This is a genomic window from Citrobacter sp. CRE-46, assembly GCF_059615875.1.
The window spans coordinates 2642595-2757937 of sequence record NZ_CM184341.1 but is presented as its reverse complement, the minus strand read 5'-3'; the positions used below and the strand labels follow the sequence as shown (position 1 = coordinate 2757937).

The 115343-nt window shown below is 52.1% G+C and carries 107 protein-coding genes and 7 pseudogenes (2 of these 114 cut by a window edge); 61 read left to right on the top strand and 53 right to left on the bottom strand.

What is annotated here, in order from left to right; all coding sequences use genetic code 11:
• The 3 genes in view from urtC to urtE are tightly spaced (at most 9 nt apart) and all read left to right on the top strand, a layout consistent with a single transcriptional unit that may run on beyond the window.
• Positions 1–619: the 3' portion of an urea ABC transporter permease subunit UrtC gene (gene urtC, locus AC534G_RS13385; protein WP_006684597.1), read on the top strand. Its footprint begins 455 nt before the window's first position; only the last 619 of its 1074 coding nucleotides appear in the window; its start codon lies off the left edge, out of view; its stop codon occupies positions 617–619.
• A complete protein-coding gene (gene urtD, locus AC534G_RS13380; protein WP_038640542.1) occupies positions 619–1416 on the top strand; it encodes an urea ABC transporter ATP-binding protein UrtD in 798 nt (265 codons plus the stop codon). The genes urtC and urtD overlap by 1 nt, the downstream gene beginning before the upstream one ends.
• A 9-nt stretch (positions 1417–1425) precedes the next feature.
• Positions 1426–2124 (top strand): urea ABC transporter ATP-binding subunit UrtE, encoded by a 699-nt coding sequence (urtE, locus tag AC534G_RS13375; protein ID WP_121529040.1) that lies wholly within the window; start codon positions 1426–1428, stop codon positions 2122–2124.
• 40 nt (positions 2125–2164) lie between these two features.
• Here the strand turns inward: urtE and ydeE are convergent, their stop codons facing one another.
• Positions 2165–3352, bottom strand: coding sequence for an efflux MFS transporter YdeE (gene ydeE / locus AC534G_RS13370; RefSeq protein ID WP_110498081.1), 1188 nt, complete (start codon positions 3350–3352; stop codon positions 2165–2167).
• A 198-nt stretch (positions 3353–3550) separates the two neighbouring features.
• Here ydeE and eamA point away from each other — a divergent pair, with 198 nt between their 5' ends.
• Positions 3551–4450: an O-acetylserine/cysteine exporter gene (gene eamA, locus AC534G_RS13365; RefSeq protein ID WP_110498080.1), complete on the top strand. Its 900-nt coding sequence runs from the start codon at positions 3551–3553 to the stop codon at positions 4448–4450.
• Positions 4451–4483: 33 nt separating this feature from the next.
• On the opposite strand, the gene marB is transcribed toward eamA, so the two are convergent.
• From marB to marR, 3 genes are read right to left on the bottom strand one after another with little or no spacing between them, the layout of a single operon-like run.
• Positions 4484–4702 carry a multiple antibiotic resistance protein MarB gene (gene marB, locus AC534G_RS13360; RefSeq protein ID WP_110498079.1) on the bottom strand — a complete coding sequence of 73 codons (219 nt, stop codon included), beginning with the start codon at positions 4700–4702 and terminating at the stop codon, positions 4484–4486.
• Positions 4703–4729: 27 nt separating this feature from the next.
• Positions 4730–5113: an MDR efflux pump AcrAB transcriptional activator MarA gene (gene marA, locus AC534G_RS13355; RefSeq protein ID WP_003032424.1), complete on the bottom strand. Its 384-nt coding sequence runs from the start codon at positions 5111–5113 to the stop codon at positions 4730–4732.
• A gap of 19 nt (positions 5114–5132) precedes the next feature.
• Positions 5133–5567 (bottom strand): multiple antibiotic resistance transcriptional regulator MarR, encoded by a 435-nt coding sequence (gene marR / locus AC534G_RS13350; RefSeq protein ID WP_038640550.1) that lies wholly within the window; start codon positions 5565–5567, stop codon positions 5133–5135.
• A gap of 257 nt (positions 5568–5824) precedes the next feature.
• On the opposite strand from marR, the gene AC534G_RS13345 reads away from it, so the two are divergent.
• Complete coding sequence (locus AC534G_RS13345) at positions 5825–6490, top strand: MarC family NAAT transporter (protein WP_061381352.1); 666 nt, start codon at positions 5825–5827, stop codon at positions 6488–6490.
• A gap of 37 nt (positions 6491–6527) precedes the next feature.
• On the opposite strand, the gene AC534G_RS13340 is transcribed toward AC534G_RS13345, so the two are convergent.
• Together AC534G_RS13340 and ptrR are read right to left on the bottom strand one after the other, a co-directional pair.
• Positions 6528–7724: a sugar transporter gene (locus tag AC534G_RS13340; protein ID WP_038640554.1), complete on the bottom strand. Its 1197-nt coding sequence runs from the start codon at positions 7722–7724 to the stop codon at positions 6528–6530.
• A 94-nt stretch (positions 7725–7818) separates the two neighbouring features.
• The gene (ptrR, locus tag AC534G_RS13335) at positions 7819–8679 is read right to left on the bottom strand and encodes a putrescine utilization regulator PtrR (RefSeq protein ID WP_038640556.1); all 861 of its coding nucleotides are present in this window, start codon (positions 8677–8679) and stop codon (positions 7819–7821) included.
• A 102-nt stretch (positions 8680–8781) separates the two neighbouring features.
• Between ptrR and sad the strand changes: the two genes are divergently transcribed.
• The 6 genes from sad to AC534G_RS13305 all read left to right on the top strand — a co-directional run bounded on the left by sad (position 8782) and on the right by AC534G_RS13305 (position 14897).
• Positions 8782–10170, top strand: coding sequence for a succinate-semialdehyde dehydrogenase (sad, locus tag AC534G_RS13330; protein WP_199981160.1), 1389 nt, complete (start codon positions 8782–8784; stop codon positions 10168–10170).
• A 150-nt stretch (positions 10171–10320) separates the two neighbouring features.
• Positions 10321–11247, top strand: coding sequence for a glutaminase B (gene glsB, locus AC534G_RS13325; RefSeq protein WP_038640560.1), 927 nt, complete (start codon positions 10321–10323; stop codon positions 11245–11247).
• A complete protein-coding gene (locus tag AC534G_RS13320) occupies positions 11247–11606 on the top strand; it encodes a DUF4186 domain-containing protein (RefSeq protein WP_038640562.1) in 360 nt (119 codons plus the stop codon). The genes glsB and AC534G_RS13320 overlap by 1 nt, the downstream gene beginning before the upstream one ends.
• 80 nt (positions 11607–11686) lie before the next feature.
• Positions 11687–12214: a GNAT family N-acetyltransferase gene (locus AC534G_RS13315; protein ID WP_110498077.1), complete on the top strand. Its 528-nt coding sequence runs from the start codon at positions 11687–11689 to the stop codon at positions 12212–12214.
• Positions 12215–12320: 106 nt separating this feature from the next.
• Positions 12321–13772, top strand: coding sequence for a tagaturonate reductase (locus tag AC534G_RS13310; protein WP_069325035.1), 1452 nt, complete (start codon positions 12321–12323; stop codon positions 13770–13772).
• Positions 13773–13982: 210 nt separating this feature from the next.
• Entirely contained in the window at positions 13983–14897 is a 915-nt protein-coding gene (locus AC534G_RS13305) for a bestrophin family protein (protein WP_110498076.1), read from the top strand.
• Here AC534G_RS13305 and AC534G_RS13300 read toward each other — a convergent pair.
• Complete coding sequence (locus AC534G_RS13300; protein WP_085048228.1) at positions 14890–15270, bottom strand: GFA family protein; 381 nt, start codon at positions 15268–15270, stop codon at positions 14890–14892. The genes AC534G_RS13305 and AC534G_RS13300 overlap by 8 nt on opposite strands.
• A 130-nt stretch (positions 15271–15400) precedes the next feature.
• Positions 15401–16159, bottom strand: a complete 759-nt coding sequence (tam, locus tag AC534G_RS13295) for a trans-aconitate 2-methyltransferase (protein WP_110498075.1) — start codon at positions 16157–16159, stop codon at positions 15401–15403.
• Positions 16160–16268: 109 nt separating this feature from the next.
• Between tam and AC534G_RS13290 the strand changes: the two are divergent.
• Positions 16269–16793: pseudogene (locus AC534G_RS13290) on the top strand (GNAT family N-acetyltransferase).
• Positions 16794–16878: 85 nt separating this feature from the next.
• Complete coding sequence (locus tag AC534G_RS13285) at positions 16879–17568, top strand: secretin GspD/PilQ domain-containing protein (RefSeq protein WP_233593798.1); 690 nt, start codon at positions 16879–16881, stop codon at positions 17566–17568.
• 260 nt (positions 17569–17828) lie between these two features.
• On the opposite strand, the pseudogene AC534G_RS13280 reads toward AC534G_RS13285, so the two are convergent.
• Positions 17829–18152, bottom strand: a pseudogene (locus AC534G_RS13280) (ISNCY family transposase); the annotation flags it as partial.
• Positions 18153–18215: 63 nt separating this feature from the next.
• Here AC534G_RS13280 and AC534G_RS13275 point away from each other — a divergent pair.
• A pseudogene (locus AC534G_RS13275) lies at positions 18216–18365 on the top strand (transposase); the annotation flags it as partial.
• Between the two features lie 10 nt (positions 18366–18375).
• On the opposite strand, the pseudogene AC534G_RS13270 reads toward AC534G_RS13275, so the two are convergent.
• Positions 18376–19437: pseudogene (locus tag AC534G_RS13270) on the bottom strand (ISNCY family transposase); the annotation flags it as partial.
• A gap of 227 nt (positions 19438–19664) precedes the next feature.
• Here AC534G_RS13270 and AC534G_RS13265 point away from each other — a divergent pair.
• A pseudogene (locus tag AC534G_RS13265) lies at positions 19665–19976 on the top strand (helix-turn-helix transcriptional regulator); the annotation flags it as partial.
• A gap of 22 nt (positions 19977–19998) precedes the next feature.
• On the opposite strand, the gene AC534G_RS13260 reads toward AC534G_RS13265, so the two are convergent.
• Together AC534G_RS13260 and AC534G_RS13255 are read right to left on the bottom strand one after the other, a co-directional pair.
• Positions 19999–20481 (bottom strand): GNAT family N-acetyltransferase, encoded by a 483-nt coding sequence (locus AC534G_RS13260; RefSeq protein ID WP_110498072.1) that lies wholly within the window; start codon positions 20479–20481, stop codon positions 19999–20001.
• A complete protein-coding gene (locus tag AC534G_RS13255) occupies positions 20472–20756 on the bottom strand; it encodes a type II toxin-antitoxin system TacA family antitoxin (RefSeq protein ID WP_038640582.1) in 285 nt (94 codons plus the stop codon). The genes AC534G_RS13260 and AC534G_RS13255 overlap by 10 nt, the downstream gene beginning before the upstream one ends.
• A gap of 254 nt (positions 20757–21010) precedes the next feature.
• Here AC534G_RS13255 and AC534G_RS13250 point away from each other — a divergent pair, with 254 nt between their 5' ends.
• Positions 21011–21298 (top strand): VF530 family protein, encoded by a 288-nt coding sequence (locus AC534G_RS13250; protein ID WP_079224212.1) that lies wholly within the window; start codon positions 21011–21013, stop codon positions 21296–21298.
• A gap of 12 nt (positions 21299–21310) precedes the next feature.
• The gene (locus tag AC534G_RS13245) at positions 21311–22678 is read left to right on the top strand and encodes a glycoside hydrolase family 10-like protein (RefSeq protein ID WP_110498071.1); all 1368 of its coding nucleotides are present in this window, start codon (positions 21311–21313) and stop codon (positions 22676–22678) included.
• A gap of 37 nt (positions 22679–22715) precedes the next feature.
• On the opposite strand, the gene AC534G_RS13240 is transcribed toward AC534G_RS13245, so the two are convergent.
• From AC534G_RS13240 to AC534G_RS13230, 3 genes are all read right to left on the bottom strand, one after another.
• On the bottom strand, positions 22716–23987 hold the full coding sequence (locus tag AC534G_RS13240) for a type II toxin-antitoxin system HipA family toxin (protein WP_496594413.1): 1272 nt from the start codon (positions 23985–23987) through the stop codon (positions 22716–22718).
• Complete coding sequence (locus AC534G_RS13235; RefSeq protein ID WP_085048213.1) at positions 23980–24294, bottom strand: helix-turn-helix domain-containing protein; 315 nt, start codon at positions 24292–24294, stop codon at positions 23980–23982. Before AC534G_RS13235 ends, AC534G_RS13240 begins: the two co-directional genes overlap by 8 nt.
• Positions 24295–24455: 161 nt before the next feature.
• On the bottom strand, positions 24456–25094 hold the full coding sequence (locus tag AC534G_RS13230; RefSeq protein ID WP_110498069.1) for a helix-turn-helix domain-containing protein: 639 nt from the start codon (positions 25092–25094) through the stop codon (positions 24456–24458).
• A 211-nt stretch (positions 25095–25305) separates the two neighbouring features.
• On the opposite strand from AC534G_RS13230, the gene AC534G_RS13225 reads away from it, so the two are divergent.
• The 3 genes from AC534G_RS13225 to AC534G_RS13215 are packed head-to-tail and all read left to right on the top strand — an operon-like array spanning position 25306 to position 27229.
• Positions 25306–25704, top strand: a complete 399-nt coding sequence (locus AC534G_RS13225) for an ion channel (RefSeq protein WP_085048211.1) — start codon at positions 25306–25308, stop codon at positions 25702–25704.
• A 41-nt stretch (positions 25705–25745) separates the two neighbouring features.
• Positions 25746–26087, top strand: coding sequence for a DUF3302 domain-containing protein (locus AC534G_RS13220; RefSeq protein WP_042308402.1), 342 nt, complete (start codon positions 25746–25748; stop codon positions 26085–26087).
• Positions 26088–26089: 2 nt separating this feature from the next.
• A complete protein-coding gene (locus AC534G_RS13215; RefSeq protein ID WP_085048210.1) occupies positions 26090–27229 on the top strand; it encodes an HlyD family secretion protein in 1140 nt (379 codons plus the stop codon).
• 45 nt (positions 27230–27274) lie between these two features.
• Here AC534G_RS13215 and AC534G_RS13210 read toward each other — a convergent pair whose 3' ends face one another.
• Both AC534G_RS13210 and hdeB read right to left on the bottom strand, forming a co-directional pair.
• The gene (locus tag AC534G_RS13210; RefSeq protein ID WP_085048209.1) at positions 27275–29218 is read right to left on the bottom strand and encodes a methyl-accepting chemotaxis protein; all 1944 of its coding nucleotides are present in this window, start codon (positions 29216–29218) and stop codon (positions 27275–27277) included.
• A gap of 155 nt (positions 29219–29373) precedes the next feature.
• Positions 29374–29703, bottom strand: coding sequence for an acid-activated periplasmic chaperone HdeB (gene hdeB / locus AC534G_RS13205; protein WP_032939734.1), 330 nt, complete (start codon positions 29701–29703; stop codon positions 29374–29376).
• A gap of 399 nt (positions 29704–30102) precedes the next feature.
• On the opposite strand from hdeB, the gene AC534G_RS13200 reads away from it, so the two are divergent.
• From AC534G_RS13200 to AC534G_RS13170, 7 genes are read left to right on the top strand one after another with little or no spacing between them, the layout of a single operon-like run.
• Positions 30103–30969: a MurR/RpiR family transcriptional regulator gene (locus tag AC534G_RS13200; RefSeq protein WP_038640598.1), complete on the top strand. Its 867-nt coding sequence runs from the start codon at positions 30103–30105 to the stop codon at positions 30967–30969.
• Between the two features lie 14 nt (positions 30970–30983).
• A complete protein-coding gene (gene ddpX / locus AC534G_RS13195) occupies positions 30984–31571 on the top strand; it encodes a D-alanyl-D-alanine dipeptidase (protein WP_110498068.1) in 588 nt (195 codons plus the stop codon).
• A gap of 15 nt (positions 31572–31586) precedes the next feature.
• On the top strand, positions 31587–33149 hold the full coding sequence (locus tag AC534G_RS13190; RefSeq protein WP_085048206.1) for an ABC transporter substrate-binding protein: 1563 nt from the start codon (positions 31587–31589) through the stop codon (positions 33147–33149).
• Between the two features lie 44 nt (positions 33150–33193).
• The gene (locus AC534G_RS13185) at positions 33194–34216 is read left to right on the top strand and encodes an ABC transporter permease (protein ID WP_038640603.1); all 1023 of its coding nucleotides are present in this window, start codon (positions 33194–33196) and stop codon (positions 34214–34216) included.
• Positions 34213–35109, top strand: coding sequence for a D,D-dipeptide ABC transporter permease (gene ddpC / locus AC534G_RS13180; protein WP_038640605.1), 897 nt, complete (start codon positions 34213–34215; stop codon positions 35107–35109). The genes AC534G_RS13185 and ddpC overlap by 4 nt, the downstream gene beginning before the upstream one ends.
• Positions 35106–36092 carry an ABC transporter ATP-binding protein gene (locus AC534G_RS13175; protein WP_110498067.1) on the top strand — a complete coding sequence of 329 codons (987 nt, stop codon included), beginning with the start codon at positions 35106–35108 and terminating at the stop codon, positions 36090–36092. Before ddpC ends, AC534G_RS13175 begins: the two co-directional genes overlap by 4 nt.
• Positions 36085–37026: an ABC transporter ATP-binding protein gene (locus tag AC534G_RS13170; protein WP_110498066.1), complete on the top strand. Its 942-nt coding sequence runs from the start codon at positions 36085–36087 to the stop codon at positions 37024–37026. Before AC534G_RS13175 ends, AC534G_RS13170 begins: the two co-directional genes overlap by 8 nt.
• Before the next feature lie 13 nt (positions 37027–37039).
• On the opposite strand, the gene AC534G_RS13165 is transcribed toward AC534G_RS13170, so the two are convergent.
• Entirely contained in the window at positions 37040–37930 is an 891-nt protein-coding gene (locus AC534G_RS13165) for a LysR family transcriptional regulator (protein WP_038640611.1), read from the bottom strand.
• Positions 37931–38072: 142 nt separating this feature from the next.
• Between AC534G_RS13165 and AC534G_RS13160 the strand changes: the two genes are divergently transcribed.
• The 6 genes from AC534G_RS13160 to AC534G_RS13135 are packed head-to-tail and all read left to right on the top strand — an operon-like array spanning position 38073 to position 43785.
• Positions 38073–38780 carry a CoA transferase subunit A gene (locus AC534G_RS13160; RefSeq protein ID WP_032939731.1) on the top strand — a complete coding sequence of 236 codons (708 nt, stop codon included), beginning with the start codon at positions 38073–38075 and terminating at the stop codon, positions 38778–38780.
• A gap of 2 nt (positions 38781–38782) precedes the next feature.
• A complete protein-coding gene (locus AC534G_RS13155) occupies positions 38783–39439 on the top strand; it encodes a CoA transferase subunit B (protein WP_038640615.1) in 657 nt (218 codons plus the stop codon).
• Positions 39440–39449: 10 nt separating this feature from the next.
• The gene (locus tag AC534G_RS13150) at positions 39450–40652 is read left to right on the top strand and encodes an acetyl-CoA C-acetyltransferase (protein WP_110498064.1); all 1203 of its coding nucleotides are present in this window, start codon (positions 39450–39452) and stop codon (positions 40650–40652) included.
• Positions 40642–41565 carry a 3-hydroxyacyl-CoA dehydrogenase family protein gene (locus AC534G_RS13145; protein WP_110498063.1) on the top strand — a complete coding sequence of 308 codons (924 nt, stop codon included), beginning with the start codon at positions 40642–40644 and terminating at the stop codon, positions 41563–41565. The genes AC534G_RS13150 and AC534G_RS13145 overlap by 11 nt, the downstream gene beginning before the upstream one ends.
• 43 nt (positions 41566–41608) lie before the next feature.
• On the top strand, positions 41609–43003 hold the full coding sequence (locus AC534G_RS13140; RefSeq protein WP_199951110.1) for a GntP family permease: 1395 nt from the start codon (positions 41609–41611) through the stop codon (positions 43001–43003).
• Positions 43004–43014: 11 nt separating this feature from the next.
• Positions 43015–43785: a 3-hydroxybutyrate dehydrogenase gene (locus tag AC534G_RS13135; protein WP_110498061.1), complete on the top strand. Its 771-nt coding sequence runs from the start codon at positions 43015–43017 to the stop codon at positions 43783–43785.
• Positions 43786–43832: 47 nt separating this feature from the next.
• On the opposite strand, the gene AC534G_RS13130 is transcribed toward AC534G_RS13135, so the two are convergent.
• On the bottom strand, positions 43833–44264 hold the full coding sequence (locus AC534G_RS13130) for an OsmC family protein (protein ID WP_085048199.1): 432 nt from the start codon (positions 44262–44264) through the stop codon (positions 43833–43835).
• Between the two features lie 228 nt (positions 44265–44492).
• Here AC534G_RS13130 and sra point away from each other — a divergent pair, with 228 nt between their 5' ends.
• The gene (sra, locus tag AC534G_RS13125) at positions 44493–44633 is read left to right on the top strand and encodes a stationary-phase-induced ribosome-associated protein (RefSeq protein WP_038640628.1); all 141 of its coding nucleotides are present in this window, start codon (positions 44493–44495) and stop codon (positions 44631–44633) included.
• A 179-nt stretch (positions 44634–44812) separates the two neighbouring features.
• On the top strand, positions 44813–46510 hold the full coding sequence (maeA, locus tag AC534G_RS13120) for a malate dehydrogenase (protein ID WP_038640630.1): 1698 nt from the start codon (positions 44813–44815) through the stop codon (positions 46508–46510).
• Between the two features lie 68 nt (positions 46511–46578).
• On the opposite strand, the gene AC534G_RS13115 is transcribed toward maeA, so the two are convergent.
• The gene (locus AC534G_RS13115; RefSeq protein WP_069325067.1) at positions 46579–47481 is read right to left on the bottom strand and encodes an endonuclease/exonuclease/phosphatase family protein; all 903 of its coding nucleotides are present in this window, start codon (positions 47479–47481) and stop codon (positions 46579–46581) included.
• Positions 47482–47899: 418 nt separating this feature from the next.
• Here AC534G_RS13115 and AC534G_RS13110 point away from each other — a divergent pair, with 418 nt between their 5' ends.
• Complete coding sequence (locus AC534G_RS13110; protein WP_110498059.1) at positions 47900–49615, top strand: ABC-F family ATP-binding cassette domain-containing protein; 1716 nt, start codon at positions 47900–47902, stop codon at positions 49613–49615.
• An 81-nt stretch (positions 49616–49696) separates the two neighbouring features.
• Here the strand turns inward: AC534G_RS13110 and AC534G_RS13105 are convergent.
• From AC534G_RS13105 to fdnG, 4 genes and pseudogenes are all read right to left on the bottom strand, one after another.
• Positions 49697–50297 (bottom strand): annotated as a pseudogene (locus tag AC534G_RS13105) (inorganic diphosphatase); the annotation flags it as partial.
• Between the two features lie 129 nt (positions 50298–50426).
• Positions 50427–51083, bottom strand: a complete 657-nt coding sequence (fdnI, locus tag AC534G_RS13100; RefSeq protein WP_038640638.1) for a formate dehydrogenase-N subunit gamma — start codon at positions 51081–51083, stop codon at positions 50427–50429.
• Positions 51076–51960, bottom strand: a complete 885-nt coding sequence (gene fdnH, locus AC534G_RS13095; RefSeq protein ID WP_038640640.1) for a formate dehydrogenase N subunit beta — start codon at positions 51958–51960, stop codon at positions 51076–51078. Before fdnH ends, fdnI begins: the two co-directional genes overlap by 8 nt.
• A gap of 12 nt (positions 51961–51972) precedes the next feature.
• Positions 51973–55020, bottom strand: coding sequence for a formate dehydrogenase-N subunit alpha (gene fdnG / locus AC534G_RS13090; RefSeq protein ID WP_162620727.1), 3048 nt, complete (start codon positions 55018–55020; stop codon positions 51973–51975).
• A gap of 286 nt (positions 55021–55306) precedes the next feature.
• On the opposite strand from fdnG, the gene yddG reads away from it, so the two are divergent.
• From yddG to AC534G_RS13075, 3 genes are all read left to right on the top strand, one after another.
• Entirely contained in the window at positions 55307–56188 is an 882-nt protein-coding gene (gene yddG, locus AC534G_RS13085) for an aromatic amino acid efflux DMT transporter YddG (protein WP_121529058.1), read from the top strand.
• A gap of 460 nt (positions 56189–56648) precedes the next feature.
• Positions 56649–57728 (top strand): porin OmpD, encoded by a 1080-nt coding sequence (ompD, locus tag AC534G_RS13080; protein WP_038640648.1) that lies wholly within the window; start codon positions 56649–56651, stop codon positions 57726–57728.
• Between the two features lie 143 nt (positions 57729–57871).
• Entirely contained in the window at positions 57872–58252 is a 381-nt protein-coding gene (locus tag AC534G_RS13075; protein ID WP_087856632.1) for a GFA family protein, read from the top strand.
• Here AC534G_RS13075 and AC534G_RS13070 read toward each other — a convergent pair whose 3' ends face one another.
• On the bottom strand, positions 58253–59740 hold the full coding sequence (locus AC534G_RS13070; protein WP_110498055.1) for an MFS transporter: 1488 nt from the start codon (positions 59738–59740) through the stop codon (positions 58253–58255).
• Between the two features lie 117 nt (positions 59741–59857).
• On the opposite strand from AC534G_RS13070, the gene AC534G_RS13065 reads away from it, so the two are divergent.
• The 7 genes from AC534G_RS13065 (at position 59858) to AC534G_RS13035 (ending at position 69763) form a co-directional block, all read left to right on the top strand.
• Positions 59858–60436, top strand: coding sequence for a TetR family transcriptional regulator (locus AC534G_RS13065; RefSeq protein WP_085048192.1), 579 nt, complete (start codon positions 59858–59860; stop codon positions 60434–60436).
• Positions 60437–60646: 210 nt separating this feature from the next.
• Positions 60647–62032: a NarK family nitrate/nitrite MFS transporter gene (locus tag AC534G_RS13060; protein WP_085048191.1), complete on the top strand. Its 1386-nt coding sequence runs from the start codon at positions 60647–60649 to the stop codon at positions 62030–62032.
• Between the two features lie 86 nt (positions 62033–62118).
• Positions 62119–65859 carry a nitrate reductase subunit alpha gene (locus AC534G_RS13055; RefSeq protein WP_110498053.1) on the top strand — a complete coding sequence of 1247 codons (3741 nt, stop codon included), beginning with the start codon at positions 62119–62121 and terminating at the stop codon, positions 65857–65859.
• Positions 65856–67400, top strand: a complete 1545-nt coding sequence (gene narH, locus AC534G_RS13050; RefSeq protein ID WP_038640659.1) for a nitrate reductase subunit beta — start codon at positions 65856–65858, stop codon at positions 67398–67400. Before AC534G_RS13055 ends, narH begins: the two co-directional genes overlap by 4 nt.
• Positions 67400–68095, top strand: a complete 696-nt coding sequence (narW, locus tag AC534G_RS13045; RefSeq protein WP_038640661.1) for a nitrate reductase molybdenum cofactor assembly chaperone — start codon at positions 67400–67402, stop codon at positions 68093–68095. Before narH ends, narW begins: the two co-directional genes overlap by 1 nt.
• A complete protein-coding gene (gene narI, locus AC534G_RS13040) occupies positions 68092–68772 on the top strand; it encodes a respiratory nitrate reductase subunit gamma (protein WP_038640663.1) in 681 nt (226 codons plus the stop codon). The genes narW and narI overlap by 4 nt, the downstream gene beginning before the upstream one ends.
• Before the next feature lie 97 nt (positions 68773–68869).
• On the top strand, positions 68870–69763 hold the full coding sequence (locus AC534G_RS13035; protein ID WP_087856594.1) for a PhzF family isomerase: 894 nt from the start codon (positions 68870–68872) through the stop codon (positions 69761–69763).
• 59 nt (positions 69764–69822) lie between these two features.
• Here the strand turns inward: AC534G_RS13035 and nhoA are convergent, their stop codons facing one another.
• Complete coding sequence (gene nhoA / locus AC534G_RS13030; protein WP_038640665.1) at positions 69823–70668, bottom strand: N-hydroxyarylamine O-acetyltransferase; 846 nt, start codon at positions 70666–70668, stop codon at positions 69823–69825.
• Between the two features lie 157 nt (positions 70669–70825).
• Here nhoA and AC534G_RS13025 point away from each other — a divergent pair, with 157 nt between their 5' ends.
• Positions 70826–71398, top strand: coding sequence for a flavin reductase family protein (locus tag AC534G_RS13025; RefSeq protein ID WP_110498051.1), 573 nt, complete (start codon positions 70826–70828; stop codon positions 71396–71398).
• 213 nt (positions 71399–71611) lie between these two features.
• Positions 71612–73588, top strand: coding sequence for an alkyl/aryl-sulfatase (locus AC534G_RS13020; protein WP_110498049.1), 1977 nt, complete (start codon positions 71612–71614; stop codon positions 73586–73588).
• 38 nt (positions 73589–73626) lie between these two features.
• Here the strand turns inward: AC534G_RS13020 and pptA are convergent, their stop codons facing one another.
• Positions 73627–73854, bottom strand: a complete 228-nt coding sequence (gene pptA / locus AC534G_RS13015) for a tautomerase PptA (RefSeq protein ID WP_069324916.1) — start codon at positions 73852–73854, stop codon at positions 73627–73629.
• Positions 73855–73893: 39 nt separating this feature from the next.
• Entirely contained in the window at positions 73894–74511 is a 618-nt protein-coding gene (locus AC534G_RS13010; protein ID WP_110498047.1) for a glutathione S-transferase family protein, read from the bottom strand.
• Positions 74512–74622: 111 nt separating this feature from the next.
• Here AC534G_RS13010 and AC534G_RS13005 point away from each other — a divergent pair, with 111 nt between their 5' ends.
• Positions 74623–75552: a LysR family transcriptional regulator gene (locus AC534G_RS13005; RefSeq protein ID WP_069324918.1), complete on the top strand. Its 930-nt coding sequence runs from the start codon at positions 74623–74625 to the stop codon at positions 75550–75552.
• Positions 75553–75641: 89 nt separating this feature from the next.
• A complete protein-coding gene (locus tag AC534G_RS13000) occupies positions 75642–76631 on the top strand; it encodes a zinc-dependent alcohol dehydrogenase family protein (protein ID WP_496594606.1) in 990 nt (329 codons plus the stop codon).
• A 202-nt stretch (positions 76632–76833) separates the two neighbouring features.
• On the opposite strand, the gene AC534G_RS12995 is transcribed toward AC534G_RS13000, so the two are convergent.
• From AC534G_RS12995 to AC534G_RS12955, 9 genes and pseudogenes are all read right to left on the bottom strand, one after another.
• Positions 76834–77229 carry a hypothetical protein gene (locus AC534G_RS12995; RefSeq protein ID WP_110498044.1) on the bottom strand — a complete coding sequence of 132 codons (396 nt, stop codon included), beginning with the start codon at positions 77227–77229 and terminating at the stop codon, positions 76834–76836.
• Between the two features lies 1 nt (position 77230).
• Entirely contained in the window at positions 77231–77764 is a 534-nt protein-coding gene (locus AC534G_RS12990) for a hypothetical protein (protein WP_233593763.1), read from the bottom strand.
• A 90-nt stretch (positions 77765–77854) separates the two neighbouring features.
• Positions 77855–78076 (bottom strand): PAAR domain-containing protein, encoded by a 222-nt coding sequence (locus tag AC534G_RS12985; protein WP_162620699.1) that lies wholly within the window; start codon positions 78074–78076, stop codon positions 77855–77857.
• 251 nt (positions 78077–78327) lie between these two features.
• Positions 78328–79101 carry an amino acid ABC transporter ATP-binding protein gene (locus AC534G_RS12980; protein ID WP_038640679.1) on the bottom strand — a complete coding sequence of 258 codons (774 nt, stop codon included), beginning with the start codon at positions 79099–79101 and terminating at the stop codon, positions 78328–78330.
• Positions 79085–80011, bottom strand: coding sequence for an amino acid ABC transporter permease (locus AC534G_RS12975; protein ID WP_038640681.1), 927 nt, complete (start codon positions 80009–80011; stop codon positions 79085–79087). The genes AC534G_RS12980 and AC534G_RS12975 overlap by 17 nt, the downstream gene beginning before the upstream one ends.
• A gap of 9 nt (positions 80012–80020) precedes the next feature.
• The gene (locus tag AC534G_RS12970) at positions 80021–80530 is read right to left on the bottom strand and encodes a GNAT family N-acetyltransferase (protein ID WP_069324921.1); all 510 of its coding nucleotides are present in this window, start codon (positions 80528–80530) and stop codon (positions 80021–80023) included.
• A gap of 10 nt (positions 80531–80540) precedes the next feature.
• Positions 80541–82799, bottom strand: a pseudogene (locus tag AC534G_RS12965) (NtaA/DmoA family FMN-dependent monooxygenase).
• A 25-nt stretch (positions 82800–82824) separates the two neighbouring features.
• The gene (locus AC534G_RS12960) at positions 82825–83946 is read right to left on the bottom strand and encodes an amidohydrolase (protein ID WP_038640686.1); all 1122 of its coding nucleotides are present in this window, start codon (positions 83944–83946) and stop codon (positions 82825–82827) included.
• Positions 83946–84944: an MsnO8 family LLM class oxidoreductase gene (locus AC534G_RS12955; protein WP_085048182.1), complete on the bottom strand. Its 999-nt coding sequence runs from the start codon at positions 84942–84944 to the stop codon at positions 83946–83948. Before AC534G_RS12955 ends, AC534G_RS12960 begins: the two co-directional genes overlap by 1 nt.
• 508 nt (positions 84945–85452) lie before the next feature.
• Between AC534G_RS12955 and AC534G_RS12950 the strand changes: the two genes are divergently transcribed.
• Together AC534G_RS12950 and ansP are read left to right on the top strand one after the other, a co-directional pair.
• A complete protein-coding gene (locus AC534G_RS12950) occupies positions 85453–86994 on the top strand; it encodes a methyl-accepting chemotaxis protein (protein WP_110498042.1) in 1542 nt (513 codons plus the stop codon).
• Positions 86995–87275: 281 nt separating this feature from the next.
• Positions 87276–88718, top strand: coding sequence for an L-asparagine permease (ansP, locus tag AC534G_RS12945; RefSeq protein WP_038640693.1), 1443 nt, complete (start codon positions 87276–87278; stop codon positions 88716–88718).
• Between the two features lie 41 nt (positions 88719–88759).
• On the opposite strand, the gene AC534G_RS12940 is transcribed toward ansP, so the two are convergent.
• Together AC534G_RS12940 and yncE are read right to left on the bottom strand one after the other, a co-directional pair.
• Positions 88760–88981, bottom strand: a complete 222-nt coding sequence (locus tag AC534G_RS12940; protein ID WP_199983034.1) for a YgdI/YgdR family lipoprotein — start codon at positions 88979–88981, stop codon at positions 88760–88762.
• A 136-nt stretch (positions 88982–89117) separates the two neighbouring features.
• Complete coding sequence (gene yncE, locus AC534G_RS12935; RefSeq protein ID WP_038640696.1) at positions 89118–90179, bottom strand: 7-bladed beta-propeller protein YncE; 1062 nt, start codon at positions 90177–90179, stop codon at positions 89118–89120.
• A 261-nt stretch (positions 90180–90440) separates the two neighbouring features.
• Between yncE and pqqU the strand changes: the two genes are divergently transcribed.
• Complete coding sequence (pqqU, locus tag AC534G_RS12930) at positions 90441–92561, top strand: TonB-dependent receptor PqqU (RefSeq protein WP_199981086.1); 2121 nt, start codon at positions 90441–90443, stop codon at positions 92559–92561.
• 31 nt (positions 92562–92592) lie between these two features.
• Here pqqU and curA read toward each other — a convergent pair whose 3' ends face one another.
• Both curA and AC534G_RS12920 read right to left on the bottom strand, forming a co-directional pair.
• A complete protein-coding gene (gene curA / locus AC534G_RS12925) occupies positions 92593–93630 on the bottom strand; it encodes an NADPH-dependent curcumin/dihydrocurcumin reductase (RefSeq protein ID WP_110498038.1) in 1038 nt (345 codons plus the stop codon).
• Positions 93631–93687: 57 nt separating this feature from the next.
• Positions 93688–94263 carry a helix-turn-helix domain-containing protein gene (locus AC534G_RS12920; protein ID WP_085048179.1) on the bottom strand — a complete coding sequence of 192 codons (576 nt, stop codon included), beginning with the start codon at positions 94261–94263 and terminating at the stop codon, positions 93688–93690.
• 37 nt (positions 94264–94300) lie between these two features.
• Here AC534G_RS12920 and AC534G_RS12915 point away from each other — a divergent pair, with 37 nt between their 5' ends.
• Together AC534G_RS12915 and AC534G_RS12910 are read left to right on the top strand one after the other, a co-directional pair.
• Entirely contained in the window at positions 94301–94819 is a 519-nt protein-coding gene (locus AC534G_RS12915) for a GNAT family N-acetyltransferase (protein ID WP_087856583.1), read from the top strand.
• Positions 94816–95265 carry a DMT family transporter gene (locus AC534G_RS12910; protein WP_042308290.1) on the top strand — a complete coding sequence of 150 codons (450 nt, stop codon included), beginning with the start codon at positions 94816–94818 and terminating at the stop codon, positions 95263–95265. Before AC534G_RS12915 ends, AC534G_RS12910 begins: the two co-directional genes overlap by 4 nt.
• A 75-nt stretch (positions 95266–95340) precedes the next feature.
• Here AC534G_RS12910 and AC534G_RS12905 read toward each other — a convergent pair whose 3' ends face one another.
• Together AC534G_RS12905 and AC534G_RS12900 are read right to left on the bottom strand one after the other, a co-directional pair.
• Positions 95341–95574 (bottom strand): YdcY family protein, encoded by a 234-nt coding sequence (locus AC534G_RS12905; RefSeq protein WP_110498036.1) that lies wholly within the window; start codon positions 95572–95574, stop codon positions 95341–95343.
• A gap of 17 nt (positions 95575–95591) precedes the next feature.
• Positions 95592–97190, bottom strand: coding sequence for an ABC transporter substrate-binding protein (locus tag AC534G_RS12900; RefSeq protein WP_110498034.1), 1599 nt, complete (start codon positions 97188–97190; stop codon positions 95592–95594).
• A 282-nt stretch (positions 97191–97472) separates the two neighbouring features.
• Between AC534G_RS12900 and AC534G_RS12895 the strand changes: the two genes are divergently transcribed.
• Genes AC534G_RS12895 through AC534G_RS12885 form a run of 3 tightly spaced genes read left to right on the top strand, consistent with a single transcriptional unit; the run spans position 97473 to position 103922 of the window.
• On the top strand, positions 97473–98780 hold the full coding sequence (locus tag AC534G_RS12895) for an SrfA family protein (RefSeq protein ID WP_110498032.1): 1308 nt from the start codon (positions 97473–97475) through the stop codon (positions 98778–98780).
• A 4-nt stretch (positions 98781–98784) separates the two neighbouring features.
• Positions 98785–101766, top strand: a complete 2982-nt coding sequence (locus tag AC534G_RS12890) for a virulence factor SrfB (protein WP_110498826.1) — start codon at positions 98785–98787, stop codon at positions 101764–101766.
• Positions 101763–103922 (top strand): virulence factor SrfC family protein, encoded by a 2160-nt coding sequence (locus AC534G_RS12885; protein ID WP_496594412.1) that lies wholly within the window; start codon positions 101763–101765, stop codon positions 103920–103922. Before AC534G_RS12890 ends, AC534G_RS12885 begins: the two co-directional genes overlap by 4 nt.
• A gap of 10 nt (positions 103923–103932) precedes the next feature.
• Here AC534G_RS12885 and AC534G_RS12880 read toward each other — a convergent pair whose 3' ends face one another.
• Positions 103933–104106: a GhoT/OrtT family toxin gene (locus AC534G_RS12880; protein WP_069324931.1), complete on the bottom strand. Its 174-nt coding sequence runs from the start codon at positions 104104–104106 to the stop codon at positions 103933–103935.
• A 192-nt stretch (positions 104107–104298) separates the two neighbouring features.
• Between AC534G_RS12880 and yncL the strand changes: the two genes are divergently transcribed.
• The gene (yncL, locus tag AC534G_RS12875) at positions 104299–104394 is read left to right on the top strand and encodes a stress response membrane protein YncL (RefSeq protein WP_071524268.1); all 96 of its coding nucleotides are present in this window, start codon (positions 104299–104301) and stop codon (positions 104392–104394) included.
• Positions 104395–104530: 136 nt separating this feature from the next.
• Here yncL and AC534G_RS12870 read toward each other — a convergent pair whose 3' ends face one another.
• Positions 104531–105292, bottom strand: a complete 762-nt coding sequence (locus AC534G_RS12870) for an AraC family transcriptional regulator (RefSeq protein WP_110498028.1) — start codon at positions 105290–105292, stop codon at positions 104531–104533.
• Positions 105293–105393: 101 nt separating this feature from the next.
• Here AC534G_RS12870 and AC534G_RS12865 point away from each other — a divergent pair, with 101 nt between their 5' ends.
• A complete protein-coding gene (locus AC534G_RS12865) occupies positions 105394–106518 on the top strand; it encodes a multidrug effflux MFS transporter (RefSeq protein ID WP_110498026.1) in 1125 nt (374 codons plus the stop codon).
• 195 nt (positions 106519–106713) lie between these two features.
• Here the strand turns inward: AC534G_RS12865 and patD are convergent, their stop codons facing one another.
• The 8 genes from patD to AC534G_RS12825 form a co-directional block, all read right to left on the bottom strand.
• Positions 106714–108141, bottom strand: coding sequence for an aminobutyraldehyde dehydrogenase (gene patD, locus AC534G_RS12860; protein ID WP_038640724.1), 1428 nt, complete (start codon positions 108139–108141; stop codon positions 106714–106716).
• Positions 108142–108162: 21 nt separating this feature from the next.
• On the bottom strand, positions 108163–108969 hold the full coding sequence (locus AC534G_RS12855; protein ID WP_003020204.1) for an ABC transporter permease: 807 nt from the start codon (positions 108967–108969) through the stop codon (positions 108163–108165).
• Entirely contained in the window at positions 108959–109903 is a 945-nt protein-coding gene (locus AC534G_RS12850; protein ID WP_069324933.1) for an ABC transporter permease, read from the bottom strand. Before AC534G_RS12850 ends, AC534G_RS12855 begins: the two co-directional genes overlap by 11 nt.
• Positions 109904–110920, bottom strand: a complete 1017-nt coding sequence (locus AC534G_RS12845) for an ABC transporter ATP-binding protein (protein WP_110498024.1) — start codon at positions 110918–110920, stop codon at positions 109904–109906.
• Positions 110921–110936: 16 nt separating this feature from the next.
• Positions 110937–112082, bottom strand: a complete 1146-nt coding sequence (ydcS, locus tag AC534G_RS12840; protein ID WP_110498022.1) for a putative ABC transporter substrate-binding protein YdcS — start codon at positions 112080–112082, stop codon at positions 110937–110939.
• Positions 112083–112411: 329 nt separating this feature from the next.
• On the bottom strand, positions 112412–113821 hold the full coding sequence (locus AC534G_RS12835) for an aminotransferase-like domain-containing protein (RefSeq protein ID WP_069324935.1): 1410 nt from the start codon (positions 113819–113821) through the stop codon (positions 112412–112414).
• 92 nt (positions 113822–113913) lie between these two features.
• The gene (locus AC534G_RS12830) at positions 113914–114330 is read right to left on the bottom strand and encodes a type II toxin-antitoxin system HicB family antitoxin (protein ID WP_162620740.1); all 417 of its coding nucleotides are present in this window, start codon (positions 114328–114330) and stop codon (positions 113914–113916) included.
• A gap of 46 nt (positions 114331–114376) precedes the next feature.
• On the bottom strand, positions 114377–114553 hold the full coding sequence (locus AC534G_RS12825) for a type II toxin-antitoxin system HicA family toxin (RefSeq protein ID WP_085048165.1): 177 nt from the start codon (positions 114551–114553) through the stop codon (positions 114377–114379).
• Positions 114554–114817: 264 nt separating this feature from the next.
• On the opposite strand from AC534G_RS12825, the gene AC534G_RS12820 reads away from it, so the two are divergent.
• Positions 114818–115343 carry the start of a cytochrome ubiquinol oxidase subunit I gene (locus AC534G_RS12820; RefSeq protein ID WP_110498018.1) on the top strand. The gene runs 878 nt beyond the window's last position, so 526 of the gene's 1404 nt are visible here — the first part of the coding sequence; its start codon is at positions 114818–114820; the stop codon falls past the right edge of the window.

The window sequence follows — 115343 nt, the reverse complement described above, 5'->3', positions numbered from 1 at the left end:
AATCAAGGGCGTCTATTTCTCTATCATGACTCAGGCCCTGACTTTCGCAGGCATGTTGCTGTTTTTCCGTAACGAAACCGGGTTTGGTGGAAATAACGGTTTCACCGGATTTACCACTATTCTGGGGTTCCCCGTGACCGCGACCTCAACCCGTATCGCGCTGTTTCTGGCGACGGTGATGCTACTGGTGCTGGCGTTGTGGCTGGGACTGGCGCTGGCGCGCAGTAAGTTTGGTCGTATCCTGACCGCCGTGCGCGATGCCGAGAATCGGCTGATGTTCTGTGGCTATGATCCGAAAGGTTTCAAGCTGCTGGTGTGGACGCTTTCTGCTGTGTTGTGCGGGCTGGCTGGTGCGCTGTATGTTCCGCAGGTGGGCATCATTAACCCCAGCGAAATGTCACCGACCAACTCGATTGAAGCGGCGATTTGGGTCGCCCTCGGCGGTCGCGGAACCTTGATTGGCCCGGTTTTTGGCGCTGTGTTGGTGAACGGCGCTAAAAGTCTGTTTACGGTGATCATGCCCGAATACTGGCAACTGTTTCTTGGTCTGATTTTTATTGGCGTTACGCTGTTTTTACCCCGTGGCGTGATTGGTCTGTTTCGCAAAGGAGATAAATAATGCAGCCAGATGAAGGTCTTTTTACCCGCCAGTTGCCAGGGGACAGATTTCGCAATCAAACCGACCCGGTGTTACAGCTGGAAAAAATCAACGTGAACTTTGATGGGTTTCAGGCGCTAACGGATCTCACGCTCAATATTGGCGTAGGGGAACTGCGCTGCATTATTGGTCCTAATGGCGCCGGAAAAACGACGTTGATGGATGTCATTACCGGCAAAACCAGACCGCAAAGCGGTCGTGCGATTTACGATCAGTCTATTGATTTAATGACGTTTGATTCTATTGCCATTGCGCGCCAGGGGATTGGACGAAAATTTCAGAAGCCCACGGTATTTGAAGCGCTAACGGTGGCGGAGAATCTGGAACTGGCACTGAAAAATGATAAATCAGTTTGGGGTTCTTTACGGGCTCGCCTTTCTGGTGAACAACGGGATCGCATCGATGAAATGCTGGCGCTGTTACGTCTGGGCAACGAGCGCGAACGCCGTGCCGGGCTGCTTTCGCATGGACAAAAACAGTTTCTTGAGATCGGCATGCTGCTGGTCCAGGAGCCGCATTTACTACTACTGGATGAGCCGGCGGCAGGGATGACCGATGCGGAGACGGAATACACCGCGGAGCTGTTTCGCCAGCTTGCCGGAAAGCACTCGCTGATGGTTGTTGAGCATGACATGGGATTTGTCGAGACGATTGCAGACCATGTCACGGTGCTGCATCAGGGGCGAGTTCTGGCCGAAGGAAGCCTGCGCGATGTGCAGGCTAATGAGCAGGTTATTGAAGTTTATCTTGGACGATAAGGAGGGCTGATGCTACAGGTAAATGAACTGAATCAATATTATGGCGGCAGCCATATTCTGCGTGGCGTGAGCTTTGAAGCGCGTATCGGCGAAGTGACGTGTCTGCTGGGGCGTAACGGCGTGGGAAAAACAACGCTACTAAAATGCCTGATGGGACTTATTCCTGCCCGCAGTGGAAGCGTGCTCTGGCAGGAAAAAAATGTCACGCACTGGAAGCCACATCAACGGGTCAGAGCCGGTGTGGCGTACGTGCCGCAGGGCCGCGATATTTTTCCGCGTCTGACAGTGGAAGAGAACCTGTTGCTGGGCCTTTCCCGCTTTTCAGCACAGGACGCCCGGCGCGTGCCGGATGATATTTACGCGCTATTTCCAGTGCTACAGGAGATGAAGTATCGACGGGGCGGAGATTTGTCCGGCGGACAGCAGCAGCAACTGGCTATTGGACGGGCGCTGGCCAGTCGCCCGCAGTTGTTGATCCTTGATGAGCCGACCGAGGGGATCCAGCCGTCAGTAATAAAAGAGATTGGTCAGGTTATTTCTCAACTGGCGCACCGGGGCGATATGGCCATTTTGCTGGTGGAACAGTTCTATGATTTTGCGCAGCAGTTGGCTGACAAATACCTGCTTATGTCGCGCGGAAGTATTATTCAAAGCGGTTTCGGCGAGAATATGGAATCCGAGGGAGTACGAGGGCTGGTGGCCATTTGAGATACGCGACAGAACCACTCTGGCTCTGTCGCGATGACAATCAGCAGACTACCGTCTGATCCCAGGGTTTGGCGCGCATACCCTTTATCATTAACGCCCAGGCAAGGACAATCGCCACGATCAGCGCCACAAACAGCGACCACGGCGGTAATGTGGTCAAAATAACGCCACTGACCAATGGGTTTACCGCGGCGCCAAGCCAGCCCAGCGACTGGGCGGAAAAATAGCTGGCTTTCATTCCAGCCGGGGCGATGTTATCGATCAGCATGTATTCGCCTGGGGCGTAAATGACCTCGCCGATCGTGAAAAGGGCAGCAGAAATACCCCAGAACCACAGGCTGTTGCCGGAAAACATGAAACCAACCAGACCGAGCACAAAGAAGATTGTGCCTACTGTCATCAGCGGTCGAATATTAGCGGCAGTGATCCTGCGTCCGAGGGCATATTGCAGCGATACCACAATGGCGGCATTGACGGGCAGAACGACCGCTACCACTTTTTCGGCAAAATCACCGTTGGCGACCACCATCACGTATTGCGAAATACAGGAAGCAAATGCGCCGCCAACAAATGACGCCAGAAATGCCGACAACGTGAACCAACACAATGCTCTGTCGCGCAGGAGCACCGAGGGTGACCAAACCGCGGCGTTTGAACTTTCTGATGCTGCATTGGAACGTTTTACCCACGTCTGGATAAACACCAGTGGTAAAGCAGAGCAGGCGGCCGCCAGCCAGAACGGTAAGTTAATACTTTGCATCACCAGTAGCGTGCCCAGCGGGGGGCCAACGGTCCAGCCGATGTTCAGCACGGTATAGTTAAGCGAGAAAATTTTCGTTTTGTTGGTGGCAGAGAGATTATCGGCAAACCAGGCTTTCAGCACCGTTGCGAAGACGGAGTAGGCGCAGTTGATCAGGGCGAAGAGCAGTACCACCACCACCACGTTATGCATCAGTGGGATCGCAATAAAACCAGAGGCAAAACCGCAGATAGCCAGCAGCATGTAGCGTTTTTTATCGAACTTGTCGGCCAGAATACCAAAGCCAAGGCTGAAAACGACGCCAATAGTCAGGGCGACCGTCATTGCATAACCAATCAGATCGACGCTCAGGTTATACTGCCGACTGAGGTAAATCGTCATAAATGGCAGCGTAGCGCCACGCCCAATGGTTAATAACAAAGATGATGCAAGTAACGCGAGAGTGGACCGTCTCAGAGAGATATTCATTTTCCTGCCCGACAATGCATGTTGTTATGTTTTTTTTAGATATCAGAAACAAATAGCATGGTAAAAGTGTGATGTACACTCAATAAGTTGTCGGAAAATGCCCTCAACAGCCTACCTGAATTAATGATCTGTTCCGGTACAATGATTTCCGTTACCTTAACTTGTTTACAAAAATTTAATATTTACAAGGGCGGTGGTATGTCACGTAAAGACGGGTTGTTAGCGTTGCTGGTCGTCGTCGTTTGGGGCCTGAACTTTGTCGTCATTAAAGTGGGTCTGCACAATATGCCGCCATTGATGCTGGCAGGATTGCGTTTTTTACTGGTGGCGTTTCCGGCGATATTCTTTATTGCCCGCCCGAAAATCCCGCTTTCGCTGTTACTTGGTTATGGCCTGACTATCAGTTTTGGGCAGTTCGCGTTTCTCTTTAGCGCCATCAAATTCGGTATGCCTGCCGGATTAGCTTCTCTGGTATTACAGGCTCAGGCATTTTTCACCATCATCCTGGGGGCATTCGCTTTTGGCGAGCGTTTGCACGGGAAACAGTTGGTAGGGATTGCGCTGGCCGTGTTTGGCGTATTGGTACTGATTGAAGCCAGTCTGAACGGACAGCATGTCGGCATGCTCGGTTTTATGCTGACGCTGGCGGCAGCGCTAAGCTGGGCCTGCGGCAATATCTTTAACAAAAAAATAATGCAGCATACGGCGCGTCCGGCGGTGATGTCCCTGGTCGTGTGGAGCGCCTTAATTCCCATTATTCCGTTCTTTTTGGCATCCTCACTGCTTGATGGTCCGACACAAATTGTGCAGAGTCTGGTGGCGATAGATATGACCACCATTTTGTCACTGGTTTATCTGGCGTTTGTGGCGACCATTGTGGGTTACGGCATCTGGGGGGCTTTGCTCGGACGTTATGAAACCTGGCGGGTAGCGCCGCTGTCGCTGTTAGTGCCCGTTGTCGGTCTGGCAAGTGCGGTCGTGCTGCTGGATGAAACGCTCACGGGTTTGCAACTGCTGGGTGCGCTGCTGATTATGGCTGGGCTGTATATTAATGTGTTTGGCTTTCGTTTGCGCAAGATAGCGCAGGTGAGAGGGTAATAAAAAGCCCCGCCGTGGCGGGGCAAAAACGAATTACAGGTTGCGCGTATTGTAATAAGGCACACCCAATTCGTCGGACTTATCGCTGCCGGCACCCATATGATTAAAATCGAACGGGGACTGATCGTGCGCAGGGGGCATAATCATCGCGTCACGGCTGTTCTGGGGGGCTGGTTGCGCGGTCTGTTCCGCCATGCTCTGGCCCGAAACAATCAACAGCAGGGCCAGCATCGCATAAGACAGAATTTTCATCATTTCCTCGGTTACGTCGTTTGGCGATTAGCAATTACACTGATTGAGCGGAAGCAAATAGCGTGACTCGCCGTGCATATTGGTCATACGGTATTTATGCGGCGGAACATCAAAATAGTTTTTGAACGTTCTGGTCAGCGTTTGCTGGGACTCAAAGCCGTAACGTTCCGCCAGGTAAAGAATCGGCTCGTTACTTTCTTTTAATTTTTGCGCTATTTCAGTCATTTTACGGCTGCGGATGTATTGACCCAGTGAATGACCGGTTTCTTTTTTAAACATCCGTTGCAGGTGCCATTTGGAGTAACCTGAACGCTCAGACACTTTTTCCAGCGAGAGCGGCGATTCAAGGTTATTTTCGATCCAGTCCAAAATGCTATGAATAGTGATTGTGTCAGTATTGCGTCTGGACATCGTCATACCTCTTTTCTGTTTACGGCAGAATTCTCTTAAGCAAATGCTCAAGCGTGGCTACTTCATCCGCCGTTAAGTTTTTTGTTAGTTCCTGGTGCAGGTCTTGCCCGACTAATTGGTGACACTGCTCGCAAATTGTTGCGCCATGCTCGGTGAGTTTCACCAACACGCCACGCTTATCGTGTGGATTCGGAAGCCTTTCTATCCAGCCTTTACAGGCCAGTCTGTCCAGCATCCGCGTCAGGGCGCCAAGATCGACAGACAGCACTTTTTTCAATTCGACAGGGGTAATGCACACCGCGCACCGGATGGAGCAGAGCACTTTGAACTGTGATGCCGTGATATCCAGCGGTGACAGATAGTCGTTTAGCAAACGATCTTTTTTCTGATTAACCATGTAGATCAAACGCCCCAGTGGGATGATTTCGTTAAACAGATCACTGGTGCTTTTCACAATGGTTGCCCTGGCAAGTAGTTAGTCACGGCTGATATTATTGCTTAGGCAAATATAAGTCAAATAAATGGGGCGGAAAATGCCACGTTTTGCTAAATCCGCAGGCTCATCAACAGATGTATATAATTTTAACAGTTTGATAATTATGGCTTATAGGTGCAGGTGAAAAATGAATCCTTACACCGTGAAAATGGCTTATCTCTCGGGTTTCACCTTATACTTGCCGTTGACGATTAACGCACAGGAAAGATGACATTATGATGGACTTGTTTAAAGCAATAGGACTGGGGCTGGTAGTCCTGTTACCGTTGGCAAACCCGTTAACCACCGTGGCGTTGTTCCTTGGCCTTGCTGGTAACATGAATAGCGCGGAGCGTAACCGTCAGTCTCTGATGGCGTCTGTGTATGTGTTTGCCATCATGATGGTGGCGTACTATGCCGGACAACTGGTGATGAATACCTTCGGGATTTCAATCCCCGGATTGCGAATTGCGGGTGGGTTAATCGTTGCGTTTATCGGTTTTCGGATGTTGTTTCCACAACAAAAGGCGCATGAGTCTCCTGAGGCGAAAAGCAAGTCAGAGGAGCTGGAAGATGAACCGACTGCCAATATTGCATTTGTACCGCTGGCAATGCCAAGCACCGCTGGTCCGGGCACGATAGCAATGATCATCAGCTCGGCGTCAACCGTCCGTCATGGCTCCGAATTTCCTGATTGGGTAATTATGGTTGCGCCGCCGATAATTTTTGCGGTTGTCGGCGTTATCCTGTGGGGGTGTTTACGCAGTTCTGGTGGGATTATGCGCCTGGTAGGCAAAGGCGGCATAGAAGCTATTTCGCGTCTGATGGGCTTCCTGCTGGTGTGTATGGGCGTGCAGTTTATTATTAACGGCGTGCTGGAAATTATTAAAACTTACGCTTAAAAAAACGGGCCCGGTATTGTTTTACCAGGCCCGTTTTTTATGAATGTTGAGGCCGCTCTTCGAGCGATACTGGCCATTTACGAAAGATAATCACCGACCATACCAACGCGACAACGGCAGGCACTGCGCCTGTATAACCAATCGTTGACATCGACCAGTGCAAACTCACCTGATTTCCCACCAGCGCGCCAGCGCCAATGCCGATATTAAAGATACCGGAGAACAGTGCCATTGCGACATCGGTGGCATCCGGGGCCAGCGCCAGCACTTTTACCTGCATGCCAAGGCCGATCAACATAATCGCAATGCCCCAGAAAATACTCAGGATGGCGAGGTGCATTTCGCTGTCAGCGGCTGGTAGCAGCAGCACCAGACATACCGTCAGCAGGGCAATGGCGCTACTGATAAGCATGGACGCATGAAGGTTACCCAGTTTGCCAAATATCACACTACCAATAATACCCGCGCCGCCCAGAATCAGTAGCAGCACGGTAGCAAAGTTGGCACTCAGTCCGGCGACGGTCTGTACAAACGGTTCAATGTAGCTATAAGCCGTGTAGTGGGCGGTGACCACAATCACCGTCAGCACATACAGACTCATCAATGCCGGACGGTGGAATAACACCGGCAAACTTTTAAGTGAACCGGAGTGTTCGCTGGGCAATTCAGGCAGTAACTTAATCAGGCAGAGCAGGGTGACTAACGCCCCCATGCCGATGGCAAAGAACGTGGTGCGCCAGCCAAAATACTGACCGACGATACGCCCGATAGGCAGACCCAGCACCATTGCCAGCGCGGTGCCGGTAGCAATCAGACTAAGCGCCTGCGCGCGTTTTCCTGCCGGGGCCAGACGAATCGCCAGCGATGCGGTAATGGACCAGAAAATAGCGTGCGCAAAAGCGATACCAATGCGGCTAATCACCAGCACGGTGAAATTCCATGCCAGGAAAGAGAGGACATGGCTGGCGATGAACACGACAAACAGACAGATCAGGAGCTTGCGTCGTTCCACCTGGCTGGTGAGCAGCATGAAGGGAAGCGACATTAAGGCAACAACCCAGGCGTAGATCGTCAGCATGATCCCGACCTGAGCGGTCTGCATATTAAAACTTTGTGCAATGTCGGACAGCAAACCGACAGGGACAAACTCTGTGGTATTGAAAATAAAACCGGCAATGGCGAGCGTAACTACACGTAGCCACGCCACTTTGCGGGAAACAGTGTCTGTTGTCATAGTGAATCAGTGGATTAGCTGCGAAAAGGTAAGATCGCGATCTTAAAACGTTTGCTGGTGAAAATACAATCATTTCGTGATGCGGATCTCATTTTTACAGCTGCGGGTTCAATACCTCAATAAAGGCTTCCAGTTGCCTCGTCATCGCCCCCCTTCGCCAGACCAACCACGTATTCAGCCAGCGCCAGTTTTCGCTCAATGGCCAGGCGTTGACCTGATGGTGCCCGGGCATACTTTCCAGCATTGAACGTGGAATCAGCGCGATTCCCGCACCGGCAATAACGCAGGCCAGCATCCCGTGGTATGACTCCATTTCATGAATGGTACCCGGCATGGCGCGATCGGCATGAAACCAGCTTTCAAAGTGTCGGCGGTAGGAACAGTTGGCGCGAAACGCGTAAATACTGCAGCCGTTGACGTCGCTGGCCCGCTGGATGGGAGGGTGACCGTGCGGGGTGACAATCATCATCTCTTCACGATAGACCGGAATACCCTCAAGTCCGGGGTGGGTAATAGGGCCATCGGCAAAGGCAGCGTTCAGCGTGCCGTCGAGCACGCCGTCCAGCATGGTGCCAGAGGGACCTGTCGCCAGAGCAAACTGAATTTTCGGGTACCGTTGGTTATATTCAGCCAGCGTTGCGGGAATACGCACCGCGGCGGTGCTTTCCAGCGATCCGAGCGAAAACAAGCCCTGCGGTTCATCCCCGGCGACCACCATTCTCGCTTCCTCAACCAATGCCAGGATCCGCTGACTGTAGCGTAAAAAGTTGTGCCCGGAGGGGGAAAGCCGCAGGCGCTGGTTTTCACGAATAAACAGATCGACGCCAAGATCGGCCTCAAGTTGGCGTATACGGGTAGTGAGATTGGACGGCACGCGGTGCACCTTCGCTGCGGCCTGCGTAATGCTGCCGGTCTCCGCGACGGCATTGAACATTTCCAGTTGCGTCAGATCCATAATATTCTCTAATCGTGAATGGTGTGGTTAATATTATTCATTTTTCAGAAAGAGTAAATATGCTCATGATATAACCATACCCTGCGATAAAGAGAGGCATCTATGACTATCACAGCAGCAACACATGCTATTTCGGTTGATCCTACCAGCGGTGAAAGACTGACGGCGATGCCGTGGGCCAGCACTGAAGAGATTGCTCAGGCACTGAGTCTTGCAGCAAGTGGCTACAGTGAATGGAAACAGACTACCGTCGAGCAACGCGCGCATACGCTGCGTCATATCGGCCAGGCCCTGCGTAATCGCGCGGAAGAGATGGCGCAGTGTATTTCACGTGAAATGGGTAAACCCATCAAACAGGCTCGGGGTGAAGTCGCCAAGTCAGCCGCGTTGTGTGACTGGTACGCCGAACATGGACCCGCGATGCTGAACCCGGAGCCCACGCTGGTGGAAAATAACCAGGCGGTGATTGAGTATCGTCCGCTTGGAACTATTCTGGCGATCATGCCGTGGAATTTCCCGCTGTGGCAGGTACTGCGTGGCGCCATTCCGATTCTGCTGGCCGGAAATGGTTATTTGTTAAAGCATGCGCCTAACGTAACCGGCTGTGCTGCGATTATCGCACAGGTTTTTGCTGATGCAGGCGTACCAGCCGGTGTTTACGGTTGGGTCAATGCCGATAACGCCGGCGTCAGTCAGATGATTAACGACCCGCGCATCGCGGCAGTCACGGTAACGGGGAGCGTACGCGCCGGTGCGGCGATTGGTGCTCAGGCGGGGGCGGCGCTGAAAAAATGCGTACTTGAACTGGGTGGTTCCGATCCGTTTATTGTCCTGAATGATGCCGATCTCGATCTGGCCGTTAAAGCGGCAGTCGCCGGACGTTATCAGAATACCGGGCAGGTTTGTGCGGCAGCAAAACGCTTTATTATCGAAGAAGGGATTGCAGAAGAATTTACTGCGCGTTTTGTGGCGGCCGCGAGCGCGCTCAAAATGGGCGATCCGTTAAACGAAGAAAATGACCTTGGACCGATGGCGCGATTTGATCTGCGTGATGAGTTACATCAGCAGGTTGAAGCATCCCTGGCCGAAGGGGCTAAGTTACTTCTTGGCGGTGAAAAAATAGCAGGTCAGGGCAATTACTATGCCGTGACGGTACTGGGCGGCGTAACGCCAGAAATGACGGCTTTCCGTCAGGAGCTGTTTGGTCCGGTTGCGGCGATCACCGTTGCCAGGAATGCGGAACATGCTCTGGCGCTGGCGAATGACAGTGATTTTGGATTATCCGCCACGGTGTTCACTGCGGATGACGCGCTGGCCCAGAAGATGGCCTCTCGTCTGGAGTGTGGAGGCGTATTCATCAATGGTTACAGCGCCAGCGATGCCCGTGTAGCGTTTGGCGGCGTGAAGAAAAGTGGTTTTGGTCGCGAGCTTTCGCATTTTGGCCTGCATGAATTTTGTAATGTGCAGACCGTCTGGAAAAACCGCCTCTGAAGGTGCGGGTGCCTCCGTCGGGGGGCACCTGTCTGGTCTCGCATATTTTTGTCATTGACTCTTCGTCCGCTGACATCTAATGGTCTGACGCAGCGTATTCAGCTCTGTTATACTCGCAGGCCTTTCATACCTGCGAGCAAGGAGCATGTTGTGGCCAGGGCCATGGACAATTCAATTTTAGAGACCATTGTACAGCAGGTTCGTCCGCTGATTGGTCAGGGTAAAGTCGCTGATTATATTCCTGCGTTAGCCTCTGTCGACGGTTCAAAACTGGGCATCGCCATCTGTACCGTCGATGGGCAGCACTATCAGGCAGGGGATGCACAAGAACGCTTTTCTATTCAGTCGATTTCGAAGGTATTAAGCCTGGTCGTGGCGATGCGTCACTATCAGGAAGAGGAGATCTGGCAACGCGTTGGCAAAGATCCGTCCGGTCATCCTTTTAATTCCCTGGTGCAGTTGGAACTGGAGCAGGGTATCCCGCGTAATCCCTTTATTAACGCCGGGGCGCTGGTGGTTTGCGACATGCTGCAAGGGCGTCTGAGCGCACCACGTCAACGGATGCTGGAAGTGGTCCGGGCATTAAGCGGCGTCCCGGATATCGCCTACGATGCGACGGTGGCGCGATCAGAGTTTGAGCATTCCGCACGTAACGCGGCTATTGCCTGGTTGATGAAATCGTTCGGCAATTTTAACCATGACGTGACCACTGTGTTGCAAAACTATTTTCACTACTGCGCATTGAAAATGAGCTGTGTGGAACTGGCGCGAACCTTCGTATTTCTGGCGAATCAGGGCCATGCCTTCCATCTTGAGGAGCCCGTAGTGACGCCGATGCAGGCCCGACAAATCAACGCGCTGATGGCGACCAGTGGGATGTATCAGAACGCAGGGGAGTTTGCCTGGCGGGTTGGGTTGCCGGCAAAATCTGGTGTGGGTGGCGGTATCGTGGCCATCGTTCCGCACGAGATGGCGATTGCTGTCTGGAGTCCGGAACTGGATCCAGCGGGAAATTCACTGGCGGGTATCGCCGCGCTGGAGCAACTAACGCAACAAATGGGGCGTTCGGTTTACTGATGAATACGCTCGATCCTCTTTTTGCCCGGCTGGCGAAATCGACGTTTCGCTCGCGGTTTCGCCTCGGCCAGAAAGAAAGGCAGTATTGTCTGGATAAAGGCGCGCCGGTTATTGAACAACATGCAGCCGATTTTATTGCCAAACGGCTGGCTCCCGCTTTTCCCGCTAATGATGGGAAGCAGACGCCAATGCGTGGTCACCCGGTATTCATCGCGCAGCACGCGACGGCGACCTGCTGTCGGGGGTGCCTGGCAAAATGGCATGACATTCCTCAGGGTGTGGCACTAAACGAACAACAGCAACGTTACGTTGTCACGGTTATATATCACTGGTTAGTGATTCAAATGAACAAGCCATAGATAACATTATCCTATGATATAATCCCTTGTGTTATGTAATTGTTAAAAGCAAGCTTAGGGGGTCAATCTAAGGAGAAAAAATGGCTTCCTGCAAACCCTGCTTCGTGCTGAATGCGGCCCAGATTCTGTCGAGAATCGACGAGCTCAGCGATGTCCTTGAACAGTGCGTCAATGATGGCGCCTCCGTCAGCTTTATGCTGCCTTTTAATCGTGAGAAATCACGGCCTTTCTGGATGAACGTCGCGCAAAGCGTTGCCCGTGGGGAAAGACTCGTTCTTGGCGCCCAGAATGCCCGGGGAACGCTTGTCGGTACCGTCCAGCTCATTATCGATCAACCTGAAAACCAACCTCATCGCGCCGATGTCGCTAAGCTGCTGGTTCATACTTCTGCGCGGCGGAGCGGGATTGCCCAGGAACTGATGAACGAGCTGGAAAGTTGTGCGCGTCAAAGGGGCAAAACGTTGCTGGTGCTCGATACGGCGACGGGCTGTGGCGCGGAGTTGTTCTACCACAAGTGTGGGTGGCAAAAAGCAGGAGTGATACCTGACTATGCCAAAATGCCTGACGGGACGCTGACCGGGACCACACTTTTTTATAAAACTCTCTAATTTGTCGCTGGGGATTGATCAAAACAGGGTTTCAATGTATTAAAGTTTGCTAACCTATTGGACCAATTCAATCAGGTTGTATGACTAATTAAAAAGGGAACCCATTGTGCAAACTTTAAATCGTCGCGATTTCCCCGGTGCTCAGTATCCTGAACGCATTATTCAGTTTGGTGAAGGAAACTTCCTGCGCGCCTTCGTTGACTGGCAAGTCGATCTGCTGAATGAGCATACCGATCTTAACTCTGGTGTGGTCATTGTCCGACCTATCGAAAGTACTTTCCCTCCATCACTGAGTACACAGGACGGCCTTTATACCACCATCATTCGTGGTTTGAATGAGAAGGGCGAGGCCGTAAGCGACGCCCGTTTGATTCGTTCGGTTAACCGCGAGATCAGCGTCTATAGTGAATACGATGAGTTCCTGAAGCTGGCGCATAACCCTGATATGCGTTTTGTTTTCTCCAATACCACCGAAGCCGGCATCAGCTATCATGCTGGTGATAAGTTTGAGGATGCGCCAGCGGTGAGTTATCCGGCCAAACTGACCCGACTGCTGTTCGAGCGTTTCAGCCATTTTAATGGCGCGTCGGATAAAGGCTGGATAATCATTCCTTGTGAACTGATTGATTACAATGGTGATGCGCTGCGTGAACTGGTTCTGCGCTATGCCCAGGAGTGGGCATTGCCGGAAGCATTTATCCAATGGCTGGATCAGGCCAACGCCTTTTGCTCCACGCTGGTGGACCGTATTGTCACCGGCTATCCACGTGATGAAGTCGCGAAGCTTGAAGCGGAACTGGGTTATCACGATGCGTTTCTGGACACCGCAGAACACTTCTATCTGTTTGTTATCCAGGGGCCGAAGTCATTAGCCGCTGAGTTGCGTCTGGATAAATATCCGCTGAATGTCCTGATAGTTGATGACATCAAACCGTATAAAGAACGGAAAGTGGCGATTCTCAACGGCGCACATACCGCATTGGTTCCCGTTGCCTGGCAGGCTGGGTTGGATACCGTGGGGGAGGCCATGAATGACGCGGAGATTCGCGCCTTCGTGGAAAAAGCGATCTATGAAGAAATTATTCCAGTGCTGGATTTACCACGCGATGAGCTGGCGTCTTTTGCCAGCGCGGTGACAGGTCGATTCTGCAACCCGTATATCAAACATCAGTTGTTGTCGATTGCCCTGAACGGCATGACTAAATTCCGCACTCGCATCTTGCCGCAACTGCTGGCGGGGCAACAGGCCAGCGGTAAACTGCCTGCGCGTCTGACATTTGCGCTTGCCGCGTTGATTGCGTTCTACCGTGGAGAGCGTAACGGTGAGTCTTACCCGGTTCAGGATGATGCGCACTGGATGACGCGTTTTCAACAGCTATGGTCCCAGCATCATGACCGCCAGATAAGCACCGAAGAGCTGGTTAAAGCTGTGCTGGCCGTTACAGAACACTGGGAACAGGATCTGACAGAAGTTTCCGGACTGGTAGAACAGGTTACTGCCGATCTGGATAGCATTCTGCTAAAAGGCATGCGCGAAGCCGTTAAACCACTGTGCTAATACGCAGACCCGGCTCAGGCCGGGTTTTTTACAGATCTTACTTAGTTACAACATACTATAGTTTTTCTACTTTTATGGTGACGGTCTGCCACTTCAGCGCATTGTCCGTTCAGCAGGAGGAAAGATGTTTAGATAGTGTTGCGATTAGCTTGCAACATTGATCATGTTCGCGTCTAATGTGACGGATTTCACATTTTCCTGAAGATAACCATGATCGTTCGCCCCCAACAACACTGGCTACGCCTGATATTCGTCTGGCATGGGTCGGTATTATCTAAAATTTTTTCACGTCTGCTGCTGAACTTCCTGCTCTCCATCGCCGTTATTATCATGCTGCCGTGGTATACGATGCTGGGCATCAAATTTACCCTGGCGCCGTTCAGCATTCTCGGCGTGGCGATTGCTATCTTTTTAGGTTTTCGTAATAACGCCTGTTATTCACGTTATGTTGAGGCTCGACACCTGTGGGGGCAGTTGATGATTGCTTCCCGGTCGCTGCTACGTGAAGTAAAAACTACCTTGCCGGACGACAGCGAACTGGGACAGTTTGTTCGTCTGCAAATCGCCTTTGCCCACTGTTTACGCATGACTTTACGCCGTCAGCCACAGGCTGAACCATTGGCGAAATACCTTAGTGAGGAGGATCTGCGAATAGTATTTGCCTCACAATCACCGGCAAATCGCATTCTGTTGCTGATGGGGGCATGGTTAGCTGTACGTCGGCGCAATGGTCAACTGTCAGACATATTATTCCATAGTTTAAACAATAGGTTAAATGATATGTCTGCGGTGCTGGCAGGATGTGAACGGATCGCGAATACCCCCGTCCCGTTTGCTTATACCTTGATCCTTCATCGCACGGTCTATCTGTTTTGCATCATGTTGCCATTCGCGTTGGTGGTAGATTTACATTACATGACGCCGTTTATCTCAGTGCTGATTTCCTATACTTTTATTTCGCTCGATACGCTTGCAGAAGAGCTGGAAGATCCGTTTGGTACAGAGAACAACGACCTCCCGCTGGATGCGATTTGCAATGCGATTGAAATCGATTTGTTACAGATGAATGATGAAACAAACGTGCCAGCAAAACACATTCCGGATAAGCATTACCAACTCACTTAGTTACATTCTTTTGCCACCATGTAGGCTGCATATCTGAAAAAGAATGAAATTCCGGCGCCAGGTCTTCATCGTCAGGATCGTCAAAAGCGCCAGCTAACAGCGCAATAACCGGGGCGTCATCAATGGCGCCTACGGAACTGCCACACTGAGGGCAAAATGCCCGACTTGACGTCTCAGAAGAGCGCCAGGTTGTCGGTTTTCCGGCTTTACCGGTCCACGTTACATTTTCTGCATTAAACTCAATCCAGACGACGGTTGGTGCGCCCGTATGTTTCCGACATATATCGCAGGAGCAGGTATGGGAATTATTAGGACTGCTGGCCGCGAAGCGAATCGAACCACACAGACAGCCACCAATGTAGACTTTAGACATGACAACTCCTGTCAGAAACACGTTGCCAGACACTAGCAGATGACAGGCTTTGCCACTAGATCCTCATGATAAAAAGGCGAGGGCGCGCATGGCAGATAGTCAGCTCCTGTGATGCACTTATAATAAACGCTTAATCATTACGTCTGGCTACGATAAATAACCGCGGAAAGGCCAGCAAAATCTTACCGTTTTCCTGCAGAGGATATTGTTCCTGAAGCAGTTCATGATAACGTGCGAGGTAAAGATGTTGCTCATTTTCGCTCAAATCACGCAACCAGGGCCGCAGGCCCGTTGAGCTTACCCAGTCGATAATCGATTGATGTGAATCCATAACGTGATAATACGTTGTGCGCCAGATATCCACCTCACAGCCCGCTTCAGTCAAAATATCATAGTAGGCGTGAACGCCAGGAAGCGGCGAGCGGCCCCGGTCAGGGTAACCTTGTTCATAAGCCACTTCACGCATCAAAACATGCGTTGGCTCTAGCCAGTTATCCGGCATTTGTACAGCCAGCACGCCATTGCGAGCCAGTAGCGATACCAGATGCGGGAACAATTCATAGTGATTGGGAACCCACTGCAATGAGGCATTGGCATATAGCAGGTCCAGAGGCTGCTCTGTCTGGAATGAACGAATGTCCGCTTCAATAAAACGGCATGTCGGTAATGCATTGCGCGCCTCATTAAGCATGGCGGGTGAGGTATCAACCCCGGTTATTACAGCCGAGGGCCAGCGCTGATGCAGTAATGCCGTACTGTTTCCCGGACCACAGCCAAGATCGACCACTGAATGGACATTCTCTAACGCCACTCTGCTGAGTAATTCCGCAGCGGGTCTTGATCGTTCAGTTTCATATTGCAGATAAAGCGCAGGATTCCAGTCGGCCATGAATGCATCTCCAGTATGAGAGAAAAAGGCGGAAAGGGGCACATAAGTCCTTGCCGATGAGCCATTTCTTTTAGAAGATTATATGAAAATACAGGAGAAGGGCAGAAATATGCTGGAAACATCAAGACTGATTTTACGCCCGTGGGGAGACAAAGACAAAGCCCCGTTTGCCGCATTAAATGCCGATCCGGACGTGATGCGTTTTTTTCCGGCTCCGCTGCAACGAACGGAAAGCGACAACCTGGCTGCCAGATTCCAGTAAGGCATTACAGAGCGCGGCTGGGGATTCTGGGCCGTTGAACTTAAAGAAACACAGCAGTTTGTGGGGTGTGTAGGTTTACATCCACAACCTGATAAATTTCACTTTTCACCCTGTACCGAAATAGGCTGGCGTCTTGCTAAATCCTTCTGGCACCAGGGGCTGGCATTGGAGGCCGCCGAGGCGTGCCTGACGTTTGCTTTCGAGGACCTGGCGTTAAGTGAGGTGGTTTCATTTACGTCGGTGCTGAATAAACCGTCAGAGCGTCTGATGATACGGTTGGGCATGAATAAAACTGAAGAGTTCGTGCATCCCGCATTGCCCTCTGATCACCGGTTAGCACAACACATCCTGTATCGGAGGGGGGCAATTTAATATAATCGCAGTCAGCGCTACAGAGGAACAACAAAACGAGATAGAAACGGTTTTACCCGTAATAGATATTCCCCGTGATCAGGTATTGATTGAGGGGCTGATATTTGAAACAGCGGAGGGAAGTTCATTTGATTTTAGTTTTGCAGCGGGGCGGTCTTCTGGCGGTAAAATCGTTGGCGGTGTTAATACCAGTGCGCTGGGTGAAACATTATCAACTCCCGGCGCTGCGTTCGGCATATTTAGCGGTAACGTGTTAGGGCTGTCAATTCAGGCTGTACAGAAAGACTCTAACAGCAGCATTTTATCCGTACCTCATATACTCACTATGTCTGGTGAAAAAGGCTATATTTCTGTAGGTCAAAATGTCCCGTTTATTACCGGACGGGCGACAGGTGAGGCTGCATCAATTGATTCGCCATTTCAGACTATCGAGCGTCAGGACGTGGGCGTGTCGTTAACAGTTAATCCCGTTGTGACGACTACGCAGAACGTAATAATGAATATACAGGTGCGTGCTGACAGCGTCAGTAATGACACGACCGCCAGCGACATTATTACTAATCAGCGTCAGATAGAAACCACGGTTTCAATTAAAGACGGGCAAACATTGTTACTCGGCGGGTTAATTGACAATTCATCGCGTAAAGAAAATCAGGACACGCCGTTTTTATCCTCGATTCCGGTTATTGGCTGGCTGTTTTCGTCGACGTCTGACGAATCGAAAAAACAGACGTTATACGTAATGATCCGCGCACGAGTATTAAAGGCGTTGTGATGTAGCTGCGGCGGCTGCGGGTGACGTTCGCCAGTTCCGGCGGTGGTGGCCACCACGGGTTACGTAAAATTTCACGTGATCCGGTTTATCGATACGTGAATTTGCCATGCTGCGTGAAACGCGCTGTAAGCCGTTCGTTGTGTGATGTGGTTGATTGACCAGGCCGGAACCGTAAAAATGGCTCTCCGTGTTACTTGTCTTGGCAGTTTTTAAAGGTCCGCTTTCTGGCTAAATTGAGATGTCCGCGTGTGGGTTATGTTTCAGCTTTTGCCAAAGATTTCCTGGCTCCTTGTCTGGAGTTGCAGCAGGGCTTCCAACATGTCGTCCTGATTGAGACTTCGTTGTGATTTCTTTCCGGGTTGTTTCTTTCTGCGTGAGGTCTGGCCGTCCAGTGATGGCAGGGCCTGCGAGCGGGTGTTGTCCCGTTTGTCCTGAACCAGCTTTATCATCTCCAGAGCACGTCCCAGGCGCTTGTTGTCAACGATGGCGCCCTGGTCCAGTTCTCCCAGCCGGTCGTAGGTTATGAAGGGCAGGGAAGTACCGTTAGCCCGGAGCTCGATGGTACCGTCCGGATACTGCCAGACTGAATCGCCACGGGTTTAACAGACACCTCAGAGTCATTTAAGATGACTTAAAGAGAGGTGCCCATGAGCGGTAAACGTTATCCCGAAGAGTTTAAAATTGAAGCAGTCAAACAGGTTATTGATCGCGGTCATTCTGTTTCCAGCGTTGCAACACGTCTCGATATCACCACCCACAGCCTTTACGCCTGGATAAAGAAGTACGGTCCGGACTCATCCACTAACTTCCCTGAAAACGCCGGTTTTCTTCATTATCTTCAAGCAGATAAAGTTTCTTATCGTACTGTAATGTCAGGTTTTTTGAGACCTTACGTTGTTCACGCCAGGTGAATGTTGCTGCCAGATTTTCATTATTCTCAAGTGGACGGTGAACGTCGAAATCGTGACGAGGTGGCTTTGCAAACCGGCGGTTGTAGTCAGCCATGAATTCTGCGGCAAAGGTGTTTGCTGCCTCGGGTGTACTGATACCGCGGAGCCGCAGCTCCTTGACCAGACGGTCCTGTAACGTCAGGTGAGCCCGTTCAACGCGGCCCTTGGCTGAACTGGTGTTGGCACAGATGCCGGTGATGTTCAGCTCATTCATGGCACGACCGAACTGAGTCTGGCCATCTCCGCCAGTGGCCTGCTTGTTGTTGATCCTGAAGACACTGGCCTTGTCGCTGTAGAACGCCAGAGGCTTACCGTAACGCTCCAGATAGCCCCGGGTAGCTTCAAAATAGGTGAAAGTGGACTCAGAACTGACGAACAGAAGCTGCATCAGCCGGCTGGTCGCATCATCAACGTAAACGAGCAGCGTGCAGGCCGGACCACGATCCTCGAACCAGCGATGCTCACAGCCATCAATCTGGATGAGTTCACCGGTGCAGGCCCGACGCGGTCGTGGCTGATGTACCCGCGGCGCCCGTAACTTGCGTGGGATCCATAAACCAGCCTGTGTCATCAGCTTGCGTACCGTCTCTTTGGCCAGATACAGCCCATGAACCTCGGCGAGCTTCTCACAGGCTAAAGTCGGGCCAAAATCAGCGTAGCGTTCGCGGATAATACGCAGTGCACGTTCAGCGAGGCCCGGCATGAGTTGCCGGTTGCCAGGCTGGCCACGACGACGGTTAACAAGTGAAAGCGGCCCATGTTCACGATAGCGCTCCAGCAACCGTCGGCAGTGTCTGTCAGATATCTCAAGCCGGGTTGCTGCGAGACGTGTGGTAAGACGGCGGTCGATAACGTCCTGAAGGATCCTGAGTCGGTTTACATCGTTCATTGAGAAAAACTCCGTTCCGTATGCCGTCATGAGTCTCATCCTTTGAAAGCAGTGATCGCTGTGGTGAGACTGTAGCGCGGACATGTCTATTTGGTCAGAGACGGACATCTCAATTTAGCTACTACATCACTGGTGCGCATAATGTATATTATGTTAAATCGTGTGATGTGCACAAAGTCATAGAGTTAAGTCCCCATTAATCTTTCGTTTGCTGGCATTTGGACATTGGTTGACACCACTACTAACTCATCGCTTCTAAGACGAATATAGCATCACCTTTACGTGTCGAGGAGCTGGCAGCTCGCGTGCAAATGAGCACGCCCTCTTTCCACCAACACTTCAGGCAGCTTGCGGGAATGACCCCGCTTCGGTATCAGAAATGGCTGCGCCTCAATGAAGCCAGGCGACTGATGCTGAATGAACATTACGATGTTACCACATCAGCCTATGCTGTCGGTTATGAAAGCCTGTCCCATTTCAGCTGGGAATATTCGAGAATGTTCGGGGAGTCACCTAAAAGGGATATAACTGTTCTGAGAAAATCTGTCGGTAAAAATGATATTAAATGAGCTGTGCTTTTTCCCGCACTACCTAAATTTTGTAGAACAACGTATTTGCTGCTATCGGAGACTGAACGAAGCCGAAATACTCATAGAATGCCCGAGCTTTGCCATCAATAGCATGTACCATGATGGCTTTGATGCCCACTTGATCGGCTAAGTTGGAAATTCGCAGTACCGCATCATTAAGTAGCCATTTTCCGAAACGATGCCCCTGAGTACAGACATCAACAGCAAGACGTCCCAGCAGAACGACCGGAACCGGATCGGGCATATTCTGACGTAAACTACGGCCTAAATCAGCATGGCTCACGGACCCGGTTGCAATGGAATAGTAACCCACAACACGCTGAGTAGATTCAAGACAAATGACGAATGTGCGCGATGCGTTGAGGTACTGATTTTTAATCGCCCGCCGACGTAGCCAATCATTTAACACGTCATTACCACAATCAAATGGCTGGAGATCATGCCCTTCGGTCAGCAAGACCGGTGTCGTGACGTTTATTTCCATTCGGGCTTCACATTCATCAGGCGTTGACGCCCTTCAACGTTCTGAACAGGTGCTTCAAGCTGTTCAATGAAAGACTGATAACGGGCATCGTCCAGGACGAATACTCGTTGATCCAAAATGATATTCTGGGCCTCATGCACGGCCTTCTCAATGATGAAGTCAGTACGGTTTTTATTGACCAAACTTGCGGCGTAGTCAATTACCGCACGTTCCTCATCAGTAGCCCGGATATTAATTTGCTTATCACGAGTCGGTTTACGGGCGCTGCTTTGCATGGTTATCTCCTGTTGGTAACAAATTGCTATACACTACTTTAGCTAAATTGGTAACGGATTGCTATACGAGAAAGAGTTCTTCCATCGCGATTAGCCTGAAGTGTCAGGTCTGTCCGCCCTCTTCTTTTTACTGTTTCAGCGAATGTTCCTTGGAAGATCAGTGTCGATTTGGGCCATTGCTGGTCGTTCCGCTTTCTTGTAATCTGTCTCGTTGCACGACTGACAAAATCTGGAAATACCGAACTGGACTTCATATGAATGCTCATACTTCAAAAGACCCTTTACATGGCGTAACGCTAGAAATGCAGGTCAATGCACTGGTCGATCGTTTTGGTTGGGCCGAGCTTGCTCAACGCATTAACATCAACTGCTTTAAAAATGAACCGAGCGTTAAATCCAGTTTAAAATTTCTGCGCCGTACGCCGTGGGCGCGTGCTGAAGTTGAAGCGCTCTATCTTGATTCGCTGCATGACGTGACCCCGTTCAACAACACTGCACCTGCTATTGATCCCTGGGCTAACAGCCGCAACAAGAAAAAATAAGAGCATAGTCTGATGCCAGCATCCGGTTTCTTTTCAGGAAAATATCAGAAAAAACTGGCGAATATCTTCGTCCGTTGCCACGCCAGATTACCGCGAACCAATCTGAAATGGTTCGCGGTACTTGTGGGCAGTATGTTGTTACTTGGCAGTTGCTCTTCACAGCCGCCCGGTCCCAAAGTCGCCCCACTACCTCCGGTGAGTAAACCGCAACAGAATAAGGAGCCAGTGCGCGGAATCTGGCTGGCGACGGTTTCCCGTCTGGACTGGCCGCCGATATCATCAGTGAATGTCAGTTCCCCTGCCATCCGTATCAGCCTGCAGCAGAAAGCGTTGACGGATAAGCTGGATAACCTGAAACGTCTTGGCATCAACACCGTTTTTTTCCAGGTCAAACCCGATGGCACCGCATTGTGGCAATCTAAAATCTTGCCGTGGTCAGATACGCTAACCGGCACGATTGGTCAGGATCCGGGTTACGATCCGCTACAGTTTATGCTCGATGAAGCGCATAAACGCGGCATGAAAGTTCATGCCTGGTTTAACCCTTACCGCGTATCCGTTAATCTCAAACCATCAACGATCACCGAATTAAACAGCACGCTGTCGCAGACGCCCTCCAGCGTTTATGTCCTGCATCGGGACTGGATCCGCACCTCGGGTGAGCGTTTTGTACTGGATCCCGGTATTCCCGAAGTGCGCGACTGGATCACCAGCATCGTGGCGGAAGTGGTGGAAAATTATCCGGTCGACGGCGTGCAGTTTGATGACTACTTCTATACCGAGTCTCCCGGTTCAGCGCTTAACGACAGCCAGACCTTCAGAAAATATGGTCAGGGATTTGATTCTAAAGCTGACTGGCGGCGCGATAACACCCAACGATTGATCGCCCAGGTTTCGCGGGCCATTAAGAAACTTAAGCCTGAGGTGGAATTTGGCGTCAGCCCCGCCGGTGTATGGCGCAATCGTTCTCACGATCCTGCGGGTTCCGACACCCGTGGCGCAGCAGCGTATGATGAATCTTATGCTGATACTCGTCGCTGGGTACAATTAGGCTTGCTGGACTACATCGCCCCTCAGCTGTACTGGCCTTTTGCCCGTGATGCGGCGCGATACGATGTGCTGGCGAAGTGGTGGGCAGATGTTGTGAAATCAACCAACACTCGCCTTTACATTGGAGTGGCGCTGTATAAAGTCGGCGAACCTTCACGAAAAGAGCCGGACTGGACAGTCAAAGGTGGCGTGCCAGAGCTGAAAAAGCAGCTCGATCTGAACGAGTCCGAACCACACATCAACGGCACCATCCTGTTTCGCGAAGATTATCTCAATCAGCCGCAAACGCATGAGGCCGTAACCTATATTCGCAGCCGTTGGGGGCGTTAATGGTTATCTTTAGGTCAGTGTAACGACGGTATCTGCATCACTTGGACAGTAACCGGCGGACATTATCATTAATTTGTTTTTGGATCGTATCCAGCGTGGTTTGCGTTATCTGCTCGGGATATTTGTCTCTGGCCATAGCGCTCAGCCCTGACGCAGAGTGGCAGATCTTTTCGATTATGGCGTTCACCTGGTCAGCAGAGAGCTCAGCTTCCTGAACGCCAAGCAACTGAAGGTGCTTTCTTTTGATATCCAGCGCCTCCCCCAGCACGTCCATTTGGTGGTACCCGCCGGGTCCTTCACACCAGGTGACATCGTAAGCCGGAGCCAGAGTCCAGTTTCCATCGGCTGACATTAAATAAGCAAAGTTCTTCGGATGATCGTCACGATTGTTGAATGCCACGTTGAAAACCACGCGTTCGAACGCTTTCGCCTTTTCTCTGACATCATTGGTACAGATCTGCGTGGCGCGCAGAAAATCCCGGTAATCTAAAGCGCCGGGTAAATGGTAATTTGCTCCGGTAAGTGCCGCCAGACTCTGCATTGGAATACGTATCGACTGGTCACGGTCGAAACGGCGGGTGGCAAAGGCCGCCTGCCCGCCGGGCAGCTCAAAATATGCCGTATCGGGCGTGGTAATCCCACATTGACGCAAGCATTCAGCATAAACCGCTTCGATGGCACATACTTCAGCATGCTCATGCCTGGCGGGAAATTTAATCAACCAGCTTTCGCTCCCGGGTAGCGGCGCAGTAGTAAATTTTGACGTGACACTGTCACGATAAAGTAGCGCTTTTGGCCTTGCCCCTTGTGGCGAACCGCCCATCTGAAGCAATTTTTGCAAGAATTCCCCGCCGTCTCCACTCAGGACTTCCTGCACCTCAGCGGCCAGTTGTTCGAGAGGCACATCCTCTTTTGAAATCTTCTCGACATCTGACTGAACGGGCTGGAAAGTCATGGCGCCCATCGCGTTGTTGCCGACCCAGGTTAAGCGCTCCAAAGGACCTATGCGCGCTGCGTTTAGTCCGCGGCGTTTAAATAATCGGTCCATCAACAGCATACCCCAGCCATCAGGTAACGAATCATAGACTGGTCCAGGTAATCCCAATTGATGAGCCGGGAAATCCCTGCGTAAACGTGGGCCGTTCAGCGGTAACATCAGCCGGGACAGTTCCAGTCCCTTACGTATGGCGTCTTCACTGTATTCAAAGGCGATCAACGGGCGTCCGGTCAGGGCTGTGGAAGACACCAGTTTTCCCCACAGCCATTTTTCACCCCAGCCTTCATAAAAGACATCAACTTGTTCAGGCATCAGAATTTTTCCTTTTCACCCGCTGGCGTGCCGCGCTCTTCTCGTAACGCAAAATATCATCCAGACTGTCAATCCTGGGTTTGAATAAACCCTCCAGCGCATCGCCATAACCTAACACCATTGCGACTTTGACCAGATTCTCAAATCCTACATTCTTACCTGTTTCCAGATTCGAAACGGTATTCACACCGACACCTGAACGCGCGGCAACATCTGCCTGCGTCATTTGCCGCGCGAGTCGTTCTTTACGCAATCTGTCACAGAGTAGTTTGACGATATCAGCAGCCGTATTGAGTGTTAAATCCATAATATTGGCCCTTATTTGGATAAATGCCAGTTTACACACAATATTATAGAGTTAAAGTGAGATTGATACAAAGCAGATAACATATGTTTTGATGGATTTAACGTCATAAATCCGTCATAAGACCCATCATACTATATTTAAATCATGGACGGATGCGGTGGTTAATCTGCCGAAATGCAGATTAAATGCCCGCGATGCAACTGGATCGCCCCCTGTCGTTTTAACCTGGCAAGCGTATCCATAATGGTGCTGCGGGAAAGCCCGGTTCGCTCCCTGATATACTGTACCGCCGGGATTCTTTTTCTGACGTCATCCGGCTCTTGCTGTAAAAGTTCAAGATGTCCCCAAACCATATCAGTTGCGGTTCGACTGGTGATCAGGCGATCGCGCTGGCTCATTACCTGAATAATATACGCTTCAACTATTGCCACAGATTCCCAGAGTCGATCGCGATTAACGATAGTCATGAAATCCGTTTTCTTCACTACGTGAGTAGTACATGGGCTGACTGCTTCGATATCATAAAAGTTATGCCCAGTGGGAAGAAAGAACTCGGCCATTCCCAGCATCATTGGCGCCTGCTGACTGGCCAGGATGAGCCCATCAGTGCGCCGGCGAATGACTATTCTACCTTCGGTCAACAACCAGATCCCATTCTCACCCTGAGAGTCCATAATAAAAGAACCGCTACGATATAGCGACTGGGCTTCAGAAAGTGGCAGTAATGCGTTGAAAAGTTTGGTTATATTAGTCGCAAGGAGTTCTTCGCTGCTACCGGTTTGTTCAGTATTGCTGGTCATAGAAGGCTCAGTCTAATTCACTAAATAATCTTATTAATGATTATCGGTAATAGAGAAAAAATCAAACCTGAAAAGTCCATTTTTGGATTTTATTATTAACATTAGCCTTACAAGAAAGTCTGATTTTATACTTGCAATACATTAATACTTTTTGTCAAAAAAAACACAGTGATAATATCAATGAACAAAATGGTTCTTGTGGGCTTTTTCAATGTTAATTAAAAATATCTTGTGGTCGCTATTTATTACTGGATTATGTGTGGGGGTTCATTATATTTTAACGCGATGGGTAACCAGACGCCTGCAATGTGCAACATTGAGAAAGCCGAGAGCAGGATTATTATGCTCTTTATTACTGCTTGCTCATTTATTGGAATGTGGCGTTTATGCAACATTTTACTATATTCATCATTGCTTTAGTTCATTTTACGACTCGCTTTATTTTTCAATTACAAGTTTTGCCACCGTCGGTTATGGCGATTTGCTGTTACCACGATTCTGGGAGATCTCCGGTTCACTTGAAGGCATGACAGGCGCACTGCTAACTGGCTGGTCGGTCGCTTTACTGGTAGCAGTAGTGGTGCTTGAATCCGGCGAAAAACAACGTTAGAGATACCCTCTAATTAAGTTATAAATTCTGTTGGAGTTACTATGTTGCTCAATTATTTATCATTAGCAATACTCATCCTGGTGTTCTTAATTATTTTTTATGGCGTATTAATCTTGCACGACATCCCGTACGAGATCGCTAAGAAACGCAACCACCCTCACCTCGATGCCATACATGTCGCGGGTTGGGTCAGTTTATTTACATTACATGCGATTTGGCCATTTCTCTGGATTTGGGCAACATTATACAGTGATAAGCATGGCTGGCATGGCAATACCTCAGGACATAATATCGCTGAGCTAAGCGCGCGGATTGCGATACTGGAAAAAACACATGAACAAACTAATAGCGCATACAGCCCGCAGGATCCAAAGGTAAATTAATCGTGGAAATATTATTAACATTAACCTACGCCGCTATCGTTTACGTCATTTTTAAAGTATTTAAGGTTCCGTTGAATAAGTGGACATTACCCTCAGCGGTATTGGGGGGCGTGGTCATGCTTGGGGCGCTGATCCTTACCATGAATTATAATCATCCCTATACAGAAGATGCACAAAAATTGGTTGTGGGCATTCCCGTTGTTCCGCAAGTTACCGGGGTGGTTTCAGAAGTAACGGATAAAATTAACACACCAATAAAAAAAGGAGATGTCCTGTTTAAAATCGATCCTGCCCGTTATAAAGCTAAACTGGAAAAGCTTGAAGCGGACATTGTTACGGCAAAACATGACGTTCTGGCCCTTGAGGAGAAACGCAATAGTGCGCGACTGCAGCTAGAACAGGCCAGGGCTGAACGTGATAAATATTACAAAAACTATCAGCGCTACCAGAAAGGCAGTCAGGCAAAAGTGAACCCATTTACTGCCAATGATATTGATACAGCGCGCCAGGATTATCTGGCTCAGGACGCGGCGATGAACGCCGCCAATGCTGAACTGAACAGTATTCAGAAAGAACTCGACAGCACCATTCATGGACAAAACTCGCAGATCGCCAGTCTGCAAGCTCAAATTGATGAGGCTCGATTTAATTATGAGCAAACCATTGTTCGCGCCCCCAGCGACGGTTATGTCAGCCAATTACTGGTTCGTCCGGGAACCTATGCGTCGAGACTGCCTTTTAAGCCAGTTATGGTGTTTATTCCTGCGCACAAAAACCAAATTGTTGCGGCGTTTCGTCAAAACTCGATCTTACGTCTTAATGTGGGTGATGAAGCTGAAATTGTCTTCAATGGCTTGCCGGGACAAGTAGTACAAGGAAAAGTCGTCAGTGTTGCCCCCGTGATCCCGACCGGGGCTTATTATGCCCAGGGAACATTGCAATCCTTAAACGTCACACCGGGCAGCAACAAAGTGCTGGTCAGTATCGAAGTTGATAATAATCAGGCTGAACAGCAACTCCCAGACGGTGTTGCCGCTCAGGTTGCGGTCTATTCAGCTCAGCATTTTGAAGCATTATCATTGCTACGGAAAATACTCTTGCGCATGACCAGTTGGATGCACTACCTGTACCTTGATCATTAATCGACTGTCCGGGTGCAGTGATTGCGCCCGGACCTCACTCGACGCTCAGGCGGTAGCAGGTTCTGGTAATCTAAATGAAGAGACCAGCAACGCCAGTTGTTCCGCCTCTTCTTTCAGGGCCTGGGTACGTGCTGCGGCATCATCAATTAACGAGGCATTCTGCTGAACGGTGCTGTCCATTTCGGTAACGGCCAGCGTGACTTCGGAAACGCCTTTACGCTGTTCTTCGCCTGCAACGCGTATTTCCCCCATCAACTGACGCACCTGCCGTACGTTATTGACCAGTTCTCCCAGCCGTTCGCCTGCATTGTGAATTTGCTGACTTCCGCTACCAACATGAGATACGGATTCATCAATCAATGCTTTAATTTCTTGCGCGGCGGTGGCGCTACGCTGGGCCAGCGTACGTACTTCAGAGGCGACAACGGCGAACCCTCTACCCGCATCGCCCGCTCTGGCGGCTTCAACGGCGGCGTTCAGGGCCAGAATATTGGTCTGGAACGCAATGCTGTCAATCACCGCGACAATTTCCACCATTCTGCCGGATGACGCGCTGACGTTATCCATTGTTGAGATCACGCCCTGCATAACATCGCCACAGCGGTTGGCCGTTTGCGCGGTGCTATCGGATAGCTCATCCGCCAGTTGCGTATTACTGGCATTTTGATGAACGGTCGCATTTAACTGTTCCATCGCCGCCGAACTCTCTTCCAGCGCAGCGGCCTGCTGCGTGACGCGAGATGAAAGTTCCATATTGCTGTCTGCCAGGCTGACGGCATTATTCGCCACCACCACGCTACTGCTTCTGACGGTGATCAGAATGGCTGAGATTTTATCGACGAACAGATTAAACGCCTCGGCGATAGCCGAAATCTCATCTTTGCCGCGCACATCCAGGCGACGGGTAAGATCGCCTTCGCCCTGCGCGATATCATCGAGCGCCTGGCGGGTATCATCGAGACGCGAAATCAGTCGGCGAACCACCAGCCAGGATCCCACCAGCAATAGCGTCATAATTGGGATCAACACTTCCAGCACGTCCTGCATCATCACTTTGGCGAGACCGACGATGCGTGATTCAGGCGTCACCAGCCCCACGACCCAGCCGGTATCCGCCATCGGGAATAGCATTACCCGGGTCGGCGTATTCAACACATTGTCGTTGGCAAGCGTAATCGTCTTCACCCCATCTGCCGGACGTAAAGATTTAAGACCGTTTTCCACCGGGATAAGCCATTGCGCGCTTTGCGCCAGATCGTTAATGGTTTTGTGTTTTGTCAGGTCTGCCTGCGGGAAGTAGAGAATTTGTCCCTGTTTATCCACCACGAACGCGTAACCACCGGTGCTGTTTCCCTGCTGTTGCATAAAGGTGGCAACGTTATCGAGACGAATATCGGTAGTGGCGACGCCGGCAAACTTACCGGCCAGTTGATAAGGAACGCTGCAGGTTACCATGTTGACCCCGGAACTGGCATCCTGGTAAACATCAGACCATAAGCAGCTGTTTTGTGAATGTCCCTTGGCATGCTGATACCAGCTTTCATTGTGGTATCCGCTTGATCCTTCGACGTTATAGTCGTTGGAGTACATCAGCTTTCCTTCAGCGTTACGCGCCCAGAAAAAGCTGCGTTTTTCTACGCCTGCGGTGAAGGCGTCTGGTTCTGGCCAAATGCCGCCGCCGGTAATGATCGACTCTTTATCTTCACCTATCAAATGTGGAACAACGCTTTGATATAGCGATTCATCGTTGGGCAGCACTTCGGCCAGTCGCGACAAACCGACGGTCTCACCTTCAATTCGCGACAACACGGTACTTAACTGACGGGTTAAACCTTGCCCCGTTTCTTCGATCAGGGCGGTATTGATTTCAACGACGCGCGGCTGCCCTCGCCAGAGCATAATTGCAACAATGACAAGTGTAGTGACTGCAAGCAGCAGAATGCCACCAATGGTTAAACGCGTTGAAATACGAGTAGGATACCAGGCCATACAAACTCCTTCTGCAAAAGGCTAACTTTTACCCAGTATCGGCACCGGCGTTTTTATCTTTATAAAGTTTCCTTAAGTATTGCAAAATAAATAAGTGACAGCGTCACAAATAGCAAAACCCAGCACTTTGGCCGGGTTTTAATAACGCTTTAATTTTATTTCGATAATTCTTTTTTGATTTCGTCTTTTATTTTACTTAATTCGCTCTGCGGATGTTTTTTACAAAGTTCTACGGTCAGAGGTACTGCGGTCGTGACGGTTTCGTTATAGTCGACGTAATCACCACCTTTGAAATCTTCGTCTTCATTAAGCACCCAGAAAGCCACCGGAGCCATGGTCTGCGGGTTCAGATCAATGAATTCCTGGCAGCTCATGCCTTTCGGCGTCACTTCAGTTTTCGCGCTATCAGTGGCTGCATTGACGCTAACACTGGTTAACAGCGCTGCGACCAGAATACCTGCTGTAGAAAGGGAGAATTTATTCATTGTAGTACTCCATTTATAATATAGATAATATCTACACTCGCGCTTCAAACCGTTAATGTAGTTCGCAAAAAATAATACCCCTACCGTTATAAGAATAAAGGTTGCCATTATTGATTTGGCTGAAATTGATATTTCCTATTACCGATTCTGATGTTTGAGGGGAAATGTTGCCGACAATGTGATCGTTCCGACGAAATCAGCAGATTCATACCCCGCTCTCCTGTCGCTGCACCAAAACTGAACTACGCTGCACAAATGTTGATCATTAGTTAATGAATGTGGTTTTAATTTTAACAAAAGCAGCCAGCATGTCGCTGTTAGCGACCTGGCACGCGTCCTGCATTGTTAATTCACTAACAGTGAGCCGTCATCTGACAGACAACTAACAGCGAGAAGGTAATGACAGCGAAACCTGAATTATTTACCCGCATAGAACAGACCTTCAGCCAGCTTACGCCGAGCGAAAAGCGCGTAGCCGGGTGGCTGTTAGCCCACGGTGTACAGATCCCTTTTGAAACCGCGGATGGCATTGCTAAAGCGGCAGGAACCAGCGGCATTACCGTAGGACGCTATCTGCGTAAGCTGGGCTTTCGCAATCTGGAGGATGCAAAAGCCAGCCTGCGTGAGCTGCCGGTTGTCCCCTATCAACCCTGGGGAATGAACGAGCGGCTGGATTCCTGGCACCAGCAGCAAAGCCTGCCGGATCGCGCGCAGCAGTCGCTGTTACTGGAAATCGACGCCATTACCCATGTCTATCAACTCGCGCAAAGCGAAACATTTTTACGCATTGCGCAGCAGCTGGCGCATGCGGAAGCGGTTTACATCCTTGGGATCCAGTCTACACGTGGGATTGCCAACGCCTTTTTTAGTCATCTTGAATACCTGCGGCCTAAAGTCAGCTACTCCGAAGGGCTTTCCGGCAGTTGGGTAGAGTCGCTGAATTCGGGATTTAACCAGCCATACGTGGTGATCACCGACATGCGTGCCTACTCCGCTATCTCCCGACAATATTGCCGTGTCGCGACAGAACGCCATATTCCACTGGCGCTGATCACCGATGTGTGGTGTCCGTGGGCCAGAGATTATGCCCTTGATTTACTCCAGGTAAAAACTGACACCGGACATTTCTGGGATTCTCTGGCTCCCGTGAGCTGTCTGTTCAACTTATTACTCTCTGCGGTGGTGGAGCAACTTGGTGATTCCCTCGCAGGACGCCTGCAAACCAATCGCCAGTTACAACAACAGTTTGGTCAATTCGAACAATAAACAGGAAATGTGCTATGTCAGAAACCCCAGAACTGGTCGATCTGTCGGTGATATTCCCGTCGCTGCATATCGATCTCAAATACGCCACGGCCGACAACATTACCGGCGCGCCTATCTACCGGGAAGCGCGCTGCCTGTTACACCGCGAGGCGGTAACCGCGCTGGCTAAAAGCATCAGTATCGCGCAACTGGCGGGCCTGAAGCTTGTAGTGTATGACGCGTATCGCCCCCAGCAGGCGCAGGCGGTGCTGTGGAATGCGTGCCCGGATCCCCAGTACGTCGTCGATGTGGCGATTGGATCCAATCACAGCCGCGGAACGGCCATCGACGTTACGCTGATGGACGATCGTGGCAATGTTCTCGATATGGGCGCTGATTTTGATGAGATGCACGACCGTTCCCATGCCTGGCACCCTTCTGTTCCACCAGCCGCGCAGCGTAACCGGTTGTTACTCAACGCCATTATGTTCGGTGGCGGTTTTGTCGGCATTAACAGCGAGTGGTGGCATTTTGAATTATCTGATGCCGCGCGTTATCCGCTGCTTGACGACCAGATAGCCTGTTTCCCTGTTCCCCCTATAACAACACAACATCCCTTATAATCCTGGAGCCTGGTTATGAAGACTACACCTGCGTTAAATGCGTTTTTTCGCCCCGCTCTGATCGCCATTGCGCTGGCATTTGCCCTCCCTGCCGCGCAGGCCGCCGTGCCTAAAGATATGTTGGTCATCGGTAAAGCCGCCGACCCGCAGACGCTCGACCCCGCCGTGACCATCGATAACAACGACTGGACGGTCACCTATCCCTCTTATCAGCGTCTGGTTCAGTACAAAACCGAAGGCGGTAAAGGCTCAACGGAAGTTGAAGGTGATTTAGCCAGCGGCTGGAAAGCCTCTGACGATCAGAAAGAGTGGACGTTCACCCTGAAAAACGATGCCAAATTCGCCGACGGGACGCCGGTGACGGCAGATGCAGTAAAACAATCCTTTGAGCGCCTGCTCAAAATTGGCCAGGGACCCGCTGAAGCATTCCCGAAAGATCTGAAGGTTGAGGCCATTGATGACAACACGGTGAAATTTACCCTCAGCCAGCCGTTCGCACCCTTCCTGTATACGCTGGCAAATGACGGGGCCTCAATTATCAACCCGGCAATCTTAAAAGAACATGCCGCAGACGATGCCCGCGGATTCCTGGCGCAGAACACGGCAGGCTCCGGTCCTTTCATGCTGAAAAGCTGGCAAAAAGGACAACAACTGGTACTGGTGCCAAACCCGCATTATTCCGGGGCCAAACCAACGTTTAAGCGGGTTTCGGTAAAAATCATTGGTGAAAGCGCCTCCCGTCGCCTGCAATTGTCGCGGGGCGATATCGACATTGCCGACGCGCTTCCGGTCGACCAGTTGGCCGCTTTAAAACAGGAAGGCAAAGTTAACGTAGTGGATTATCCCTCGCTGCGCGTGACCTATCTGTATCTGAACAACAGTAAAGCGCCGCTCAATCAGGTGGATTTACGCCGCGCCATCTCATGGGCCACCGATTATAAAGGCATGGTGAATGGGATCCTCAGTGGCAATGGTAAACAGATGCGCGGTCCGATCCCTGAAGGTATGTGGGGTTTTGATGACAAGGCTATGCAGTACAGTTTTGATGAAGCCAAAGCGAAAGCCGCATGGGACAAGGTCGCGAACAAACCCGAGAGCCTGAGTTTCTTGTATTCAGATAATGACCCTAACTGGGAGCCGATTGCCCTCTCTACCCAGGCCAGTCTCAACAAACTGGGTATTAAGGTGAAGCTGGAAAAACTGGCGAATGCCACCATGCGTGACCGTGTGGGTAAAGGGGATTACGACATTGCTATCGGTAACTGGAGTCCGGATTTCGCCGACCCGTACATGTTCATGAACTACTGGTTTGAGTCAGATAAAAAAGGTCTGCCGGGTAACCGTTCATTCTATGAAAACAGTGAGGTCGATAAGCTGCTGCGTAGCGCATTAGCCACCACCGATCCGGTCGCCAGAACCAATGATTACCAGCAGGCGCAAACCATCGTGATTGATGAAGCGGCCTACGTCTATTTATTCCAGAAAAACTATCAACTGGCGATGAACAAAGACGTCAAAGGATTTGTATTTAACCCCATGCTGGAACAGGTCTTCAATATCTCCACCATGAGTAAATAAGCCACGTTGATGCGGAGCCACTCAGGCTCCGCAAGGGGAAGCTAATGACGTTCTGGAGCATTTTACGCCAGCGATGCTGGGGACTTATTCTGGTGGTTATCGGTGTTTGCGTGATCACCTTTATCATTTCGCACCTGATCCCAGGCGACCCCGCGCGGTTGCTGGCGGGCGATCGCGCCAGCGATGAAATTGTTGAAAATATTCGTCAACAGCTGGGGCTGAACCAGCCGCTGTATGTGCAGTTCTTTCGCTATGTGAGCGATATCTTTCAGGGCGACTTAGGCACCTCTATTCGCACCGGACGCCCGGTACTGGATGAACTGCGTATCTTCTTTCCCGCCACTCTGGAGCTGGCTTTCTGCTCTTTGTTGCTGGCGCTGGTGATCGGTATTCCGTTAGGTATTTTATCTGCAGTCTGGCGCAACCGTTGGCTTGATCACCTCGTTCGCCTGATGGCGATTACCGGCATCTCCACGCCTGCATTCTGGCTGGGGCTGGGGGTTATCGTGCTGTTTTACGGTCATCTGCAAATTTTGCCCGGCGGTGGACGGTTAGACGACTGGCTGGATCCACCGGCTCATGTCACCGGGTTCTACCTGATTGATGCCCTGCTGGAAGGCAATGGCGAAGTCTTTTTCAATGCGCTCCAGCACCTGATCCTGCCGTCACTGACGCTGGCTTTTGTGCACTTAGGGATCGTTGCCCGCCAGATTCGCTCTGCCATGCTGGAGCAACTGAGTGAAGATTACATTCGAACCGCGCGCGCCAGCGGACTACCGGGCTGGTACATCGTGCTGTGTTACGCGTTGCCGAATGCGCTTATTCCATCAATAACCGTGCTCGGCCTGGCATTGGGCGATCTGCTCTACGGTGCGGTACTGACCGAAACGGTCTTCGCCTGGCCGGGAATGGGCGCCTGGGTGGTAACGTCGATTCAGGCGCTCGACTTCCCGGCGGTAATGGGATTTGCCGTAGTGGTCTCTTTCGCTTATGTGCTGGTCAACCTGGCGGTTGATTTACTCTACCTGTGGATTGACCCACGTATTGGACGCGGAGGTGCTGAATGATGCTCACTCAAGAAACGCCGACCGCCCCACAGACTGCTCGTCGTCGTACGGACTGGGCGAAATTGTTGTGGATGATGAAAAGCAGCCCGCTGACGCTGATAGGCGGGGTCATCATTGTACTGATACTGTTGCTGATGGTGCTGTCACCGTGGATTACGCCTTACGATCCTAATGCCATCAATTTAAGTGCGCGCCTGCTGCCACCGTCTGCGTCCCATTGGTTTGGTACCGATGAAGTGGGCCGCGATCTGTTCAGCCGTGTTCTGGTCGGAAGCCAGCAGTCGGTCGTCGCTGGTCTGGTGGTGGTGGGAATTGCCGGCGGATTGGGTTCGCTGCTGGGTTGTCTGTCTGGCGTCATGGGGGGACGCGCCGATGCAATTATCATGCGAATAATGGACATCATGCTGTCCATCCCTTCGCTGGTGCTGACGATGGCACTGGCCGCTGCGCTGGGACCCAGCCTGTTTAACGCCATGCTGGCGATTGCCATCGTACGTATTCCTTTTTATGTGCGCCTCGCCCGCGGCCAAACGTTAGTGGTGCGTCAGTTTACCTATGTCCAGGCTGCGCGGACCTACGGCGCTTCTCGCTGGCACCTGATTAGCTGGCACATTTTACGTAACTCTTTACCGCCGCTGATTGTGCAGGCGTCGCTGGATATCGGCAGCGCGATCCTGATGGCCGCCACGCTCGGGTTTATTGGTCTGGGCGCACAGCAGCCCAGCGCGGAATGGGGAGCGATGGTGGCGATAGGCCGCAACTACGTGCTTGATCAGTGGTGGTATTGCGCTTTTCCCGGCGCCGCAATTCTGATTACCGCCGTGGGCTTTAATCTTTTTGGCGATGGTATTCGCGACCTGCTGGATCCGAAAGCCGGAGGAAAACAGTCATGACACAACCCGTACTGGAAATTGAGGATTTGCATCTGAGTTTCCCCGGCTATAAAGCTGACGTGCATGCGCTGAACCATGTTTCGCTGCATATCAACCGCGGAGAAATTGTCGGCGTGGTCGGTGAATCCGGTTCCGGCAAGTCCGTGACGGCGATGCTTACCATGCGGCTGCTGCCGGAGGGCAGCTATCATATTCACCAGGGACGCGTTTCGCTACTGGGTGAAGATGTGCTCAACGCCAGCGAAAAGCAAATGCGCCAGTGGCGCGGCGCACGCGTTGCGATGATCTTTCAGGAGCCCATGACCGCGCTTAATCCCACGCGACGTATCGGCCAGCAGATGGTGGAAGTTATCCGCCATCACCAGGCGCTAAGCCGCACGGATGCTCGCCAGAAAGCCATCGCTTTGCTGGAAGAGATGCAAATTCCGGACGCGGCGGAAGTGATGAAACGTTTCCCGTTTGAGCTTTCCGGCGGTATGCGCCAGCGGGTGATGATTGCGCTGGCCTTTTCCTGCGAGCCGGAACTGATCATTGCCGATGAACCGACCACCGCACTTGACGTCACGGTACAGCTGCAGGTGTTGCGTTTGCTGAAGCTAAAAGCGCGCGCCAGCGGGACAGCCGTGCTATTTATCAGCCATGATATGGCGGTGGTTTCACAATTGTGCGACCGGTTATACGTCATGTATGCCGGAAGCGTGATTGAGAGTGGTCCAACACCAACCGTTATTCAGCATCCCACGCATCCCTATTCCATCGGCTTGCTGAAATGTGCGCCGGAACACGGCGAACCGCGCGCATTGCTGCCTGCCATTCCCGGCACCGTACCGAATTTAACCCGCTTACCGAGCGGATGCGCATTTCGTGAGCGCTGTTTTGTGGCTGGCCCTCGCTGTGACGAGACGCCTGCATTAAGCAGTCAGGGAGGCGCGGATCAACAATCGGCCTGCTGGTATCCGCAACTGGAGACAACACATGTCTGAATTTTTACTGGCCTTGCAGGATGTTCATGTCAGCTTTCCCGCGCGTAAAAACTGGCTCGGCAAGGTTACCGAACGGGTGCATGCGCTCAACGGTCTGGATTTACAGATTCGTCAGGGAGAAACGCTGGGGATTGTCGGTGAATCCGGCTGCGGAAAAAGTACGCTGGCGCAACTGCTGATGGGGATGCTGCAACCGAGTCAGGGAAACTACTCTCGCCACAATGACAAGCGGCACAGCGGCATGCAGATGGTCTTTCAGGACCCGCTTTCATCGCTTGATCCGCGCTTACCGGTGTGGCGAATTATCACCGAACCGGTGTGGATCCAGAAGCGAAGCTCCGAGCGTGAACGCCGCATTCTTGCCGAAGATTTGGCGCAACAGGTAGGGATCCGCCCTGAATATCTCGACCGTCTGCCGCATGCGTTCTCCGGCGGGCAGCGTCAGCGTATTGCCATTGCCCGGGCGTTGTCGTCAGAGCCGGACGTGATTGTACTGGATGAACCCACTTCGGCGCTGGATATCTCCGTGCAGGCGCAAATTCTTAACCTGCTGGTGTCATTGCAGGCACGCAGAAATCTGACCTATGTGCTGATATCGCATAACGTGTCGGTGGTTCGCCATATGAGCGATCGCGTGGCGGTGATGTACCTTGGGCAAATTGTTGAACTGGGAGAAACGCAGCAGGTTCTTACTCATCCTGCCCATCCCTACACGCGATTATTACTCGACTCCGTCCCTAAAACGGGAGCACCGCTGGCGGAGGATTTAGTGTTACGGAAAACCGAACTACCGGGGAACCGAACGCTGCCTGAGGGCTGTTTTTTTCGTGACAGATGTCCGTTGGCGATCCGTGGCTGTGAGAATAAACAGATCTTGCTGTCCAGCGAATCAGGAAGTGAGGTTCGCTGCTGGCGGGCGGTTAACGTGAGCTGAACGCGGCGGAAAATCAGGCGCAATACGCCTTTTTCAGGGTATCCACCAGCACTTCTGAGGCGGTAGATAACTTATGATGTGCCGAACGCAGAACGCCGATCCGACGCTGGATCACCGGCGTGTCCAGATCGATACAGGTTGCGCCTAATTCAGTCATTTGCGTACGGCACAGCGCAGGTACCGCGCTGCCGCCCAGGCCCTTAGCCACCAGCCGGCCAATGGTCACCAGTTGATGGCTCTCCAGCGCCACCTCCAGTGAATGCCCGCTTTGCACCAACTGTTCTTCCAGCATCAGACGCACAGCGGAAGGTCGTTGCAGAGTGATGAAATCCAGCGTCAGCAGTTCACGCCACGCAATACGATCCCGCCCTGCCAGTCGGCATGTTGGCGGGACAATCGCGATAAAACGATCCACACCAAGCGGGGTGAAATGCAGATGCCCGGAATAGTCCGGTTCGAAGGCAATGCCCATCTCCACCCGCCCTTCACTCACCATCTCAATGACTTGTTCGTTAATCACATCGTGAACCGTTACGTTGATACCGGAATAGGAATCACGAAACGTCTTCAGTACTGACGGCAGGACGTTAGCAGCAAATGAAGGCATGGCGGCAATAGAGATTTTACCGCGTTGCAGCGTGAATCGCTGGCGCATTGCCTCTTCCGTGTTCTCCCAGTCCGCGAGCAACTGTCGCCCCATGTTCAGCAACGTTTCCCCTTCCTGTGTCAGGGTCACCTTGCGGGTGGTTCTCAACAGTAAAGCCCCACCTAACGAATCCTCCAGTCCTTTAATCGCCAGACTTAATGCGGGTTGCGACATATTCAGTCTTTCACTGGCATGAGCAAAATTCAGAGTGTGAGCTACCGCTAAAAACGCGCGTAACTGTTTGATGCTCATTCCCATTTCGCATTCCTTTAACCTGTTGAATACCTTTAATTAACATTAAATTGATAAAAAAACCCAATGAGTGAGTCACAAATTTAAAATTAACAAATCATTTTTCTCCCCCAATGATGTCGGCAAGGACAACAGGAGGGGCAAGTATATGGCTGGACTGGATAAACGGGTCGCCACGTATCAAGAGGCGCTGGAAGGACTGACCGACAACATGACGCTGCTGGCGGGCGGTTTTGGCTTGTGTGGCATCCCTGAAAATCTGATTGCCGAAGTACGTCGTCGGGAGGTTCAGGGTCTTACCGTGGTGTCAAACAACTGCGGCGTGGACGGTTTTGGCCTCGGCGTACTGCTGGAAACGCGTCAGGTGCGCAAAGTGGTTGCATCCTATGTGGGTGAAAACGCGCTGTTTGAAAAGCAGGTGCTTAGCGGCGAACTGGAAGCCATCCTGACGCCGCAAGGCACGCTGGCGGAGCAGTTGCGCGCTGGCGGCGCGGGGATCCCCGCTTTCTTCACCGCGACCGGATACGGGACCCCCGTGGCCGAAGGAAAAGAGGTGCGCGAGTTTGCCGGACGTCCGTACATTTTAGAACAGGCCATAACCGGAGACTTTGCGCTGGTCAAAGGCTGGAAAGCCGACTGGTACGGCAATGTTATCTATCGCCATACCGCACAGAATTTTAATCCGCTGATGGCCGCTGCCGGGCGCATTACCGTGGTGGAAGTTGAAGAGATCGTCCCCCCTGGCGAGTTGGATCCCGCTGCGATTCATACTCCCGGAATTTTTGTTAACCGCATTATTCAGGGGCAATTTGAAAAACGTATTGAACAACGCACCCTGCGCCAGAAAGGAGCCTGACCATGTTAACGCGTGAACAAATGGCAATGCGTGTCGCCCGTGAGCTGCGCGACGGTTATTACGTCAACCTTGGGATTGGTATTCCCACTCTGGTAGCGAACTACATCCCCGATGGTATGGACGTGATGCTGCAATCGGAAAACGGTTTGCTGGGTATGGGGCCGTTTCCCACAGAAGACGAAATTGATGCGGACATGATCAACGCCGGAAAACAGACCGTGACGGCGCGCAAAGGCGCAGCGATTTTCGACTCGGCGCAATCCTTCGCGATGATCCGCGGCGGCCACGTTGACCTGACGGTGCTCGGCGCGTTTGAAGTCGATGTAAACGGCAATATCGCCTCGTGGATGATCCCCGGAAAAATGGTGAAAGGCATGGGCGGCGCAATGGACCTGGTGGCCGGAGCTGACAACATCATCGTGGTGATGACCCATGCTTCCAAAAACGGTGAGTCAAAATTGCTTCCCGCCTGCACCCTGCCGCTGACCGGCGTGGCCTGCATCAAACGCGTACTTACCGATCTGGCGCTGCTGGAGATTGCCGACGGGGCGTTCATTCTGCGCGAACGCGCCCCGGGTATCAGCGTGGATGACATCGTCGCCAGAACCGCCGGCAAGCTGATCGTTCCTGAAAATGTCCCCGAGATGCAATTTAACTGAGGAGCTGACCATGCAGGATGTTGTTATTGTCGCGGCAACGCGCACCCCGATTGGCAGTTTTCATGGCGCGCTGGCGCCGCTTTCGGCGGTTGAACTCGGTTCGGTGGTCATCCGTTCCCTGCTGGAAAAAACGGCCGTGGCGCCTGAGCAAATTGATGAAGTGATTTTGGGTCAGGTGCTCACGACGGGCAGTGGTCAAAATCCGGCCAGACAGACGGCGTTACGCGCGGGCTTACCGGTCACTACGCCAGCGCTAACCATTAATCTGGTGTGCGGCTCGGGCCTGAAGGCGGTGCATCAGGCGGTACAGGCGATTCGCTGCGGTGATGCGCAAATTGTGATTGCCGGTGGGCAGGAGAGCATGAGCAATGCGCCCTATTTCCTCGACGGCGCGCGGGCCGGTCTGCGCCTGGGTCATGCCAGCCTGAAAGACAGCGTAGTGCATGACGGTTTATGGGACGCCTTCAACGACTATCACATGGGCATTACCGCGGAGAATCTGGCGGATAAGTTCGCTATCAGTCGTGAGCAACAGGATGCATTTGCTCTGCACTCCCAGCAAAAAGCAGCTGCCGCGATTGAAGCCGGTCGTTTTAGTGCGGAGATTACCCCGGTCAGCGTTCCGCAGGGGAAAAAACCGCCGCGTGTTGTGGACCGCGACGAACAGCCGCGCCCGGATACTCAGGCTGATAAGCTGGCGCAGCTCAAGCCAGCGTTTCGGCCAGGAAACGGCACGGTGACCGCCGGGAATGCTTCTTCAATCAATGATGGCGCCGCGGCGGTGATGCTAATGAGCGCCGCCAAAGCCGCAGAACTCAATTTGCCGGTTCTGGGACGGGTTGCGGGCTACGCGGTCTCCGGCGTCGATCCGGCCATTATGGGTATTGGGCCAGTAGATGCGTCACTTCAGTGTCTACAACGGGCAGGCTGGGCGCTGAACGATGTTGATCTCATTGAAGCCAACGAAGCGTTTGCCGCACAAGCGCTGGCGGTTGGCGAATCACTGAACTGGGACAGCAGCAAAGTTAACGTCAATGGCGGCGCGATCGCGCTGGGTCATCCGATTGGTGCCTCCGGGTGCCGGATTCTGGTGACCCTGCTGCATGAAATGGCCCGCAGCAACGCCGCCAAAGGGTTGGCCACGCTGTGCGTAGGCGGCGGTCAGGGTGTCGCGCTGGCAGTAGAGCGTCCGGGGGGATCTCATGAAAAATAAGCAAATTTGCGTACTGGGCGCGGGTTTAATGGGCGTCGGCATTGCCACCCACTTTGCCCGCTTTGGTCACGATATCTGGTTGTACGACACCGATAGCAGCCGAATTGCGGAAATTAGCCATATTGCCAGCGGTATTGTGGATGAGCTTATTGCTACTGAACAATTTGCTCTAAGCGAAAAAGCATCGGTTATGAACCGTCTACACGGTACGACGTCGCTACAGGATATTGCCGCGTGCGGATTGCTGATTGAAGCCATCCCGGAACGCCTCGAACTTAAACATGCGCTGTATGCGCAACTGGAAGAGCTGATCGCACCGGAGGCGGTGATCGCCAGTAATACCAGCGGACTGCCACCCGATGCCCTGGCAGAAAAGCTTGCCCATCCTGAGCGGTTGCTGATTGCCCATTTCTGGAACCCGCCACACTTTATTCCGCTGGTTGAAATTGTGCCGGGGACGGCAACGAAGGCGGAATATCTCCATGAATTACAACAACTACTGCTGTCGATGCAACTGGAAGCGGTCGTGCTCGATCGCGCCGCGCCAGGGTTTGTCGGCAACCGTCTGCAATTCGCCCTGCTACGTGAAGCATTGCATATCGTTAAAAGCGGTATCGCCAGCGCGGAGGTAGTGGATCAGGTAATGCGTGCCTCGCTCGGACGACGCTATGCCATGGTTGGCCCGCTGGAGGCGGCTGATATGACGGGTCTTTCTACGGTACAGGACATTTGTCAGCATCTGTTACCCACGCTCGCCACCGGTAGCGACATGATGTCGCTGGTCGCTGACAAGGTTGCCAACGGTGATACTGGTTTGCGCAGCGGCCAGGGATTTTATCGCTGGGATGATTCGCGCAAGGAGTACATCCAGCAACGCAGAGAGCACCAGCTGCGCTTTGCCCTGAAACCGTAACTTCTCTTTCTGTACCCCACTATAACAATGATATTGAGGAGTCATGATGAGTGTATTAATCGCCCTGGCAGCGCTGGGCCTGCTGATGCTTGCAGCCTATCGCGGATACAGCGTCATCCTGTTTGCCCCCATCGCGGCATTAGGTGCTGTATTGCTTACCGAACCCAGCGCCGTCGGCCCTGCCTTCACCGGCCTGTTTATGGAAAAAATGGTCGGTTTTGTGAAGCTTTACTTCCCGGTATTTTTGCTGGGTGCGGTGTTTGGCAAGTTAATCGAGTTGTCTGGTTTTTCCCGCTCTATTGTTGCCGCCGCCATCAATATTCTCGGGCGGCGTCACGCCATCCCGGTGATCGTGCTGGTGTGCGCGCTGTTAACCTACGGCGGGGTGTCACTGTTCGTCGTGGCGTTTGCGGTGTATCCCTTTGCGGCGGAGCTGTTCCGCCAGAGTAATATTCCTAAGCGCCTGATCCCGGCCACCGTTGCGCTGGGCGCGTTTTCCTTCACGATGGACGCCTTGCCGGGCACGCCGCAGATCCAGAATATTATTCCGACCAGCTTCTTTGGGACTAACGCCTGGGCCGCGCCGTGGTTGGGGCTGATAGGCTCGCTGTTTATTATTTTCGTCGGTCTGGTTTATCTCGAACGTCAGCGTCGTAAAGCGCAGGCAAAGAATGAAGGCTATGGCACTGAACTGTTAAACGAGCCGGAAACGCCGGATAACATTAACCTGCCGAACCCGATAATCGCTATCTCTCCGCTGATTCTGGTTGGGGTATTTAACCTGCTGTTTACCCGCTGGATCCCACAGTGGTATGGCGCAACACATCAACTGGAACTGCCAGGCCTTGCCAAACCGATTACCACCGAAGTCGGTAAAATTACCGCTATCTGGGCGGTGGAAGCGGCGCTGATTTCAGGGATCCTGCTGGTGGTGCTGTTCGGCTATCGCAACATTAAAGGTCGCCTGGCGGAAGGCAGCAGAACGGCGGTTGGCGGCGCGATCCTCGCGGCCATGAACACCGCGTCGGAGTATGGTTTTGGTGCGGTGATCGCTGCCTTGCCGGGTTTCCTTGTGTTGTCAAAAGCGCTGGCGGCGATCCCCGACCCGCTTCTTAACGAAGCCATCAGCATCACCACGCTGGCTGGGATCACCGGCTCGGCGTCTGGCGGAATGAGTATTGCCCTCGCCGCCATGTCTGACACTTTTATTGCCGCTGCCCATGCCGCCAATATTCCACTCGAAGTCTTCCACCGCGTGGCGTCAATGGCCAGTGGCGGCATGGATACCCTGCCGCACAACGGCGCGGTCATTACCCTGCTGGCTATTACCGGCCTCAGCCATCGTCAGGCGTACGGCGGGATTTTCGCCATCACCGTGATCAAAAGCCTGGCCGTGCTGTTTGTTATCGGCGTCTTCTACACCACCGGAATTGTTTAAGGAGAATCATCATGAACTTAACGGGAAAAACCGCCCTGGTTACCGGCTCGACCAGCGGTATTGGATTAGGCATCGCTCAGGTGCTGGCACAAGCGGGCGCTTCGTTGATCCTCAACGGGTTTGGTGATGTCGAAGCCGCCAAAGACGCCGTGGCGCAGTATGGCAAAACGCCAGGCTACCACGGCGCGGACCTGAGCGATGAAGCGCAAATTGCTGACATGATGCGCTATGCCGCAAGCGAATTTGGCGGTGTGGATATCCTGGTCAACAACGCCGGGATCCAGCATGTGTCTCCGGTAGAAACCTTCCCGGTTGAAAAATGGAACGCAATTATTGCTATTAACCTCTCATCCGTTTTTCACACTACGCGACTGGCGCTGCCAGGCATGCGCGCACGGAACTGGGGACGCATCATTAATATCGCCTCGGTTCACGGCCTGGTGGCTTCTAAAGAGAAAGCCGCGTACGTGGCAGCCAAGCACGGCGTGGTGGGATTAACCAAGACCATTGCGCTGGAAACCGCGCAGACCGGCATCACCTGCAATGCGCTATGCCCCGGTTGGGTGCTCACACCGTTGGTCCAGCAGCAGATTGATAAACGTATTGCCGAAGGCGCTGCGCCTGACGTCGCACGTGACGCCCTGCTGGCGGAAAAGCAACCGTCGCGCGAATTCGTCACGCCGGAGCAGTTAGGGGAACTCGCGTTGTTTTTATGTTCAGACGGTGCGGCGCAGGTACGAGGCGTTGCGTGGAATATGGATGGCGGCTGGGTGGCGCAATAACATCATCTGGTGCCGGATAAGACGTAGTCGCATCCGGCACGCCACGATTAAGACTTCAGCTGATAATCCAGTGTAATTTCCGCGTTCAGTACCTGCGAAACTGGGCAGCCGGCCTTCGCTTTCTGGATGATGCCGTCAAACGTGGCGGCGTCTATCCCCGGAACGCTTACCTCACTGTGCAGCGCTACTTTGGTTATCGCAAATCCCGCATCCACCTTATCCAGAGAAACATCGGCAGTGGTATCAATGGCGTCTGGCGTAAAGCCCGCATCGCCCAGCATTAACGAAAGCGCCATTGAGAAGCAGGCGGCATGGGCCGCGCCAATCAACTCTTCAGGATTGGTGCCTTTTACCCCTTCGAACCGCGTATTAAACCCATACGGTTGCTGATTCAGCACGCCACTTTCGGTCGATACGGTACCTTTACCGCGTTTAATGTCGCCTTCCCAGTGTGCCTGACCCTTCTTATGGATAGTCATTACCGTTCTCCTGTGTTGTCGTTGAAGTTACAAGTATAGGACGCCTGAGAAAATGCATGATCCATCCGGGATAGTTCTGCATTTACCGCTTAAGCATTGACCTTTCAGACAAAATGACCGACCATCCTGAAAGCCGTTATTTTAAACATCGGCTTTCTATCAGGTTGTATTTCGTCCGTTGTTATACGGGCTCGCCCTTGAAACCAGAAACAGGATTAAGGAGTTAGAATGAAATCGAACCGTCAGGCCCGTCATATTCTTGGACTGGACCACAAAATCTCAAACCAACGTAAAGTCGTGACCGAAGGTGACAAAACCAGTGTGGTCAACAATCCTACCGGAAGAAAACGCCGCGCTGACGGCAAATAGTCTTTCGCAGGTCTGACTGAATAACGAGATAAACACCATTGCAACCGCAGTGGTGTTTTTGCTTATAAAACCCCATACCCCATTCACAATGCTTTATACTTCGCCCGTTTCCCTGGCGGACAGGCCACATACGATCATAAAGAACGCCAGGGACGGTTATTCAAAAAAGAGTGAGTGACATGGAAAACGAAACTAAAAAACTGCGTTCCCTTTACATCCCCTACGCTGGCCCGGTACTGCTGGAATTCCCTTTACTGAATAAAGGGAGCGCTTTCAGTGTGGAAGAACGCCGTAACTTCAACCTGCTGGGGTTACTGCCGGAAGTGGTCGAGACGATTGAAGAACAGGCTGAACGCGCCTGGATCCAATATCAGGGATTCAAAACCGAAATCGACAAGCATATTTACCTGCGTAACATTCAGGACACCAACGAAACACTGTTTTACCGACTGGTGCATAATCACCTTGATGAGATGATGCCGGTTATCTATACCCCAACGGTAGGTGCTGCCTGTGAGCGTTTCTCTGAGATCTACCGTCGCGCGCGCGGTGTGTTTATCTCTTATCAGAACCGCCACAATATGGACGATATCCTGCAGAACGTACCTAACCACAATATCAAAGTTATCGTCGTCACCGACGGTGAACGTATTCTGGGCCTTGGCGACCAGGGGATCGGCGGGATGGGTATTCCGATCGGTAAGCTGTCGCTGTATACCGCGTGTGGCGGAATTAGTCCGGCCTACACCCTGCCGGTCGTCCTGGACGTCGGTACCAACAATCAGCAACTGCTGAACGATCCGCTGTATATGGGCTGGCGTAATCCGCGTATCACTGATGATGAATACTACGAATTTGTCGATGAATTCATCCAGGCTGTGAAGCATCGTTGGCCGGACGTGCTGCTGCAGTTCGAAGACTTCGCGCAGAAAAATGCGATGCCGTTGTTGAACCGCTATCGCGATGAAATTTGCTCGTTTAACGACGATATTCAGGGCACCGCAGCGGTTACCGTTGGTACGCTCATTGCCGCCAGCCGCGCGGCGGGTAGCCAGTTAAGTGAACAGAATATCGTGTTCCTGGGAGCGGGCTCAGCTGGTTGCGGGATTGCCGAGCAGATCATCGCGCAAATCCAGCGTGAAGGTTTAAGCGAGGAAGCGGCGCGTCAGCGCGTGTTTATGGTCGATCGCTTCGGCCTGTTAACCGACAAAATGCCGAACCTGCTCTCCTTCCAGACCAAACTGGTGCAAAAACGCGAAAATCTGCAGCACTGGGATACGCAAGAGGATGTGCTGTCGTTACTCGACGTGGTGCGTAACGTTAAGCCGGATATCCTGATTGGTGTTTCCGGACAGACCGGCCTGTTTACCGAAGAGATCATCCGCGAAATGCACAAGCATTGTTCGCGTCCCATCGTCATGCCGCTGTCTAACCCAACTTCACGCGTGGAAGCTACGCCACAGGATATTATCGCCTGGACCGAAGGTAACGCGCTGGTTGCGACCGGTAGCCCGTTTGCGCCGGTAGTGTGGAAGGAAAAAGTCTTCCCGATTGCCCAGTGTAACAACGCCTATATTTTCCCGGGTATCGGGCTGGGTGTTATTGCTTCCGGCGCATCGCGCATTACCGATGAAATGCTGATGTCGGCCAGTGAAACACTGGCGCAGTATTCACCGCTGGTGCTGAACGGCGAAGGACTGGTGTTACCGGAACTGAAAGACATTCAGACAGTTTCCCGTGCGATTGCTTTTGCCGTGGGTAAAATGGCCCAGCAGCAAGGCGTGGCTGTGAAAACGTCCGCCGAAGCGCTGCAACAGGCGATTGACGATAATTTCTGGCAGGCGGAATATCGCGACTACCGTCGAACTTCTATTTGACGGTTTGCCCGGCAGCAGAGTCTGCCGGGCAATTTTAAGCGTTCGATGAACGAAATACAGTATGCAGATTACTGTTCTGAAAGTTCCAGCTCAGCGATAACCGGCAGGTGATCGCTCGCCGTAGACCACGTAAATTCGGGTGAGTTATGTGGAATTTCCAGATTTTTGACGTTCCACTTCTGCCCTTTAAACGTGAAAATATGGTCTATATCGATCGCAGGGTTAACGGCTGGCCAACTGCGGGTATCAACCCCGTCTTTCGTCACTTCGTTGAAAAAGTAACGTATTTCTTTCAGCGGCTGCTCGTCCCGGGTCGAATTAAAGTCCCCTGCAAGGATTTTAATTGAGGAGGCGATATCCGGGAAATCTGATGTCGCGTCGCCAATGCTGATATCTAAAAGATAGCGGGCTTGTTCCGTACGCATGGTAGGATCTTTTTGCCAGTCGAGATGGGTCACCATAATGATGGGGGCAGAATCAAACCCAGGCACGTCAACCTGCGCCAGTAATGCCACGCGTTGTTCAGCATTACCCGACGGTAATTTTACCACCTGCGTATGCAATATTTTATATTTGGAAAGCAGTCCTAACCCGTACTCACCGCCATCAAAATCGAGTGCTTTACCAAAGGCGTAATACAGTTTATTGGCATCAGCGATTTTTTTGAGTTGATCGATCTTTTGACTGCGCCCTGTTTTATTATCAACCTCTGGCACTGCTATAATATCTGCATCTATTCTTTTAATAGCTGAATTAAGTGCCGTAAAATCCGCCACATCAGCAGATGCTTCATTTTTACCAATGTTATAGGTGGCAATCTTTAAATGCGGGTTATTCTGCGTGTAAATTTTGTCAGGAACACCACCCTTTTGCACTTTAAGTATCTCATTACCAGCGAGTTTTTCGCTTGCTTGTGCATTTGCAAATAAACATCCCAGCGCAATCATCGTCAATGTCATTGTTTTTTTCATGTCATCTATTCTCCAAATAATAAAATAGTGAGCGACAGCGTACCGGAGAACAGCGATCGTTATTGTGATCCTTAACTCAAGCTTTCGGCGCGACGAAAATTAACTTTTGCCTGATTTATTTGTCTTGTGATCTGCTGGGCGTTCAAAGCTTGCGCTACCGCGTATGTTGCGATTACACTTTCATCACCGATTAACATTCTGAAAAACAAAAGGAGGATACTTATGCTGTACTGTGAACGTTTTATCGTTTCACATGCTTTTGGCGATCGCCAGTGCTCAAGCGTTATCGGTATCGTGCTGCGATAACTTCTGCTTGAGCGAAGCTAACTTCTCAATCCCCTTCTCTCGGGCTTACCGGGTTATCGTCAGCGATGTTTGACGAGGCGTTTTTACGCCTGTAACTCTTGAGTAAGCAACAATGAGCACATTACTAACCGCACAATCCTTACACGTTGATACGGCATTTGGCACGCTATTCGACGATCTTTCCTTCACCCTGAAAAAAGGTGACCGCATCGGGCTTATCGGTTACAACGGCTGCGGCAAAAGTACGCTATTAAAACTGCTTGATGGCACGATTTCACCCACCAGCGGGTCTATCGCGCAGGCGAATCACTGTCATCTCGCACGTGTGGAGCAACATTTACCTGACGATATACTGCCGCTTACGTTGCAAGAGGCGGTGCTTGCTCAACTTCCCGAGCATGAACGCGCGAGCCAGCAATGGCGAGTTGAAGCGTTGCTGGCCGAAATGGGTTTCACGCCGGAGAATTTATCTCTGACAGCACAAACGCTGAGCGGCGGACAACACACGCGTCTGTTATTAGCGCGGGCGCTGATGCGAAATCCTGACCTGCTACTGCTGGATGAACCGGGTAACCACCTGGATTTGCCCACGTTACTGTGGCTGGAACAGTTCTTACAGAACTGGTCTGGTAGTTTTGTGGTGGTTTCTCACGATCCGCAGTTGCTGGATGCCGTGACTCACGGGACCTGGATCCTGCGCGATCGCACCCTGCATGCCTTCGATCTGCCCTGTAGCGCGGCGCGTCAGGCTCTGGTAGACAGAGACGCCAGCGATGCTTTGCGCCATAAGGCTGAACAAAAGGAGATCGACCGTGTCACCGCCAGCGCCAAACGGCTGGCGACCTGGGGGCGGGTCTACGACAACGAAGACCTTTCCCGTAAAGCCAAGCAGATGGAAAAACAGGTGCTGCGCCTGAAAGAGGTACAGACCGAAGTAACCTCGGGAAGTCAGTGGACACTAACATTGCAGGGTGATGCCCTGCGTGCGGATCGTTTGCTGGAGATGACTCATCTGTCCGTGGCCCCTGCTCCTGGCGCAGATTCGCTGTTTTCGATAGCCGGTATCCGCGTAAAAAGCGGCGATCGCGTGGCGATTGTCGGGCGCAATGGTTGTGGGAAATCATCGCTGTTAAGGCTTATCTGGCAACAGTTTCACTCACAGCTGGCATCGCCTTCATTGGTGTTACACCCGCGCGTTACGCTGGGGTATTACGATCAAACGCTGCACCAACTCGCTGATGACGACTCGCTGTTTGACGCGCTGGAAGCGTTTGCTCCTCAGCCTGATATTCGCAAAATGGCCTTGATTAGCGCGGGCTTTCCATGGGTTCGTCACGCACAGCGGGTCAGTACATTAAGCGGTGGCGAGCGTTCCCGGTTATTGTTTGTGGGACTGACGCTTGCGCGTTATAGCCTGCTGATGCTTGATGAACCGACCAACCATCTGGATATGGAAGGCAAAGAGGCGCTGGCAGAAACGCTGCAAAGCTATCACGGCGGCGTGTTGCTGGTCAGTCACGATCGCCAGCTTATCAGCAAAAGCTGTAACCGGTTCTGGTTTATTGATAACGGCGAACTCAGCGAATGGCACGATCTGGACGCGATCAACGCGCGAATTCGGGAAACATCTGCTGAGATACCTGTCCCGAAAACGGTGGTTGAAGCGAGAAATGAAATAAGCCGCGACAGTGATGCGTTACTGGAACAACTTCTCGAACTGGAGCAGCGGCTGGCCGACGATCTCGCTCGTAAGCCGAAACATCAAAAACCGCTGTTACAAGCGCAATGGCGTCAGGAGATTGCGCGTCTGAACTCACTACTGGAGTAAACCGCATTGCCGGATGGCGCAAGCTTATCCGGCCTACATCAGCAAAATGCGCCTGTAGGCCCGTCATCCGGCATGCCATGTATTACTGCGGTTTTTTCTCTTTCCAGGCATCCCAGGCCTGTTTGATCTCTTGCTTTGCCGTAGCGGCGTCGTTGAAACCGTTTAATTCTACCTTTTTGCGCCCTTCCGGCAGATCTTTGTACACGCGGAAGAAAGATTCCAGGCGTTGCACTTCAATCTTGGGCAGATCGCTCAACTCTTTGATGTCATCATAAGTCGGGTCAATTTTACTGGCCGGAACGGCGACAATTTTGTCGTCCTTTTCTCCGCCGTCGATCATCTTCAGCACGCCAATCGCGCGCAGCTTAATCAATGTTCCTGGGGCCAGTGGCGCACGGGTATAAAAAATGACGTCCAGCGGGTCGCCGTCACCGGCTAAAGATTGAGTCAACGAGCCGTAGTTGGCGGGATAGGCAACCGGCATTGACTGGAAGCGATCGGCAACGATAAAACCGGTTTTGGCGTCGGTTTCATATTTAATCATTCCACCTGCCGGGATTTCAGTTACGGCATAAAACTCTTCCGGGTTATTTTCCGGCTGAGGAAATTCGAGGATGTTCTGCGCCTGAGCGGACGCACAAAGAAACACGCTGACTGCGAGTAATTTTTTTACCAGATGCATTGTCTTTTAACTCTTCTATTATTGAAAAGACAACACCTTACGTTGAGCAGATGACAGAAACATGACGTTTTTTTGGCAAAAAAATGGCACTACCGATGTAGCGCCATTACGTGGAGGTAACGTCAGGGATTAGTTAACCCCTTCCTCGCTCTCTTTTTTCGCTTCTTGTCTTTCGACTTCGCGATACCAGCGCGGGTGATGTTTCTTCGCCCAGCGACGGCTCACTTTCCCTTCGATCATGCCTTTAATAGAGCCTTTCACCCAGAATGCCATATACATATGGATGAGGATGGCGTGCATCAGAATAATGCCTGCCGCCGCATGGATCAGCAGGCTATAACGCACGACCTGCATCGGGAAGAACTGCGCAAAGTACGGACGCCAGATAATAATGCCGGTAATCAGCAGCACGAAAATCATGCTCATGATCGACCAGAACATCATTTTCTGTCCGGCGTTGTACTTGCCCACATCCGCCACTTTATGTTCATTGCCTTTCAGCACTTCCACAATGTTTTTCAGCCACGGAATATCTTTTTTATCCGGGATGTTGTGGTGAACAAAGCGTACAAACATGAACATTAACGCCACGAAGATCAGCAGCCCGAAGAACGGGTGCAAAATACGCCCCATCTGCGGCGTACCGAAAGTCTGCGTCAGCCATTGCAGAGTCGGGAAGAAAAATGAAATCCCCGACAGCGCCACCAGGAAGAAGCAGATCACCACCGTCCAGTGACAGGCGCGGTCGATAAACTTCGTGCGCACAATCATTTTCGACTTACTCATGATGATCCTCCTCGTCGTCGTCCACTTCCTTATTCGGACCAATACCAACGTAGTGGTAAATAAGTCCGGCGAAGGTGGCGATAAATCCGGCTGCGGCCAGCGGTTTCAGCGCCCCTTTCCACAGATTGATAGAGGTATCAATCTGCGGATCTTTCGGCAGGCCGTGGTACAGCTCCGGCTGGTTGGCATGATGCAGAACGTACATCACATGCGTCCCCCCCACACCTTCCGGGTTGTAGAGTCCGGCGTGTTCGAAACCGCGAGCTTTCAGTTTGGCCACCCGCTGTTCGCCCATTTCCAGCATTTCCTGCTTGGTGCCGAAATGTATTGCCCCTGTTGGACAGGTCTTGACGCAGGCAGGCTCCTGCCCGACGCTGACGCGGTCCACACACAGCGTACATTTATACACGCGGTTATCCTCTTTATTGAGGCGCGGAATATTAAATGGACACCCGGCAATACAGTAGCCGCAGCCAATGCAGTGCTCTGACTGGAAATCGACAATCCCGTTGGCGTACTGAATAATCGCCCCGGCAGACGGGCACGCTTTCAGGCAGCCCGGATCTTCACAGTGCATACAGCCGTCTTTACGAATTAGCCACTCAAGCTTGCCGTTCTGTTCGGTTTCGCTAAATCGCATCACCGTCCAGGATTTGGCGCTGAGATCGGCGGGGTTGTCATACACCCCGACGCAATGACCGACTTCATCGCGGATATCGTTCCACTCTGAACATGCCACCTGGCAGGCCTTACAGCCTATACAGGTGGACACATCGATCAGTTTCGCGACCTCTGCTTTGTAATCACGGGCCTGAGGCGGCGGCGTGATGGAGTTTGTTGCGGACCGTTTGATGATGTCCTGCGTTTCCATAGACATATATTCGCCCCCTTACGCCTTCTCGATGTTTACTAAAAACGCTTTGTATTCCGGCGTTTGCGAGTTTGCATCACCGACATTCGGCGTCAGGGTGTTGGCGATATAGCCTTTACGCGCGACTCCTTCAAAGCCCCAGTGGATCGGGATCCCAACCGTTTCGACCTGCTGACCATTGACGTTCAGGGTACGCAGACGACGCGTAACCACCGCAACTGCGCGAATAAATCCACGCTTGCTGCTGACTTTCACGCGATCGCCGTTATTGATACCTTTCGCTGCCGCCAGCGTTTCGCTGATTTCCACAAACTGTTCTGGTTGAGCAATCGCATTCAGCAATGCGTGCTTGGTCCAGGTATGGAAGTGTTCGGTCAGACGATAAGTCGTCCCAACGTACGGGAAGTCCTGTTTGGTTCCCATGCGTAGCTTATCCGCCTCGTACAGACGGGCTGCCGGGTTGGAGATTACGTTCGGGTGCAGCGGGTTGGTACCCAGCGGCGTTTCCATTGGCTCGTAGTGTTCCGGGAACGGCCCTTCCGCCATCTTATCAATGGCGAACAGACGACCCAGACCTTCCGGCTGCATGATAAACGGATTGGTGCCGCTGCCAGGCGCCGCTGTATTGAAGTCCGGGATGTCGTTCCCCGTCCACTTCGTACCGTTCCACTGGATCAGCATGCGTTTTGGATCCCACGGTTTACCCTGCGGATCCGCCGACGCGCGGTTATACAGAACGCGACGGTTCAGTGGCCATGCCCATGCCCAACCCAGCGTATTACCCAGCCCTGACGGGTCGGCGTTATCGCGGTTGGCCATCTGGTTGCCCTGCTCGGTCCAGCTACCGGTATAAATCCAGCAGGAAGATGAGGTTGTGCCATCATCACGCAGAAGCGCAAAGCTATTGAGCAACTGGCCTTTCTTCGCAATCAGCACACCGTTGGCATCATAGAGATCTTCCAGCGCATAGCCGTTGTTCTCTTTCGCCACTTCTTCTGAATGCGGTTCGTCCGGCTGCTTATAGTTCCAGCTCATTTTCAGTACAGGTTCTGCGGCTTTACCGCCCTCGGTGCGATACATATCGCGCAGACGGTGGTATATACCGGCCAGAATTTCGCCGTCGTTACGGGCTTCGCCCGGCGCGTCCTGACCTTTCCAGTGCCACTGCAACCAGCGACCGGAGTTGGCAATTGAACCGTCCTCTTCCGCAAAGCAGGTTGACGGCAAACGGAAGACTTCGGTCTGGATAGATGCCGGATCAACGTCGTTTGATTCGCCGTGGTTTTGCCAGAACGTTGAAGTTTCTGTCACCAGCGGATCGATAACGACCAGATACTTCAGTTTGCTCAGGGACTGCACCACTTTGTTTTTGTCCGGGAAGGACGCAACCGGGTTAAAGCCCTGACAGATGTAACCGGTGACTTTTCCGCTGTCCATCATGTTGAAGTATTTGATCACGTCGTAGGACTGATCCCACTTCGGCAGCCACTCAAAGCCCCAGTCATTCTCTTTCTGCGCCGCATTGCCGTAGAAAGATTTCATCAGGCTAACGAAAAACTTCGGATAGTTGCCCCAGTAGTTAACCTGATCGGCCAACGTCGCTTTTGGCGTGTTCGCGGCCAGATAGGTTTGCAGATCTGTCTGTTTTTCTGACGGTAGCGTCAGGTAGCCCGGCAGACTGGTAGAGAGCAGTCCTAAGTCGGTTAACCCCTGAATGTTGGAGTGACCGCGCAAGGCGTTGACACCGCCGCCGGCCATCCCCATGTTGCCGAGCAGCAACTGGATCATCGCCATGGTGCGGATGTTTTGCGCCCCGACGGTATGCTGCGTCCAGCCCAGCGCATACAGGAACGTGGTTGTACGATCGGCTGCGCTGGTGGAAGCCAGCACTTCGCAGACTTTCAGGAAGTCTTCTTTTGGCGTACCGCAGATATTTTCCACCACATCTGGCGTGTAACGGGATACATGCTGTTTCAGCAGGTTCCACACGCAGCGCGGATGGCTTAATGTTTCATCGCGTTTGGCGTAGCCGTTTTCATCGAACTGATAGTTCCAGGACGATTTATCGTACTGACGTTTATTCGCGTCATACCCGCTGAACAGACCCTCTTCGAAAGCAAAATCATCCCGCACCAGCAGGCTGGCGTTGGTGTAATGCTTAACGTATTCAGCGTTGATTTTGTTATTTTCAATCAGGTACAGCAAAACGCCGGACAGGAACGTAATGTCCGTGCCGGAACGAATCGGTGCGTAAATATCCGCCACCGAGGCTGTACGTGTAAAACGTGGGTCAACAACAATCAGCGTGGCGTCATTGTTGTTTTTAGCTTCCATCGCCCAGCGGAATCCCACCGGATGTGCTTCAGCGGCGTTACCGCCCATCACCATCACGACGTTAGCATTTTTAATATCAACCCAGTGGTTGGTCATCGCACCGCGACCAAATGTTGGAGCAAGACTTGCTACCGTTGGTCCGTGTCAGACGCGCGCCTGGTTGTCTACTGCCAGCATGCCGAGTGAGCGCACAAATTTTTGCGTCAGCATGCCGGTTTCATTACTTGCTGCAGATGCGCACAGCATCCCGGTTGAAAGCCAGCGGTTAACCGTTACGCCCTGCTCATTTTTCTCAATAAAGTTGGCGTCACGGTCAGTTTTCATCAGCTTCGCGATGCGGGAGAAAGCTTCATCCCAGCTGATACGCTGCCATTTGTCGGAGCCAGGAGCGCGATATTCCGGGTAACGCAGACGGTTTTCACTGTGTACGTAATCCAGTAATCCTGCGCCCTTAGGACATAATGCCCCCCGGCTCACCGGATGATCCGGATCCCCTTCAATATGGTAAATCGACTCTTTGGCGTTTTTTGCTCCATCACCCAGGCTATACATTAATAGCCCGCAACCTACGGAACAGTATGTGCAGGTGTTTCGGATCTCTTTGGCGCGTAATAACTTATAGTTTCGCGCCTGAGCCAGTGCCATTTTGGGTGCAAAACCCAGAGCGGCTACTGTTGTTCCCGCCATACCGCCCGCGCAGATTTTAAAAAATTGTCTGCGGCTGACGTCCATTGCTTTCCTCTTTTTTGCAGGGATTCGTACAAGAAATCTCTCAAAGTGCGTAATCGAGGCAGCCTGAAAGATGACATGTACAACTTCGCGACGAAACTATCAGCTATATCCATATTTTTTTTGCGTCAAATCAAAAACGAAACGGTTCCGCTACTAAATAGTGCACTTTGTTTAACCCTTGTACCCATAAGGAGGTATGCAAAAGGTAATTAATTAGCGTGCTACGGTGTAAAAGTGCTATAAATTTCAGCTTATTTTTTGCCAGTGGTATGGACAGAGAAACAGAATGACAAAACAAAAAGCAACGTTAATTGGTCTGATTGCCATCGTACTCTGGAGCACGATGGTTGGGCTTATTCGGGGAGTAAGTGAGGGACTGGGACCTGCTGGCGGCGCAGCGATGATTTTTTCATTAAGCGGCCTGTTGCTCATATTTACTGTCGGATTTCCAAATATCAGAAAAATTCCTGTTCGCTATTTAATCGCCGGTAGCGTGCTTTTTGTTAGCTATGAAATTTGTTTAGCACTGGCCCTGGGTTATGCCGCTACCCGTCATCAGGCTATTGAAGTCGGGATGGTAAATTATCTCTGGCCAAGCCTGACGATATTGTTCGCCATATTATTTAATGGTCAAAAATCAACCTGGCTGGTCATTCCTGGATTAATTATCGCATTGACCGGTGTTTGTTGGGTATTAGGTGGTGAAAATGGCCTCAATCCTGGCGAAATTATCAGCAATGTTGCCAGTAGTCCGCTCAGTTATTTTCTCGCCTTTCTGGGGGCTTTTATCTGGGCCACATATTGCACAGTGACCAATAAATATGCAAAAGGCTTTAACGGCATCACGGTGTTCGTCTTACTGACAGCCGCAAGTCTGTGGGTTTACTATTTTGTCACCCCTCAGCCGGAAATGGTTTTCAGCACTCCGGTGACGATTAAAATGTTCACTGCAGCATTAACGTTAGGATTTGCCTATGCTGCGTGGAATATTGGTATTTTGCACGGTAATGTCACCATTATGGCGGTGGGTTCTTATTTTACTCCCGTACTGTCCTCCGCGCTTGCCGCCGTGCTACTCAGCGCCCCGCTATCACTTTCTTTCTGGCAAGGTGCGCTGATGGTTTGCGCTGGCTCGCTACTTTGCTGGTTGGCAACGCGCCGCGCCTGAAAAAAAACCGGGTTTTATCACAAATAAATAAAATCCGGCTATACTTTAGCCAGGCTGATGGATAATTATTGCGCATTGCACTTTTGTTTTTTGTTTATTTTTGTTTAATTAAATGTTAAATATATGATTATTAGTTAACGCGTGAAAGTATTTCATGTTTATCTATAACCCTCCGCATGTATATATTATACAAGCGAAACTAACGCCATTTAAATCATAGCTGCCATAATAGTTCCCTGCGTAAATATATCTCATCAGATTTGTCACATATTAAGATTAATACAATCAGCTGTATTATGTAGATCTGGATCACACAACTTCAAATATTTCGCAATATTATGAAACTTATTATTGAACTTATACCACTGCGTCATTTAAAAATGGTTTGCCATTGACGAACCCCTTCGTTTAGCAATGGTTTAGGAAACACACCAAGAAAAAATTATAAGGATTATTTAGAATGAAACTTAAATTAGTTGCAGTGGCAGTGACTAGCCTGTTGGCGGCAGGTGCAGTAAACGCGGCTGAGGTATATAACAAAGACGCAAACAAACTGGATATCTACGGTAAAGTTCACGCTCAGCATTATTTCTCTGATGACACCAGCAGCGATGGCGACAAAACCTACGCACGTCTGGGCTTCAAAGGCGAAACTCAGATCAATGACCAACTGGTTGGTTTTGGTCAGTGGGAATATGAATTCAAAGGCAACCGTTCTGAAGATCAGGGTTCCGAAGCAGACAAAACCCGTCTGGCATTCGCTGGCCTGAAATTCGCTGAATACGGTTCTTTCGACTACGGTCGTAACTACGGCGTAGCTTACGACATCGGCGCATGGACCGACGTTCTGCCAGAGTTCGGTGGCGATACCTGGACCCAGACTGACGTATTCATGACTCAGCGTGCTACCGGCGTTGCAACCTACCGTAACACCGATTTCTTCGGTCTGGTTGAAGGTCTGAACTTTGCTGCTCAGTATCAGGGCAAAAACGATCGTAACAATGAAGTAGAAGCAAACGGCGACGGTTTCGGTCTGTCTACTACTTATGAGTACGAAGGTTTTGGCGTTGGTGCGACCTACGCGAAATCTGACCGTACCGACCGTCAGGTTCGTAACGGTAACAACGGTCTGTACGCATCCGGTCAGAATGCGGAAGTATGGGCTGCTGGTCTGAAATATGATGCGAATAACATCTACCTGGCGACCACCTACTCCGAAACCCGCAACATGACTACGTTCGGTAAAATCGACGGTATTGCTAACAAAGCTCAGAACTTTGAAGCTGTTGCTCAGTACCAGTTCGACTTCGGCCTGCGTCCGTCCGTTGCTTACCTGAAATCCAAAGGTAAAGATCTGGGTTATTTCGGCGACCAGGATCTGGTTGAATACGTAGACCTGGGTGCTACCTACTACTTCAACAAAAACATGTCTACCTTCGTTGATTACAAAATCAACCTGCTGGATGACAACAACTTCACCCGCTATGCAGGTGTAAGCACTGACAACATCGTGGCTGTTGGTCTGAACTACCAGTTCTAATTTTGTTGTAGTCTGAATACAAAGCCAGTCCTTTCGGGGCTGGCTTTTTCTCTTGATGTAGTCTCGGTCATAAGGAGTATGCCGTGCAGACGTTCACTGGTCGTTGTCTTTGCGGACAGAGTCATTTTACCGTTGACGTCGAAATGCTGGATGTCTATGCCTGCCACTGTACGTTGTGTCAGAAATGGTCGGGTGGCATCGCTATGTATCTGGAGGCCAGCGCTCATCCGCAGATGTCGCCGGATTCAGCCCAACCCTCACACTTTCCTTCTTCAAATCGTGGTGAACGTTTCTTCTGTTCCGGCTGTGGGTGCCCGCTGTGGTTTACCCTGACGGGTAGCGAACGCTATTTTGTGCCGTGGACGCTACTGGAACTTAACGAGGTAGATCGCCGCCGCCTGGTGTTAGCAGCAGAGATCTATACGGAAACTCAACCTGCATTCTGGAGACTGACGGGGCAATACGCTCGCTTGAGTGGAAAAGAAGTCGAAGAGATGGATTACCCCTGTCATTTAGCCCACTAGTTATTGACGCTGTAGCTTTGCCAGACTGAACCACATCCCTATCGCTAATACGATAAGCATACTGCCAGCGCTGCTTAAGGCCACGCTATGTGACCAGGTAAAGGCTTCTCTGGCAGCCGCCAGCAATGCCTCACTCAGCGACGACGGGAGCGAATGCGCAAGTTGCACCGCTTCGCCCATTGATGATGAGGCGCGCTCTATCTCCTGCGGATTAAGTCCGGCAGGTGGCAGAATCGAGGCAGAAAAGCTACGGCTCAACAGTAAGCCAAAGATAGCGATGCCAAGCCCGGCGCCAAGTTCATAAGCCATCGTCTCAATGGCGCCAGCCGCTGCCGCTTTTTCTGCCGGGGCTGCTGCCATGATTGCCGCAGTTGAGGCCAAAAGCGCACTTGCCGCGCTGAATCCGAGCAAGGCCATCAATATCCACGCCTGTATTTGCTGCGTACTGAAATCCGTCATCGCCAGACCGTAAAAACTGACGGCGCTAAGCGCCATACCCGCCGTTGCCACACAACGTAATCCCAGACGTGACACCAACATGCCGGCAATGGGGCCGCTGAAACCACTTGCCAGCATCACCGGCAGCATAAACAGACCGGCCTGATACGGCGTCAAACCGTGCACAAACTGGAGCTCCTGAGCCATCAGCAATTCGAAACCAACCAGCGTAATCATCGCGGTCATCGCCATTACTACGCCACTTAAGATAATGCGATGCGTGAACAGCCGCATATCAATCATTGGCCGGGTAGCCGCTAGCTGGATACGGACAAACTGCCCCAACAGCAACGCTCCGGTTAACAATGTCAGCACGATGGCAGTGGTCGCCATATGACCTTTCAGTGCGGTTTTGGCGCTATAGACCAGCAGCAGAATAGCGACAATCAGCATTATCGCATGACCGAAATTTAACGATTGATCGCGACGTCCAGCCTGGCGTGGCACGAAACGAGCCGTCAATGCCATTACCACCACAACAATAGGCACATTGATTAAGAACACGGATCCCCAATAGAAGTGCTCCAGCAGTATGCCGCCTACTAATGGCCCAAACGCCGCGCCGCCGGAACCGACAGCGGCCCAGACGCCGAGCGCCATATTGCGATGACGCTGTTCGGCAAAGGTGGCGCGAATACCCGCGAGCGTAGCCGGAACAATCATCGCCGCCCCGATCGCTAATACCGCCCGCGTGGCAATCAGCCAACTGGCGCTGTGGGCAAACGCAGCGGCCAGCGATGCCAGGCCAAATAACCCCCCGCCCAACAGCAGCAGACGTTTAAAACCGATGCGATCGCCCAATGCCCCCATTGGCAACACCATGCCAGCCATGACCAGCGAATAAATATCAATAATCCACAGCAGCTCGTTACCACTGGCACCCAGCGTCATACTCAGCGTGGGCGCGGCAACGTGCAGCACCGTTGCATCAATCGCAACAGGGATGTAGACCAGTACAATAATGACTAACGTTAACCACTGACGAAACATAAAACTCCCTAACGAAACCGAAACTGGACACATGTCCAGCTTTAGCGATCCTACGGAAAATTGAACGTATGTCCAACTTTTTGTTAGACTGCGTGCTATTGAGATACAGGAGGAATGATGAGCTATCTGAACCGGGATGAACGTCGGGAAGTGATTCTGCAAGCGGCGATGCGCGTTGCACTGGAAGAAGGGTTTACTGCCATGACCGTACGACGTATAGCGGCGGAAGCCCATGTGGCGACGGGTCAGGTGCATCATCACTTTTCCTCTGCCGGTGAACTCAAGTCACAGGCTTTTGTGCGCCTGATCCGTACCCTGCTTGATGCTGAACTGGTCAGCGAAAACGCCAGTTTTCGGGAACGGCTGCATGCCATGCTGGGCAGCGAAGATGGCGGGTTCGAACCCCATATCAGGCTGTGGCGTGAAGCACAGGTGCTGGCAGATAAAGATCCTGAGATCAAAAGCGCCTATCTGCTGACCATGCGGATGTGGCATGAGGAAACGGCTAACATCATCACTCAGGGACAGAAAGCCGGTGAGTTTTTATCCACCCCAGATGCCGCCGATGTCGCATGGCGTTTAATCGCAGTGGTCTGCGGCCTGGATGGTATGTATGTGTTGGGCATAGAGGAAATGGCCGATCCCGCTTTCGAGCACCACCTGGATCGTATGATTACGCTGGAGTTATTTAGTTGATGTTATAGATAAACAAACAATACATCATTTAAGTTTACAATTAGTAACACTTAACCAACATGTAATTCTCCTCTTATCCCGCGTTATTGCGCTTTTTTATCTATTCTTTCAGTCAATATTCCCAAAACCTTTCAATAGTTTCTAAAAGAAGCCGCGCGGCCTGTATGCGTTTATTTCTTTTTCATGAACGGCATGTGCATGGAGAATAATATGTCATCATCAAATGAGAAAAATAATCGTTATCTTTTGACTGACTGGAAACCAGAAAACCCTGCCTTTTGGGAAAACAAAGGCAAGCACATTGCCCGTAGAAATCTTTGGATATCAGTAAGTTGCCTTTTGCTTGCCTTCTGCGTCTGGATGCTGTTTAGCGCGGTAGCCGTCAATCTGAATAAAATTGGTTTTAATTTCACCACCGATCAACTGTTTTTATTAACGGCATTACCCTCCCTTTCTGGTGCAATATTGCGCGTTCCCTACTCCTTTATGGTACCTATATTTGGCGGTCGCCGTTGGACCATTTTTAGCACGATTATTCTGGTTATTCCCTGCGTCTGGCTGGGATTTGCCGTGCAAAATACCGCTACTCCGTTTGGAGTATTTATTATTATTGCGCTGATGTGCGGTTTTGCTGGCGCTAACTTTGCCTCCAGCATGGGCAATATTAGTTTTTTCTTCCCCAAAGCAAAGCAAGGCAGCGCGCTGGGCGTTAACGGCGGTCTTGGCAACCTCGGCGTCAGCGTGATGCAGTTGATCGCGCCGCTGGTGATTTTTCTGCCCATATTTACCTTTTTGGGCGTCCAGGGCGTACCGCAAGCAGATGGCTCGTTATTGTCGCTGGCCAATGCCGCATGGATTTGGGTTCCACTTCTGCTAATAGCCACCCTGGCGGCAGGTATGGGAATGAATGATATTGCCAGTTCGAAGGCTTCTATTGCTTCCCAGTTACCGGTCCTCAAGCGTTTTCACTTGTGGCTGTTAAGCCTGCTGTATCTTGCAACTTTCGGGTCATTTATCGGCTTTTCGGCGGGCTTTGCCATGCTGGCGAAAACGCAATTTCCTGACGTGGATATTCTGCAACTGGCGTTCTTCGGCCCCTTCATCGGCGCGCTTGCGCGATCGGCGGGCGGCGTTATCTCTGACAAGTTTGGCGGTGTACGCGTCACGTTAATTAACTTCATCTTTATGGCACTGTTCAGCGCCCTGCTGTTTCTTACTCTGCCGGGGTCCGGTGAAGGAAACTTTGTCGCCTTCTATCTGGTGTTTATGGGGCTGTTCCTGACTGCGGGTCTGGGAAGCGGGTCGACCTTCCAGATGATTGCGGTGATCTTTCGCAAAATCACGATTTACCGGGTGAAACTGCGCGGTGGTACAGAGGAACAGGCCCAGCGTGAAGCGGTAACCGACACCGCCGCCGCGCTTGGATTCATCTCTGCCATTGGCGCAGTGGGGGGCTTCTTCATCCCCAAAGCGTTTGGTTCATCCCTGGCGCTAACCGGCTCTCCGGTGGGGGCTATGAAAATATTTTTGGTGTTTTACATCGTCTGTGTGCTGGTGACCTGGCTGGTCTATGGCCGTAAATCACAAAAAAAATAACGAAATGGATACCGCTGGATCGGACATTCAGGCAGGCCTGGTGTGCGATTCATCGTCGGCAATATTATCGAAGCAGGAGTTATGTCATGAGTAAACTGTTAGATCGCTTTCGCTACTTTAAACAAAAGGGCGATACGTTTGCCGAGGGGCATGGGCAAGTGATGCACACCAATCGGGACTGGGAAGACAGTTATCGTCAGCGCTGGCAGTTCGATAAAATTGTGCGCTCTACCCACGGCGTGAACTGTACCGGCTCATGTAGCTGGAAAATCTACGTCAAAAACGGACTGGTGACCTGGGAAACGCAGCAAACTGACTACCCGCGCACCCGCCCTGACCTGCCAAATCATGAACCCCGCGGCTGTCCGCGCGGCGCCAGCTACTCCTGGTATCTTTACAGCGCCAACCGCCTGAAATATCCGTTAGTGCGTAAACGTTTGATCGAACTGTGGCGCGACGCCCTGACCCGCCAGTCCGACCCGGTGCTGGCCTGGGAATCGATTATGAACGACCCGCAAAAATGCCAGAGCTACAAGCAGGTACGCGGTCGCGGTGGTTTTATCCGTTCTAGCTGGAAAGAACTTAATCAGTTGATTGCCGCCGCCAACGTCTGGACGGTAAAGACCTACGGCCCGGATCGCGTGGCCGGATTTTCACCTATTCCGGCAATGTCGATGGTCTCCTATGCCGCAGGCACGCGTTATCTTTCCCTTCTTGGCGGCACCTGCCTGAGCTTTTATGACTGGTATTGCGACTTACCGCCTGCGTCGCCAATGACCTGGGGCGAGCAGACCGACGTTCCTGAATCCGCCGACTGGTATAACTCCAGTTATATTATTGCCTGGGGTTCTAACGTCCCACAGACCCGTACGCCTGACGCGCACTTTTTTACCGAAGTGCGCTACAAAGGCACTAAAACCATTGCCGTTACGCCCGACTACTCGGAAGTCGCCAAACTGTGCGACCAGTGGCTGGCACCAAAACAAGGCACCGACAGCGCGCTGGCGATGGCAATGGGCCATGTGATTTTAAAAGAATTTCACCTCGACAGGCCCAGCGACTACTTTCTCAATTACTGCCGCCGCTATACCGATATGCCAATGCTGGTTCTGCTGGATGCGCGTGAAGACGGCAGCTACGTTCCTGGCAGAATGATGCGCGCTTCAGACCTTGTTGACGGTCTGGGCGAAAGCAATAATCCGGAGTGGAAAACCGTGGCCTTTAACAGCGACGGTGAGCTGGTCGTGCCGAACGGCTCCATCGGCTTTCGCTGGGGTGAGACGGGAAAATGGAACCTCGAGTCGTTGGCCGCAGGGGTAGAAACAGAACTTTCCCTCTCGTTGCTGGGTCAGCATGATGACGTGGCTGGGGTAGCATTCCCCTACTTTGGCGGCAACGAAAACCCGCATTTTCGCAGCGTAAAACAACAGCCGGTGCTGGTGCGTCAGCTTCCGGTAAAACGCCTCACCCTCGCCGATGGCCGCAGTTGCCCGGTAGTGAGCGTTTATGATCTGGTACTGGCGAATTACGGTCTCGATCGTGGTCTGGATGACGTTCATAGCGCGCAAGATTACAGCGAAGTGAAAGCCTACACCCCGGCCTGGGGAGAACAAATCACCGGTGTGCCACGCCGTCATATCGAACAAATCGCCAGGGAGTTTGCCGATACGGCACACAAAACTCATGGCCGGTCGATGATCATCCTCGGGGCTGGCGTTAATCACTGGTATCACATGGACATGAACTACCGTGGCATGATTAACATGCTGGTGTTCTGTGGCTGCGTGGGGCAAAGCGGCGGTGGCTGGGCGCACTATGTGGGTCAGGAGAAACTGCGTCCGCAAACCGGCTGGTTACCGCTGGCGTTTGCGCTGGACTGGAACCGCCCGCCGCGTCAGATGAACAGCACTTCTTTTTTCTACAACCACTCCAGCCAGTGGCGTTATGAAAAACTCACCGCGCAGGAGCTCCTCTCTCCGCTGGCCGACGCGTCGAAATTTAGCGGGCATTTAATCGACTTTAACGTACGCGCCGAAAGAATGGGCTGGCTGCCGTCCGCCCCGCAGCTTAACCTCAACCCATTGACCGTGAAAGCGAAGGCTGAACAGGCTGGCTTGTCTCCTGTTGAATACACCGCACAAGCGCTGAAATCGGGTGATATCCGTTTTGCCTGCGAGCAGCCGGACAGCGGCCACAACCATCCGCGCAACCTCTTTGTCTGGCGCTCTAACCTGCTCGGCTCCTCCGGTAAAGGGCATGAATACATGCTCAAATATTTGCTGGGTACCGAAAGCGGGATCCAGGGAGAAGCGCTCGGTTCAAGCGAGGGCATTAAACCTGAAGAGGTGGAATGGCAGGCTGCGGCGATTGAAGGCAAGCTTGATCTGCTGGTCACGCTCGATTTCCGTATGTCCAGTACCTGTCTGTTCTCCGATATCGTTCTGCCGACCGCCACCTGGTACGAAAAAGATGATATGAACACCTCGGATATGCATCCGTTTATTCACCCGCTGTCGGCGGCGGTCGATCCGGCGTGGGAATCGAAGAGCGACTGGGAAATCTATAAAGGCATCGCCAAAGTGTTCTCGGAGGTCTGTGTCGGGCACCTTGGGCAAGAAACCGATGTCGTCCTGCAACCGCTGCAACACGACTCACCAGCAGAACTGGCGCAGCCGTTTGACATCCTCGACTGGCGCAAAGGCGAATGCGATCTTGTTCCAGGAAAAACTGCGCCTAATATCGCCGTCGTGGAGCGTGACTACCCTGCCACCTACGAACGTTTTACCTCGCTCGGCCCGCTAATGGACAAGCTTGGAAACGGTGGCAAAGGTATCTCCTGGAATACCCAGACCGAGGTCGATTTCCTCGGCAAGCTGAACTACACCAAACGCGAAGGTCCGGCGAAAGGTCGCCCGCTGATCGACACCGCACTGGATGCGTCGGAGGTGATCCTCGCCCTGGCGCCGGAAACCAACGGTCAGGTGGCGGTCAAAGCCTGGGAAGCGCTGGGCGCCATGACCGGACGCGACCATACGCATCTGGCGTTGAACAAAGAAGATGAGAAGATCCGTTTTCGCGATATTCAGGCGCAGCCGCGCAAAATTATCTCCAGCCCTACCTGGTCCGGTCTTGAAAGCGAACATGTCTCCTATAACGCAGGCTATACCAACGTCCACGAGCTGATCCCATGGCGCACCCTGTCCGGTCGCCAGCAGTTGTATCAGGATCACGTGTGGATGCGTGCATTTGGTGAAAGCCTGGTGGCCTACCGTCCGCCTATCGACACCCGCAGCGTTAGCGAAATGCGCGACGTTCCGCCTAACGGTTTCCCGGAAAAAGCGCTCAATTTCCTGACGCCGCATCAGAAATGGGGGATCCACTCCACCTACAGCGAAAACCTGCTGATGCTGACGCTGTCGCGCGGCGGCCCCATCGTCTGGATCAGCGAGACCGATGCCAAAGAGTTGGGTATTGAAGATAACGACTGGATCGAAGTCTTTAACGCCAATGGCGCGCTTACCGCCCGTGCGGTAGTGAGTCAGCGCGTGCCACCGGGAATGACCATGATGTATCACGCTCAGGAACGAATCATGAACATTCCCGGCTCAGAAGTCACCGGGATGCGTGGCGGGATCCATAACTCGGTCACCCGCGTCTGCCCGAAACCGACGCATATGATCGGTGGCTATGCGCAGTTGGCGTACAGCTTTAACTATTACGGTACGGTCGGCTCTAACCGCGATGAGTTCATCATGATTAGAAAAATGAAAAATATTAACTGGCTGGATGATGAAGGTCGCGATCAGGTACAGGAGGCGAAAAAATGAAAATACGCTCACAGGTAGGCATGGTTCTTAATCTGGACAAGTGTATCGGCTGCCACACCTGCTCCGTCACCTGTAAAAACGTCTGGACCGGGCGCGAAGGGATGGAATATGCATGGTTTAACAACGTCGAGACCAAACCAGGCATTGGTTATCCGAAAAACTGGGAAGATCAGGAAGAGTGGCAAGGCGGCTGGGTTCGCGATGTCAACGGCAAGATAAGACCGCGTCTGGGCGGCAAGATGGGGGTGATTACCAAAATATTCGCCAACCCGGTGATCCCGCAAATCGATGATTACTATGAACCGTTTACCTACGATTATCAGCATCTGCATAGCGCACCGGAAGGCAAAAACCAGCCGACTGCGCGTCCACGTTCGTTGATCGACGGTAAACGGATGGACAAGATTATCTGGGGCCCCAACTGGGAAGAGCTGCTTGGCGGCGAGTTCTCAAAACGCGCCCGTGACCGAAACTTCGAGAAAATGCAGAAGGAGATGTACGGTCAGTTCGAAAACACCTTCATGATGTATTTACCGCGACTCTGTGAACACTGCCTGAACCCAAGCTGTGTCGCCACCTGCCCGAGTGGTGCCATCTATAAGCGTGAGGAAGACGGCATTGTGCTGATCGACCAGGACAAATGCCGCGGTTGGCGTTTGTGTATCAGCGGTTGTCCATACAAGAAAATCTATTTTAACTGGAAGAGCGGTAAGTCAGAGAAGTGCATTTTCTGTTACCCGCGGATTGAGTCCGGCCAGCCGACGGTATGTTCAGAAACCTGCGTTGGGCGTATCCGTTATCTCGGTGTATTGCTGTACGACGCCGACCGCATCGAGGAAGCGGCCAGTACCGAGCATGAGACCGACCTGTATGAGCGTCAGTGCGATGTGTTCCTCAATCCGCACGATCCGGCGGTCATCGAAGAGGCGTTAAAACAAGGCATTCCACAGAATGTTATCGACGCCGCCCAACGTTCGCCGGTCTACAAAATGGCAATGGACTGGAAGCTGGCGCTGCCGTTACATCCTGAGTATCGCACCCTGCCGATGGTCTGGTATGTGCCGCCGTTGTCACCGATTCAGTCGGTCGCTGATGCCGGTGGCCTGCCGCACAATGGCAATATTTTACCGGCGGTGGAATCACTGCGTATCCCGGTACAGTACCTCGCCAATATGCTAAGCGCTGGCGATACCGCCCCGGTACTACGCGCGCTCAAACGCATGATGGCGATGCGCCACTATATGCGCTCACAAACCGTCGAAGGCGTGACGGATACCCGCGCCATTGAGGAAGTCGGTTTGACCGTTGAGCAGGTGGAGGAGATGTATCGCTATCTGGCTATCGCCAACTATGAAGACCGCTTCGTGATCCCGACCAGCCACCGTGAAATGGCGCGCGACGCTTTCCCGGAGAAAAACGGTTGTGGTTTCACCTTTGGCGACGGCTGTCACGGTTCGGATACCAAGTTCAACCTGTTTAACAGCAGCCGTATTGATGCCATCGACATTACCGAAGTGCGCGATAAAGCGGAGGGTGAATAATGCAAATCCTCAAGGTTATCGGACTGCTGATGGAATATCCGGACGAACTGCTGTGGGAGTGTAAAGACGACGCGCTGGCGCTGGTGTCCAGCGATGCCCCAATGCTTATCGAATTTAGCCAGGCACTGCTCAATGCGCCATTACTGGATAAGCAAGCCGAATGGTGCGAGGTGTTTGATCGGGGGCGCGCCACCTCACTGCTGTTGTTCGAACATGTCCATGCCGAGTCGCGTGATCGCGGCCAGGCGATGGTTGATCTGCTGGCGCAGTACGAAAAGGTCGGGCTCCAGCTAAACTGCCGCGAGCTGCCGGATCATCTACCGTTGTATCTGGAGTATTTAAGCGTGCTGCCGGAGGCCCAGGCCAAAGAAGGTTTACAGAATGTCGCCCCCATTCTGGCACTGCTTGGCGGTCGCTTAAAACAGCGCGATACGCCGTGGTATCAGTTGTTTGACGCCCTGCTGCTGCTTGCCGGTAGTCCTCTTTCAAGTGACAGTGTCACCAGGCAGGTTGGCGCAGAAACACGTGATGATACCCGTCAGGCCCTGGATGCGGTCTGGGAAGAGGAACAGGTGAAATTTATCGAAGATAACGCCACCGCTTGTGACAGTTCACCGTTACAAAACTATCAACGACGCTTTAGCCAGGACGTGGCGCCGCAGTATGTCGACGTCAGCGCGGGAGGTCCGAAATGATACAGTATCTGAACGTCTTCTTTTACGATATCTACCCGTATTTGTGCGGCACGGTGTTTATCCTCGGCAGTTGGTTGCGTTACGACTACGGGCAATACACCTGGCGCGCCTCTTCCAGTCAAATGCTGGACAAACGCGGTATGGTGTTATGGTCAAACTTGTTCCATATCGGCATTCTGGGGATTTTTTTCGGTCACCTGTTTGGCATGCTGACCCCGCACTGGATGTATGCCTGGTTCCTGCCGATTGCGGTGAAACAGCAAATGGCAATGATTCTCGGCGGTGTTTGCGGCGTGTTAACGCTGGTTGGGGGCGCGGGTTTGCTGGTGCGGCGCCTGACTAATCCACGCATTCGCGCAACATCATCCACTGCCGATATTCTGATCCTGTGCATTCTGCTGGTTCAATGCATTCTCGGCTTAACCACTATTCCGTTCTCCGCACAGCACCCTGACGGCAGTGAAATGCTGAAACTGGTCGGTTGGGCGCAGTCGGTGGTGACTTTCCAGGGGGGCGCATCCGCGCATCTGGATGGCGTGGCGCCGATATTCCGTGCCCATCTGGTGCTAGGCATGACGATATTCCTACTGTTCCCGTTCACTCGTCTGGTACACGTGTGGAGTGCGCCGTTTGAGTACTTCACCCGCCGCTATCAAATTGTGCGCTCGCGCCGCTAATTGCCTCTGATGCCTGGTGGCCTAAGCGCCACCAGGTCTGCATCGCTATCCCGCTTTTTGTACGCTATGATGCTTCTCCATTCCAGGGAGAACGCTAATGAAACCACAGGTTTACCACGTCGATGCCTTTACCTCGGTCCCCTTTCGCGGCAATTCAGCGGGCGTGGTGCTGCATGCTGACGGACTGAGCGAAGCGCAGATGCAGCTGATTGCCCGCGAGCTGCGTCATTCGGAAACTGCATTCCTGCTGACCAGCAACGACAGCGATGTACACATCCGCTATTTCACGCCGACGGTCGAAGTTCCCATCTGTGGACATGCTACCGTCGCCGCGCACTACGTGCGGGCCAAGGTACTGGGTCTGAGCAACACGACTGTCTGGCAAACCTCGCTGGCCGGGCGTCATCGGGTGGATGTTGAAACTGTAGGGAATGACTATCGCATTAGCCTTGAGCAAGGAACACCTGGATTTGAACCTCCGCTGCAAGGCGCGGTTCGCGCTGCAATTATCCACGCCCTGCATCTGAGCGAAGACGATATGCTGCCAGGGCTGCCGATCCAGGTTGCCACCACCGGCCATTCGAAAGTGATGATTCCGCTAAAGCCTGAGGTAGATCTGGACGCCCTTGCCCCAGATTTGCAGGCTCTGGCGACCATCAGCCAACAAATTGGCTGTAACGGTTTCTTCCCTTTTCAAATCCGTAAGGGCGAAAACGCCACCGATGGACGCATGTTTTCACCCGCAATTGGTATTGTGGAAGATCCAGTCACCGGCAATGCCAACGGGCCGATGGGCGCGTGGCTGGTTCACCACCGACTGATGGCGCATGATGGCAAAACGTTACGTGTTCAGGGGCATCAGGGCCGTGCGCTGGGTCGTGACGGTATAGTTGATGTGAAGGTCGCTATTCGTGATAACCAGCCGGAAAAAGTCACCATTACCGGTTCGGCGGTGATCCTGTTTCATGCCGAATGGGCGATAGATTTTTAATCTATTCCTGTGGGCCGGATATGGCGATTACGCCGCATCCGGCACTATTCCCGATGGTGTTATTTTCCCGCTTCCGGGTGCGTATCAAACGCCGCCATTACCGTCGCCAATTCTTCTTCAGTAAATCCATGCTTCACATCATCCACGCCCAATCCAAACCGCGCCTGCAATAAGGCGTACAGGCTGGCGACGTCAGGCAGATTAATCTGCTCTACCGCATGGCCATCCTGATAATGGGTAAAATGAAAATTGGTTAACGTAAATTTACCGCCGTCCGGCAGATGACGGCACATCAGCAGATGGTGACGAAAATGCGACTGCGGCCAATGCGCCGACCAGAAGTTGCCCATCAGATAATCGCTCTGATGCTGCATAACTAGGTCAAAACGGTACATTGATTGCCAGTGTTCGTGATGAAGGAACTGCAAAATCCAGTCTTCACCTTCCTGAATCAGACGATACTCTCCGTGTGGTGTGTGCTGTGCAACATCTGCCTGCAGACGAATCGGCGCTGTCAGCGTTTGCCCACCGAACCCGACGTCAGCGATCCACTGCTCTCCCTGTAGCTCAACCAGCAGCAGACGATGCGTGCGTGGCGGTAGGCTTGACGGATTCGCCAGTACCACACGTCCAAGTAAACTGCGAACGGTAAAACCGATTTCGCGGAGCGCCCGCTCAAATAACCCATTTTGCTCAAAACAATAACCGCCGCGACGCGCCGTCACCAGTTTCTCTTCCAACGATGCGTCGTCGAGTTGCATTTCGCGTGGCAGCAGCACATCGAGATTTTCAAAAGGAATGGCGCTGTTGTGCAGTAAATGCAGCGCTCGCAGGGTTTCAATGTTGACGTTGGCCGAACCTGACCAGCCAATACGGGCAAAATAAGCGTTTAAAAAAGGCGTCATACCAGCTTCCTGTTTGTGTAATGTTGTACTTATAACGCATTTTTAATTTTACGCTGTCGATTTTGTGCGTTGTTCTTCCTCACGAGGCGACAAAATCGCTAATACCGTTAATATCTAAGTTAATTGTGGTGTGTTATCTCTCAGCCAAGGAGCATCCATGAGCCATTTTCGTCCTCTCGAATTGAAACATGCCAGTCGACTGCTAAATCACGGCCCTACCATTTTAATCACCAGTCGGGACGATCATACAGAGCGGCGGAATGTGATGGCCGCTGCGTGGTCAATGCCCGTTGAGTTTGAACCACCGCGTATCGCAATTGTGGTTGATAAAACCGCCTGGTCGCGGGAACTGATTGAACGCAGCGGCATGTTTGGCATCGTTATTCCGGGGGTTGCCGCCGCCAACTGGACCTGGGCCGTTGGCAGCGTTTCCGGTCGCGTGGAAGATAAATTCAACTGCTACGGCATTCCTGTGGTGCAAGGACCGGTGTTGGGTTTACCGCTGATAGAAGCAAAATGCCTGGCCTGGATGGAATGCCGTCTACTGCCTGCAACGGCGGCACAGGAAAAGTATGACCCCCTGTTTGGGGAAGTGGTCTCGGCGGCCGCTGATGAGAGAGCCTTCGTGGAAGGACGATGGCAGTTTGATGATGACAAGCTCACTACCCTGCATCACCTTGGGGCCGGAACGTTTGTCTCCAGCGGGAGACGCATTACCGCAGGTGAATAATTGTCTGCAAACGAATGGCGGCTCATGCTTTTCATCCCTCACCGTCTTCTTAAAACTTCTGAAAAACCAGTCGGATGAATCGCTGTCCTTCCTTGCTGAATCATTTGCGTGAATTATAGTTAAACTTGCTCTAACTCAAATATCTATTCCAAATCCAATCAGTCAAAGCAGCATCCCCCAACTGTACTTATAAAGTGTCAGAGAGGTTTTACGATGCAACTGAATAGAATCGCACAAAGTTTTATCCTTGCCGGGTTACTCACCTCTGCCTCTGCTCCCCTGATTGCCGCTGAAGCGCCAAAGGACGCAACCGCTTCCACGCAACAAGCGAACAATGCGCTTTTCAATCAACTGCCCTTCTCCGATAACACCGACTTTACCGATGCTCATAAAGGCTTCATCGCCCCAATTCCTCAGGATGTGATCAAAGGTGAGCAAGGAAATGTCATCTGGAATCCGCAACAATATGCGTTCATTAAAGAAGGCGATAAAGCCCCGGATACGGTAAATCCGAGCCTGTGGCGTCAGTCCCAGTTGATCAACATCAGCGGACTGTTTGAAGTGACGGAAGGCGTTTACCAGATCCGTAACCTCGATCTGTCCAACATGACGATCATTGAAGGTAAAGAAGGCGTCACCGTTGTTGACCCGCTGGTATCAGCAGAAACGGCCAAAGTCGGGATGGATCTTTACTTTAAAAACCGCGGTCAAAAACCCGTTGTCGCGGTGATTTATACGCACAGCCACGTTGACCATTACGGCGGCGTGCGCGGCGTTGTTGATGAAGCCGACGTTAAAGCGGGCAAAGTGAAGATTTATGCACCTGCCGGCTTTATGGAAGCGGCGGTTGCTGAGAATATCATGGCCGGCAACGTTATGAGCCGTCGCGCGAGCTATATGTACGGCAATCTACTAAAACCTGATGCCAAAGGTCAGGTTGGTGCCGGACTGGGAACCACGACCTCCGCGGGAACCGTCACCCTGATTGCGCCAACCCATATAATTGAAAAAGATGGGCAAAAAGAGGTCATTGATGGCCTGACCTATGACTTCATGTTGGCCCCAGGCTCCGAAGCGCCGTCAGAAATGTTGTGGTATATCGAAGAGAAGAAACTGATTGAGTCTGCTGAAGACGTCACCCACACCCTGCACAACACCTACTCCCTGCGCGGGGCCAAAATTCGTGAGCCGTTGCCATGGTCCAAATACATCAACGAAGCGATTGTACGCTGGGGAGATAAAGCAGAAATCCTGATGGCGCAGCACCACTGGCCAACCTGGGGTAATGACAAAGTCGTGAACCTGCTGAAAAGCCAGCGAGATCTGTATCGTTACATCAACGACCAGACGCTGCGTATGGCTAACGAAGGTCTGACCCGCGATGAAATCGCCGCGAACTTTAAACTGCCGGACTCACTGGCGCATACCTGGGCTAATCGCGGTTACTATGGTTCCGTCAGTCATGATGTGAAAGCGACCTATGTGCTCTATCTCGGCTGGTTTGATGGCAACCCGGCAACGCTGGATGAACTGCCGCCGGAAGAAGCGGCGAAGAAATTCGTCGACTATATGGGCGGAGCGGACGCCATTCTGCAGAAAGCGAAAGCCGACTATGACCAGGGTAACTATCGCTGGGTGGCCCAGGTGGTGAGCAAAGTGGTGTTTGCCGATCCCAATAACCAGGCCGCGCGCAACCTGGAAGCTGATGCGCTGGAACAGCTAGGATACCAGGCTGAATCCGGTCCGTGGCGCAACTTTTACCTGACCGGCGCGCAAGAGCTGCGTAATGGTGTGGTTAAAGGCCCAACCCCGAACACTGCCAGCCCGGATACCGTACGCGCCATGACGCCGGAAATGTTCTTCGACTATCTGGCGGTACATATTAACGGGCAGAAAGCGGGTGATGCCAAATCGGTGTTTAACATCGACCTTGGCAGCGACGGTGGTAAATATAAGCTTGAACTGGAAAATGGCGTGCTAAACCATACCGCCAATGCCGAAGCAAAAGAGGCTGACGCCACGATCACATTGAATCGCGACACGCTCAATAAAATCATCCTCAAGGAAGTGACGCTGAAACAGGCGCAAGACAGCGGCGATGTGAAGATAACCGGCGACGGCGCTAAACTTGACGCTATGCTCGGCTATATGGATAAGTTCGAATTCTGGTTTAACATCGTTACACCGTAAACCTGTTGAAAACGGGCGGAAAATTCGCCCGTTTTATCTCACATGCTGTAGCCAGGTTTTTTAATTAACGTTGCCATCTGCGGCTTAATCTCCGCATCCCACACGCCCTGCCACGCCTCTGGCTCAACTTGATTCAGCGCCACGCTTACCGAGCTGTCTTTGCTTTGCAAATGACGAATAATGACGTCGGTAATATCCGCCGCCAGCGCGGATTTTTGCTCGTCGCTCAGATCGCGGGGAAAACATTTAATATCAACGTGCGGCATAGCAGGTTCCTTATTGTTTTGGTCAGAAAGTGTGTTTTCTCAAATAATCTTATTGTTTTTCAGCACGGAACGTAGCCGTGGGTGCTGGCAAACCGCATCAGCGATAGCGCTAATATTCGGCGTGTTGTCCTGGAACCAGTCATGTCCCGGCCCCCAGCTACGCATCACACAAATATAGACGTCCAGCAAGGTTAGCTGCTCTCCGAAAGCGTACGGCTCGGCGCTTAGCTGATCATTCAACCACATATAGAGAGATTTTCGGTACTCAATACAATTTTTTTTCAACTGCGCCGGAGCATCCGGCACCCAGCGTTCAGGATAATCGGCATAGGTAAATGTGGGATAGACATTTGCCACCAGCCATATCAACAGACGCTGGAACTGCTGACGCTCGCTGCGCCCAACGGAGGGCGAAAGCTCGGGACAACGATCGAGGATCATCAGGGCGATCGCCGCTGTTTCCGTCATGACTTCGCCATTTTCCAGTACCAGTGTGGGCACCTGGCATAGCGGATTCATTGTCTTAAGCAACTCCCGCGAAGGACCATCGCTGTCAAAACCGTCGACATTAATAAAACTGTAAGGGATCTCCGCCAGTGTGAGCATCACTTCACTGATGGCCGATCCCCAGCCCGGCACCCCATAGACCTTAATCATGCTGTAACCCTCAACGTTAAAACACTAAGTGTAGAGCAGCATTCAACAACCTATGCAGGCATGATTATTACTCTCATAATAATAATGATCGGATATCGGGAGAAATAAGCGATGCGTTCCAGTATGTTTGAATATATGACCATTTTTATACAGGTTGTTGAGCAAGGTGGATTTGCCAGAGCTGCAGACGTATTACACCTGCATCGCCCCGCAGTGACCAAAGCCATCCAGCATCTTGAAGACGAACTGGGGGCAAAGTTACTTAACCGCACAACCCGTAAAGTGACGCTGACCGATGAAGGTGACGCTTTTTACCAACGCACAAAAATACTGCTTGGCGACGTTGATGACATCATGGCCTCTTTCTCGCCAACCCGCCCGCCACGCGGAAAACTCAGGGTTAATGCCCCTCTGTCGCTGGCGCATTCCGTGTTAGTTCCTGCGCTGAAAGATTTCCAGTCGCGATATCCTGACATCGAGATGGTACTCACCTCCACCGACCGTAAAATCGATATGCTTGCCGAAGGTATCGATTGCATGATCCGTATCGGCGAATTACAAGACTCTTCCCTGATATCCAGGCGGCTTGGTGAAGTAAAGATGGTGACCTGCGCGTCACCGGATTATTTGCAACAACATGGCGTACCGCAGACGCCAGAGGATTTATCCCGACACCAGGCGCTTAACTTTTTTAGCGAGCGTCACCGGGAAGCGCTGGAGTGGTCCTTCATTAGCGGAGGTAAAACTTTATCGTTCACGCCCACCGGGCGGATAAGCGTTGATAACTCCGATATATTGCTGACCGGCTGTTTATCTGGACTCGGCATCATACGTGGTGTTCATGCCGTGCTGGCCCCCTACCTCCAGTCGGGTCAGCTCGTTGAGGTGCTGGCCGATTACGCCGGAGAATCAAAACCGGTTTCTGTGCTTTACCCCGACAGGCGTCACCTCACCCCTCGCGTGCGGGTATTCATTGACTGGCTGTGCGAACTTTTTAGCCAACAAAAACCGCGGCTTCAGGGATTGTTACGAAATGAGTAATAGTGAAGTTCCGCAACTGCGGTTTTTCACTCTCATCTGAATCGTTAAATTGTACGGACCCAATACAGAACAATTTACTGAGGTCTGCTATGTCTAAGGTCGTAGTTTTTAATCAAATTGGTGACGCTGACGTCTTGAAGATTCAGGACATGCAGGTTCCCGCGCCTGATGCAAATGAGGTTCAGATCCGCGTACGGGCAATTGGTATCAACCGTGCGGAGATTATGTACCGCACAGGCCAGTATATTTATCAACCTAATTTCCCGGCACGGTTGGGTTATGAAGCTGCCGGAGTCGTTGAATCCGTAGGAGACAACGTACGTGAGTTTGCACCTGGGGATTACGTTAGCGTCATTCCGGCTTTCAGCTTTCATCAATATGGTATGTATGGAGAACTCGTTAATGCCCCGGCGCACGCGGTCGTAAAACATCCGCAAAACCTCAGCTTTGCCGAAGCCGCCGCCAGTTGGATGATGTATGTGGCCGCATTCGGTGCACTGGTTGAATATGCGGATATTAAACCTGGAGATAATGTGCTGATCAATGCTGCTTCCAGTAGCGTCGGACTGGCAGCAATTCAGATTGCTAATATGCTCGGCGCAAAGCCTATTGCGATGACGCGAACCAGCGAGAAGCGAAACCAGCTTTTGCAGCTTGGGGCAGCAGATGTTATCGCCAGTCATGAGCAAGATCTTGTCACTGAGATCTCACGCATTACTGATGGCAAAGGAACCCGTGTGGTCTTCGATCCGGTCGGTGGCCCGGGAGTGGCAAAAATTGCCCAGGTGATGCCGGCCGGTGGGATCTTTTTCCAATATGGCTCGCTTGATGCACGCGACCTTTCTATACCGGTCATTGAGATCCTCGGTCGCCATTTGACTTTCCGTGGTTATGAAATTTTTGAAATCACCTCGGACGCAGAAAAACTTTCGCGAGCGAAACGGTTTATCTTTGAAGGATTGCAGTCCGGGCAGCTCAAGCCGCTGATTGATAAAACCTTCGCCTTTGATGATATCGTCGAGGCACATCAATACATGGAAGCCAACGGTCAGGTAGGCAAAATCGTCGTCACTGTATAACCCCTGTGCGGCACACCCTTGTGCCGCAATGTGTCTCAAAGCACTTTCGACAAAAACTGCTGGGTGCGCGTGTGGCGTGGATGATTCAGCACCTAATATTGTACGTTAATGCTATTTTTAACCATCAAGAAATGAGAAAACTTGTCTCTGAGCGGGTTCTCGTATCTTGATGGGCTATGCTGAGAGCGTCTCTCAAACGATCTTAAGAAGATCCTTCTGAATCTTTGACCGTAATTGTATAGGTTTTATCGAACTCTCCTGATTTTGAAAGCATTCCGCCACCTAAGCCCCCATGTACTCGCACTTTAGCTATGCCTGCTTTTGTTGGTGTCCCTCTAATCTGAATACAATTATTGAATTCATTATCATCACAATACTGTAAGTGAAGCCCTAAATTATCTGGATGAATATCTCCAGCAATGACTTGTTTACCATAAAGATCATAAGAAAGAACTACTCCACCAAATATATTTATTTGGTTATAATAGGGAATGCCAACAGTTGCATCATTAAGCACCTCCCCTTCTGGAGTGAATTCTGCCTGCAACGAACAGGCAGACAATAAAAATAAAGGCAGAACCAAAAAAAATTTTCCCATTTTATTTCAATGATTTGAAAACCATCCCTCCAAAAAACCTGTTGATAAAAAATTGCAAATCTTTGTTTGGTTTTATCCAGTTTTTTTCCTTTCCCCAAGAAAACAATTCTAAACTAATATATCCATTAGGATCTTGCATGACTGAACCATTCCAAACAACCCAATGTGTAGGTAATGTTGTTTTATTTGTACTATTTACAAGAAGTCCATCATTTATCAATGTTACGACTTTATAATCTTGCTCAATATATTTATTTAAATCTCTGATTCCCTGAACACCCGCCTGAGTAATACCGACATTACTGAAAACCATTTTATAGCCGACTTTTTCAAACCATTCTGCCAAAATTTGCCAAATTGTGAAACCAGCAACTGGAGAATCAAGAGCATCAAAGCTCAGCATTGTATTCTCTGAATCTCTGAGTCCAGCAAGTGTCATCCAGTCTGTACCGGCTATCTTCGGTCTGCCATCATCATCTGCACACTTAAAATGAATACAGTTTCTGCTGCTGACATCCTGTGAGTTCTGCATCATTATCGATAATTGACTGGTGTCGCGGGTGGTTAAAGTACCCGCGCCACTGCTGGTATATTGTGTGGCTGTACCAAAGACATAGTGATTGGATCAGCCACACAGCGCCCTGTCGCCAGTAGCTACATATGCTTTACCATTTTCCATCCAGTCCACTGCAGAAGCGAAAATTGGAAAATGTCCATTGCATTTCCGACAAATTGCCCTGTCACCGGTTTGGGCAATAGCTCTATCACCATCATACCAGGATGCAGAAGCAGTAATAATTTTTCCATAACTTGTTTTATCGCCGAGACAGGCCAGTGCTCTTACCATTTTCAATTCCTTAGTTAAAAAGTGGTAATACTCAATGGCATGATACATAACACATGATTTAAGCAAAGTTTTACTATGCTTGCTCACAACTTTACTAAGGGTGATATATTCCAGATCCAAGTCATTATTCACATGATAATAAAATGATTTTTTGATAATTAGTCACTAAGTTTGTTACTCGAAAGGAAAACTAATTTAGGATTAACGGACGTTCATATTTTCTTGATAATTTCACTCTTTGGACGCAGTACTCAAAGCACTTTCGACAAAAACTGCTGGGTGCGCGTGTGGCGTGGATGATTCAGCACCTGCTCGCTGCTGCCCTGCTCGACAATTTTGCCATCGACCATAAACACCACCTGATCCGCCACTTCTCGGGCGAAGCCAATCTCGTGCGTTACTACAACCAGCGTGGTTCCCGACTGCGCCAGCGCTTTGATAACATCCAGCACTTCGCCCACCAGTTCGGGATCAAGCGCTGACGTGGGTTCATCAAACAGCATGACGCGCGGATTTAATGCCAGTGCACGGGCAATGGCGATACGTTGTTGCTGTCCGCCGGATAAGTGACGCGACCAGGCATCGGCTTTATTACGCAGCCCTACCGCATCAAGCAGGGTTAATGCCCGCTCGGTGGCGGCTTTACGTGTTGCCAGACCGTGCGCAATGGGCGCTTCAATCAAATTCTCCAGCACCGTTAAGTGCGGGAACAGGTTAAAGTTCTGGAACACATAGCCGACGTTAACGCGCTGACGCAAAATTTCCGCCTCTTTCAGCTCATACAGCTTATCTCCCTGCCGACGATAGCCAATGTAATCGCCATCAATTTGAATAAAACCTTCATCGACGCGCTCCAGATGGTTGATAGTCCGCAACAGAGTGGATTTCCCGGAGCCGGATGGGCCAAGAATAACGGTTACCGTACCGGGCGGGATCTCCAGCGACACATTATCCAGCGCTTTGTGGCGACCGAAGTATTTGCTGACGCCGGTAATAGAAATATGGCCTTCAGGCGAGTGGGACATGGGCGGTCTCCTGCTGTGGACGTTGACGACTGCGTTTTTCTGCACGACTCACCCGGGCGGTATTGATCGCTGAACGTCGTTCGCTACGTGCCAGCGCGCGTTCGACCAGGTGCTGAATTAACGACAGGACGCTGGTGATCACCAGATACCACACTGCGCCGACCATCAGCAGCGGGATCACCTCCTGCGTGCGGTTGTAGATCATCTGGATGGTGTAGAACAACTCAGGCATGGCCAGCACGTATACCATCGCCGTCCCTTTCGCCAGACTGATGATTTCATTGAACCCGGCAGGCAAAATAGTGCGCAGCGCCTGCGGCAGGATAATTCGCAGCGTACGTCGCCATGCCGGTAAGCCCAGCGCCGCAGCTGCCTCGTACTGACCGTGATCAACCCCCAAAAATCCACCACGAATAATTTCAGCGGTATAGGCGCTTTGCACCAGCGTCAGGCCGACTACCGCAGTGGAAAACTGGCCGAGTACATTGATGGTCTCAAAACTGCCCCACTGAATGGGAGTAAACGGAATACCAATCGTCAACGTGTCGTACAGATAGGAGAAGTTGTACAGAACGATTAGCACGACAATCAGCGGTAACGAGCGAAACAGCCAGATGTATCCCCATGCCAGACCGTTCAGCAGCCAGGAAGATGAAAGTCGCGCCAGCGCCAGCAGACCGCCGATGAGAATACTCAACAGCGTACCGATAAGCGTCAGCAACAATGTTTGCCCGAGACCGGACAAGATAACCGGATCGAAGAACCAGCGGGCAAACACCCCCCATTCCCAGCGCGGGTTAAACGCTACGGACTGGATAATCACCGCCAGAACAAACAAAGCAATGATCGCTCCGACGGTACGCATGGGATAGCGCGCCGGTACGACTTTAATGCTATCAGTCGTTTTCATTTTATCTCCTCAGGCTATTCTGGCCTGACCGGCGATGGTCAACAGTTTGGTAAAGCGCAGTCGGCCATCAAACGGCGGCTGGCTGTACTCTTCGGGATCGCGCTCCGTATCAAACTGCGGATCGTAGCCCTGACTTAAATACAGCCGGACGGCCTCCGGCTGGCGAAATCCGGTGGTCAGATAAATCCGGCTGTAGCCCGCGAGTAGCGCCCTACGCTCCAGCTCCTGCACTACGCGCGCCGCCAGCCCCTGCTGTCGCAGGCTGCTTTTCGTCCAGATACGCTTAATCTCGGCGGTATCTTTGTCGTAAGGTTTGTAGGCCCCGGTGGCGATGATCTCACCGTTACGTTCCAGTACTACGAATAGCCCCTGCGGCGCCAGATACCATTCGGTCAGCTCCACCTCTGCGTCGCGAGAAAAATAATCGCCATAGCGGGCGGCATATTCACCAAACAGACCGTTCAAAATGGGTTGCAGCTCGCTGGCTTCAGGTGAGACCACGCGAAATTGATCGCTCACGATAACCTCCTTAGTCGCCTAACCCGGCTGGGTTGATCTCAGATTGCGGAATGCGTTCCACCCCTTCCCCCCAACGGTTCAGTACCTTGTCGTAGTCGCCGTTGCCAATCACGCCGTTGAGGGCGGTTTGCACAGGCAGAACCAAACCGCTGTCCTTTTTCAGCGTCACGGCGATATGTGCCGCTTTTGGCCAACCGCCATCAACGCTACCCACCAATTGTGTTTTACCGTTGAGCGCGGCTTTCCACGCGCCAATAACGTTAGGACCGAAGTAGGCATCAGCGCGACCTGACTGCAGGGCCAGAGTCTGGGCGGCATCGTCTTTGGTATACACTGGCGTAAACGGCTGTAACCCTTTCTTCACGTTTTCATCGTTCCAGGCCAGCAGGATGGCTTCCTGGTTCGTCCCCGAACCGACGATAATGCGCAGACCGGCGATATCTTCCGCCTGCTCGATTTTCTTCAGCTTGCTGCCGGTTTTGACATAAAAGCCCAGGGAGTCCTTACGATAGGTCGCGAAATCGAATTTCTCTTTGCGCGCTTTCGTGACGGTAATATTGCTGATCGCGGCATCATATTTGCCGGAGGTGACGCCCAGCGGCCAGTCTTCCCATGATGTGGGCACAACGTTGAGTTCCAGACCCAAACTGTCTGCCACCAGACGGGCAATGTCCGCCTCGCTGCCGATCAGTGTTTTATTGTCATCGGCAAACACAGTCAGCGGCGGCTGACTGAGCCCGGCAATCGCCACGGTGAATTTGCCCGGTACGGCCAGGTGCAGGTTCGCAGGTAATTGCGCAATCGCCTGCGGATTTTTTGCCGTATTAATCGGCGTTTTATTGGCTTCCAGGCTTACGCCCGTGCCGTTAATAGTCACGTCATTTGCCCAGACGGTCGCGCTGAAAGCCAGCGACAGCGCGAGGAAGACTGATTTTTTCTGCATAGCGCTTTTCTCTTATTGTGTGAATTGATTTGCAGGTGTCGCTAATCCCAGGCTTGCACGCAGGGTCGTACCGGGATATTCATGGCGGAACAGGCCACGAGCCTGAAGCACGGGGATAACCTGTTCGACAAAACGTGGGAAGGTATCCGGCGTTCCTCCCTGAATGATAAAACCGTCAGCCGCTTTCTCGTCGAACCACTGCTGAAGGCCGTCGGCTACCTGCTGCGGCGTGCCGCTAAAACGCGGACGCGGGCTGGCTGCTTCCAGGGCAACCTGACGTAGCGTTAACCCCCGTTCGCGCGCATTACGCTTGATCTCATCGGTCGTGCTGCGAAAGCTATTTTGTCCGAGGGAACCCAGATCCGGGAACGGTGCGTCCAGCGGATATTGGGCAAAATCATGATGTTCGAAGTAGCGGCCAAGGTAGTTCAGTGCGTCAGTAATGGAAACCAGCGCAGCGGTAGTCTGATACTGCTGCTCTACGTCCTCTGCACTGTCGCCAACAATGATGCTGACGCCCTGGAATATATGCAGTTGTTCGGAACCGCGCCCGGTGGTTGCTAATTGGCTTTTTACATCCTGATAGAACGCTTTAGCCTCCGCCAGCGACGCCTGATGAGTAAAAATGGCATCAGCATGCTGCGCCGCTAATTTCTTGCCATCGGATGAAGCCCCAGCCTGAAATATAATTGGACGGCCTTGTGGTGTTCGCCCGATATTTAACGGCCCGGCAACCTGAAAATAATCCCCATGATGGTTAAGAGTGTGCAATTTTTGCGGATTAAAAAATTCTCCGCTTGCCTTATTACGGGTAAAAGCATCATCTTCCCAGGAATCCCACAGTCCTTTCACTACCTGTAAATATTCATCGGCAATACGATAACGTTGGGCATGCTCTGGATGCTGGGCGCGGGAATAGTTTTTTGCCGACCCTTCCAGAGGCGACGTCACCACGTTCCATCCGGCACGGCCCTGGCTGAGATGGTCGAGGCTGGCAAACTGCCGGGCGGTGGTAAAGGGCTCGCTGTATGACGTGGAGACAGTGCCAACCAGTCCCAGATTGCGGGTGATGCTGGCCAACGCAGATAATACCGTCAGCGGCTCAAAGCGATTTAAAAAATGTGGAATTGATTTTTCATTAATATACAGACCATCGGCGACAAAAATAAAATCCAACTTCCCTTTTTCCGCAATAAGCGCTGTTTCTTTAACAAAGTCAAAATTAATACTGGCATCGGCCTGCGCCGCCGGATGACGCCATGCAGACATATTTCCCGATGCGCCATGCAGAATAGTGCCGAGCCGTAGTTGCCGATTTTCAGCCATAATAACCCCTACCCAACAGGTAAAATTAAATGTGTGCGAATGCCGTTTTTGCTAAATGAGCAAAGTAGTGCGCGGCGGGTTCTATTAAGCGTTCATCCGGATTAAATCCCGGATGATGTAATCCGTATTCGCTGGCGCTACCAATACTGACGAACGCTCCAGGCGTATTTTGCAGGTAGACGGCAAAATCCTCCCCGCCCATATGCAGGTCGGCATAGTGGGTGGCGTAGCCTGATTGTTTCGCCACGGCGGTGGCGATATCCGCCCAACGATCATCGTTCACCAGCGCGGTCGGTCCCGCATGCCAGATAACATCAATTTGTGCGCCAAAAGCGTGGGCAAATCCGGCGGCGATGTCATTTACCCGGGCTTTGACCTGCTGCTGCACCTCAATGCGATGCGTTCTGAGCGTCCCTTCCAGCTCTACGGACTCTGGCAGTACGTTCCATGTGTTTCCTCCCTGAATACGGGTCACGCTGAGCACCACTGAATCCAGGGTGTTAACATCGCGACTGGCAACGCTTTGCAAAACTGTTACCAGTTGGCTGGCGAGCAGGATGGCGTCTTTGCCTTCATGCGGACGCGCCGCATGTGCGCCTTTGCCATTGATACGTAACACAAAGCGATCAACATTGGCATAGAATGCACCGCCGCGCGTGGCGAACTCCCCTACCGGCAAACCCGGTTCATTGTGCATACCAAAAATAGCCGCGACGTTTTGCAGTGCACCGGCGCGAATCAGTGTTTTGGCGCCGCCAAAACTCTCTTCCGCGGGCTGAAACAAAATACGTACTCGCCCCGGTAAGTCTGCTTCCTGCTGCTTAAGCAGCAGCGCGGCGCCAAGCATGACGCTGGTGTGAATATCGTGCCCGCAGGCGTGCATCACCCCCGGCGTGAGTGAGCGAAACGGAACATCGGCGCTTTCTTCTATCGGCAGGGCATCAATGTCCGCCCGCAAGGCGATGATCTCTTCTCCCTGACCAATTTCCGCGACCAGACCGGTTTTCAGGTTGAATGGCAGAATCTGGACATCAGCACTGCGCAACCAGTCGCGAATACGCGCCGTCGTCGCCACTTCCTGCAGGGAAAGTTCCGGGTGTTGATGCAATTCACGACGCCAGTTGATAAGCGTTGTCGCCAGTGTCATCAGACCACCTCCACGGCGTTATGGGCTTGTGCCAACAACCGTAGCGACGTCAGACGCGCGTGCCCTTCTGCCACTGGCGTGTCGATAATGAACTCATTAATGCCAAATTGCGTATGCAGGGCGTTCAGTTTTGCCAACACGTCGTGGGCAGTACCGTGTAACAAGGCCTGTTCACGACGCGCGATTTTGCGGGGCGGACTGCCAGCCTGCGCAGCGAAGGCCAGCGCTTGCTCTTCGCTGGCAACCGTGACGCGTTGGCCATTTTCGAGTTCCACGCCCCAGATCTGCACATTTTCCGCAAGCTGCGCGGCGGTGTCGTTACTGTCAGCAACAATCACCTGGACGGCGACTATCGTCGGGCGTGTGCTGTGGGTCTGCCAGAAGGACAAAACGTCACGCAATAACGCTCTGTCACCGTTGAGGTGTGCCGCGAAGATGAAATTCCAGTCGGATTGCGCTGCCAACTGAGCGCTTTGCACACTGGCTCCCAGCACAAACCCTTCTGGCGGTCGCGGTGGGATTGGCGTCGGGAAAACCGTTTCCCCGCTTTCCGTGCCGTTTAGCGCCAGCCAACCGTTAAGCTGAGAAAGCTGGTCAGCAAAACTGCCTTTTTCATCCTGATGAAGTCCCAACTGTAACGCCTGAGTCGACAGGGGTAAGCCGCCAGGCGCTTTTCCGACGCCAAGATCGACACGTCCGGGGGCCAACGATGCCAGAAGATTAAAGTTTTCCGCCACTTTGTACGGGCTGTAATGCTGCAGCATGACGCCGCCGGAACCGACGCGGATACGCTGGGTTTGCCCAAGGATCCAGGCGATCACCAGCTCCGGCGACGGGCTGGCCAACTGTGGTGTATTATGGTGTTCCGCGATCCAGAAACGATGGTATCCCCACTCTTCTGCCAGTTGCGCCAGACGCAAGGTCCGGGCAAGCGCCATCACGGCAGTTTCTCCTTCCCCAACGGGGCTTTTATCCAGAATACTCAGGCGATATGACATGTTACAGGCCCATATTTGTTAACATGTCTTTATTATTAAATTATCAAATAATCATAATGAAACACTTAATTCACATTTGCTCAGCAAAAAAGTAGATAACCAGCCCTGTTGCTGTCAGGGATAAGATTCGGCTTATCTCTCACGGGCGAAACACGCCGCAAAAACAGCCTGCACGTATTACCTACAAAATATAATAGGGTTGTTGTTACTACCGTAATACCCTCCTTATCCTTTCTGCCTGTGTGATTTTTATGGGGATTTTTTTAGCGTGATTTACATTAAGTCAGATTAAATAGCTTGCCACGTTATATATTTGTATTAGATGTTTCACTTTCATGACAATTAACAACTTTTATACGTTGGGATTTTTATTATAACTACTTCCACCGAAATCATGATTAGTAGAGAATACAGCGTTTCTTATTAAAATGGTTTAAACAGTTTTTAATATCCCCTGGCTTTATTGTGGGGATTTTTTTATGGCTTATACATACCACCTGGGGCCTCTATGAAAAGTAACATGCCTGTTACACAAATTGAGTACGCACTTAACGATAAAGCGACGCTGCTTTCGACAACAGATAAAGAAAGTCATATTACCTACGCCAACTCTGCTTTTATTGACGCCAGCGGATTCAGCGAACACCAGTTAATGGGCGAGCCGCATAATATTATTCGCCACCCTGATATGCCCCCTGCCGCTTTCGCCGATATGTGGTACACGCTACAGCAGGGGGACAGTTGGACGGGAATGGTGAAAAACCGGCGGCAGAATGGCGATCATTACTGGGTGCGGGCCAACGTGACGCCGGTCTGGCACAATGAAAAACTCACTGGTTACATCTCGGTACGCACTGTTCCTTCGCGCGATGAAATAACCCAAAGTGAAAACTTATATCAAAAAATAAATAGTCAGCAGCTTAAAGGCTTTCGTCTGTTTAAAGGTATTATCATTCGTCGCGGCATAATGGCATGGGTTTCAATGTTTAAATGGCTGAGTATTAGCCAGCGCGTCAATTATAGTTTAGGGGTAACTGCCCTGCTGGCGTTGTTATTTATCTTATCCCCTGTGAATTCTATTATTCAGGCGGGTGGGCTGTTGATGCTGTTTCTGGCACTGGCTATTTACCTTAAGTATCAAATTTGTCAGCCAGTTAATACGCTACTGACGCAAATGAAGAAAGTGGTGTCTGGTCGTAAAGCCGATAACTGTCTTTTAAACAGGGTCGATGAAATAGGAATGTTGATGCGTCTGGTTAATCAATCCGGGCTTAATCTGAATTCGCTGGTCGATGACGTCAGTACGCAACTATCCGGTATTCGCGCCATCAGTCAGCGGGTATCAAAAGAAGGTACTGCGTTGCACAAGCGTTCAGAAGAAACCTCCGCTGACCTGCAACAAACGGCTGCCGCCATCGAAGAAATTGGCAGTGCGGTACAGCAAACCGCTGAAACGGCGGCGCAGACCATGACCATGGCAGATAAAACCAGCGCCAACGCGGCAGCAGGCGGCGATATCATGAAACAAACCATTGCCATGATGCAGGCAATCTCGCGTGATAACGGACAGATAGTCGACATCATTGGCGTTATCGATAGCATTGCCTTTCAGACCAATATCCTGGCGCTCAATGCCGCGGTTGAGGCCGCGCGAGCCGGAGAATCCGGGCGCGGCTTCGCCGTTGTCGCAGCAGAAGTTCGCAATCTGGCGCAGCACTCGGCGTCGGCGGCAAAAGAGATCAAACAGTTGATCGAGAAGAACGTCGCCAACGTTAACAGCGGCGTCAAAATGGTGGAGCGAACGGAAACGCATCTCACCGGGATGATTGGTGATGTCCTGCAGATGTCGATGATGATCAAAGAGATTAGTCTGGCCACGCGAGAGCAAACCCAGGCGCTGGATCTGATTAACGATTCAATTTCACGCGTGGGCGCCATGACACACAATAACGCCGAAATGGTGGAACGTGTTACTGATGCTACCGCCGATCTGACCCAGCGATCATCACGCTTACAGCAGGCCGTTCAGGTCTTTGGCGTATCAGCATAACGTTACGGCGCTTATCGGGCGAATGTCTTAATAAGCGCACTCCTCTCCCTGGTTAAAACGCCCCTTTATTTTATTGGCTGAATCGAGGCCACACCGCGCCAGTTCCGGCTGCACAAAAATGCTGAATTCTTGTTATCGGGGCTTTGCGCAAGTGAACAATTGAATGTAGGATGCTCGGCCGGCAGTTTTCCCCCGTAACACAATGAAGGGTAACGCTGTTTTCGCCGCAGCAGGTGCGGCAAAAAGGATTTTGTAAATCAGTCAGGTCAACAGGAAACGTAATGAACACACACAACACGCAAGCCGCGGAACAACATGCGGCGAAACGACGCTGGTTGAATGCTCACGAAGAGGGGTATCACAAGGCGATGGGCAATCGACAGGTACAAATGATCGCCATTGGCGGCGCGATTGGTACCGGATTGTTTTTAGGGGCAGGCGCACGGTTGCAGATGGCTGGCCCCGCTTTGGCGCTGGTCTATCTGGTGTGCGGTATTTTTTCGTTCTTTATTCTTCGCGCGCTTGGCGAACTGGTTTTGCACCGCCCTTCCAGCGGTAGCTTTGTCTCCTACGCCCGCGAATTTTTAGGTGAGAAAGCCGCCTATGTGGCGGGCTGGATGTATTTCATCAACTGGGCGATGACCGGTATTGTCGATATCACCGCAGTTGCGCTGTATATGCATTACTGGGGCGCATTTGGCGACGTGCCGCAGTGGGTGTTCGCCCTCGGGGCGCTGGCCATTGTCGGCACCATGAACATGATCGGCGTGAAGTGGTTCGCAGAGATGGAGTTTTGGTTTGCGCTGGTCAAAGTGCTGGCGATTGTGATTTTCCTGGTTGTGGGTACCGTTTTCTTAGGTAGCGGAAAACCGCTGGATGGCAACGCCACGGGTTTTCACCTGATAACCGACAATGGCGGATTTTTCCCGCATGGCCTGCTGCCAGCGCTGGTACTGGTTCAGGGGGTCGTCTTCGCGTTTGCCTCCATCGAACTGGTCGGTACTGCCGCGGGTGAGTGCAAAGATCCGCAAACGATGGTGCCGAAAGCGATCAATAGCGTTATCTGGCGTATCGGTCTGTTTTACGTGGGTTCGGTGGTCCTGCTGGTTCTGCTTCTGCCCTGGAATGCCTACCAGGCGGGGCAAAGCCCGTTTGTCACCTTCTTCTCCAAACTTGGCGTGCCGTATATCGGCAGCATCATGAATATTGTGGTGCTCACCGCGGCGCTTTCCAGTCTGAACTCCGGCCTGTACTGCACCGGGCGTATTTTACGTTCCATGTCGATGGGCGGTTCCGCGCCAAAATTTATGGCTAAAATGAGCCGCCAACAGGTGCCATGGGCCGGGATCCTCGCCACACTGGTCGTGTATGTTGTAGGGGTATTCCTGAACTATCTGGTGCCGTCGCAGGTGTTTGAGATCGTGCTTAATTTCGCCTCGCTGGGCATCATTGCGTCGTGGGGATTTATCATGGTTTGTCAGATGCGTCTGCGCCGGGCGATTAAAGAAGGTAAAACCGCAGACGTCAGTTTTAAACTGCCGGGTGCGCCGTTTACCTCATGGCTCACGTTGCTGTTCCTGCTGAGCGTGCTGGTGCTGATGGCGTTTGATTATCCAAACGGCACTTATACCATCGCATCATTACCGTTAATCGCCATCCTGCTGGTTGCGGGCTGGTTCGGCGTGCGTAAACGCGTAGCGGAAATCCACCGCACCGCGCCGTAAGGATAAAAGGCCTGACAGGTTACCCCTTCAGGCCTTCTTTTTTAGTCTGCTTCAATGAGCTGCGCAACATCGTTGTTATTAATTTCCCGCGCATTCCCATCCTGATCGGTATAGCTGGTCATTCCCGTGTCTTTATCCAGCTTTGGCTTGCCCTGGGTGGTAATCGTTTGTCCGCTTTTGGTCGTCATAACGTAATTGGTTGTGCAACCTGCCAGCGTAAACAGCATGACGCCTGCACAAAGACACATAAATGGCTTTTTCATGGTATTCCCGTGTTATTCAGTTAGCCGTTGAGGGCGTAGTGTAAGTCCCTGAAGTTAGTCAGGCTACTGGCGGGGTGTAACGAGGCGTATCGTGAGGTTTAGAGAAATGACAGGAGGGGTTTCCCCCTCCGGTTAATTACAGCGCAATACGAATCACATCGTCCGGCTGAGTAGCTTCCTGCTCGCGGGTAGATTTCTGTTTCACGCTAACGTACAGCGTTTTACCGTCGGCGGAGAGCGCCAGGCTGTTCGGGAATGTTGGAGTCTCGAACGTTTTGACAACTTTGTAGCTTTTCGCGTCGATCACGCTTACTTTACCGGCCTGACGATGGGTCACATAGGCCTCGTTGCGCGCCGGGTTGAACAGCACGGCCAGGGATTCCGGCGCGGCGACTTTCGCCAGTACATTGCCATTGCGGGTGTCAATAACCAGCACTTCCGCAGCCTTAGAGTCGGTAACAAATGCGCGGTTACCCGCCGTGTCAAGACTCAGGTTGATAAAGAAGTGCTCTTTTCCATCATCCAACAGCTTTTTACGGCTGAGAATTTTGTTATTGGTGGTATCGATAGTGATAAATTCGCCGTCCGCATTGGCGGTGTACAGGCGTTTAGCCTTGCTGTCGACAGCCAGAGCGGTGCTCATTTTGCCAGTATTTTGGATTGTGTCCTGAAGTTTGATCGTCTCACCGTCCACGACCCAAATTACGCTCTCTTTACCAATACCGCTAATGTAGACCGTGTTGGTCGCATCATCGGCGACCAGCTCACGCGGCTGCAGCGGGCGCACATCTTCAGAACGCTTACGCGCATCCAGCACCAGGCGCCCTTTCACCGCGCCTGTTTTGGCATCCATCGCCGTCACCGCGCTGTTTACCGTATTACCAAACCACAGCGTTTGCGTGGTGTTATTGATGGTGGCGCCAAACGGTTTGAGATCGTTATGGATAACCTGAGTCACTTCGAGCGTCACCGGGTCAAGACGGTAAACCACGCCCCCGGTATCCAGTTTGCGGCTCTGTGAGGTCGCCAGCCACAGCGCGTTCTCTTGCTGGCTGTATGCCATTTCATAGGCACCTTTGCCCACGGCTTTGCGCAGCAATTCTTCCGCAGCCTGTGTCGTAAAAGATGATGCCACGAGCAGTGAACCTAACAGTAAAGAACCACGCAGGCGCGGCGAAAACAGATGACGTAAAGACATGACGACTCCCTTTGATAAATTCGTTTGTTACTGCTTCACATAGCTTCAATGAGCAAAATCATGGTTTTGCCTTTTTAAGAATGAGAATAGTAATCATTATTCATCGCAAAGTGGAGCACTTCTTCACATATTGACTACACTCGTTTTCATTGCCCGAAAAATTACCGCAATTCAGTAGAGTTAAAATTCATCTTTTTTATAAAAAAATTCACATGCTTACCGTCCGTTTTCCGGCGTCAGCATCATAAACTGGCCTTATTCATGACGATTTTTTCAGCCCGCTATACTGTCTTTCCTGTTTCATTACTGCCTGTCTTTCTCTCGACTTTTGCCGCGGCAGACAGTGAGATAAACGAGCAAACGCTGATCGTTAGCGCGACGCCACAATCCGTTTCAGAACTGGATACCCCTGCCGCCGTCAGCGTTGTTGCCGGTGAGGATATGCGTCTGGCAACACCGCGCATTAACCTGTCCGAATCGCTGACCAGCGTCCCTGGGCTACAGGTGCAAAATCGGCAGAACTACGCGCAGGACCTCCAGTTGTCGATTCGTGGTTTTGGTTCACGCACCACGTATGGCATCCGCGGCATTCGTATGTACGTAGACGGAATCCCAGCCACCATGCCGGATGGGCAAGGCCAAACATCCAATATCGATATCAGCAGCGTACAAAATATTGAAGTCCTGCGGGGTCCCTTCTCTGCGCTGTATGGCAATGCTTCCGGCGGTGTGATTAATGTCAGTACTGAAACAGGGCGTGAGCCGCCCACCATTGAAGCCAGCAGCTATTACGGTAGTTTTGGCACCTGGCGATACGGTTTAAAGGCCACCGGAGCGCTGGGCGATGGTACTCAGCCAGGCGATGTGGATTACACCGTTTCAACGACCCGATTTACTACCCATGGGTATCGCGATCACAGCAGCGCGCAAAAAAATCTGGCTAATGCCAAACTGGGCGTACGTATTGATGACGCGAGTAAACTGACGCTGATTTTCAACAGCGTGGATATTAAGGCCGACGATCCCGGTGGCCTGACGAAGTCAGAGTGGAATGCCAATCCGCAGCAATCGCCCCGCGCCGAGCAATTCAATACGCGAAAAACCATCAAACAGACCCAGGCGGGATTGCGCTATGAACGCCAGCTTAGCGCGCAGGATGATCTCAGCATCATGACCTATGCGGGGGAGCGCGAAACCACCCAGTATCAGTCGATCCCAATGGCCCCACAGCTGAGACCCTCCCATGCCGGAGGCGTTATCACTCTGCAACGTCATTATCAGGGGATAGATAACCGTTGGACTCACCGTGGCGAATTGGGGATCCCGGTGACCTTCACCACCGGCATAAACTATGAAAACATGAGTGAAAACCGTAAAGGCTATAACAACTATCGGCTTGATAATGGTGTGCCTGAGTATGGTCAGAAAGGCGACGTGCGACGCAATGAACGTAACCTGATGTGGAACGTCGATCCCTATCTGCAAACCCAGTGGCAATTGACGGAGAAGCTTTCGCTGGATGCCGGCGTTCGTTACAGTTCCGTGTGGTTTGATTCCAACGATCGCTACATTACGCCGGGTAACGGCGATGACAGCGGGGACGCCAGCTATCACCAATGGCTCCCTGCCGGATCGTTGAAATATGCGATGACGGACGCCTGGAACCTCTATCTGGCTGCGGGGAGAGGATTTGAAACGCCGACAATTAACGAACTCTCCTACCGTTCCGATGGCCAAAGCGGCATGAATTTTGGTTTACAGCCGTCCACAAATGACACCATTGAAATCGGCAGCAAAACGCGCATCGGCGATGGGCTGTTTACCGCGGCCCTGTTCCAGACCAACACGGATGACGAAATCGTCGTTGATAGTAACAATGGCGGTCGTACGACCTATAAAAATGCCGGGAAAACCCGCCGTCAGGGAGGCGAGCTATCCTGGGATCAACGCTTTGCCACAAACTGGCGCGTAAAAGCGGCATGGACATGGCTGGATGCAACCTATCGCAGCAATGTCTGCGGCGATCAAAACTGCAACGGCAACCGACTGCCCGGCATAGCGCAAAACATGGGATTTGCTTCACTGGGCTACGTGCCTGATGAAGGCTGGTATGCGGGAGCAGATGTGCGTTATATGGGTGACATTATGGCTAATGATGAAAATACGGCGAAAGCCCCGTCATATAGCGTAGTCGGCCTGAATACCGGCTATAAATTTTATTACAGCAACCTTATGATCGACCTGTTTGGCCGGGTGGATAACCTGTTTGATAAGACCTACGTCGGTTCGGTGATTGTGAATGAATCAAATGGCCGATACTACGAACCGGCGCCAGGACGAAACTATGGCGTGGGTATTAATCTGGCCTGGCGTTTTGAATGATACTGGCGGGAATCGCTCCCGCCAGCACTCTTTATGCATCGTCTGCTACGCGAATAACCACCTTGCCGAAGTTTTTACCGGTCAGCAAACCGATAAAGGTCTGCGGCGCATTCTCCAGACCGTCAGTGACCTGCTCACGGTAGTGGATTTTACCCTCTTTAATCCAGCGCCCCATCTCCCGCTGAAACTCATGAATGCGGTGACCATAATCCTGACCAATGATAAAACCCTGCATCCGGATACGCTTTTTCAGTAAGGTTGCCATCAGCAACGGTAATCGGTCAGGGCCGGTCGGAAGCGATGTCGCATTATAACCGCTGACCAGTCCGCAAAGCGGAATGCGCGCCGAGGTATTGAGTAACGGCAGCACAGCGTCAAATACCTTACCGCCAACGTTCTCGTAGTAAATATCAATCCCCTGCGGACACGCTTTTGCCAGTTGTTGCGCAAAATCGTGCGCATGGTGATCGAGACAAACATCAAAGCCCAGCACTTCGGTAGCATGCCGGCATTTCTCTGCCCCGCCCGCTACACCGATCACCCGACACCCTTTGAGCTTACCAATCTGTCCAACCGTTGCGCCCACCGGGCCAGTTGCAGCAGCAACAACCAGCGTTTCCCCTGATTTCGGCTGGCCAATGTCCAGCAAGCCCATATAGGCGGTAAATCCCGGCATCCCCAAAACACCCAGCGCCCAGGAGGGATGTTCAGGATTATCGCCAAGCTTCACCAGCCCGTTGCCGTCCGAAATGTCATAGTCCTGCCAGCCACTGTAGCTCAGCACCCATTCGCCAGGCTGGTAATCAGGATGGTTGGAGGACACGACGCGGCTCACAGTGCCGCCGACCATCACACCGCCAATCTCAACGGGAGGCGAGTAAGACGGTTCATCGCTCATGCGCCCACGCATGTAAGGATCGAGAGAAAGGAAAACGGTGCGCAGCAAAACCTGACCTTCTCCCGGCGTTGCGACTTCATCTTCTTCAAGACGGAAGTTATCCGGGATTGGCGCGCCATGTGGGCGGGAAGCCAGTACCCAACGGCGGTTACGATTAGTCTGTTGACCCATGATGTGCTCCTCTGCTTTTGGCATGAATCCATCAATAGTAGCAGCCTGCGCCAGCATTTAGCTCGCGACATGGTTTAATCGCACAACCAGATAAACGCAGGTTTGCGTGGTTTCATTGATAAACCGACAGTCATTCGGCGGCCCCAGTTCCAGACAATCGCCCGCTTTCATTTCATGACGCACATCGCCTTCCACAAAGACTAACTCCCCCTGCTGTAGCCAGATAAGCTGTCTGGCCTGCACGTAGGAGGATGCTGGCATTGGGATATCGCTTCCGGCGGGCAATTCGATTTGTACCAGGTCGATGGGGAGATCGCTGCGCGGTGAGACATGGCGTCGCAGATAGTGGCTCTGCGGATCGTGCCAGACGGGCTGGTCAGCGAGGCGCAGCAGCTTGCCCTCCTGCATTTCGGCTCGTGCAATCAGCATCGACATGCTGATGCCAAACGCCCCGGAGAGCCTGCCCAGCAGCGTGGCCGTGGGGCTACTCTCACCACGCTCTATTTTATGGATCATTGCCCGCGACACGCCTGCACGCTCAGCGAGTTCCGTCAGAGACCAGCCGCGAGATTCTCGTTCAAGGCGAATTCTTGCACCGATCCGTTGATTTATGCTGTCTTCAATAGTATTCATATTGTAATACTATAGTGAACAATCCCTGAGGTTCAACATGTCAATTCGATTTGCCAGCAAAGCAGACTGCGCCGCTATTGCTGAAATTTATAACCACGCGGTACTGCATACGGCGGCTATCTGGAACGATCAAACGGTCGATGCCGAAAACCGTATCGCCTGGTTCGAAGCCCGCCAGTTGATGGGCTATCCCGTGCTGGTAAGTGAAGAAAACGGCGTAGTCACTGGATATGCTTCGTTCGGCGACTGGCGTAACTTTGACGGATTTCGTCATACCGTTGAGCATTCGGTGTATGTCCATCCTGATCATCAGGGCAAGGGCCTGGGACGAGCGCTGCTCAGCCGACTGATAGAAGAAGCGCGCGCGTGCGGAAAACATGTAATGGTGGCGGGGATTGAGTCTCAGAATCAGGCGTCGCTGCATCTGCACAGTACGCTGGGATTTAACATCACCGCACAAATGCCGCAGGTTGGCACCAAATTTGGTCGCTGGTTGGATCTGACCTTTATGCAGTTACAGTTAGACGATCGTCGCGATCCGGATGCCGGCAGATGAACCAGACGCTGACCCTCTCCTTTCTGATTGCTGCAGGTATTGGTCTGGTGGTGCAAAATACCTTAATGGTGCGTATCACGCAGACCTCCTCGACGATCCTGATTGCCATGCTGCTGAACTCACTGGTTGGGATTGTGCTGTTTGTCAGCATTCTGTGGTTTAAGCAAGGCGCTGCGGGGTTTGGCGAACTGGTCTCCAGCGTGCGCTGGTGGACGCTGATCCCCGGTTTGCTGGGGTCTTTTTTTGTTTTTGCCAGTATCAGCGGCTATCAAAATGTGGGAGCCGCCACCACGATTGCGGTACTGGTCGCCAGCCAGTTAATTGGCGGACTGGTGCTGGATATTCTGCGCAGTCATGGTGTACCCCTCCGTGCGCTGGTGGGGCCTGTTTGCGGCGCGGTGCTGCTGGTCGTCGGGGCCTGGCTGGTCGCGAGGCGCTCATTTTAACTGCTGCTTATCAGGCCTACGGAACGTGCCTGTAGGCCGGATAAGGTGAGAACACCGCCATCCGGCAAGGAAAAATCAAAGAATAGAGCCGCCTTTGGTCAACTGTTCGCGACGGGCTTCCATATCCTCTTTATGCTGACGACCATGATGTGCAATAGCCGTACGCAAACGCTGTTGCTGGGTGTAGCGATCTTCCCGGCTCAGCGCGGCATCATCGCTGAGTTCAATCAGCAATTCATTCATATGCGTAATGACGCTCTCTTCAATGGCGGCATCAACACGTGCGCTGACCTCATCCAGATGCGACATAACCTCTCCTTAACTCATTAATTTAATTTTGCTTTTGAAAAATCACTGCCCATCAGGCTGACGCTGTATCCGCTGACGTTGCTACGCGTGGCATAGAACGTTTTGCCATTTGCCAGGGCTATCCACGGAGCCTGCTGGTAGAAAATCTCTTGCGATTGCTGGTACAGCGCGGCGCGTTCTTCAGGTTTGCTCACCAGTTTCGCCTTTTGAACCAGAGAATTATACTCTTTATCGCACCAACGCGCGGCGTTAGATCCGGTTTTAATGCTGTCGCAGCCCAACAGTACATCCGCGAAATTATCCGGATCGCCGTTGTCTGACATCCAGCCGAACAGCGCGGTGTCATGCTCGCCTTTGCGCATTCCGGAGAGATATTCGCCCCACTCGTATGACACTATTTTTGCCTTTACGCCGACTTTTGCCCAATCGCTCTGGATCATCTCGGCAATACGTCGGGAGTTCGGGTTGTATGGACGCTGAACCGGCATTGACCACAGCGTCGCTTCAAATCCGTTTTCCAGCCCAGCCTGTTTCAGCAGATCTTTCGCTTTTTGCGGGTCGTAAGCGTAATCATTTAGATCGTTATTGAACCCCATCATATTCGGTGGAATCGGCGATTTTGCCACCGTACCGGAACCTAAAAAGACGGCGTTAATAATGGCTTTTTTATCGGTCGCGTAGTTCAACGCCTGACGCACCAGCACGTTATCAAACGGTTTTTTCTCGGTATTAAACGCCAGATACCCGACGTTCAGCGCTTCAACCGAATGCAACGTCAACGCTTTATTCTTGTTGATCTCGTCAAACTGGATTGGCGCAGGCGCAGGGATAATCTGGCATTCGTTAGTTTGCAGTTTTGCCAGTCTGGTCTGTACATTTGGAGTGATCGAGAATATCAGGTGCTTCGTCGGGACGGCGCCATCCCAGTAGTTCGGGTTGGCCAGATAACGGATTTGGGAATCCTGTTTGTACTGCTGCAACACATATGGCCCGGTGCCAATCGGCCAGTTATCAACGTTTTCCGGGGTGCCTTTTTTCAGCATCGCGTCAGCGTATTCCGCAGAAAGAATGGAAGCGAAATCCATCCCCCAGTCGGCAAGAAACGCGGCGTTAGGTTCATTCAGCACAAACTGAACGTGATAATCATCCACCTTCTTCACTTCTTTGATCAGTTTATCCAGACCGACATCGTTAAAGTATTCGTAGCTACCCTGAGAAACCTTGTGGTAGGGATGATCGGCATCTTTCTGGCGTAATACCGAGAAAACCACGTCATCGGCGTTGAAGTCGCGGGTGGGTTTAAAGAATTTATTACTGTTGAATTTCACCCCCTGACGCAGGGTAAACGTGTAAGTCTTCCCATCGGGAGAAATTGTCCAGTCCGTTGCCAAAGACGGTATTGGGGTATTCTTTACCGGATCAAAGTTAATGAGTCGGTTGTAAAGCACCTGAGAACTGGCCACAAATGAGGGACCGGAACTGGCGATTTGCGGGTTAAATGACTCCGGCGACGCTTCTGAGCAGTAGATGATGGTGTCAGTGCTGGCCGCGAACGCAGCGCCTGAGGGTAAGGCGGCGCTGAGCGCCAGCGCGAGTAACGTTTTCCTTGCAATCATGGTTATAAGCCTTCTTATTTTATTATTAACCGGAATATCAGAGCATAGCTGACAAAAACTGACCAATAACAAATCACTATCAGGTTATTCTAATCCGGTGGTTTTCGCTGAATTATTCATCACCACAAGCGAATTAATTTCCCTTAAGTCTTTTTCAAAACGTCAAGATTTTTCCCGGCACTCTATGCCATGAAAATTCGCCCCTTTTTGCCTCTCTTCTGCCGTTTGCTCGTTTTTATAAACCGTAAAGTAGATGTGTGAAGAAGTCTAAGGGGTAACAACGTGGCAAAAACTCTCTTGCGCAGCGGCAATTTGGATGACTATCAGGCCGTGGGTGGCGGTGGTCAGGCCGTGTTTGATTCAGCACTGCAAATTCGTGAAACGCTTCGCTTGCGTAAACAGCAGGCGATGGTGGATTGTCTGGCGATCCCACAAATTAACGACAACGGCGATCGGGTTGACTGGTATTCTCCGGTTGAAGGAAAAGTCGTTGCGTGGAAAGCCGCTGATGAAGAGGCACGTTTTCGTGCGCTGCGCTATCTGGGGAGCACGCTGGAAAATGCGGCGGCCCTGAGCCGTAAAAGCCTGCAATCGGGGAAAACCGCCCTCCAACTGTTTGGTTCATTGCTCGAAAAAGCCATCCAGTTTCCTGGCGAGAATCACGTGTTTCTGGTTGATGGTAAACCCGTTATTACGTTCTGGGGCTTCGTCAATCTGAATGAAAATCCCCGCGACGATGTGCTCGATTGCCTGCGCCTTGCCGATATACCACCGGTTGTCACTGTGACAGAGCCTGACCCGGAAGAAGAGACTTCACCTGAAATCACCTTCACTGAGGCCGATGCCCCTTTACTGACGCCGGTCATTGAACCGCCAAAATCGGTTGAACCTGAACCACAACCGCTGGCCATGATCAACGAACCGGAAGTCACACCGCCACCGGTACAGGTGAAGCCCGCACGTCGCCTGCCGCTGTGGAGTCTACCCGTTGCCGCCGTAACTATCGCTGCCATTGTCGGACCGTTGCTGTGGAAACAACAAGCCGTTATCCCTACCCCCTCAGTTGCCCCCATTGCAGTGGCTAAAGCAGACATGACGCCGTTGCCCGAACTGACCTCCGCACTACCTTTGCATCGGGCTGAAGTCATTCCGGTAGCGAAAAAAGAGAAACCTGACGCAGGACCGGTAGTGATTGCCGCTATTCCCAAAGATGCGCTGGTCATGGATGCCAGCCAGATGAAGGCAGGAACGACGCGTTTCCTCAACGGTAACTGGCGCGTCATGGTCGACGTGAAAGATCCGGTCAGCGGCAAAGCGCCGTCGCTACGTTATCAGATCCAGACGAATAAAGGCACTGCACGCGTCGTTCATGGCGACAATATTGTTTGTCGTGCCGAGATTTTCTCTGGTTTGCATCAGACTGGCGAATTAATGATTAAGAGTCGCGGCAATGCCCGTTGCACGGACGGATCACGTTATCCGATGCCTGAAATTACCTGCAAAGCGGGAACCAATGACGTCGCCACCTGCACCGCACGATATGACGATCACGCGGAAATCCCTCTGACGATCAAAAAGATAGGTGCCTGATTTTATGTTGGTGAATCTGTGTGACTACAAACAAAGCGTGACGCTCATTGCCAATAGCGGTGTGCAATTTCTGGATTTTGGCCTGACGCCGCAGGAATCTGCGCATCATGGCCGCTTTGTGCGCAAAACGGCCAACGGTCCCCTGCTACGGCTGGACTTCGATCTGACAACGGGACGCTATACCTTGCCGGGCAGCACCGGCGGTCAGCCCGAAGTGGTGAAGCCGGAAAGCACCCAGACGCTGCATTATTCTCTGGATGTGCTCGACGGCGTCTGGCTACCGCTGCCGTTCCTGCGCTTTAATCCGCCGCGTACGTTTGTTGACGGCCCGGATAACTGGGCGCGTGTACAGGTGCGAAAACTGGCGCAACCAGACAGCGCGGGCAACACTCACCGAGTTACCCTGGCGCTGGACAGCCAGCTCACTGAAAATGCCCCGGCAGCGTTAACCCCCAACGAAAATGACCTGCTTAACGGTACGCGATTTGCACTGGCCTGGCATGATAACGAAATTGCCGATTTCCTCGACCAGACCTGGATTGACGGCTGGCTGCGCGAATCCTTTATGCATCATGTCACGCAGCATGAGAATCGCTCAGAACATGAGATCCAGCAGGCGCTGCGTAATTTTGAATATCAGGCGCACTGGTTAAATTTGTTAACCCTGTTAGGTGAACAGCTTTCTATTCCGGAAGTCAAGCTGGTCACACATACGCTCAGCACACCGGCGATTCCCGTCGATCTGATCCTGGACATTGGTAATACCCATACCTGCGGCGTCCTGATTGAGGATCACGGCGATGCCAATGATGGACTGCGCCAGACCGCTGAATTACAGGTGCGGTCATTAAGCGAGCCGCAGTTTCTTAACGATCCACTATTCACCAGCCGACTGGAGTTTTCCGAAGCGCGGTTCGGTAAACAGCACTTTTCCGTTGAGAGCGGTCGTGATGACGCCTTTATCTGGCCGTCGATTGTTCGCGTGGGCGATGAAGCCCGAAAGCTGGCGATGCAACGTATGGGTACGGAAGGCAGCAGCGGGATCTCCAGCCCGCGCCGTTATCTGTGGGATGAAACGCCGGTGCTGCATGACTGGCGCTTTAGCCAGATGAATGGCAAAACCCAGCGCGAACCGCTGGCTACCGCCTTCCCGCTGATGAATCTCATGAATGATGACGGACAACCGCTGTTCAGCCTGCCGCAGGATGACCGTCTGCCGGTGTTCTCACCGCAATACAGCCGCAGCACGTTGATGACGCATATGCTGTGTGAGATCCTGGCTCAGGCGCTGGGTCAAATTAACAGCGTGGCGACGCGTTTGCGCCTTGGTTTCCCGGCCTCTCCTCGCCAGTTGCGCACATTGATCCTGACCCTACCCTCAGCGATGCCAAAACAGGAGCGCGAGATTTTCCGCCTGCGTATGTTTGAAGCCATTGCACTGGTCTGGAAAGCAATGGGCTGGCACCCGCAGGATGAAGACTTCACCACCCGTAAGCAGCAGGAAAAGAGCGTGGTTCCCGTCCCTGAGATCCAGATGGAGTGGGATGAAGCCAGCTGCGGTCAGTTGGTGTGGCTGTATAACGAGGCGATTTCCCACTACGATGGTCACACGGAATCGTTTTTTAATGCCCTTGCCCGCCCGGACCGTCTGCCGGAACCTGGTGAGATAAAAGGCCGTGCGCTGCGCGTGGCATCCATCGATATTGGCGGTGGGACCACGGATATGGCCGTCGTCCATTACCAACTTGATGACGGCGTTGGCGCGAACGTCAAGATCACCCCGCATTTGCTGTTTCGCGAAGGCTTTAAGGTTGCGGGCGATGACATGCTGCTGGACGTGATTCAGCGTTGCGTACTACCTGCCCTGCAAACCCGCTTGCAGCAGGCTGGTGTGACCGACGCCGCCGCATTACTGGCTACGCTGTTTGGCGATTCCGGGCGCATCGATACTCAGGCGATCCTGCGTCAGCAAACGGCATTACAACTCTTTATGCCGCTCGGTCATGCGGTGCTCTCCGCCTGGGAACAAAGCGATATTAACGATCCGGTAGCCGGACTGCATGCCACCTTTGGCGAGCTGCTCAGCCAGCAACCCACGCGTAACGTGATGAACTATATCCAACAGGCTATCGATCATGCGTTGCCGTCTGGTTCACCAGCGTTTGATGTTTTGAGCGTGCCGTTACAGGTGCAGTTCAGGCAGTTACAAGAAGCGTTACTGGCGGGGCAATTTACCCTGACCTCGCCGCTGCACGCGGTTTGTGAGGCTATTTCACATTATCGTTGCGATATTTTATTAGTGACCGGCAGACCCGCTTGTTTACCGGGCGTACAGGCGTTGATCCGCCATCTTCAACCCGTTCCGGTTAATCGTATGATCTGGATGGATAACTATCGGGTGCACGAGTGGTATCCGTTCAGTCAGCAAGGGCGGATTGGCAACCCCAAATCCACCGCAGCAGTCGGTGCAATGCTATGCAGCCTGGCGCTGGATCTGCGTTTACCGCGCTTCAATTTTAAAGCTGCCGATATCGGCGCTTACTCGACCGTACGTTATCTTGGCGTGCTGGATAATACGGTCAACACGCTACGCGATGAGAACATCTGGTATCACGATATCGATCTGGATAAACCCGGCGCGAAGCTGGATACCCGTTTGCACTTCCCGCTGCGCGGCAATGTAACGTTAGGCTTCCGCCAATTGGCAAACAGCCGCTGGCCTGCCACGCCGCTGTATACGCTGAGCATAAATTCTGCCGAACTGGCAAAAAGTATCGCCGGAGATGGCGTGTTAAATGTACGGCTGCAGTTACGCGGCGGCAGCAAAGAGAGCGGCCCGGAATGCTTCGTACTCAGCGATGCCTGGTTACAGGATGGCACCCCCGTTGCCGCCAATGCCTTAACGTTAAAATTGAATACGCTGGCGGATCGTCGCCATAGCGGTAGCCATTACTGGATTGATAGCGGGAGCGTGTACCTGAAATGAGTAAGATGTTAAACACTGCGCAGGCCGCCATCGAGTGGGTGACAGAGACCCGCCAGCGTTCGGTACGTCTTGATGATGAGGCGGATGCCCTGCTGACACAACTTACGTTAGCCGCGGTTAATGAATCTGCGCTGACAGCGACCTTTTCAGCACGAGGCTGTGTTGGGTTATATGGGCACTCACAGTCAGCGAAAGCGCATCTGCTCGCGGCATTGTGCAGCAATGCCAATGGCAAAGTGAACATCGTGACCCCGGATCGCAGTTTTGATTATTTTTCGCATATTAATCCGGGGCATGCACCGACCAATATGGCGATTCGCTTTACGCGTGAAGATAATCCGCTCAATAGCGAATGGCCGCTGCGCTTACGCTTACTCAGTGAAGCCGAACTGGTACAGCTGTTTATCACACAGTTCTGTGCGCTCCCGGACAACCGCCAGGTTGAGAAATCGATTATTGAGGCGCGCCTGGAAAAATGGCAAACCCTGCGTCAGCGTCATCCGGTGCAAGGCATCACGGCTCAGGATGTCGCGGCAATCGGTCGTTTCTGGCGCTCCTGCGTACCGGCTAATCAGCAGCAAATTGACGATGCGCTATGGCATCAGTTTGCTACGCTTCTCCCCGCACTGGATCTGACGACCCGGGCAAACGTCTGGGCATTATTGTGGGGAGAACAACCAGAGCTAACGCAGCAGTGGCTGGCGCTGGCGCATACGCTGCAACAAACCGGGAACGCGCAAGAACTGGCGGCTCCGCTGAGCCTGCTGGTTGACCATTTTGGTTTACCTGCTGAGAGTTTTCTCACTCAGGTGGCATTGCACGGGAGTGAGGCGCAAAGTGATGTGGTTGTTCATCCAATTGAAAACCATCAGTTGCTCAATGCGGTCAGTCTCTCACAGGCTTCACTAGCGCTGTTGACGCGCGAGCTGATCCTGACGGTGGAAGATGCTGTGCTGGAGAATGTCGATCTGCTCGATATCCCTCTCGCCCCGGATGCTCATCCCCATCCGCTGTGGCAGGCAAAATTAGGCTCGATGCTGGAGCATTATCGCCAGCAACTGCAACCGGATGTGCTGTTAATCTGCAATGCGGTATCTACCCGCGCCCAGACGCCAGCCATTACCCGCAAGCTGCTGGGCTGGGTCAACGATACGCAACCCGTACATGACGCCGCATTACCGGGCGTAGTCTGGGCCATCACCCCACAGGATGCGCGTTTTAGCACCCAGCAAAACCTGGATGAGTCCGTACAGCAATTAATGGGCAAACCGGGACTGCACTGGGGTACGCTGCAGGCGCTGGATAACCACAGCTTACAACGCCTTGTCGAATGGCTGACTCAGGCGACTTCACCACAACAGCGTCAGGCCAGGCTGACCTCTCTGCGCGAACAGCACCAACAGCGCATCCGCGAAACGCTGATGAGTTGGACTAACACCCGCAATGATGAGTCAGGTAGCAGCGAGTCGGTGATCCGCCAGTTACAATCCCAGGCGGCAAAACATGGCGAGCTACTGGAGGGTTTACTGCCGCCAATGCGCCTCTTTGAGTCGCTGCTGCGTGTTCATCAGCCGCGCGAGGAACAGGTGAACGGGCTATTTAATGAAGAGATCGACCTGTTTGCTGAAGTGCGTGACATACCGCACTCGCCGGAGAGCAAAGAAACTGGTTATCTGGCACACAAAATGTGGGTTAATCACGTACGTCAGTGGTGTCGCGATGAAAATAATGCGCGCCGTTTAGGCCTCGATCCTCGTACGCTAAGGCAGGTGGCTGAGATTCTTGTTACCACCAGTTATCGCCTGGAGATGCCGCAACGCTTACAGCGCATGATGCAGCGCGAAAACGTCTGTGCAGCGCAGCTACATGCCGATATTGGGGATTTTATTACCTGGCTTGGATTTACCAACGTTGCTGAGGAACAGCGCCCTGCCAGCAGGATCCAAAAAGGCGCGGCTATTTTTAGCGCGCCAAAGCAACAACCGATGTCGCGCCTGGCCAAACTGGAAGAACAGCCCTCGCACGGCGCAAGCCGCTATGTTTACGACTGGCTGGTTGCTTTGTACACCCGCGCGAATGAGAACGTGGGATATCAGCACCCACAGGATGTTACTGAAGTCGACAAAAAACGTTTAGATGCCCTGCTTTCCGTCTGAAACGGCCTCATCAGAAAAGTGAAAACATCAACGCGACGGGAAAGCTCATTGGCCAGGTCGCCCCGACTAATACCGCGCTGAGAAAACGAATCCGCTTTTTCTCGCGTGACAGAAACCAGGTGATGATTGCCGTGATAGCGGCCATCACCGCATAAAAGACCAACATTTTTTGGTACAGAGACATGTAAGGCATCCTGGCCGGAAGGTGAAATCGCGCGCAATATGCTCTTTTTCATGACTCACATCAAGTTTTATTAATTATTTTAAGAGAAACGGCGGTAAAACAACCCGTTTTCATTATGTTCAGAATTCGTACTATTGCGGATAGTTATAACCCGTACTATACCCATAGGGGTTAAAACGAAAGGTGGCACAAATGAATGTTTCCAGTAAAACTGTGGTGCTGATAAATATATTTGCTGCTGTAGGACTTTTCAGTCTGATTTCCGCAAGGTTCGGCTGGTTTGCTTGATGTGACTCTTCTGAATTAATTGCAGCGTCCACTGGCAGAGAGGGTTTTCTCTCTGCCATTAGCCAACGATCTTCCCACTCTGCCTTCATCCGGTAAATCATCCTTAGGATGTAATATCCCTAATCCTTCTGCGGTATTATTTGCCTGTAAAGCGGGCTGGCGTGGTGCCGGTATGCTGACGGAAAAATGCAATAAAAGCACTGTCGCTGACAAATTCCAGATGTTGCGCCACCTGACTACCAGGACTCCCGTCAGCCAGCATTTCCATGGCTTTTAACAGTCTAAATTGCTGCCGCCACTGCTGATAATGCATCCCGGTATCTCTGATGAAGATCCGACTGATGGTCTTCTCACACGCCCCAACCCGTTGGGACAACTGATTCAGTCGCGGTGGCAACGCCCCCATGCGCAATTGCTCAAGCCATACGTCCAGCCGTGGATCTGAGGGAAATTGTAATGTCCAGTTTTCACTACGCGCGGCCCGCAATTCCTCACAAAAAACGGTGATGAGGCTGGCCTGTTGCACCGCAGGCATATCCCATGACCAAAAGGCCATGCGTTCTATGACTTCGAAAAAAAGTGGATTAACCTCGACGATATGCATGGGCAGATCGGATAACGGCAGCGAGGATGAAAAGTACAAAGAACGATAAGCCATTACGCCACGCATGATGGCGCGATGAACCGTACCGGCTGGGATCCAAACCGCACGCCGTGGCGGCAGCAGGCACAGGGCCTGCTCCAGTTCAATCGTGATGCTCCCCGCCGCCGAAAAAAGGAGTTGATGACGAAGGTGGCTATGGCGTCCGGAATCGTGTACGCCCATATCGGCGGCAATCCCAATTACCGGGTTATCAAAGCTATCCGCATCGAAAATTTCATCGGGGGCAATTTTCATTATCTGTCCGATATTTGATATATAAAGTCCTGATAATAGTAATAAGACAGCCCGCTTTCAGCAATAATTCCCGCCTGTTTTCGGTCTCTTCGGATATTGCTATGAATATTCTTCGTCGTCCGCCGCTTTGGCTGCTCACTCTACTGATAATGTTTCCACAACTGGTGGAAACCATTTACAGCCCGGCATTGCCAGGTATCGCTACCGTTTTTCACATAAGCAGTGAACGTGCAACTCAAACACTCTCCGTTTACTTTGTGGCCTTCGCCGTCGGTGTGGCGATGTGGGGCTGGCTGAGCGACAGTATCGGACGACGGCGGGCGATGCTGGCAGGACTAATCTGCTACGGCACAGGTTGTGCATTGGCTATTGTTGCCACCAATTTCAACGTGTTGCTGCTGGCGCGGATGGTGTCAGCCATCGGAGCGGCTGCCGGGTCAGTCGTGGTACAAACCATATTGAGGGACTGTTATGAATCAACCACGCTATCCCGCGTCTTTTCTTTGATGGGCGCCGCGCTGGCCCTGAGTCCGGTTTTCGGCCTGCTAAGCGGAGGTTGGCTGGTAAGCCTGTATGGTCATATCGGTGTATTCGTTGCTCTTGTTTTGCTGGCGATATTACTGCTCATACTGGCAGCAACCCGTTTGCCGGAAACAAGGCCGGAGAATACGATCCGCCCGCGGATGGCTGTGCTCCTGCCCCGCATGGCTCGGGACGATGAGCTGTGGAAAAATGCTATGCTGGTCGCCCTGTTAAATACCATGCTGTTTAGCTATTACAGTCTGGCGCCATTTCTTTTCAGGCAGTTGGGATGGAGTTCCAGAGCCTTTGGCTGGACGGGGGTGTTACTTGCGCTTGCTTCGCTGTCGGGAAGCCTGTTGAATCGGCGTCTGTTAACGACAGGTCTGACGCCGGAACAGCTGGTACGTCATGCCTGTGTGCTGGCCATGTTCTCAGGTCTGGCGGCGTGGTGGCTACAGCATACTGCATGGATCCTGATACCGGTGTTTGGGGTGGTACTGGCCTATGGTATCGCCATTCCCAATGTATTGAGCCAGGCACTGCGTCGCTATCGTGAACAAGCCGGGGCCGCTGGTGCTTTGTTCGGGTTAAGCTATTACCTGTTGCTGGGAATGATGCTGGGATTGGCTGGCATGGTGCAACAACTGGGGCTGGTGCTGAGCGTCTGTGCGCTACTTGCCTGGCTTTGCAGCTACCGCCGCTGATAACTGGACGGTATACCTGAAAGCACAAAGCCCCGGCGTTAAGCTGGGGCTTTGTCGTATCAATTAGCCTGACCTCGCGGATATTTCCAACTTACCGCCGTCCGATGGCGACGAGGCCAGTGGCGCGAATAGTATAGAGACCCGTTTGCTAATTTTTAGCTATCCGTGCCTCATTAGGTGTTCACGCTTAAATTGTTACTCATGCTTGATCATGACATGGCGAACAATCGTGTAATCCTCAAGCCCGTACACCGACATATCTTTGCCATAACCAGACTGTTTTTGCCCACCGTGCGGCATCTCGCTGACCAGCGTGAAGTGGGTATTGACCCAGGTGCAACCATATTGCAGACGAGCACTGAACCGATGCGCGCGGCCGACGTCCCGGGTCCAGACAGAAGATGCCAGTCCGTATTTCGAATCATTCGCCCATGCCAGCACCTGGTCTTCATCATCAAATACGGTCACGCTGACCACCGGACCAAAAACTTCCCGCTGCACGATGGCATCTTCTTGCTTTGCCCCGGCCAGCAGCGTTGGGGCAAAGTAGTAGCCTGCGCCGTCCACTTTTTTACCACCGGTGATAACCTTGATATGCCCCAGGGCTTTGGCCTCATCGACCGCTTTGGCCACGCGATCAAGATGTGCCTGCGAACTTACCGGTCCCAGCTCCGTCGATTCGTCGTTCGGCGCGCCAATTTTCAGGCTGGCAACCGCGGCGCCAAGTTTCTCAACCAACGCGTCATAAATGCCTTTCTGGGCATAGATTCGACAAGCGGCGGTACAGTCTTGTCCGGCGTTGTAATAACCAAAGGTTCGCACGCCGCTCACTACCGCATCCAGATCCGCATCATCAAAAATGATGACCGGGGCTTTGCCGCCCAGTTCCATATGTGTGCGCTTAATTGAAGACGCGGTATGCTGGATAATATGTTCGCCGGTGGCAATAGAGCCGGTCAATGAAACCATGCGGACCTTTTCATGTCCGGTCAGCGGATCGCCCACGGTTTTTCCACGGCCAAACAGCACGTTGACAACGCCTGCCGGATAAATATCTTTGGCAAACTCGGCCAGTTTAAGCGCCGTCAATGGGGTAATTTCCGACGGTTTAATCACCACGCAGTTCCCCGCCGCCAGCGCCGGAGCCAGTTTCCACGCCGCCATCATCAGCGGGTAGTTCCACGGCGCAATGGAGGCGACCACGCCCAGCGGATCCCGGCGAATCATTGACGTATGCCCTTCCAGATACTCTCCGGCGGCCTGTCCTTGCAGGGTGCGGGCCGCCCCGGCAAAGAAGCGGAAAACATCGACGATGGCCGGAATTTCATCGTTGAGCACACAATGCAGCGGCTTACCGCAGTTGAGCGATTCCAGCTCAGCGAAGGTTTGCGCGTTATCCGCGATAGCATCCGCCAGTTTCAGCAGTAACTCGGAACGTACTTTCGGTGTGGTTTGTCCCCAACTGGCAAAGGCACTGTCGGCCGCACGGACCGCGGCATCAACCTGCGTGGCTGAGGCCTCAGCAATCTCCAGAATGCATTCACCAGTTGCAGGGTTATAAACTGGCTGCTTTTCACCTTCACCGTTGACCAGCTCGCCATTAATCAGTAATTGATGTTGCATAGCAATTTCCCATATCGTCGTTTATTTACCGTTTCCGGCGAGAGTGTCGCCTTCACGCGTTAGCCACCAGGCCCCTAAAATTGGCAGTGTAGTCACCAGCATTACCAGCAATGCCACAACGTTGGTGACAGGCACATCCCGTGGACGACCCAGTTGATTGAGCAGCCACAAAGGAAGTGTTCTTTCATGTCCGGCGGTGAACGTTGTCACGATGATTTCATCAAATGACAAGGCAAACGCCAGCATTCCGCCCGCCAGCAGTGCTGATGCCAGGTTCGGCAGCACCACGTAACGAAAGGTTTGCCAGCCGTTGGCGCCAAGATCCATAGACGCTTCAACCAGACTCCATGAGGTACGGCGAAAACGCGCCACAACGTTGTTAAACACCACCACCACGCAAAACGTCGCATGCCCCACCACGATCGTGAGAAAACCCGGTTCCAGGTTGATGGTTTTAAACGCCGTCAACAGCGCCAGACCGGTGATGATCCCCGGTAACGCGATTGGCAACAGCAGCAACAGCGATATTGCACTCTTGCCAAAAAAGTCCCTGCGCCACAGCGCGGCAGCGGCCAGCGTCCCCAGAACGAGAGCAATAGCCGTCGACAACGCAGCGATTTTAAGTGACAACGTCACAGACTCCAGAATATCGCTACGCTGCGCCGCAACGCTAAACCACTTCAGCGTCAACCCCTGCGGTGGAAAACTAAAAGCAGCCTCCTCAGTATTAAAAGCATAGGTGGCGATGATGAGGATGGGAAAGTGCAGGAAAATAACCCCGCCCCATGCCGCCAGTTTGAGTAACCAGGGTGCGCGTTCAGAGTGCATCGAAAGCTCCCAGACGCTTCACGAACGCCAGATACAGTGCGATTAACACAATCGGCACCAGAGTAAATGCCGCCGCCATCGGCATATTGCCGATCGCCCCTTGTTGCGAATACACCATGTTGCCGATGAAATACCCCGGCGGTCCCACCAGTTGCGGCACGATAAAATCGCCCAACGTCAGAGAGAAAGTAAAGATAGATCCCGCCGCGATACCGGGTATTGCCAGCGGAAGAACCACATAGCGGAAGGTTTGACGCGGGCGCGCGCCCAAATCAGCGGAAGCCTGTAACAGTGACGGCGGAAGCCTCTCCAATGCGGCCTGTACCGGGAGGATCATAAACGGCAACCAGATGTAAACGAACACCAGAAAGCGCCCTAACCCTGAGGTCGACAACGTATTGCCGCCGACTGCAGGTAGCGTCAGGAACGAAAGCAGCAGCGGCTCCAGCCCAAGATGGGTTAAAAACCACTGCGCCACACCGTCTTTCGCCAACAGTAACGTCCACGCGTAGGCTTTAACAATGTAACTGGCCCACATCGGCAGCATCACCGCAATGTAAAAAAAGGCTTTCATTTTGCCGCTGGTATAGCGCGCCATATACCACGCCATCGGAAACGCCAGAATCGCGCTGGCAATGGTGACCGCTATCGCCATCGTCAGAGTACGTAAAATGATGTCGTAGTTGGCGGGATTAAACAGCGCCTGCAGATTCGCCAGCGTCAGGTCCGGCGTGACCGACATGGTGAAATCGTCGAAGGTATAAAAACCTTGCCACAACAGCGTCAGCAGTGAGCCAAAGTAGACGATACCAAACCACATCAGCGGCCCGAGAAGCAGTAAAAACAGCCCCAGCCCCGGGTTACGCCAGAAGAAACCGGAAATCTTGTTCAGATTTGTCGGTTGCGATGGCGAATGTAAGACGTTCATAGCCATTCACCTCTCCTCAACCAACGGCACCATCACGTCGCGTGACCACGATGCCATCACCTGCTGACCCGGTGACAGCGTTGACGGCAGCATTTCTCCCGTCAGGTTCGCCTGGCTCACCAGTAATTTTTCACCGCCAGCCAGTTTCAGTTCAAACCGTGTCGCCGCGCCCTGGTACTGCACCGCCTGGATAACGCCCGGAGCCTGGACGTCTCCCCCGGCATCATTCAACCGAATGTGTTCCGGACGCAGGGAAAACATTCCCAGTAGCCCGCAAACGTTCGCTGACATCGTGGCATCAAAGACATTGGACGTCCCGACGAAGCTCGCCACAAACGGTGTCCGTGGACGCATGTACAGTTCACGCGGAGAATCCACCTGTTCGATACGACCGTTATTAAACACCGCCACACGGTCAGACATCGACAGCGCTTCGCCCTGATCGTGAGTGACAAAAATGAAGGTGATACCGAGAGATTGCTGTAACTTCTTCAGCTCTAATTGCATCTGTTCGCGCAACTTAAGATCCAACGCCCCGAGCGGCTCATCCAACAGCAGAACGCGCGGTTCATTGACCAGCGCCCTGGCAATCGCCACGCGCTGACGTTGTCCGCCGGAAAGCTGTGACGGTTTGCGCTCATGAACAAAACCGAGTGCGACTTTATCAAGCGCCTCACGGGCTTTGGCGTGACGCTGTTTTTTATCAATCCCTTTGACCATCAGCCCGTAAGCGACGTTGTCGAGGATCGACATATGTGGGAATAGCGCGTAGTCCTGAAATACCGTATTGACGTCCCGCTCCCAGGGGGGCAATTCGCTGGCCTGTTTTCCAAAAATGGTGATTGCGCCGCCTGAAAGCTGCTCGAACCCGGCAATCAGGCGCAGACAGGTGGTCTTGCCGGAGCCGGATGGCCCCAGCATTGAGAAAAACTCCCCGTCGTTAATCGCAATACTCACTCCATCGACTGCACGAACATCCCCGTACAGACGCGAGACGTTATGAAACTCTACTGCGTACGTCATAAAACCCCCAGCGGAATTAACGACCGCCCATAATGGCGATGTAATCCTGCGTCCAGCGACTGTAAGGAACGAATTTTCCGCCTTCCGCAATTGGCGTTTTCCAGAAAGCGATTTTGTCAAAGTAGCTATAGCCGTTGGTTTCACAGCCCTTTTCACCCAACAGCGGGCTGGCTTTACATCCTTCAGGCACCACTGGCAGAGAACCAAACCAGGCCGCTACGTCGCCCTGTACTTTCGGGGTTAATGACCAGTTCATCCATTTGTAAGCGCACACCGGGTGTTTCGCTGCACTGTGCAGCATGGTGGTGTCAGCCCAGCCGGTAACTCCTTCTTTTGGGAATACCGTGGCAACAGGCTGACCTTCGGCTTTCAGGGCGTTAGCCTGATAAGGCCAGGCGCTGGATGCCACCACGCCTTCGTTTTTGAAGTCACTCATTTGCACAGTGGTATCGTGCCAATAACGATGAATTAGCGCATGTTGATCGCTCAGGACTTTGATAACCGCCTGGTACTGTTGTTCGGTGAGTTGGTAGGGATCGGTGATGCCTAATTGCGGCTGGGTGGCTTTAACGAATAACGCGGCATCGGCAATATAGATCGGACCATCATAGGCTTGCACGCGTCCTTTATTGCTTTTTCCATCCTCGAGTTTTTGTTCAACAAACACCACGTTCCAGCTATCCGGCGGCGTTGGGAAGCTTTTGGTGTTATACATCAGCAAGTTTGGTCCCCACTGATACGGGGTGCCATATACTTTTCCGCCAACGTTAAACCACTCGCCTTTCACCACGCGTGGATCGATAGTTTTCCAGTTTGGGATCAGCGCGGTGTTAATCGGCTGCACGCGTTTACCCATAATCAGACGCAGTGAAGCGTCGCCGGACGCGGTCACCAGGTCGTAGCCGCCTTTTGCCATCAGGCTGACCATCTCATCCGATGTGGCCGCCGTTTTCACATTGACCGCGCAGCCGGTATCTTTCTCAAACTGCGAGACCCAGTCATATTGTTTATCGGTTTGTCCGCGTTCGATATAACCCGGCCAGGCAATAATATCCAGGCGGCCTTCTGGTTTATCTAATGATGTCGGGGGTTCGGCTGCCTGTGCAGTCATCAGCGTCATACTGAGCGCACACAGGCTACTGAGGGCAAATTGCTTGCTCATAACATCTTACTCCTGTCTAAAAAATATTGAGCGGCAGCCTTGCCGTAAATATATGTCCTTTCCTAAAAATAGTCGGGGTGTGCTAAGCGTTCCTGCTGGCGCAAGGAAATTTAATCAGGTTGTGAGCTAACGCTCATTACGCTACTGATTCAGACTGTGTGTTCTAATCTTCTGGAGTATAGACAAGGGGTTAGGTGCAGAGGTGGCAATAGTTAGAACTATTGATTTTTTGTATGGTAGCACCCGATATAAATAACATCAGGGTTCGGTATTCTCTATTTCGAAAATAAGAACGCACTATTCTTTTATATTGAATAGCGCGTTACATTTTATTTCATCATGTCGCGAATTAATTTTCCAAGCTGTTTCACCGCCAGTTCCTCGCGTTCCCCCCAGTGCCATGCGGTATTAAAGCGAAAGAAACGTGTCCAGCTTCCCGAGGTTGAGAACATTTTTCCCGGCGCAATGCTGATGTGGTGCGCCAGCGCTTGCGTACTGAGCTCTCCCGCATCCAGCGGTTCCGGCAGTTCGAGCCACAGAAAATAGCCGCTGTCGTTGTGGTGAATTTTGACCTCCGCCGGAAGATGGCGCAGTAGCGTTTGCCAGGCCTGCTGTTTGCGTTCCGCAAGCTGACGGCGTAAACGACGCAAATGCGCGTCATAGCGTCGTGTTGACAGATAGTCGACGAGTGCAAGCTGCATGGGAGAACTGGTGGATAAGGTGCTCATTAGCTGGAGTCGCTGAATGCGCCGGGCATGTTTCCCCGCCGCCACCCAGCCAATGCGAAATCCGGGCACCAGGCATTTTGAGAATGATGAGCAATGCAGAACGCTATCGCTGCGATCCCAGGCTTTAGCGGGGAGCGGTTTTTCCCGGCCAAAGTAAAGTTCGCTATAAACATCATCTTCAATCAGCATCACATGATATTTCTCCAGTAATGCAACCAGATGCGCTTTTTTCTCTGCGCTGAGCGTAAACCCCAGCGGATTTTGGCTGTTGGTCATCAACCAGCACGCTTTTACCGGATACTCCTGCAACGCCTGCTCCAGCGCGGCCAGATCGATCCCCTCTTTGACATCAGTGGCAACAGACAGCGCCTTCAGACGTAATCGCTCCAGTGCCTGCAATGCGCCATAGAAACAGGGGTTTTCGACAATCACCCAGTCCCCCGGTTCGGTGACCGCCTGCAGACTCAGGTTGAGAGCTTCAAGCGCACCGGTGGTGATCACAATTTCGTCAGGTGAAATGGTCATCCCCTGTTGGGCATAGCGACGGGCAATGGCATGGCGCAACTCATGATTCCCCGGCGGCAGGTTTTCAATCACGCTCATAGCCGTGGCCGTTTTACTCACCTGCGCCAGCGAGCGGTTTAACTGCTGAAGGGGAAACAGACGCGGGTCAGGGAATGCGGAGGCAAATGGCATTACTGACGCATCCCGGCTGGCCTGCAGCATATCAAAAATGTAGGTGTTGATATCCACCGCTTCGTCGCGCATCACCTGCACCTGAGGTGCTGCAGAATGACGTTCAGGGCGCGCGGCAACATAATAACCCGACTGGGGCCGGGCAATAATCCGCCCCTGGCTTTCCAGCAACTGATATGCGTGGCCAACGGTCATAAAACTCATCCCGCTACTGACCACCTGCTCACGCAATGAAGGCAGACGATCGCCGGGTTGCCATACGCCAGACGCGATTTGATCGCGAATTTGCTCTGCCAGTCGCTGGTACTTTTTCATCTTTCGTCCTGATTACCGGTGTTGGTGATAACCACTATATATATCAGTTTACATAATCAAGATATTTTTTATAACTGTTATGGTTAACAGTTTTACAACATCGTTACTGACAGTTCTTTTCCTAAAGCGCGGGCAGCTATCTGCACAGCATCAATTTTTGTCGCGTGCTTTAAATCGAATAAACGGGTGATTTCCTGCTTAGGCCTGCCGATCCTGTTTGCCAACTCCTGCTGGGTAATATTCGATTCAAGGAAGGCATTTAACAACAGAACCTTAGACGCAACGCTCAGTGGTATTTCCACATAGTCAGCGCCAGCGGCAACCGCTGAAGGCAAAGGAATCGGTTCGTTATCGTCGAAATAGAATTCAAAAGCGGTGACCAATGCGGCCTGCGCAGCCTGCAAAGCATCATGGCGAGTTTCTCCCTGAGTCAATGCTTCAGGAATATCCGGAAAAGACACCATGAACCCACCTTCCACGGCGGGTATTAGATTAACGGGATAACGCATAATTTTCTCAAAATTTCTCATATAGTCAGCCTTATAGAGATGATGATTACTGTAAGCCAAGCTGCTTTTGGATCGCTTTCCGCAGGGCCTCTTTTATCTCATCACCAGGATGCCTGGGCATAACGCTACGCCTTCCCTGATACCTCAACTTCAGATGATTTGAGCCGTTTGTAACTTTAACTCCCTGAGATTCAAGCCAGCGTCTGAACTCACTTTGCTTCACTGCGCCTCCCTGTCGTCTATTATATGCACAAAGTAAACATTTATGATTACTTTTTTGATTGTGTTGCTATTAATAACGCAAAATCACTAGCGTGGGGAGGACGCTATTTAATAACAGGAATCCAGCTTCCAGATTTCATATCAGCCAGGCCAACCTATAACAGAGCGACAACTGTTATGGTTAAAAAGAACTGTTCTGTTTCTGCCCTCCATTGCTTCCCAGGCTTAGAATTGCGCCAAATCAATTTTGCCTGCGGAGTTAAGCATGTTCGGTCTTGACGCGTTTCACCTGGCGAGGATCCAGTTCGCGTTTACGGTATCCTTCCACATTATCTTTCCGGCCATTACCATCGGCCTCGCCAGTTATCTGGCAGTGCTCGAAGGGCTGTGGCTAAAAACGAAAAATCCCACCTGGCGCTCGCTATATCATTTCTGGTCGAAAATATTCGCCGTAAACTTTGGTATGGGTGTGGTTTCCGGGCTGGTGATGGCCTATCAATTCGGCACCAACTGGAGTGGTTTTTCCGAGTTCGCCGGGAGCATCACCGGACCGCTGCTGACCTATGAAGTGTTAACCGCCTTTTTCCTCGAAGCGGGTTTCCTGGGCGTAATGCTGTTCGGCTGGAATCGCGTGGGGCCAGGCCTGCACTTCTTCGCGACCTGTATGGTTGCGTTAGGTACCATTATTTCTACCTTCTGGATCCTCGCCTCCAACAGCTGGATGCAGACGCCGCAAGGCTACGAAATCGTTAATGGTCAGGTTGTTCCCGTCGACTGGTTCGCTGTTATTT

Excerpts from the sequence above, each read along its gene's own strand:
- urtD (WP_038640542.1), top strand. The coding sequence starts at position 619 with ATGCAGCCAGATGAAGGTCTTTTTACCCGCCAGTTGCCAGGGGACAGA.
- urtE (WP_121529040.1), top strand. The coding sequence starts at position 1,426 with ATGCTACAGGTAAATGAACTGAATCAATATTATGGCGGCAGCCATATT.
- ydeE (WP_110498081.1), bottom strand. The coding sequence starts at position 3,352 with ATGAATATCTCTCTGAGACGGTCCACTCTCGCGTTACTTGCATCATCT.
- eamA (WP_110498080.1), top strand. The coding sequence starts at position 3,551 with ATGTCACGTAAAGACGGGTTGTTAGCGTTGCTGGTCGTCGTCGTTTGG.
- marB (WP_110498079.1), bottom strand. The coding sequence starts at position 4,702 with ATGAAAATTCTGTCTTATGCGATGCTGGCCCTGCTGTTGATTGTTTCG.
- marA (WP_003032424.1), bottom strand. The coding sequence starts at position 5,113 with ATGTCCAGACGCAATACTGACACAATCACTATTCATAGCATTTTGGAC.
- AC534G_RS13345 (WP_061381352.1), top strand. The coding sequence starts at position 5,825 with ATGATGGACTTGTTTAAAGCAATAGGACTGGGGCTGGTAGTCCTGTTA.
- AC534G_RS13340 (WP_038640554.1), bottom strand. The coding sequence starts at position 7,724 with ATGACAACAGACACTGTTTCCCGCAAAGTGGCGTGGCTACGTGTAGTT.
- ptrR (WP_038640556.1), bottom strand. The coding sequence starts at position 8,679 with ATGGATCTGACGCAACTGGAAATGTTCAATGCCGTCGCGGAGACCGGC.
- sad (WP_199981160.1), top strand. The coding sequence starts at position 8,782 with ATGACTATCACAGCAGCAACACATGCTATTTCGGTTGATCCTACCAGC.
- AC534G_RS13320 (WP_038640562.1), top strand. The coding sequence starts at position 11,247 with ATGAATACGCTCGATCCTCTTTTTGCCCGGCTGGCGAAATCGACGTTT.
- AC534G_RS13315 (WP_110498077.1), top strand. The coding sequence starts at position 11,687 with ATGGCTTCCTGCAAACCCTGCTTCGTGCTGAATGCGGCCCAGATTCTG.
- AC534G_RS13305 (WP_110498076.1), top strand. The coding sequence starts at position 13,983 with ATGATCGTTCGCCCCCAACAACACTGGCTACGCCTGATATTCGTCTGG.
- AC534G_RS13300 (WP_085048228.1), bottom strand. The coding sequence starts at position 15,270 with ATGTCTAAAGTCTACATTGGTGGCTGTCTGTGTGGTTCGATTCGCTTC.
- tam (WP_110498075.1), bottom strand. The coding sequence starts at position 16,159 with ATGGCCGACTGGAATCCTGCGCTTTATCTGCAATATGAAACTGAACGA.
- AC534G_RS13260 (WP_110498072.1), bottom strand. The coding sequence starts at position 20,481 with ATGGAAATAAACGTCACGACACCGGTCTTGCTGACCGAAGGGCATGAT.
- AC534G_RS13255 (WP_038640582.1), bottom strand. The coding sequence starts at position 20,756 with ATGCAAAGCAGCGCCCGTAAACCGACTCGTGATAAGCAAATTAATATC.
- AC534G_RS13250 (WP_079224212.1), top strand. The coding sequence starts at position 21,011 with ATGAATGCTCATACTTCAAAAGACCCTTTACATGGCGTAACGCTAGAA.
- AC534G_RS13245 (WP_110498071.1), top strand. The coding sequence starts at position 21,311 with ATGCCAGCATCCGGTTTCTTTTCAGGAAAATATCAGAAAAAACTGGCG.
- AC534G_RS13240 (WP_496594413.1), bottom strand. The coding sequence starts at position 23,987 with ATGCCTGAACAAGTTGATGTCTTTTATGAAGGCTGGGGTGAAAAATGG.
- AC534G_RS13235 (WP_085048213.1), bottom strand. The coding sequence starts at position 24,294 with ATGGATTTAACACTCAATACGGCTGCTGATATCGTCAAACTACTCTGT.
- AC534G_RS13230 (WP_110498069.1), bottom strand. The coding sequence starts at position 25,094 with ATGACCAGCAATACTGAACAAACCGGTAGCAGCGAAGAACTCCTTGCG.
- AC534G_RS13225 (WP_085048211.1), top strand. The coding sequence starts at position 25,306 with ATGTTAATTAAAAATATCTTGTGGTCGCTATTTATTACTGGATTATGT.
- AC534G_RS13220 (WP_042308402.1), top strand. The coding sequence starts at position 25,746 with ATGTTGCTCAATTATTTATCATTAGCAATACTCATCCTGGTGTTCTTA.
- AC534G_RS13210 (WP_085048209.1), bottom strand. The coding sequence starts at position 29,218 with ATGGCCTGGTATCCTACTCGTATTTCAACGCGTTTAACCATTGGTGGC.
- hdeB (WP_032939734.1), bottom strand. The coding sequence starts at position 29,703 with ATGAATAAATTCTCCCTTTCTACAGCAGGTATTCTGGTCGCAGCGCTG.
- AC534G_RS13200 (WP_038640598.1), top strand. The coding sequence starts at position 30,103 with ATGACAGCGAAACCTGAATTATTTACCCGCATAGAACAGACCTTCAGC.
- ddpX (WP_110498068.1), top strand. The coding sequence starts at position 30,984 with ATGTCAGAAACCCCAGAACTGGTCGATCTGTCGGTGATATTCCCGTCG.
- AC534G_RS13190 (WP_085048206.1), top strand. The coding sequence starts at position 31,587 with ATGAAGACTACACCTGCGTTAAATGCGTTTTTTCGCCCCGCTCTGATC.
- AC534G_RS13185 (WP_038640603.1), top strand. The coding sequence starts at position 33,194 with ATGACGTTCTGGAGCATTTTACGCCAGCGATGCTGGGGACTTATTCTG.
- ddpC (WP_038640605.1), top strand. The coding sequence starts at position 34,213 with ATGATGCTCACTCAAGAAACGCCGACCGCCCCACAGACTGCTCGTCGT.
- AC534G_RS13175 (WP_110498067.1), top strand. The coding sequence starts at position 35,106 with ATGACACAACCCGTACTGGAAATTGAGGATTTGCATCTGAGTTTCCCC.
- AC534G_RS13170 (WP_110498066.1), top strand. The coding sequence starts at position 36,085 with ATGTCTGAATTTTTACTGGCCTTGCAGGATGTTCATGTCAGCTTTCCC.
- AC534G_RS13165 (WP_038640611.1), bottom strand. The coding sequence starts at position 37,930 with ATGGGAATGAGCATCAAACAGTTACGCGCGTTTTTAGCGGTAGCTCAC.
- AC534G_RS13160 (WP_032939731.1), top strand. The coding sequence starts at position 38,073 with ATGGCTGGACTGGATAAACGGGTCGCCACGTATCAAGAGGCGCTGGAA.
- AC534G_RS13155 (WP_038640615.1), top strand. The coding sequence starts at position 38,783 with ATGTTAACGCGTGAACAAATGGCAATGCGTGTCGCCCGTGAGCTGCGC.
- AC534G_RS13150 (WP_110498064.1), top strand. The coding sequence starts at position 39,450 with ATGCAGGATGTTGTTATTGTCGCGGCAACGCGCACCCCGATTGGCAGT.
- AC534G_RS13145 (WP_110498063.1), top strand. The coding sequence starts at position 40,642 with ATGAAAAATAAGCAAATTTGCGTACTGGGCGCGGGTTTAATGGGCGTC.
- AC534G_RS13140 (WP_199951110.1), top strand. The coding sequence starts at position 41,609 with ATGATGAGTGTATTAATCGCCCTGGCAGCGCTGGGCCTGCTGATGCTT.
- AC534G_RS13135 (WP_110498061.1), top strand. The coding sequence starts at position 43,015 with ATGAACTTAACGGGAAAAACCGCCCTGGTTACCGGCTCGACCAGCGGT.
- AC534G_RS13130 (WP_085048199.1), bottom strand. The coding sequence starts at position 44,264 with ATGACTATCCATAAGAAGGGTCAGGCACACTGGGAAGGCGACATTAAA.
- sra (WP_038640628.1), top strand. The coding sequence starts at position 44,493 with ATGAAATCGAACCGTCAGGCCCGTCATATTCTTGGACTGGACCACAAA.
- maeA (WP_038640630.1), top strand. The coding sequence starts at position 44,813 with ATGGAAAACGAAACTAAAAAACTGCGTTCCCTTTACATCCCCTACGCT.
- AC534G_RS13115 (WP_069325067.1), bottom strand. The coding sequence starts at position 47,481 with ATGAAAAAAACAATGACATTGACGATGATTGCGCTGGGATGTTTATTT.
- AC534G_RS13110 (WP_110498059.1), top strand. The coding sequence starts at position 47,900 with ATGAGCACATTACTAACCGCACAATCCTTACACGTTGATACGGCATTT.
- fdnI (WP_038640638.1), bottom strand. The coding sequence starts at position 51,083 with ATGAGTAAGTCGAAAATGATTGTGCGCACGAAGTTTATCGACCGCGCC.
- fdnH (WP_038640640.1), bottom strand. The coding sequence starts at position 51,960 with ATGTCTATGGAAACGCAGGACATCATCAAACGGTCCGCAACAAACTCC.
- yddG (WP_121529058.1), top strand. The coding sequence starts at position 55,307 with ATGACAAAACAAAAAGCAACGTTAATTGGTCTGATTGCCATCGTACTC.
- ompD (WP_038640648.1), top strand. The coding sequence starts at position 56,649 with ATGAAACTTAAATTAGTTGCAGTGGCAGTGACTAGCCTGTTGGCGGCA.
- AC534G_RS13075 (WP_087856632.1), top strand. The coding sequence starts at position 57,872 with ATGCTGGATGTCTATGCCTGCCACTGTACGTTGTGTCAGAAATGGTCG.
- AC534G_RS13070 (WP_110498055.1), bottom strand. The coding sequence starts at position 59,740 with ATGTTTCGTCAGTGGTTAACGTTAGTCATTATTGTACTGGTCTACATC.
- AC534G_RS13065 (WP_085048192.1), top strand. The coding sequence starts at position 59,858 with ATGAGCTATCTGAACCGGGATGAACGTCGGGAAGTGATTCTGCAAGCG.
- AC534G_RS13060 (WP_085048191.1), top strand. The coding sequence starts at position 60,647 with ATGTCATCATCAAATGAGAAAAATAATCGTTATCTTTTGACTGACTGG.
- AC534G_RS13055 (WP_110498053.1), top strand. The coding sequence starts at position 62,119 with ATGAGTAAACTGTTAGATCGCTTTCGCTACTTTAAACAAAAGGGCGAT.
- narH (WP_038640659.1), top strand. The coding sequence starts at position 65,856 with ATGAAAATACGCTCACAGGTAGGCATGGTTCTTAATCTGGACAAGTGT.
- narW (WP_038640661.1), top strand. The coding sequence starts at position 67,400 with ATGCAAATCCTCAAGGTTATCGGACTGCTGATGGAATATCCGGACGAA.
- narI (WP_038640663.1), top strand. The coding sequence starts at position 68,092 with ATGATACAGTATCTGAACGTCTTCTTTTACGATATCTACCCGTATTTG.
- AC534G_RS13035 (WP_087856594.1), top strand. The coding sequence starts at position 68,870 with ATGAAACCACAGGTTTACCACGTCGATGCCTTTACCTCGGTCCCCTTT.
- nhoA (WP_038640665.1), bottom strand. The coding sequence starts at position 70,668 with ATGACGCCTTTTTTAAACGCTTATTTTGCCCGTATTGGCTGGTCAGGT.
- AC534G_RS13025 (WP_110498051.1), top strand. The coding sequence starts at position 70,826 with ATGAGCCATTTTCGTCCTCTCGAATTGAAACATGCCAGTCGACTGCTA.
- AC534G_RS13020 (WP_110498049.1), top strand. The coding sequence starts at position 71,612 with ATGCAACTGAATAGAATCGCACAAAGTTTTATCCTTGCCGGGTTACTC.
- pptA (WP_069324916.1), bottom strand. The coding sequence starts at position 73,854 with ATGCCGCACGTTGATATTAAATGTTTTCCCCGCGATCTGAGCGACGAG.
- AC534G_RS13010 (WP_110498047.1), bottom strand. The coding sequence starts at position 74,511 with ATGATTAAGGTCTATGGGGTGCCGGGCTGGGGATCGGCCATCAGTGAA.
- AC534G_RS13005 (WP_069324918.1), top strand. The coding sequence starts at position 74,623 with ATGCGTTCCAGTATGTTTGAATATATGACCATTTTTATACAGGTTGTT.
- AC534G_RS13000 (WP_496594606.1), top strand. The coding sequence starts at position 75,642 with ATGTCTAAGGTCGTAGTTTTTAATCAAATTGGTGACGCTGACGTCTTG.
- AC534G_RS12995 (WP_110498044.1), bottom strand. The coding sequence starts at position 77,229 with ATGGGAAAATTTTTTTTGGTTCTGCCTTTATTTTTATTGTCTGCCTGT.
- AC534G_RS12990 (WP_233593763.1), bottom strand. The coding sequence starts at position 77,764 with ATGATGCAGAACTCACAGGATGTCAGCAGCAGAAACTGTATTCATTTT.
- AC534G_RS12985 (WP_162620699.1), bottom strand. The coding sequence starts at position 78,076 with ATGGTAAGAGCACTGGCCTGTCTCGGCGATAAAACAAGTTATGGAAAA.
- AC534G_RS12980 (WP_038640679.1), bottom strand. The coding sequence starts at position 79,101 with ATGTCCCACTCGCCTGAAGGCCATATTTCTATTACCGGCGTCAGCAAA.
- AC534G_RS12975 (WP_038640681.1), bottom strand. The coding sequence starts at position 80,011 with ATGAAAACGACTGATAGCATTAAAGTCGTACCGGCGCGCTATCCCATG.
- AC534G_RS12960 (WP_038640686.1), bottom strand. The coding sequence starts at position 83,946 with ATGACACTGGCGACAACGCTTATCAACTGGCGTCGTGAATTGCATCAA.
- AC534G_RS12955 (WP_085048182.1), bottom strand. The coding sequence starts at position 84,944 with ATGTCATATCGCCTGAGTATTCTGGATAAAAGCCCCGTTGGGGAAGGA.
- AC534G_RS12950 (WP_110498042.1), top strand. The coding sequence starts at position 85,453 with ATGAAAAGTAACATGCCTGTTACACAAATTGAGTACGCACTTAACGAT.
- ansP (WP_038640693.1), top strand. The coding sequence starts at position 87,276 with ATGAACACACACAACACGCAAGCCGCGGAACAACATGCGGCGAAACGA.
- AC534G_RS12940 (WP_199983034.1), bottom strand. The coding sequence starts at position 88,981 with ATGAAAAAGCCATTTATGTGTCTTTGTGCAGGCGTCATGCTGTTTACG.
- yncE (WP_038640696.1), bottom strand. The coding sequence starts at position 90,179 with ATGTCTTTACGTCATCTGTTTTCGCCGCGCCTGCGTGGTTCTTTACTG.
- pqqU (WP_199981086.1), top strand. The coding sequence starts at position 90,441 with ATGACGATTTTTTCAGCCCGCTATACTGTCTTTCCTGTTTCATTACTG.
- curA (WP_110498038.1), bottom strand. The coding sequence starts at position 93,630 with ATGGGTCAACAGACTAATCGTAACCGCCGTTGGGTACTGGCTTCCCGC.
- AC534G_RS12920 (WP_085048179.1), bottom strand. The coding sequence starts at position 94,263 with ATGAATACTATTGAAGACAGCATAAATCAACGGATCGGTGCAAGAATT.
- AC534G_RS12915 (WP_087856583.1), top strand. The coding sequence starts at position 94,301 with ATGTCAATTCGATTTGCCAGCAAAGCAGACTGCGCCGCTATTGCTGAA.
- AC534G_RS12910 (WP_042308290.1), top strand. The coding sequence starts at position 94,816 with ATGAACCAGACGCTGACCCTCTCCTTTCTGATTGCTGCAGGTATTGGT.
- AC534G_RS12905 (WP_110498036.1), bottom strand. The coding sequence starts at position 95,574 with ATGTCGCATCTGGATGAGGTCAGCGCACGTGTTGATGCCGCCATTGAA.
- AC534G_RS12900 (WP_110498034.1), bottom strand. The coding sequence starts at position 97,190 with ATGATTGCAAGGAAAACGTTACTCGCGCTGGCGCTCAGCGCCGCCTTA.
- AC534G_RS12890 (WP_110498826.1), top strand. The coding sequence starts at position 98,785 with ATGTTGGTGAATCTGTGTGACTACAAACAAAGCGTGACGCTCATTGCC.
- AC534G_RS12885 (WP_496594412.1), top strand. The coding sequence starts at position 101,763 with ATGAGTAAGATGTTAAACACTGCGCAGGCCGCCATCGAGTGGGTGACA.
- AC534G_RS12880 (WP_069324931.1), bottom strand. The coding sequence starts at position 104,106 with ATGTCTCTGTACCAAAAAATGTTGGTCTTTTATGCGGTGATGGCCGCT.
- yncL (WP_071524268.1), top strand. The coding sequence starts at position 104,299 with ATGAATGTTTCCAGTAAAACTGTGGTGCTGATAAATATATTTGCTGCT.
- AC534G_RS12870 (WP_110498028.1), bottom strand. The coding sequence starts at position 105,292 with ATGAAAATTGCCCCCGATGAAATTTTCGATGCGGATAGCTTTGATAAC.
- AC534G_RS12865 (WP_110498026.1), top strand. The coding sequence starts at position 105,394 with ATGAATATTCTTCGTCGTCCGCCGCTTTGGCTGCTCACTCTACTGATA.
- patD (WP_038640724.1), bottom strand. The coding sequence starts at position 108,141 with ATGCAACATCAATTACTGATTAATGGCGAGCTGGTCAACGGTGAAGGT.
- AC534G_RS12855 (WP_003020204.1), bottom strand. The coding sequence starts at position 108,969 with ATGCACTCTGAACGCGCACCCTGGTTACTCAAACTGGCGGCATGGGGC.
- AC534G_RS12850 (WP_069324933.1), bottom strand. The coding sequence starts at position 109,903 with ATGGCTATGAACGTCTTACATTCGCCATCGCAACCGACAAATCTGAAC.
- AC534G_RS12845 (WP_110498024.1), bottom strand. The coding sequence starts at position 110,920 with ATGACGTACGCAGTAGAGTTTCATAACGTCTCGCGTCTGTACGGGGAT.
- ydcS (WP_110498022.1), bottom strand. The coding sequence starts at position 112,082 with ATGAGCAAGCAATTTGCCCTCAGTAGCCTGTGTGCGCTCAGTATGACG.
- AC534G_RS12835 (WP_069324935.1), bottom strand. The coding sequence starts at position 113,821 with ATGAAAAAGTACCAGCGACTGGCAGAGCAAATTCGCGATCAAATCGCG.
- AC534G_RS12830 (WP_162620740.1), bottom strand. The coding sequence starts at position 114,330 with ATGCGTTATCCCGTTAATCTAATACCCGCCGTGGAAGGTGGGTTCATG.